The sequence below is a fragment of the Enterobacter asburiae genome, assembly GCF_024599655.1.
Lineage (GTDB): Bacteria > Pseudomonadota > Gammaproteobacteria > Enterobacterales > Enterobacteriaceae > Enterobacter > Enterobacter asburiae_D.
The window spans coordinates 686,711-799,134 of sequence record NZ_CP102247.1; the positions used below are offsets into that span (position 1 = coordinate 686,711).

Here is a 112,424-nt window from a genome sequence, read left to right on the forward strand (position 1 = left end):
AGCACATCTTTGCCCGCGCTAAAGCACACGGCAAACCGTGCGGCATTCTGGCGCCGGTTGAGGCTGATGCCCGTCGCTATCTGGAATGGGGAGCCACGTTTGTTGCCGTCGGCAGCGACCTCGGCGTATTCCGCTCGGCTACGCAGAAATTAGCGGACGCTTTTAAAAAATAACCATCATTGAGGAAACAGATTATGACGCTGAAAGTGGGTTTTATTGGCCTGGGGATCATGGGTAAACCAATGAGTAAGAACCTCATCAAAGCGGGTTACTCACTGGTGGTATCCGATCATAATTCGCAGGCCGTGGCTGAGGTAATGGCGGCTGGCGCAGAAACGGCCACCACCGCCAGAGCCATTGCCGAGCATTGCGATGTCATCATCACCATGCTGCCAAACTCCCCGCATGTTAAAGAGGTCGCGCTGGGTGAAAACGGCATTATCGACGGTGCGAAGCCGGGCCTGGTGCTGATTGATATGAGCTCTATTGCGCCGCTCGCAAGCCGTGAAATTAGCGAGGCTTTAAAAGCGAAGGGCGTTAATATGCTGGATGCGCCGGTCAGCGGCGGTGAGCCGAAAGCGATCGACGGCACGCTGTCGGTGATGGTCGGCGGTGATAAAGCCGTCTTCGATAGATTTTACGACCTGATGAAAGCCATGGCGGGCTCCGTGGTGCATACCGGGGACATCGGGGCGGGTAACGTGACCAAGCTGGCAAACCAGGTGATTGTGGCGCTGAACATTGCCGCCATGTCCGAAGCGCTGACGCTGGCAACCAAAGCGGGCGTCAATCCGGATCTGGTTTATCAGGCCATTCGCGGTGGTCTGGCGGGCAGCACCGTGCTGGATGCCAAAGCGCCGATGGTCATGGATCGTAATTTTAAACCCGGTTTCCGCATCGACCTGCATATCAAAGATCTGGCGAACGCGCTGGATACGTCACACGGCGTGGGCGCACAGCTGCCGCTGACCGCGGCGGTCATGGAGATGATGCAGGCGCTGCGTGCCGATGGCCTGGGCACGGCCGATCACAGCGCGATTGCGTGCTACTACGAGAAACTGGCGAAGGTGGAAGTGGCGCGTTAATCACGCCTTGCCCACACCTTAGGGTGACAGCGGCGCGCAAACCCTCTATACTGCGCGCCGAAGCTGACCAGACAGTCGCCGCTTCGTCGTCGTCCCTTTCGGGGGAGACGGGCGGAGGGGAGGAAAGTCCGGGCTCCATAGGGCAGGGTGCCAGGTAACGCCTGGGGGGGAAACCCACGACCAGTGCAACAGAGAGCAAACCGCCGATGGCCCGCGCAAGCGGGATCAGGTAAGGGTGAAAGGGTGCGGTAAGAGCGCACCGCGCGGCTGGTAACAGTCCGTGGCACGGTAAACTCCACCCGGAGCAAGGCCAAATAGGGGTTCACATGGTACGGCCCGTACTGAACCCGGGTAGGCTGCTTGAGCCAGTGAGCGATTGCTGGCCTAGATGAATGACTGTCCAACGACAGAACCCGGCTTATCGGTCAGCTTCAACTTCTTCTATAATAATACGTTGGTGTGTCTCAGATTTTCTAAGGCAAAACTGTGACACAGACTGTGATACAAAAGAGACACACCAACGGCTGTTCTATCCCCAACATCCTAAAGCGTGGCAATCGCTACAGCGTTCATTTCAGACTACCTTCAGGCGGTTTTTTCGCGTGTCTCTGGGCTGCGATTCAGCCAGTAGAGCAAGATTTATATCTTTCCGTCTCCCTATGTTCATTTCATTTGTAAAATCGTCCAGGCTTGAGCCAGCCCTACTATTGGATTTCGTGCAGAAAAGGAGGAAATTAGAACAAAATAAATTGATGATTATTTACTCAGCATTCAGACCGCCTTCTATGTCGCAGCAAAAAATCCCCTCAAAAGTGCGTAGTACTATGCGAAAGTCAGGTTCGCTAGCTGATGAAAAACGTAATTTGTTTGAGTACCTACGTCACCAAGTCGAAACATTGTCCATACAGCAAAAGCTTCAATATTTCACAATCCGAATGAAATAACAGAAAATATTTACCGAGTGAATTATTTGAAATAATGTTTCAATTTTAGTGGGAAACCGCTTTCGGCTGCATGGGTGTTATTTGTACAATGTGTCCGAGCACAGAAAAATTCACAGCAAGCAGAGGGACTTATGCAACAATACACCAACGAACTCACTTCATCGGTCATCGCGTCTTTCGATGCTCCCCGTTATACCGACCAGCAACTATCAGAAATGAATGTGGAAGCCCGCAATCTCATTATTGAACAGCAAGAATATGCCCTACACCATCCAATCACAGCCATCTATCGTGCAGCGGTTGCCGGAAGTCTTACTCTTCGGGGTGGCGTTGTCGATGAACCTAATCCGGATCCGAGCCAGGGCATGAAAGTTCAACTCGGTAATGGTCAATGGGTCAGCATGGTTACAGAAGGTGCAACCGTGACCTATCCAGACGGGACTAAGGCCACCATTATCACCAGCGCCGGACAGTTAAGCGAATGGGAAGGTAAAGGGATCGCGCTGGTTGGTAGTTTACTTGATAACGGAGATCAAATTCTCAGCACCCCTGATTATAGATTGATGTTCTCTTTCCGCGAGGGTGAATCAATGCCAGATGATTTCCTGACTGTTGCAAAGGTGGCGTAAATGGGGGGAATGCGTCCAAACGTTTTAGGTCGTGGAATGGCGTTGTTTGGTGATCAGACTACAACTGGCGCAAAGCTAATCCCCTCACTTTCTTTCGGTAACATTCTGGGCCGCCGCGCGATTGTTCTGGGTGACAAGACCACAGTTTGCCCAAAATGCGGCAAAGAAGGAAAAGTTGTTGAAGGTGAGCCACACCGCACAATTCACCAGATCCCTGTTGCCGTGGACAAGTGCGTAGTTTTATGTGGCTGCCTCTCTGGATCTAACCGTATCATAGCCCCTTTGGGCTGGATAGGCCCAGGTGAATCCCCCTCTCAGGCAACAGCAAGGTATCTGGCAGAAGCGGCAACCGCAGCAGCCACTCTAGCTGCATCTCAACAGTCGCAGGTAGAACCAGAACAACACGCCCAGACAGCGAAAAAGAAAACAGGTATTGACGCAGGTTTTACCATTATTCCTTACGGCGGTACTACAGAAGCTTGGCAACGTCTGCTATTTACGGAAAACCCGCCAGCAGGCGTAAAGGAGCTATTCGCTACACTAAACGGCCCGGATAAAAGATATAAAGCGGGTTCTATCATGCTGGTAGTTGACCCCGATAAGCAGGATGAAGAGCAAATCTCCCATATGCGGGCCGCGAAACAGCGGATTGATGCAGCATTAGCGCCGCTCTCCATCCAGCAGGCAAACTTCCTTTTCAAACATAAAGATACCATTGAGATGTTTGCAGCTGCTGCGACTACTGCAAACGATGCTGCTGGAAAGGCAGGAAGAGCGACGGAAGCAGCGAAGGGATATTTCGAGAGAGTCGAAAAAATTCTCGTCGAGATCGAGAAGACATACAAAAACCAGTACATCACAAGCGGCACACTGATCGGTGAACAATTCTTCGTTGAACGCCGTCGCTTATTTGGTCAACTTGATAGCGTGCTGAAGATGTTCATGAAACATCGATTCATGTTCAACGAATACACCGATCTGAAAAGCGCCCTTGGCCTTTCCAGCCGTTCAATTACCCACCGCTGGAATGAAACTGGTGTTAGTGATATTGAAGGTTACGCAACCCATATCGAGAAGCTGGCGAAGTACGTTAAGTGGATGGAAACAGCCGGGAAGATCGGTATTGGTCTGTCTGCTTTGGATACCGCAGCGAAGATCATGGAAGCCTGCACCGTTGGTAGGGATTGCGCCAAAACCTCGTTTACTTCCATCGGTGAATTTTCAGGTGGCCTAGTAGGTGGAGCTGTGGGAGCTAGGATTATTGGCGCTGGCGCAGCAAATACTATTTGCGCTGTGGTTCTGGGGGCTGCAACCATAGAGGCAGGAGGAGCGGGAGCGCTGCTTTGCACGCTCAGTGTATCTGGCGGAATTGCATACGGAAGCGATAAAGCTTTTAGCTGGTCTGTCGGAAAAGCGAGCGAATCCATTGGGGAGGCCCTCGGTCTTTATGAGATTACCAGTGATGATTAGTATAAAAATGGTATCGGTTATAGCCACACTTACAGGATTGTTATTAGGTGTCTTGAGCATCGTCGTGTCCGTCTTAAACCGTAAACGGTTTAGCGAAATTTGCGTCCTGTACAAAAAAAAATATGGCAGCCTTCCTGATGCCGTCTTGCTGTTCGAAAACGTCAACACGCTTTACGTCAACATAGCCTATAGTACGAAAGTGCAGTTCATCTACATCCCTCTATTATGGAATCGCAGTTCAATCCTGACCAAAAACGATGACAAGGACTTCATCAGAGGACTTCCCAAACGGCTTATCGGACCTTTCTACGTCGAGATATATCTGGCTGTCGTCAGTCTAATCTTCTTTATCATTGGGGGGCTACTGATGGTAGCGATAGAGCGCGGTTGGGTGTGAAAGGCGCGTCCCTTAGCAGGCTTTACTCTATAACACTAAGTGCGATACAGCCTGCGACACATGATAACTCCAGCGCCGCAGATGCATGACGTACAGTCGAACGAAGCCGCCTTATCGGTCAGCTTCAACTTCTTAAAAAACCCCGCTTCAGCGGGGTTTTTGCTTTCAGGGTGTTGTAGGCCGGGTAAGCGCAGCGCCACCCGGCACCGGACAAACGACATCAATTCTCATATTTGCGACATTAAGCACATTTCACTGTTTTTAACCCATCAGTGTCGCTCCTGAATCTGTAGACGATCGCCATCACAAAATTTCACGCTAAAAAACGCACGATTTTCAGTATTGATAATTTGTTATGATTGTTACCTTAATGATCCCGAAACTTTTCTCGTTTGATATGCATATATTGAAAACAAATACATTTCTCCCGTGAATATGTGACGTATTCCACTCTTTTCCTCAAGCCTGAAAATTCACGTCGTAAAAAATTGATAAATTGAAAGAATGTTTCAAACAAATAGCGGTTATTTATTGGCCTTTAATTGCCTGAAATATCGTCTTTATTGATTTTTTCCGGACGGTAAAATTTATCCGGGTTATCGCCATAAAATAAATTTATTACCGCTATTTTTGTTGATCAATATCAGCGTAGTAGCATATTTATACTGTGTTATCTATTTGATATATATCTGTTTTATTGGATTTTTGATGTGTGGGTTAAGGGTTCTGGAAAGCAAATTGTGAGTAACAGCACATACCCCTTCAAACATTATTGAGTAGAATTCACCCCGTCATAGGGAAATAAGTGCAGAATATTATGAACACTATTATTCTACCGAAAACACAGCACCTCGTGGTATTTCAGGAAGTCATTAAAAGTGGCTCCATAGGTTCTGCAGCAAGACAGCTGGGCCTGACGCAACCCGCCGTCAGCAAAATCATCAGCGATATTGAGTCCTACTTCGGCGTGGAAGTGATGGTGCGTAAAAACACCGGCGTAAAACTCACTGCCGCGGGCCAGGTTCTGCTCTCGTACTCTGAGTCGATCACCCGCGAAATGAAAAACATGGTGAGTGAGATTAACAGCCTGAGTTTCAGCACCGTTATGGACGTCTCCTTTGGTTACCCGTCGCTGATCGGCTTTACCTTCCTGTCTGAGATGATCAAAAAATTCAAGGAAGTGTTCCCGAAAGCACGCGTCTCGATGTATGAAGCCCAGCTCTCCTCTTTCCTGCCGGCCATTCGCGATGGTCGTCTGGATTTCGCTATCGGCACGCTGAGCGATGAAATGCTGCTGCAGGATCTTCACGTCGAACCGCTGTTTGAGTCCGAGTTTGTGCTGGTCGCCAGCAAAACGCGAACGTGCACCGGCCCGACGACACTGGCATCGCTCACTCACGAGCAGTGGGTGATGCCGCAAACCGATATGGGCTACTACAAAGAACTTCTGACCACCCTGCAAGACAACCACATCAGCATCGAAAACATCGTCCAGACCGATTCCGTCGTCACCATTTATAACCTTGTCCTGAATGCCGATTATCTGACGGTGATTCCCCGCGACATGATAGCACCGTTCGGTTCTGACCAGTTTATTGTGCTGCCAGTGGAAGATGAATTACCCGTAGCGCGTTATGCCGCCGTGTGGTCAAAAAATTACAGGATTAAAAAATCGGCGTCAGTATTAGTTGAGCTGGCAAAACAATATTCGTCGATGAATATCGAAAGACGACGATGAATAATTAGTATCCATTTTAAAAACACCCAGAGCGTTAACGTGTTAACGCGCTGATACCCTGACTTTGCCTGAAAAGAATGAATTATTATAACGAGGATATTATGCATATTACCTACGATCTCCCGGTAACGATTGAAGATATTCAGGACGCCAGAAAACGACTGGCAGGAAAAATATATAAAACCGGTATGCCACGTTCGAATTACCTGAGCGAACGCTGTAAGGGCGAAATATTCCTGAAGTTTGAGAACATGCAGCGTACCGGCTCGTTTAAGATCCGCGGCGCGTTTAACAAGTTAAGCTCGCTGACCGACGCTGAAAAACGCAAAGGCGTTGTCGCCTGCTCCGCGGGGAACCACGCGCAGGGGGTGTCCCTCTCCTGCGCCATGCTCGGCATCGACGGTAAAGTGGTGATGCCGATGGGCGCGCCGAAATCCAAGGTTGCCGCTACCCGCGACTACTCCGCAGAAGTCGTGCTGCACGGTGAAAATTTCAACGACACCATCGCCAAAGTCAGCGAAATCGTCGAGATGGAAGGGCGTATTTTTATTCCCCCTTACGACGATGCCAAAGTGATCGCCGGGCAGGGCACCATCGGTCTGGAAATTCTCGAAGATTTATACGACGTGGATAACGTCATTGTGCCTATCGGCGGTGGCGGTTTAATTGCCGGGATTGCGACGGCGATTAAATCCATCAACCCCACCATTAATATTATCGGCGTGCAGTCAGAGAATGTTCACGGTATGGCTGCGTCTTATCAGGCCGGTGAAATCGTCAACCACCGCGTCTCCGGCACATTAGCGGACGGCTGCGATGTGTCTCGTCCCGGCACATTAACCTTCGAAATTGTTCGCGAGCTGGTTGATGACATTGTGCTGGTCAGCGAAGACAACATTCGCGACAGCATGATCGCGCTTATTCAGCGAAATAAAGTGGTGACGGAAGGCGCGGGTGCGCTGGCCTGTGCCGCGTTATTAAGCGGCAAGCTTGACCACTATATTCAGGGTCGTAAAACCGTCTGCATTATTTCCGGCGGCAATATCGATCTCTCCCGTGTTTCCCAAATTACCGGCTTCGTTGACGCATAAAGGTGACCTATGAGCAACACAGAAAGCATTATCGTTGGCCAGACAAAAACGTCCTCCTGGCGTAAGTCTGATACCACCTGGACGCTTGGCCTGTTTGGTACCGCCATTGGCGCAGGCGTGCTGTTCTTCCCCATTCGCGCAGGCTTTGGTGGATTGATCCCTATCCTGCTGATGCTGGTTCTCGCGTTCCCGATTGCGTTTTACTGCCACCGCGCGCTGGCGCGTTTGTGTCTGTCCGGCAGCAACGTCTCCGGCAACATCACCGAAACGGTGGAAGAGCACTTTGGTAAGACCGGTGGGGTGGTGATCACTTTCCTCTACTTCTTCGCCATTTGCCCGCTGCTGTGGATTTACGGCGTCACCATTACCAACACCTTTATGACCTTCTGGGAAAACCAGCTCCAGCTGCCTGCGCTGAACCGCGGCGTGGTGGCGCTGTTCCTGCTGCTGCTGATGGCCTTTGTTATCTGGTTTGGTAAAGACCTGATGGTGAAGGTCATGAGCTTCCTGGTGTTCCCGTTTATCGCCAGCCTGGTGCTGATTTCCCTGTCGCTGATCCCTTACTGGAACTCGGCAGTGATCGACCAGGTCAACCTGAGCGATATCGCCTTTACCGGTCATGATGGCATTCTGGTCACGGTGTGGCTGGGCATCTCCATCATGGTCTTCTCCTTTAACTTCTCGCCTATCGTCTCCTCGTTTGTGGTTTCCAAGCGCGAAGAGTACGAACCTGAGTTCGGTAAAGAGTTCACCGAGCAAAAATGTTCCAAAATCATCGGTCGCGCCAGTCTGCTGATGGTGGCCGTGGTGATGTTCTTCGCCTTTAGCTGTCTGTTTACGCTCTCTCCGCAGAACATGGCGGACGCCAAGGCGCAGAACATTCCGGTGCTCTCCTACCTGGCGAACCACTTTGCATCAATGTCCGGAACCAAATCGACGTTTGCGACGGTACTGGAATACGGTGCCTCCATCATCGCGCTGGTGGCTATCTTCAAATCCTTCTTCGGCCACTACCTGGGCACGCTGGAAGGGCTGAACGGCCTGATCCTCAAGTTCGGCTACAAGGGCGATAAGAAGAAAGTCTCCGTTGGCAAACTGAATACCATCAGCATGGTGTTCATCATGGGCTCCACCTGGGTTGTGGCCTACGCCAACCCGAACATTCTGGACCTTATTGAAGCCATGGGCGCACCAATCATCGCCTCTCTGCTGTGCCTGCTGCCGATGTACGCCATCCGCAAGGCACCGGCGCTGGCGAAATACAAAGGGCGTACCGAGAACATCTTCGTTACCGCGGTCGGCCTGCTGACCATTCTGAATATCGTTTACAAACTGTTCTAACCCATTGCTCAGGAAGAGCGGAGTCACATGATGATTGAGTTTCCGGTTGTACTGGTTATTAACTGCGGATCGTCCTCTGTTAAGTTTTCGGTGCTCGACGCCAGCAGTTGCGATGCCCTGATGACAGGCATTGCAGATGGGATCAACACCGAGAAGGCCTTTATTTCCGTGAACGGGGGTGAGCCGGCCAGGCTGGCTCACCAGGACTACGAAGGGGCGCTGGCTGCCATCGCCCTGGAGCTGGAGAAGCGTAACCTGATGAGCAGCGTGGCCCTAATTGGCCACCGCATTGCGCACGGCGGCGACCTCTTCAGCGAGTCGACCCTGATCACGGAAGAGGTGATCGAGCAGATCCGCCAGGTCTCCCCGCTGGCGCCACTGCATAACTACGCCAACCTGAGCGGCGTGGAAGCCGCAGAGCGCCTGTTCCCGGGCGTGCAGCAGGTGGCGGTATTTGATACCAGCTTCCACCAGACGCTGCCGCCGCAGGCGTATCTGTACGGATTGCCGTACCGCTATTTTGAAGCGCTGGGCGTGCGCCGCTACGGCTTCCACGGCACCTCTCACCGCTACGTGGCCGCGCAGGCGCATACGCTTCTCGGGCTGCCCCCCGATGACAGCGGCCTGGTGATTGCCCATCTGGGCAACGGGGCGTCCATCTGCGCGGTGCGCAACGGCGAAAGCGTCGATACCTCGATGGGGATGACGCCGCTGGAAGGGCTGGTAATGGGGACGCGCTGCGGCGACGTGGACTTCGGCGCGATGGCGTGGATTGCCCAGCAGACCGGGCAGTCGTTCGAGGATCTGGAGCGCGTGGTCAATAAAGAGTCCGGGTTGCTGGGGATCTCCGGCATCTCCTCCGATTTACGCGCGCTGGAGAAAGCCTGGCACGAAGGCAATGAGCGGGCACAGCTGGCAATACACACCTTTGTTCACCGCATTGCGCGACATATCGCCGGGCACGCGGCGTCGCTGCACCGCCTGGATGGGGTGGTCTTTACCGGCGGCATTGGCGAAAACTCGAAGCTTGTCCGCGCGCTGGTGGCGGAACATCTGAACGTATTCGGCATCCGCCTCGACGACGCCAAAAATGCCCTGCCGGGCAGCGCGGGTGAGCGCGTGATCTCCACCGAGTCGTCCCGCGTGGCCTGCGCGGTTATCCCTACCAACGAAGAAAAAATGATCGCGCTGGACGCCCTCCGTCTTGGGAAGGTTACTCCGGCCGCGGCTTACGCCTGATAAAGCGAGAAACACATGAAAGTAACGATCGATACGGGCGTCGCGCCCTACAGCGACGCATGGGCCGGGTTTCGCGGTGAAGAATGGAAAAACGCCGTCAACGTCCGCGATTTTATTCAGCATAACTACACCCCTTATGAAGGCGATGAAGCTTTCCTCGCGCAGGCGACGCCAGCAACGACGGCGCTATGGCAGAAGGTAATGGTCGGCATTCGCCAGGAGAACGCCACCCACGCCCCGGTGGATTTTGACACCAACATTGCCACCACTATTACGGCCCACGGGCCGGGCTATATCGATCAGGATCTGGAGACGATCGTCGGTCTGCAAACCGATAAGCCGCTCAAGCGCGCGCTCCATCCGTACGGCGGGATCAACATGATCCGCAGCTCGTTCGAAGCCTATGGCCGGGAGATGGATCCGCAGTTCGAGTACCTGTTTACCGACCTGCGCAAAACCCACAACCAGGGCGTGTTTGACGTCTACTCCCCTGAGATGATGCGCTGTCGTAAATCCGGCGTGCTGACCGGTCTGCCGGACGGCTACGGGCGCGGACGTATCATCGGCGACTATCGTCGCGTGGCGCTGTACGGGATCGCTTATCTGGTGCGCGAGCGTGAACTCCAGTTTACGGATCTGCAGGGCAGGCTGGAGCGCGGTGAAGATCTGGAGGCGACGATCCGCCTGCGTGAAGAGCTGGCGGAGCACAGGCGCGCGCTGCTGCAGATCCAGCAGATGGCGGCGAACTATGGCTTTGATATCTCGCGCCCGGCGATGAACGCCCAGGAAGCGGTGCAGTGGGTCTATTTTGCCTACCTTGCCGCGGTGAAATCCCAGAACGGCGGGGCGATGTCGCTGGGGCGCACGGCCTCGTTCCTCGATATCTACATTGAACGAGACATGCAGGCAGGAAGGCTGAATGAAGCCCAGGCGCAAGAGCTGATCGACCACTTCATCATGAAGATCCGCATGGTGCGCTTCCTGCGCACGCCGGAGTTCGACACGCTCTTCTCCGGCGATCCGATCTGGGCGACGGAAGTGATCGGCGGCATGGGGCTGGACGGGCGCACGCTGGTGACCAAAAACAGCTTCCGCTATCTGCACACGCTGCACACCATGGGGCCTGCGCCGGAGCCGAACCTGACGATCCTCTGGTCTGAACAACTGCCGATCGCGTTCAAGAAATACGCCGCGCAGGTGTCGATCGTCACCTCTTCGCTGCAGTATGAGAACGACGATCTGATGCGTGCGGACTTCAACAGCGACGACTACGCCATTGCCTGCTGCGTCAGCCCGATGGTGATCGGCAAGCAGATGCAGTTCTTTGGCGCGCGCGCCAACCTCGCCAAAACGCTGCTGTACGCGATCAACGGCGGGGTGGACGAGAAGCTGAAGATCCAGGTCGGCCCGAAAACCGAGCCGCTGCTGGATGACGTGCTGGATTACGACACCGTGATGGCGAGCCTCGATCACTTTATGGACTGGCTGGCGGTGCAGTACATCAGCGCCCTGAATCTCATTCACTACATGCATGATAAGTACAGCTACGAAGCCTCGCTGATGGCGCTGCACGACCGGGACGTCTATCGCACCATGGCCTGCGGCATTGCCGGGCTGTCGGTAGCGGCGGATTCCCTGTCGGCCATTAAATATGCCACGGTGAAGCCGGTGCGCGACCATACCGGACTGGCGGTCGATTTCGTGATTGAAGGAGATTATCCGCAGTACGGCAACAACGACGACCGCGTGGACAGCATCGCCTGCGACCTGGTGGAGCGCTTTATGAAGAAAATTCAGGCGCTGCCAACCTACCGCAACGCGGTCCCAACCCAGTCGATCCTGACCATCACCTCCAACGTGGTTTACGGCCAGAAGACCGGGAACACGCCGGACGGACGCCGCGGCGGCACGCCGTTTGCGCCAGGCGCGAACCCGATGCACGGCCGCGACAGAAAAGGGGCGGTGGCCTCGTTAACCTCGGTCGCCAAGCTGCCGTTCACCTATGCGAAAGACGGGATCTCCTACACCTTCTCCATCGTGCCGCAGGCGCTGGGCAAGGACGAGCTGGTGCGCAAAACCAACCTGGTAGGGCTACTGGACGGATACTTCCACCACGAAGCGTCCATTGAGGGCGGGCAGCACCTGAACGTCAACGTCATGAACCGGGAAATGCTCCTCGATGCCATTGCGCATCCCGAGAATTACCCGAACCTGACGATCCGCGTGTCGGGCTATGCGGTGCGGTTTAACGCCCTGACGCGCGAGCAGCAGCAGGATGTGATTTCAAGGACGTTTACGCATTCCATCTGACGCAAATGCCGCCTCATGCCCCCTCAGCGCAGGGGGCATTTTTTTGCCCGCTAAACATACAAAATTGTTTATATAATTACTCACACATATTCATCCGCTCTTGAAAAACAATACGCCTGCTTTCCCCTATAACAGCATGTAAGGACAGTAAGATGATGAAAATGACCCGTATTGCGCTGGTCGCCGCCTCGCTGGCAGTGTGCAGTTTTACGGCACAGGCCGCGAACGTTGAGGCAGCCCCGTCTCCCTCGTAGGATCCGCTGGTACAGCACCTGAAGCTCAGCAATGAGCAGGTGAAGAAGATTGAAGATCTGCATAAGCAGCTGGAACAAAATGTCAGCAACATTCCGATGACGGGCGTGAAGGACGGCGCGCTGATCGACATGTTCCAGGCGGGCAAATGGGACGAAAGTACGGTGAAAAGCCAGCTTACCGCATTCAGCAAAATTGAAGAGCAGACCCGTTATTACCGCGTGAAGTATTACTTCGACGTCAGTCAGGTATTGACGCCGGAGCAGCGCAAGCAGATCAGAACCGATATGGCTAACGCGCTGGCTAATTGATTTCCTGCCCGCGCATGGCGCGGGTATTTATTTCTTGATCGCCGTCACTTTTAGAAAATTTACGCTCAGCGTCCACATACAGCAGCAAAATTTCCTCTCGAAACAGAATATCCTTATTAATGTTGTGACCTTTTTCTCCCGCGGTCCGGATATGATCTTCCCACACCAATAACACACACCTGCAATCCTCTGAATCGCAATCGCTGGCGATCGGAAACCTATAAAAACAACTGTTTACCCTACAAAATAAGCGAGTGCCCAATGGATACGGCAACAAACAGCAGTGTGATTGTGAGTGATTCCGCCGCGGCAAGGCGAGCGGGAATGAGCGAGACCGAGTGGCAAGCGGCAATTAAATTCGACAGCACCGACACGGGCTGGGTCATCATGAGTATCGGGATGGCTATCGGCGCGGGGATTGTTTTTCTCCCTGTCCAGGTCGGGTTAATGGGCCTGTGGGTATTTTTGCTCTCATCAATCATTGGCTATCCGGCCATGTATTTATTCCAGCGTCTGTTTATTAATACCCTGGCGGAATCGCCGGAGTGCAAAGACTACCCGAGCGTCATTAGCGGTTATTTAGGTAAGAACTGGGGGATTTTATTAGGTGCGCTTTATTTCGTGATGCTGGTGATCTGGATGTTTGTCTATTCCACGGCCATAACCAACGACAGCGCATCGTATTTGCATACCTTTGGCGTGACCGACCATTTGCTCTCTGAGAATCCGTTTTACGGGTTATTCCTGATCTGTATTCTGGTGGCGATCTCCTCGCGAGGGGAAAAGCTGCTGTTTAAAGTCTCCAGCCTGATGGTGCTGACCAAACTATTTGTGGTCGCGGCGCTGGGGCTATCGATGATTGGCCTCTGGCATCTGGCCAACGTGGGCATGCTGCCGCCCGTGGGGCTGCTGGTAAAAAACGCCATCATTACGCTGCCCTTTACCTTAACCTCCATTCTGTTTATTCAGACCTTAAGCCCGATGGTGATCTCGTACCGTTCACGGGAAAAATCTGTGGAGGTAGCGCGCCATAAAGCGCTGCGGGCGATGAATATTGCCTTTGGCGTGCTGTTTGTGACGGTCTTCTTCTACGCCGTCTCCTTTACGCTGGCGATGGGGCACGATGAGGCGGTTAAAGCCTACGAGCAGAATATTTCGGCTCTGGCGATTGCGGCGCAGTTTATCAGCGGTGACGGCGCGGGTTGGGTCAAAATCGTCAGCGTGATCCTCAATATTTTTGCCGTGATGACCGCGTTCTTCGGTGTCTACCTCGGCTTTCGCGAGGCTACGCAGGGTATCGTCATGAACATCCTGCGCCGCAAAATGCCCGCAGAGAAAATCAGTGAAAACGCCGTCCAGCGCGGGATTATGCTGTTCGCCATTCTGCTGGCCTGGAGCGCCATTGTCTTAAACGCGCCGGTGTTGAGCTTCACCTCCATTTGCAGCCCTATCTTCGGCATGGTGGGCTGCCTGATCCCTGCATGGCTGGTCTACAAGGTGCCGGCTCTGCATAAATATAAAGGCGTATCGCTGGTGATAATCGTCATCACCGGACTGCTGCTTTGTGTTTCTCCTTTCCTCGCATTCTCCTGAGGGTAATTAAGGTCGTAACGATGTCTGAGCAAACTCATCCTTTATGGAATCAATTTATTCGCGCGGTGCAGGAAGAAGTGAAGCCTGCCCTTGGGTGCACCGAACCCGTGTCTCTGGCGCTGGCCTGCGCGATGGCCGCAGACCTTCTGCCGGGGGAGGTCACGCAAATAGAGGCGTGGGTATCGCCGAACCTGATGAAAAACGGGCTGGGCGTAACGGTGCCGGGCACCGGCATGGTCGGGTTACCCATTGCGGCGGCGCTGGGCGCGATTGGCGGTAACGCCAACGCCGGACTGGAGGTATTGAAAGATGTCACCGCCGATGCGCTGATACGCGCCAAAGCCCTGCTTGAGGCGGGGCAGGTGCAGGTTAAACTGCAGGCGCCGTGCGATGAGATCCTTTACTCGCGCGCCTGTGTTCATGCAGGGGACACCTCGGCAATGGTGACCATCGCCGGCGGGCATACCCGGGTGGTGGAGGTGGTTTGTCAGGGCGAAACGCGCTTTACGCTTGACGATCGGCAATGTCAGACGAAAGACGATCCGCTGGCGGTACTCTCAACTACCACGCTGTCGCAGATCCTGGAATTTGTTGAGCAGGTTCCGTTTAAGTTGATTCGCTTCATTCTGGAATCTGGAAAGCTGAACGATGCGCTCTCCCGGGAAGGGCTCAGCGGGAAGTGGGGGCTGCACATTGGCGCAACGCTCGATAAGCAGCGCTCGCGCGGATGGATGGCGCAGGATCTGGGTTCAGACATTGTTATTCGCACCAGTGCGGCATCGGACGCCCGCATGGGCGGCGCGACGCTGCCGGCGATGAGCAATTCGGGTTCCGGCAATCAGGGGATTGCCGCCACCATGCCGGTGGTGGTGGTAGCGGAGCACGTTCAGGCTGACGACGAACGGCTGGCGCGAGCGCTGATGCTGTCACATCTTTCGGCTATCTATATCCATTTCCAGCTTCCGCGCCTGTCGGCGCTATGTGCCGCAACAACGGCGGCGATGGGGGCGTCGGCGGGCATGGCGTGGTTGATGGGCGGCAGTTACCAGACGATTGCAATGGCCATCAGCAGCATGGTCGGGGACGTCAGCGGGATGATCTGCGACGGCGCTTCTAACAGCTGCGCGATGAAAGTCTCGACCAGCGTGGCAAGTGCCTGGAAAGCGGTGATGATGGCGCTGGATGATTCGGCCGTGACGGGCAACGAGGGGATAGTGGCGCACGATGTGGAGCAGTCGATCGCAAACCTGTGCGCGCTGGCGTGCCGCTCAATGCAGGAAACGGACCGGCAGATTATTGAGATTATGGCGAGTAAGGTGTTGTGATTTAATCCAACCCGTTACCCCTCACCCTAACCCTCTCCCACAGGGAGAGGGAACCGATCGAGCGAGGGGGCGTGTTTATCTTAAACCGGCAAATCAATCAGCAGCGCGCGCAGCGGCGTATCCGCCACCAGGGTGATATTCGCTTCATCACGAATAAACGCCCCGTCGCCGCAGGTGAGCGCTTCTTTCTCTTCCGTGTGCGTCACTGCATGCACCGTACCGTGAATAGACTGCAAATAGGCGCGCGGACCATGAAGCTGGAAGCTCGCCTGTTCACCTTTCTTCAGCTCGATATGGTGCAGCCACACCTGCTGACGCAGCTGCAGACTCCCTTTACTGCCGTCCGGCGATGCAATCAGCTGCTGCTTATCGCCCGTTAAATCTAACTTCTGTACCAGCGGGTTTTCCCGCTCAGGGCAGGCGTCCAGCCACAGCTGCATGCGGGTCAGCGTTTTGTCTTTACTGAGGTTATGCTCGCTGTAGCTGATGCCCGGCTGCGTGGAAATTAACAACGCTTCGCCAGCCTTTGCCTGGACATGATTGCCCTCGCTGTCGCGGTATTCTGCCTCGCCTTCCAGGATCAGGTTCAGGATATCGACTTTCGGGTACGTACGCGGCTGGAAAGAGGCGCCCGGGGCGAGCACTTCCTGGTTCAACACGCGCAATGAAGCGTAACCGAGGAGTTTAGGGTCAAAGTAGTGTCCAAAGGAAAAGGTGTAGCGGGCCTGCAGCCAACCGAAATCGGCTTGTCCGCACTGTTTAGCTGTTCTTGTCGTAATCATAAACTTGACCTCTCTTTACACTAAAACAATGGTAAAGGTATGGACGCTGCATTGTTAGCCAGATATTCTGCCCGGTATGTTCAAATTTCCTGAATGAGAACGAGATGGCTAAAGAGAGAGCATTGACGCTTGAGGCGCTTCGCGTCATGGACGCAATTGACCGGCGCGGCAGTTTTGCGGCGGCGGCAGATGAGCTGGGGCGCGTTCCGTCTGCGCTAAGCTACACCATGCAGAAGCTGGAGGAAGAGCTGGACGTGGTGCTGTTTGACCGCTCCGGTCATCGAACAAAATTCACCAACGTGGGGCGAATGCTGTTGGAGCGCGGCCGCGTGCTGCTGGAAGCGGCGGACAAGCTCACCACGGACGCCGAAGCGCTGGCGCGCGGCTGGGAAACCCATCTGACGCTGGTGACGGAAGCACTGGTGCCGACTGAAGCGCTGTTCCCGCTGGTGGACCGCCTGGCGGCGAAGGCCAATACGCAGCTGTCAATCATCACCGAGGTGCTGGCAGGCGCGTGGGAACGTCTGGAGACGGGCAGGGCGGATATCGTCATTGCGCCGGACATGCACTTTCGTTCCTCATCAGAAATCAACTCGCGCAAGCTTTACAGCGTGATGAACGTCTACGTTGCCGCACCCAATCACCCGATTCACCAGGAGCCGGAGCCGCTTTCAGAGGTGACGCGCGTGAAGTATCGGGGCGTGGCGGTGGCGGATACCGCGCGCGAGCGTCCGGTGCTGACGGTGCAGCTGCTGGATAAGCAGCCTCGTCTGACGGTGACCTCGCTGGAAGACAAGCGGCAGGCGCTGCTGGCGGGTCTGGGCGTGGCGACCATGCCCTATCCGTTCGTGGAAAAAGACATTGCTGAAGGGCGGCTGCGCGTTGTCAGCCCGGAATATAGCCACGAGGTGGATATCATTATGGCGTGGCGTCGCGACAGCATGGGCGAAGCCAAATCGTGGTGCCTGCGCGAAATACCTAAACTCTTCGCCCACCACAATAAATAAACGAGTAGGCCCGGTAAGCGAAGCGCCACCGGGCTTTTTTTATGCGCCGATCTTCGGATCCGGACCAAAGCGGTTTTCGCCCGGCGTCCCGCTCTGGCAGTTGAAAATTAAAATCACGATCCAGCCCACAATCGGGATCAACAGCAGCAATAGCCACCACGCTGAACGATCGGTGTCGTGCAGTCGACGGAACAGCACCGCCCATGATGGCAGCAGGACCAACAGGCCATAAATGGTGGTCAATACGCCTTCACCGCCAGCGCGCTCCCAGCCAAGAATTTTATCTACAATACCCAGCACCATGATGAGGATGAAGTTCACCAGAACGAACATCCAGTACTCTTTGCGGCGGGCACGGCCACCAAATCCAATGTAGTTGCGCAGTACTTTTAAATACCAGTCCATTTTTCCTTGCCTCAATAGTCGGTCAATCACTTGTTTTCTAAGCAATCAAAGTAAGGATAGATGGAGATTGTGAATTAAAAAAGGGCATCCATTGATGCCCTTAATATTTATCCAAAACGGACGTCGCGCCCGTGAGGTTCATCCAGATCCTGCCACGGCCCAATGGAGATAATGCCCGTCGGGTTGATGGTTTTGTGGCTGCGGAAATAGTGGGTGCGAATATGGTCGAAATCGACCGTGTCGGCGATACCCGGCATCTGGTAGATGTCGCGCAGGAAACCATACAGGTTCAGGTAATCGCTGATTCGGTGCTTGTCGCACTTAAAGTGGGTGACATAGACCGGATCAAAGCGAACCAGCGTGGTCCACAGGCGAATGTCCGCTTCCGTCAGGCGATCGCCCGTCAGGTAGCGATGCTTGCCCAGGAGCTGTTCCAGACGCTCCAGCGATTCAAACACCTTTCCGACCGCCTCGTCATACGCTTCCTGGCTGGTGGCGAAACCGGCCTTGTAGACACCGTTGTTGACGTTGTCGTAAATCCAGCTGTTCAGCTCGTCAATTTTCTCACGCAGCTCAACCGGATAGTAATCTCCGGCACGGGCGCCGTGCGCGTCAAACGCGGTATTGAACATGCGGATGATTTCCGCAGACTCATTGCTGACAATCGTCTGGTTTTTCTTGTCCCACAGCACCGGCACGGTAACGCGCCCGGTGTAATGGGGATCGGCGCGCAGATAGAGCTGGTAAAGGAAATCGTGGTGGTAAAGATCGTCGCCGGTCGCCGCAGGAAAATCACTGTCAAACGTCCAGCCGTTTTCCAGCATCAGCGGGTTCACGACTGAAACCGGAATTAAGGATTCGAGACCTTTAAGCTTGCGCACAATTAGCGTGCGGTGTGCCCACGGGCAGGCAAGCGAAACATAAAGATGATAACGGTCTTTCTCAGCCGCGAAGCCGCCTTCGCCGCTCGGGCCTGGCGCGCCGTCGGCGGTCAGCCAGTTACGGAAGGCCGAAACTGAGCGCTTGAAGCGACCTCCGGTGGATTTGGTGTCATACCAGACATCCTGCCATACGCCGTCTACGAGTTGTCCCATTTTTTCTCCTCCGTCAGATAGCAAAAGCGAGGAGATGTCTCCTCGCTTTGTGTTCATTCAGTATAGCGTGCTTACCATTTCTTATTCAGAACGCGGTCGATGCTGTATGCACCCGGGCCAGTGACGGCCAGCAGCAGGAAGCCACCCGCGATGGTCAGGTTTTTCATGAACATCAGAGAGTTCACGCCTTCCGCAAAGTTGCTGTGGAAGATGAACGCCGTCAGCACGGTGAAGCCTGCGGTAAACAGCGCGGTGGTACGGGTCAGGAAGCCGAACAGGACTGCCAGGCCGCCGCCGAACTCAAGAAGAATGGTCAGTGGCAACAGGAACCCCGGAACGCCCATGGCTTCCATATACTGCTGGGTACCCGCATAACCGGTGATTTTTCCCCAACCTGCCACGATGAACAGAATTGGCATCAGAATACGCGCGACCAGTACACCAACATCTTCTAATTTTTTCATTTTACTCTCCAGGAAACCACATGAGCGGCTGAACTTTATTTGTCTGCAATTCCGGGTAGATACCGCGGTATTGCTGTCGATGGAGAGCATCATAAACGGGGCGGGTGGCAATTGTTAGCAAGGAAAACTGTCAATCTAATTCAAAGATATTGAGTAAGGGGGGCGTGCGCGCTGGTGCCCTCACCCCAACCCTCTCCCACAGGGAGAGGGCGCAAAAACAAAAAACGGTAACCAGGGTTACCGTTTTGCTTTTATCACCGTAATTGCTGCTGACGGATCGTCGCTTTCACCAGACGCCAGGCGCTCCAGGCACCAAATCCACGACGCGCCCAGCGGATCAGCATGTTCGGATGGCGAACGGACCAGATAGCCATCACGCTGCTGCCGACCAGTGCCCAGGAACGCAGGCTCAGGACGGTATTCCAGCCCCGGTCAAACCGTCGCGTCGCGTCAATCCAGTCGCGACGACTGGCAGACAGATCCAGCCGTTGCTGCTGGATCTGGCTTAACAGGTACGCTTTTCGCTTTTGACGTTCGGCTTTACCGCTCACGGCTAGTCATCCTCCAGCAGGGCGCGATCGTTCGCGAGCTCCTGACGCGTATGGCGCAGGAAAGTAGACTTGCGCGCTTTACGCAGCGTCCAGATACCGCCTATCAACGCTGCGACCAGCAGAACGACGGTGGTGGCAATCATCGCGTTAAGACGATACTGCGGATCGATGGCCCAGATGATTAGCACCATCAGGCTCATCAGACCAAACGCGGCGAAGAGCATGGTCAGCCCGAGCATCAGCAGCATCTGGAAGAGGTTCGCTTTCTCCTCCTCCAGCTCGACCACTGCCAGCCGGACGCGCGTTTCGGCAATCCCGACCAGCGTCGTTAAAATACGCTGGCCGATGCCGAGGACGTTGTTAGCAGGCCCTTGTGCGTGACGAGGATCTTCCATATCAACGACGCGTCAGAAGGACACCCAGTACCACACCCACTGCGGCACCAATCCCTACACCCGTCCATGGATTATCACGCACATATTCGTCCGCGCGCGCAGCCGCTTCGCGGGTCTGTTTCGCCAGTGCATCACCGGTTTCACCCAGGCGATAGCGGCTCTCTTTCAGCGCCTGCTCCGCCTTGCTGCGCAGTTTGCTGACCTCTTCTTTTGACTTGTCAGCAGAGGAGTTCAGCACCTCTTCAAGGGTATCGGCCAGGGATTTCAGTTCAGCGCGCAGATGTTCAGACGTCGTATCTTTTGACATGATTCTCTCTCCTGTTGAGATTTCCGTTAACTCAATAATCGCGAGCTTCCAGCGCTTTCAGATCATCCTGCGCTTCTTTCAACTTCTTCTCGCGCTTAGCAATTTTTTCCGCATCCCCTTTCTCTTTCGCTTCCTGCAGGTCGCGACGGCGCTCGGCTATCTCGTCCTTCTGTTCAGCGATTTTCTTCTGGTGGTCGGCACGAAGCTTGCTGTCTGAACAGTTCGCTTTCACTTCGCTCAGCGCTTTTTTAAGACCATCAACACGGTGCTGATTGTTATGCTTTTGGGCATAACCGATCTCACGCTGAATATCCTGTTCTTTCTCCTGACAGAGAGAGTTTGCGAAGGATGCTGTGCTTAAAGAAAAAAGGGCCAGAGCCAGAGTCATGCGGAATTTCATTATCGAAACCTTCCATTGTGTGGCGGCATAAGCCGCTATCCAAAGTTATGCGGAGTACATCGAGGGGTGCTCCGCGTACTTAAGCATAGTAAGTAAACGGGGGATTCACCAAAGTGAGTGAAAAGATTCGGAATCCTGGAAGTTATCCAAACCGATGCGACGTATCGCGAATCAATGAGAGCCAGGCCGCAGGCTGGCTCTCATCTTCCTGCTGAGCAATGATATACCCGTGCGGCAGCGTACGGTCGAGCACCACTTTCGCGGCGGCACTTTGCGCACGGGAATCAAACTTGATCAGTAAAACATCGTCCTGCGGGGTGATGCTCTTAAAGCGGATCCCGTTCGCATCCAGATGATGCCAGACGGAAAAACCGTCAGGCACGCTGGCACCCTGGTTTACCGGGCGGATGGCCAGCGTCGATTCCTGATGCGAAAGCGCGCTCCATGCCAGCAGCAGGGCGCTGAGCACCACCAGTGTAATCATGGCAAAAGCAAAACGGCGCAGAGCGAGCGGTGAGATAACCATCGTCAGCCTCTGGCTCCGTATTTCTTTTTCCACAGGACAACCAGTGAGCCAATCAGGCCGAAGACCAGCAGAACCACGGGCAGCAGCATCAGGCAGGACATCAGCTGGTCTTCATATTTCATAAAGACCGGCGTTTTACCCAGTGCATAGCCCAGCGTCGTCAGAATAAGCACCCAGAGCAGACCGCTCATCCAGTTAAAGAACTGGAAGCGCGCGCTGCTCAACCCCGACAGGCCGGCAATGGTGGGCAGCAGGGTGCGAACAAAGGCGATAAAGCGGCCAATCAGCAGCGCGGAAAGCCCGTGCTTATGGAACAGGTGGTGCGCCCGCTGGTGATAATGCGCGGGCAGATGAGAGAGCCAGTTCTGGACGATCCGGGTATTGCCCAGCCATCTTCCCTGGATATAGCTCACCCAGCAGCCGAGGCTGGCCGCAACGGTCAGTAATAAAATGGTGTGTGGAAACGCCATCGCTCCTTTGGCACACAGCACGCCGACAAGCACCAGCAAACTATCACCGGGCAGGAAGGCAGCAGGCAGCAAACCGTTCTCAAGGAACAGGATCATAAACAAGACGAAATAGAGCATGCCAATCATGGAAGGGTTGGCCAGCGTTTCAAAATCCTGCGCCCAGAGGGCATGCAGTAGTTGGGTCAAAAGTTCCATTCAGTGTTCCTGGAAATCGGTTAACGTCACGCCTGTTATCCGGGACAAACAGCACGGCGACATTGTTGTGATTTCATTATGGTCGCTCGCGGACACATTGCGGTGTGGCCAACACTGTTCCCTGTTAATTGGCTGGTTAGCAAGCACTAACTTACAAAATAAGGAATTGAATCCAATTGTAACAAAGCCCAACGTTCTGCGTCACAGAATTTGCAGGGGTGAGTTGATTTTGGCGTAAGCCCAGGAAGTGAGCGAGGGGATTTACAAAGGCTGACACTATATATGTTTTGCTTACCCATGTAAGCCGGAAGGCGCAACGTAGCGCCTGCCAGCAGAAAGGTCATCTATTTTGCGGCACTAGATGCCGTATCGAGATGAACAACGGGATTATCGGCAAAAAGATAGCGGTCAGCGTTGAATTCGAAGTCATCGCTGGTTTCGTTGAACAGCATCTGCTTGGTGTTTTCCAGGTGCTGCCACATCGCCAGCTTGGCGGCATGCGGATCTTTACGAATCAGCGCCTTAAGGATTTGGTCGTGATCGTCGCACCAGTTGTCGACGGTACGGGAATCGATATGGTCGTGCAGTTTTTTCCAGTACGGGTTGTGAACGCGCTGAGCCCACATTTTTTCTACGATTGCCGCCAGGGCCGTATTTTGGGTTGCCAGGGCGACCTGAACGTGGAACTGAAGATCCCACTCTGAATCGCGGAAACATTTTTCCTTACGGGCATTCTCCTGGATCTCCATCAGCTTCATGATGTCCTGCTTGGTCACCTGCGTGGCTGCAAACTCAGCAATATTGCTTTCGATCAGCTGGCGAGCCTGGAGCAGCTCAAACGGGCCATAGCTGGCAAATTCCAGACTTTCGTCCGCGACGGGAGAGTGTTTCGGCAGATTAGAAATCACGTGAATGCCGGAGCCTTTGCGTACTTCAACGTAGCCTTCCACTTCCAGCATGATAATCGCTTCACGCACCACGGTACGGCTCACGCTTTTTTCATCCGCGATAAAACGCTCGGCGGGAAGTTTATCACCGACAAGATAGACCCCTTGCTCGATGCGATCTTTCAGCTCGGCAGCAAGTTGTTGATATAAACGACGTGGTTCGGTGATTTCCATATGCGCTCCAGGCAGGGTACGGCAGATGATTTGTTATACCACTTTTGCGTGCCACTCTCCAGATTTTGCCACTAAAAAAGCCGCTACTGAGCGGCCTTTAAATGCCGGGTGGCGCTGCGCTTACCCGGCCTACGGTTTCGTTGGATGGTGTAGGCCGGGTCAGGCGAAGCCGCCACCCGGCACAGTAATGCTAACTCTGCGTCGCCGGTTTCCCGAGGGACTCTTTCGCCAGCTCCTCTGCCGATTTGCTTTTCAGCACCGTCCAGATAACCACCGCACCCATCAGGTCGAAGATCGCCAGCACCGCGAACAGCGGGCTGAAGCCGATGGTATCCGCCAGCGCGCCGACCACCAGTGCAAACATGGTGCTCGCGGTCCAGGCGGCCATGCCGGTCAGGCCGTTGGCGGTTGCCACTTCGTTACGACCAAAGACGTCAGACGAGAGCGTAATCAGCGCGCCGGACAGGGACTGGTGCGCAAAGCCACCGATGCACAGCAGGGCAATGGCGACGTACGGGCTGGTGAACAGGCCGATCATGCCCGGGCCAATCATCAGCAGTGCGCCCATGGTCACTACCATTTTACGGGAAACAATCAGGTTCACCCCAAACCAGCGCTGGAACAGCGGTGGCAGGTAGCCGCCCACGATACAGCCCAGGTCAGCGAACAGCATTGGCATCCAGGCGAACATCGCGATCTCTTTCAGGTTAAAGCCGTAGACTTTAAACATGAACAGGGGGATCCACGCGTTAAAGGTACCCCAGGCCGGTTCAGCCAGGAAACGCGGCAGTGCGATACCCCAGAACTGACGGGTGCCCAGGATCTGCCAGACGGTCATTTTTTTGCCGTTGTTGGTCTGATGCTGCGCTTCCTGACCGCCAATAATGTATTCGCGTTCTTCTTCGGAGAGCTTTTTCTGATCGCGCGGGTGTTTATAGAAAATCAGCCACGCCATCGCCCAGGCAAAGCTCAGCACGCCAGAGATGATGAACGCCATCTGCCAGCTGTGCATCACGATAGCCCACACCACCAGCGGCGGTGCAATCATTGCCCCGATGGACGAGCCTACGTTGAAGTAGCCGACCGCAATGGAACGCTCTTTTGCCGGGAACCACTCGGAGCTGGCCTTCAGGCCCGCCGGGATCATCGCAGCTTCAGCCGCACCGACCGCACCACGAGCCAGCGCCAGTCCACCCCAGCTGCCTGCCAGCGCGGTTGCACCGCAGAACACCGCCCAGGCGATGGCGAAGAAGGCATAACCGATTTTGGTACCGAGAATGTCCAGCACATAGCCAGCAACAGGCTGCATGATGGTATAAGCCGCGGAATAGGCGGCAATGATGTAGGAGTATTGCTGCGTGGAGATATGCAGCTCTTCCATCAACGTTGGCGCTGCTGCTGCCACGGTGTTACGCGTCAGGTAGCCCAGCACGGTACCTAACGTCACCAGTGCGATCATATACCAACGTAACCCTTTAATTTTACGCATCTAAAACCTCATCGTTATGTTATTTCCGCGCCAGAGCACGGCAACCTCTCGACCGTTTCCGGGAGCAGTTGTGTAACGGGAGGGGCGTAGCCGGGAGCATGTCCCGGAACGGCCCGAACCTTGCCATAAGTAAGCGTGCATAAGTCGGTATCCGTACCGCTAAACCCGATGTCTCTCACACCGGTAATGCATTCCGTCGGCTTATAGTTTGCGACGGCGAAAAAGATAACTTGTCATACAACTTTAAAAGGTGAGTGACATCACAAATGTATGATTCTTTGTGGGGACATTATCCGTTGCGTGCAAAGCCAGTAACGGCGGGGGCTGCAGAAGGGTTTACTCCGTTGAGGGTAATTTATTTGTTGACGTTTATTGATCTCACTCACGAAAAAAGCTTCGGTGGGTGGAAATTGGTGTGATAACTTTGCAGCATATGAACATACGCTTTCTGACGCTCCCGTAATGAGGAAGACGATAATGACGCCGTTTATGACCGAAGATTTTCTGTTAGATACCGAATTTGCTCGCCGCCTGTACCACGACTACGCAAAAGACCAGCCGATTTTCGACTACCACTGCCATTTACCGCCGCAGCAGGTTGCCGAAAATTACCGTTTCAAAAACCTGTATGACATCTGGCTGAAGGGTGACCACTACAAATGGCGCGCCATGCGCACCAACGGCGTCGCCGAGCGCCTGTGTACCGGCGATGCGACCGACCGCGAGAAGTTTGACGCCTGGGCGGCGACCGTTCCGCACACCATCGGCAACCCGCTCTACCACTGGACGCATCTTGAGCTCCGCCGTCCGTTTGGCATCACCGGCAAACTGCTCTCCCCAACGACCGCGGATGAAATCTGGGATCGCTGCAACGCGCTGCTGGCGCAGGATAACTTCTCCGCGCGCGGCATCATGAAGCAGATGAACGTGAAGATGGTGGGCACCACCGACGATCCGATTGACTCCCTGGAACATCATGCCGTTGTCGCCAAAGACACCTCTTTTGATATCAAAGTGCTGCCAAGCTGGCGCCCGGACAAAGCCTTCAACATTGAGCAGGCCACCTTCACCGATTACATGGCGAAGCTGGCGGAAGTGTCGGATACCGACATCCGTCGTTTCGCTGACCTGCAAACCGCGCTGACCAAACGTCTGGATCACTTCGCGGCGCACGGCTGTAAAGTGTCTGACCACGCGCTGGACGTGGTGCTGTTTGCGGAATCAAATGAAGCCGAGCTGGACAGCATCCTGGCGCGTCGTCTCTCCGGCGAAGGCCTGAGCGAGCACGAAGTGGCGCAGTTTAAAACGGCGGTGCTGGTATTCCTCGGCGCGGAATACGCGCGTCGCGGCTGGGTACAGCAGTACCATATCGGCGCGCTGCGCAATAACAACCAGCGCCAGTTCAAACTGATCGGTGCTGACGTGGGCTTTGACTCCATCAACGACCGTCCGCTGGCGGAAGAGCTGTCCAAACTGCTGAGCAAACAGAACGAACAAAACCTTCTGCCAAAAACCATCCTGTACTGCCTGAACCCGCGCGATAACGAAGTGCTGGGTACCATGGTCGGCAATTTCCAGGGCGAAGGGATGCCGGGCAAGATGCAGTTCGGTTCCGGCTGGTGGTTCAACGATCAGAAGGACGGCATGGAGCGTCAGATGACGCAGCTGGCGCAGCTGGGCCTGCTGAGCCGCTTTGTCGGCATGCTGACCGATAGCCGCAGCTTCTTGTCCTATACGCGCCATGAATACTTCCGCCGCATTCTGTGCCAGATGATTGGCCGCTGGGTGCACGCGGGCGAAGCGCCAGCGGATATCGAGCTGCTGGGCGAAATGGTGAAAAACATCTGCTTTAACAATGCGCGTGACTACTTCGCCATTGAACTGAACTAAGGCCGTTTGAGGTTGATATGCAATACATCAAAATCCATTCGCTGGATAACGTTGCCGTCGCGCTGGCTGATTTGACCGAAGGAACGAGCGTCACGTTCGACGGTCAGTCGGTCACGTTGCGCCAGGCTATTGGGCGTGGACACAAGTTTGCCCTGATCCCCATTGCGAAAGGGGAGAACGTGGTGAAGTACGGTTTGCCCATCGGTCATGCGCTGGCGGATATTGCGCCGGGTGAATATATTCACTCCCACAATACCCGCACCAATCTGAGCGATCTGGACGAGTACAGCTATCAACCTGATTTCCAGGCGGAAGCCGGGCAGGCGGCAGATCGTGAGGTGCAGATCTACCGTCGCGCCAGCGGCGAGGTGGGGATCCGCAACGAGCTTTGGATCCTCCCGACCGTCGGCTGCGTGAACGGGATTGCGCGTCAGATCCAGACGCGTTTTCTGAAAGAGACCAACGATGCTGAAGGCACTGACGGCGTACATTTGTTCAGCCACACCTACGGCTGCTCGCAGCTCGGCGACGACCACATCAATACCCGCACCATGCTGCAAAACATGGTGCGTCACCCGAACGCGGGCGCGGTGCTGGTGATTGGCCTGGGCTGCGAAAACAACCAGGTGGACGCCTTCCGCGACACGCTGGGCGAGTTCGACCCTGAGCGCGTGCATTTTATGGTGTGTCAGCATCAGGACGACGAAGTGGAAGCGGGCATTGAGCAGCTTCATCAGCTGTATGACGTGATGCGCCACGACAGGCGCGAGCCGGGCAAGCTGAGCGAGCTGAAGTTTGGGCTGGAGTGCGGCGGGTCTGATGGCCTGTCCGGGATCACCGCCAACCCAATGCTGGGCCGTTTCTCAGACTACGTAATCGCCAACGGCGGCACCACGGTGCTTACCGAAGTGCCGGAAATGTTTGGCGCGGAACGTATTCTGATGAGCCACTGCCGTGACGAAGAGACCTTTGAGAAGACCGTCACTATGGTGAACGACTTCAAACAGTACTTCATTGCCCACAATCAGCCGATTTATGAGAACCCGTCGCCGGGCAACAAGGCGGGCGGGATCACCACGCTGGAAGAGAAATCCCTCGGCTGCACTCAGAAAGCGGGCGCGAGCCAGGTGGTTGACGTGCTGCGCTACGGCGAGCGCCTGAAAACGCACGGTCTGAACCTGCTGAGCGCACCGGGCAACGATGCGGTCGCCACCAGCGCGCTGGCGGGTGCTGGCTGCCATATGGTGCTGTTCAGCACCGGGCGCGGTACGCCGTACGGCGGTTTTGTGCCGACGGTGAAAATCGCCACCAACAGCGAGCTGGCGGCGAAGAAAAAGCACTGGATCGATTTTGATGCGGGTCAGCTGATCCACGGCAAAGCCATGCCGCAGCTGCTGACGGAGTTCGTGGACGCTATCGTGGAATTTGCTAACGGTAAGCAGACCTGCAACGAGAAGAATGATTTCCGCGAGCTGGCGATTTTTAAGAGCGGTGTGACGCTTTAATCGGTGCGGCCTGATGCCCTCGCCCACGGGGAGAGGGTACAAACACTAAAAACGGCAACCCCAGGGTTGCCGTTTTGCGTTTACCCTGTAGGCCCGGTAAGGCGTAGCCGCCACCGGGCTTTTGTTTTAACCGCGCAGTGCGTTCTTCGCTAAACGCGCGTCTTCCGCCTGACAGGCCGCTGCGGTAAACAGCACGTCGGTAGAGGAGTTCAGCGCGGTTTCGCAGGAGTCCTGCAGGACGCCGATGATAAAGCCGACGGCCACAACCTGCATCGCAATCTCGTTCGGGATACCGAACATATTACATGCCAGGGGGATCAGCAGCAGCGAACCGCCCGCCACGCCGGATGCGCCACAGGCACACAGCGACGCCACAACGCTCAGCAGCAGCGCGGTTGGCAGATCGACAGGAATGCCCAGCGTATGCACCGCCGCCAGCGTCAGCACGGTAATGGTGATCGCCGCACCCGCCATGTTCACGGTTGCGCCCAGCGGGATCGACACGGAGTAGGTATCGCGGTCCAGGTTCAGCTTCTCCGCCAGCGCCATGTTAACCGGAATGTTCGCCGCAGAGCTGCGGGTGAAGAAGGCGTAAACGCCGCTCTCGCGCAGGCAGGTCAGCACCAGCGGATACGGGTTGCGGCGGATCTGCCAGAACACCAGCAGAGGGTTGATCACCAGCGCCACCAGCAGCATACAGCCGACCAGCACAACCAGCAGCTGCGCGTAGCCCCACAGCGCGGCGAAACCGGTGGTCGCAAGCGTGGAGGAGACCAGACCGAAAATCCCGATTGGTGCAAAGCGAATCACCAGCTTCACCATAAAGGTCACGGCGTTGGACATATCGTTCACCAGGTTTTTCGTGGTGTCGTTACCGTGACGCAGTGCGAAGCCCAGACCAATCGCCCAGACCAGGATGCCAATGTAGTTTCCGCTCATCAGCGCGGTGATGGGGTTAGAGACCATGCTCATCAGCAGGCCGCGAAGCACTTCTACAATGCCGGATGGCGGCGTGATATCGCCGGCTGCGCTGGTCAGATGTAGTGTGGACGGGAACAGGAAGCTGAACACCACAGCGGTTAAGGCCGCAGAGAAGGTTCCCAGAAGATACAGGAACAGAATAGGGCGAATGTTGGTTTTTTGTCCGTGCTGGTGGTTGGCGATAGACGCCATAACCAGCATCAGAACCAGAACCGGCGCGACCGCTTTAAGTGCGCCGACGAACAGCGTCCCGAGCAGCCCCGTGGCTTCCGCTGCAGGTTTTGAGACCATGGCCAGCAGAATACCTAGTACCAGTCCTACCAGAATTTGTTTAACCAGGCTGCCCTGCGCCAGGCGCGCAAAAAGCCCTGTCGATTGTGTGCTCATACATTATTCCTGAGTGAAATTGCGTTCCATTCCGAATGTGCTCTAAGTCACATTTATGTCCGGATGTAAGTAAATGTTTGCCTGGTCGAGTATAGGGAATGCGCGAAAGGAGGGAAGCGTAAAATGCTGGATTTTACGTGTTGCATCATATTTTTTAACTGCTTCGTTACAAAAGTGTGTTCACCCTCTCCCTGTGGGAGAGGGCCGGGGTGAGGGCATCAGGCCGCACCGAACGTTTTACTCCACCTGCTGCTTCTTATCGTGCTGGCGGTTAACCCAGGTATTGATAATCAGCGTCACGATCAGAATGCCAAACACCACGCCGAGCGAAATGGCGATCGGGATATGGTAGAAATCGACGATCAGCATCTTGATACCGATAAACACCAGGATCACCGACAGACCGTACTTCAGCATTGAGAAGCGCTCCGCCGCGCCCGCCAGCAGGAAGTACATCGCACGCAGGCCGAGGATGGCGAACAGGTTTGAGGTCAGGACGATGAACGGGTCGGTGGTCACCGCGAAGATCGCCGGAATGCTGTCCACCGCGAAAATCACGTCGCTCAGCTCAACCAGAATCAGCACCAGCAGCAGCGGGGTGGCAAACAGCAGGCCGTTCTTGCGCACGAAGAAATGCTCGCTCTCAATCTTGTCGGTCATGCGCAGATGCCCACGGATCCACTTCACCAGCGGGCGATCGCCAATCGCGGAGCCGTCCTCTTTCGCCAGCGCCATTTTGACCCCGGTGAACAGCAGGAAAGCGCCGAAGACGTACAGCAGCCATTCGAACTGGGTGATCAGCCAGCTGCCGGCGAAGATCATGATGGTACGCAGAACAATGGCACCCAGCACGCCGTAGACCAGCACGCGGCGCTGCAGGGCCGCAGGCACGGCAAAGTAGCTGAACAGCATCAGCCAGACGAAGACGTTATCGACCGCCAGGGCTTTTTCAATCAGATAACCGGTGAGGAAGGCGAGCGCCTGAGGATCGGCCACCGCGCGGCCTTCGGTCGAGGCCAGATACCACCAGAAGGCGGCACAGAAGAGCAGGGAGAGGGTGACCCACACCAGAGACCAGGCCGCAGCCTGTTTGATGCTCATGCCGTGTGCGCCGCGACGCCCCTGCAAAAAGAGGTCGATCGCCAGCATGATGAGCACGACAACCGCGAATCCGCCCCACAACATTGGAGTGCCGACAGAATGCATACTATTTTCCTTACACATAAAAAACAAAAACGGCCATGGTCAGAAGACGATAGCCGTTAGCTTTTTATGCATAGACCTCGCCTTCCGGCAAGGTCTCACTTACAACCACGAGGGTTGCCCGGCGACCGGATGCGCGTTTAACGCATCGTAATGACGATCCACCGGCGAAGAAGTTACTCCCCTTTGCAGGTAACAAAATATGTCAGACCATCGGTTTCGTCAATGGTCTGCGCCGTTTCATTACACAGCTTTACGCGATCGCTTCCGCGCCTACGCCGTCTGCCGGGAACACCACGCCGGTCTGGCGGCGGATCTCCGTTTGCAGCTTCGCCGTGGTGCGGCTTACCGCGAGGCCTGGGTGATTCACTTCGTTGTCTTCCACCAGACGGGCGAAGACCTCTGCCTCATAGAGCATAGTGTTAATATGCTGAGGCTGCGTCAGCTCCTGCGCTTTGCCGCCGCGCGGCACAAAGCTCACTTTCTGGCACTCGGAGATCTTCTCGATAACCAGCGAGCCCGCTTCGCCCTGAATTTCGCTAGGCAGCACGGAATCGCTCACCTTGGAGTGCTGCAGCGTGACGCTGAAATCACCGTAGTCCAGCACCGCTAAGCCGTGCGCATCCACGCCGCTCTCCAGCAGGCTGGCGGTGGCGGTCACGCCGTGCGGTTCGCCCCACAGCGCCACTGCGGAGGCAAGGCAGTAGAAGCCGATATCCATAATCGAGCCGTTCGAGAAGGCCGGGTTAAAGGTGTTCGGGTTTTCGCCGTCCAGGTAGCGCTGGTAGCGCGACGAGTACTGGCAGTAGTTGATAAAGGCTTTACGCACTTTGCCAATTTTCGGCAGGGACTGCTGCAGCAGCAGGAAATTCGGCAGGCTGGCGGTTTTGAACGCTTCGAACAGCACCACCTGGTTTTCGCGGGCAAGCGCAATGGCCGCTTCCACTTCCTGGATATTTGACGCCAGCGGCTTCTCGCAAATCACATGCTTTTTGTGGCTGAGAAATAGCTTTGTCTGCGGGAAGTGCAGGGAGTTCGGGCTGGCGATATACACCGCATCAATGGCGTCGCTTTGCGCCATCTCATCAAGCGAAGTGAAGAGATGCTCAACGAGGTAGTCGTTAGCAAAACTCTGCGCCTGCTCAAGGCTGCGGGAATAGACTGCGGTAAGTTTAAGTTTGCCGGTTTCGTGGGCGGCGTCGACGAACTGGCGTGTGATCCAGTTCGTACCAATGACTGCGAAACGTATCATAAACGTTTACGTACTCCGTAGCGGGGAACCTTTAGCCACTGTAGCACGTCATCATGACAATTCGCGTGCGCTATTCCGCATTACTATTTAACGATAAATGCGTAAGCCATAGCCGGGTATCAAACTCCAGCTGGTGGTACTGCGGCTCCATGTGGCAGCACAGGGAATAGAACGCTTTGTCGTGCTCTTTCTCTTTCAGGTGCGCCAGCTCATGAACGACGATCATCCGCAGAAAGGCTTCCGGCGCGTTACGGAAAACCGTCGCGACGCGGATTTCGGCCTTCGCCTTCAGCTTGCCGCCCTGCACGCGGGAGATGGCGGTGTGCAGGCCGAGCGCGTTTTTCAGCACGTGGATCTTGTTGTCGTACATCACCTTGTTGATCGGCGGGGCGCTCTTCAGATACCGGCTTTTCAGATCCTGCGTATACTGCCAGAGGGCCTTATCGGTCGCGAAATCGTGCGTGCCGGGGTAACGTTTTTCCAGCACCGCGCCGAGCTTCTGCTCGGCAATCAGGCTGCGAACCTGAGTCAGTAAATGCTCCGGATAGCCCTGGAGATAAGTAAGTTGGTTCATCAAAAGCCCAAATTAATGCGAAAACGGGTATACTCACGCACCCTTTTCAGGGATACGCCAAATTTTACCATTCAGGAGGGCCGATGAGCCACTTAGACAACGGTTTCCGTTCACTCAACCTTAAACGTTTCCCGGAAACGGACGACGTTAACCCGCTCATGGCGTGGGAAGCGGCGGATGAATATCTGCTGCAGCAGTTGGATGAAACTGAAATCCGCGGCCCGGTTTTGATCCTGAATGACGCATTTGGCGCGCTGGGCTGCGCCCTGGCGGAACACACGCCTTACAGCATCGGCGATTCCTACCTGAGCGAGCTGGCGACGCGTGAAAACCTGCGCCATAACGATATCGAAGAGTCCAGCGTGAAGTTCCTCGACAGTACCGCGGACTACCCGCAGGCGCCGGGCGTGGTGCTGATCAAAGTGCCAAAAACCATGGCGCTGCTGGAGCAGCAGCTGCGCGCGCTGCGCAAGGTCGTGACGCCGGAAACGCGCATTATCGCGGGTGCCAAAGCGCGCGATATTCACACCTCGACGCTGGAGCTGTTCGAGAAAGTCCTCGGCCCGACCACCACCACGCTGGCCTGGAAAAAAGCGCGCCTGATCAACTGTACCTTCAGCGCACCGGAGCTGGCCGACGCGCCGGAGACGCTGAGCTGGAAGCTGGAAGGGACCGACTGGACCATCCACAACCATGCGAACGTCTTCTCCCGTACCGGTCTGGATATCGGGGCGCGTTTCTTTATGGAACATCTGCCGGAAAATCTGGAAGGTGAGATTGTCGATCTGGGCTGTGGTAACGGCGTGATTGGCCTGACGCTGCTGGCGAAGAACCCGGACGCCAGCGTGGTGTTCAGCGACGAGTCGCCGATGGCGGTGGCCTCCAGCCGTCTGAACGTGGAAACCAACATGCCGGAAGCGCTGGACCGCTGCGAGTTTATGATCAACAACGCGCTGTCTGGCGTAGAGCCGTTCCGCTTCAACGCGGTGTTCTGCAACCCGCCGTTCCACCAGAAGCACGCCCTGACGGATAACGTCGCGTGGGAGATGTTCCACCACGCGCGCCGCTGCCTGAAAATCAACGGCGAGCTGTATATCGTGGCGAACCGTCACCTGGACTACTTCCACAAGCTGAAGAAGATTTTCGGCAACTGCGTCACCGTTGCGACCAATAACAAGTTCGTGGTGCTGAAAGCGGTGAAGCTGGGGCGTCGTCGGTAAGATTGTTTTGCCTGGCGGCGCTTCGCTTGCACAGGCCTACGGTTTTGTAGGCCCGGTAAGCGCAGCGCCACCGGGCAATGTTCTAGATCTCCAGAGCCAACTTCGTCCCCTGCGCAATCGCCCGCCGCGCGTCCAGCTCCATCGCCACATCGCACCCGCCGATCAAATGCACCGTTTTACCGGCTTCGCGCAGCGGATCCGCCAGATCGCGCTTCGGCTCCTGCCCGGCACATAAAATGACGTGATCCACGCGCAGCAGCTGCGGCTCGCCGCCGATCGTGACGTGCAGACCCTCGTCGTCGATCTTCTGGTAGCTCACCGCCGGGATCATCTTCACCCCGCGTGAGAGCAGGGTGGCGCGGTGGATCCAGCCCGTGGTTTTGCCCAGCCCTTCGCCCGGCTTGCTGGCCTTACGCTGGAGCATCACGATCTGGCGCGGGCTTTTCGGCAGCTGCGGCCCTTCCGGGCGCAATCCGCCGGACTGGCTCAGGCTGGTGTCGATACCCCATTCCACGCAAAACTCGGCAATGTTCTGGCTGGTGGCCTCGCCCGGCTGGCTTAAGTACATGGCGGTATCAAAGCCGATACCGCCGCAGCCGATAATCGCCACCTTCTCGCCAACCGGCGTTTTGTCTCGCAATACATCCAGATAGCTCAATACCTTCGGATGATCGATACCCTCGATCGCCGGCAGGCGCGGGACGATCCCGCTCGCCAGGATCACCTCGTCGAAATCGATCAGATCCGCCGCGCTGACAAACTGGTTAAGCCGCAGATCGACGCCCGTCAGCTCGATCATCCGGCGGTAGTAGCGCAGCGTTTCATAGAACTCCTCTTTGCCGGGGATCTGCTTGGCGATATTAAACTGCCCGCCAATCTCCGCCAGCGCATCAAACAGCGTTACGCTGTGCCCGCGCGAGGCGGCATTTACCGCAAACGCCAGCCCCGCCGGGCCTGCGCCCACTACGGCCAGGCGTTTTTTATTGACCGCCGGAACGACCGGCATTTTGGTTTCATGGCAGGCGCGCGGGTTGACGAGACAGGAGGTGACCTTGCCGACGAAGATCTGATCCAGACAGGCCTGGTTACAGCCGATGCAGGTATTAATCTCGTCCGCACGGCCGCTTTGCGCTTTGGACAGCAGTTCGGCATCCGCGAGGAACGGGCGCGCCATCGACACCATATCGGCGTCGCCTCGCGAAATCACATCGTCCGCCACCTGCGGATCGTTAATGCGGTTAGTGGTGACCAGCGGAACAGACACTTTGCCCTTCAGCTTCCGCGTTACCCAGCTGAACGCCGCGCGCGGCACCGGCGTGGCGATGGTAGGGATGCGCGCCTCGTGCCAGCCAATCCCGGTGTTGATAATCGTGGCACCTGCGGCTTCAATCGCCTGCGCCAGCTGCACGGTTTCGTCGAACGTCCCGCCGCCTTCCACCAGGTCGAGCATCGACAGGCGGAAAACGATAATAAAGTCCGCGCCCGCACGTTCGCGCACCGCGCGCACTACCTCCACGGCAAAGCGCATCCGGCGGGCATAGTCGCCGCCCCATTCGTCGTCGCGCTGGTTGGTGCGGGCGGCTAAGAACTCGTTAATCAGGTAGCCTTCTGAGCCCATCACCTCAACGCCGTCGTAGCCCGCCTCGCGGGCCAGCGCCGCGCAGCGGGCGAAGTCGTCAATCAATGCCAGGATCTCATCGTGGGTCAGGGCGTGAGGTTTAAAACGGTTAATCGGTGCCTGAAGAGCCGACGGCGCGACCAGGTTCGGCTGATAGCTGTAGCGTCCGGTGTGCAGGATTTGCAGCGCGATTTTGCCGCCCTCGCGGTGTACCGCGTCGGTCACAATGCGGTGGTGCGGCAGCTGTGACGCATCGTTCAGGACCGCGCCGCCCTCCATGCCCACGCCGGAAGGCGCAGGGGCCACGCCGCCGGTGACAATCAGCGCCACCCCGTGGCGGGCGCGCTCGGCATAGAAGGCTGCCAGACGCTCGGCCCCGTCCGGATGCTCCTCCAGCCCGGTGTGCATCGACCCCATCAACACGCGGTTTTTGAGTGTGGTGAACCCCAGATCGAGAGGGGCGAATAACGACGGGTAGCGGCTCATAGTCTCTTCCAGTGTAAAATTATTGTTATGTGGTCGGATGAGTTACTAATTTAGCCAGCGGCAGCGGAAAGGTAAAAGCGGGATCGAATGATTGTGATAGATCTCAAAGAACTTCCCCGGTGGCGCTGCGCTTACCGGGGCTACAAAACCGTAGGCCGGATAAGCGCAGCGCCATCCGGCGTATTTTACGGCGCCGTCGCGCGCGCTAGCCCCGGTGCCTGCCACATCGATGTCGTCAGCCCGCTGTCCACCAGCCCAAGCTGGTCCGCGTAAACCGCCTGCCATTTCTGCATCATGCCGTCGTACAGCTCGCGGTGCTGCGGGTTCGGCGTGAACTCGCGGCTCCATTTCACCAGGCGCTCGCCCGTCGAGGCCATATCCGCAAACAGCCCCGCGCCAGCACCTGCCGCGATGGCGCAGCCGAGCGCCGTCGCCTCTTTCACTTCCGGCACGCGCACCGGCAGCCCGGTGACGTCGCTTAAGATCTGGCTCCACAGGGCGCCCTTAGCCCCGCCGCCCGCAAACACCAGGCTCTCAAACGTCACGCCGGAGAAGCGCGAAATTTGCGCCAGGTTGCAGGCCGAGACGATCGCCGCATTCTCCTCCAGAGCGCGGAACAGCGTCGCTTTGTTGCACTTTTCCGGGTCGATGGAGAGGTTAATAAACGACGGCGCCGCGTGGTACCACTGCTTAAAATGCATCGCGTCGGAGAAGATCGGCATTACCCCGTGGGAGCCTGCCGGTACGCGGCTCGCCATCTCTTCCAGCAGGGAGTAGGTGTCCATCCCCATCCGCTCGGCAATCAGCTTTTCCTCCGCGCAGAAGGCGTCGCGGAACCAGCGCATGGTCAGCCCAGTGAAGAAGCTGATCGACTCCGCCTGCGCCATGCCGGGAATAACGTGCGGGTTCACGCGGATGTTCATCTCGGGGTCGGTGCGCACCTGCGGCAGGTTCACCACCTGCTGCCAGAAGGTGCCGCCCAGCACCGCCGTTTGCCCGGCGCGGACCACGCCCAGCCCCAGACAGCCCAGCTGTACGTCGCCGCCGCCCATCACTACCGGGGTACCTTCGCGCAGGCCGCTCTGCAGCGCGGCCTCTCTGGTGACAGCGCCCAGCACGGTGCCGGTCTCTTTCACCGGAGAGAGGATATCGGCGCGCAGCCCGGCCATGTCGAGCAGCGCCGGGCGCCAGTCGCGGGAGAAGAGATCCAGCATGCCCGTCGTGCCTGCGTTCGACGGATCAACCGCCAGCTCGCCGGAGAGCTTCGCCGCCAGCCAGTCGCTGATCATGGTGATGGTCGCGGCCTTGCGGTAAATATCCGGACGATGGTGCGCCAGCCACAGCAGGCGCGGCATGGCGCTCAGCGCCAGCGTCTGGCCGGAAACCTCATACACTTCGGATTCAAAGCGGTCGTCGTGGATCTCTTTGAGTTCGGCCACCTCGCGGCTGGCGCGGGCGTCGACGTTGGCGCAGGCCCAGATGGCCTCGCCGTTGCTGTCATAGAGCACAATGCCTTCGCGCATCGAGCAGCATGCAACGGACTGAATATCCGCCGCGCTCAGGCGCGCACGCTCCAGCGCCTGATGAATGCACCGGCAGGCCAGCTGCCAGTTGGTCTCGAGGTCGAACTCCATCGACCCCGGCACGTTCTCCACGCTCAGGTGCTTCCACTCGGCCTGACCGACGGCAATCTGGTTGCCCTGTAAATCGAAAATAACGGCGCGAACGCTGCCTGTCCCTGCATCTAACGCTAAAAGGTAACTCATGAGCTTGCCTCGTTGTTAGCGCAGGGCAACCCCGTTACGTCAGGGCCAGCACCGCGCGGGCTGTCGTCTCCTCCGTCACCAGGCCATTGATACGGCGACCCTTCAGTGCGGCATAAATCGCATCGGCTTTCTCTTCCCCTCCGGCCACGCCAACGATGGTGGGCAGCTGCGCCAGTTCATCGAGCGTGACGCCCAGCAGTTCTTTGTGGATCTCCAGCTCCTCAACGCACTCGCCCTCGGCATTGAGGAAATAGCCGAGAATGTCGCCGACCGCCCCTTTGCGGGCGTACATCAGCTGTTCACCTTCGCTGATATAGCCGGATCGCAGTATCGTCGCGTCACGGCGCTGGTTCACCGAACCAATGCCGACTACCGCCACGTCGGCGGCGGTGGCGGCGAGGATCACGTCCCGCACGCTGGTTTCACGTTTTAAGATCCCGGCCACCTCGGCGGATGACACACGAAGCGGGGCGGGGATCATGCTGACGCTGCAGGCCGCGTCCAACTGGCCGATACCGGTCATATACGGCCCGACGCCGCCGGAGAGCGTCACCAGGCGGACCTGCTGCGAGCTGATAAAGCCGCTCAGGTGCTGCAGGCTGCTCATGGTGGTTTCACCAAACCCCACCGCCAGCAGCTGGCCGGGCTCCAGCACGCCCATCAGCGACTGCGCCGCGCCAATGCCGAGCCGCACGTTCATCGGCGGCGTATTTAACGCGGGCATCACGCGCACCAGCTTCAGGCCAAAGCGCTGCTGTAGCTCGGTTTCCAGCGCCAGGCAGCCCTCGTAGCGGGAGTTGATCTGCACGCGGATCACCCCGGACTGACGGCCCTTCTCCAGCAGGCGAGAAATCTTCAAACGCGGCAGCCCGAGCCGCTCGCCGATGTCGTTCTGGGTCAGCCCGTCGTGGTAGTAGCACCAGGCCACGCGCGCCACCAGTTCCTCTTCCGCCAGTGCCAGCCCGGCAAACCGTCCTTCTTCCGCAGTGCGTTTATCGCTCATAGTTGAACTCTTATAAAAATTTAGATCATATGTTCGTGATGGCGCGAAGGGAAAGTGTGAGCCACGCGACAAAACGGATCTTTTGGATCGATTCTGGTTTATCTGTATCTCAATCGATAAAACTGTGATCCCTGCACGGTTGTAAATATAGTTCACCGTCTACGCTTTTGAACATTATTAAATCTAAAAATCATTTGTTCAATAGCGGAGCGATGATGACCACACTTCTCGACGCGCGAAATATCAGCAAGCAGTTCTCAGGCGTGCCGGTTCTGAAAGGCATAGATTTCACGCTGCTTGCGGGCCAGGTGCACGCCCTGATGGGCGGAAACGGCGCGGGAAAATCGACGCTGATGAAGATCATCGCCGGGGTCGAAACGCCGGACAGCGGTGAACTTTCTGTCGAGGGGCAGTCATATGCGCGGCTCACGCCCGTGCAGGCGCACAGGTTAGGCATTTACCTGGTGCCGCAGGAGCCGCTGCTGTTCCCCAACCTGACGGTGCGGGAAAACATCCTGTTCCGCCTGCCGCGCGAGCGCGATCTGGAACAGCGACTGGCGGACAAACTCCAGCAACTGCAGTGCCAGCTTAACCTCGATGCCGCCGCCAGCACTCTGGAAGTGGCGGATCAGCAGATGGTGGAGATCCTGCGCGGGCTGATGCGCAACGCCAGGATCCTGATCCTCGACGAACCTACGGCCTCCCTCACGCCGGGCGAAACCGAGCGGCTGTTCCGCCAGATCCGCGCCCTGCAGGCGCTCGGCGTCGGGATTGTCTTTATCTCGCACAAGCTGCCGGAAATCCGCATGCTTTCCAGCCACGTCTCGGTGATGCGCGACGGCGCGGTAGTGCTGAGCGGCGAAACCGCGCAGTTTGACGACAGCGCCCTGATCGCCGCCATGACGCCGGTAAGCCGGGAGAAATCCCTCAGCGATACGCAAAAGCTGTGGCTGGCGCTGCCGGGCAACCGCCGCACCCAGCCACAGGATTTCCCGGTGCTGCGGGTGGACGATCTCACCGGGGAAGGGTTTATCGATCTCAGCCTTGAGATCTACGCCGGGGAGATCGTCGGCCTGGCCGGTCTGGTGGGATCCGGGCGCACCGAGTTTGCGGAAACGCTCTACGGCCTGCGGCCGGTACGCGGGGGCCGCGTCTGGCTTGAGAATCAGGAGATCACCGGCGAGCCGGTAAGTTCACGCCTGGAAAAAGGGCTGGTCTACCTGCCGGAAGACAGGCAGGTGTCCGGCCTGTTCCTCGACGCGCCGATCCGCTGGAACACGGTGGCGCTGAACGAGCCGTCGATTTGGCAGCAGCGCAAGCGGGAGTCGGCGGTGGTGGAGCGCTATCACCGGGCGCTGGGGATCAAGCTCAACCATGCGGATCAAACCGTGCGCACGCTCTCCGGCGGCAACCAGCAGAAGGTGCTGCTGGCGCGCTGTCTCGAGGCCAACCCTTTACTGCTGATCGTCGATGAGCCGACGCGCGGGGTGGACGTCTCGGCGCGCGCGGATATCTACCAGCTGATAAAAAGCGTGGCGGCGCAGAACGTGGCGGTGCTGATGATCTCAAGCGATCTCGACGAGTTTCCCGGCCTTGCGGACCGGGTGCTGGTGATGCATCAGGGCGTGCTCAGCGGCGAGCTACCGCGCCACGCCGTCAGCCTCGACAGGATGATGGCGCTGGCATTCGGAGGGCAATCATGAAGACCTTACTGAAAAACCGCGAGCTGAGCGCGTTTCTCGCCATTCTGGCGCTGTTCGCCGTGCTGGTGGCGCTGAATCCGTCCTACTTCAGCCTGCAGACGCTGGGGATGATCTTCGCCAGCTCGCAGATCCTGATCCTGCTGGCCATCGGCGCGGCGCTGGTGATGCTGACCCGCAATATCGACGTGTCCGTCGGCTCCATCGTCGGGCTGTCCGCCATCGCCGTCGGCGTGGCGCTTAATAGCGGCTACAGCCTGCCCGTTTCCATTCTCTTCGCGCTGTCGATAGGCGCGCTGGCCGGGGCGTTCAACGGGTTTCTGGTGGTGGGGCTGCGCATCCCGGCGATTGTCGCCACCCTCGGTACGCTGGGGCTTTACCGCGGGGCGATGCTGCTCTGGACCGGCGGAAAGTGGATTGAGGGGCTGCCGCCGGGGCTGAAATCCCTCTCTGAACCAGCTGCCGTCGGCATTTCGCCGCTCGGCATGCTGGTGTTGATCGTCGCGGCCACGGGCGCATGGACGCTGTCGCGCACCGCGTTCGGGCGTGATTTCTACGCGGTGGGGGATAACCTCGCCGCCGCGCGCCAGCTGGGTGTGGCGGTGAACCGCACCCGCATGCTTGCCTTTACTCTGAACGGCATGCTGGCGGCCTGCGCCGGGATCGTCTTTGCCGCGCAGATTGGCTTTGTGCCCAACCAGACCGGCAGCGGGCTGGAGATGAAGGCCATCGCCGCCTGCGTGCTCGGCGGTATTTCGCTGCTGGGCGGCACGGGCACGCTGGTTGGCGCGCTGCTCGGGGCCTTCTTTCTGACCCAAATCGACACCGTGCTGGTGCTGTTCAGGCTCCCGGCGTGGTGGAACGACTTTATCGCCGGGCTGGTGCTGCTGGGCGTGCTGGTGCTCGACGGGCGCCTGCGCCAGGCGCTGGCGCGCCATCAGCGGGCGCTGAAGTACGGTCGCTTCCAGCCGGGTAACAAAGGGGGAAAGCACGTCACCCCGTTTCTCAAACGCAAAAAAGAGGTGGCGTAAATGAGGCTTAACTGGGAAAGCGCGCTGCTGATTTTACTGGTGCTGGAGATTCTGCTCTTTGGCGCCATCAACCCGCGTATGCTCGACATCAACATGCTGCTGTTCAGCACCAGCGACTTCATCTGCATCGGCATTGTGGCGCTGCCGCTCACGCTGGTCATCATCAGTGGCGGAATCGACATCTCCCTCGGCTCGACCATCGGCCTGTGCGCCATCGCGCTGGGCGTGATGATGCAGGCGGGGTGGCCGATGGCGGTCGCCGTTCCATTGACGCTGCTGCTCGGCCTGCTGTGCGGATTATTTAATGCCGCGCTTATTCACTACACCGGCATCAGCCCGCTGGTGATCACCCTTGGCACCCTCTACCTCTACGGCGGCGGCGCGCTGCTGCTCTCCGGCATGGCGGGCGCGACGGGCTACGAGGGCATCGGCGGCTTCCCGGACAGCTTCACGGCGTTCGCTAACCTCACGGTGCTGGGTCTGCCGATCCCGCTGGTGCTGTTCGCGGTGATTACTGTCTTCTTCTGGCTGATTACCCACCGCGGGCGCTTTGGCCGTCATCTGTTTTTGATCGGCCAGAATCCTCGCGCGGCGCGCTATGCGGCGCTGTCGGTGAACGGCATGCCCTACGCGCTGTACGGGCTGGTGGGCGTGGCCTCCGCCATTGCCGCGCTGGTGATGGTCTCCTATTTCGGCTCCGCGCGTTCGGATCTGGGGCGCGATTTGCTGATGCCCGCGCTCACCGCCGCCGTGCTCGGCGGGGCCAATATCTACGGCGGGTCAGGTTCGGTTGTGGGTACGGCGCTGGCGGCGCTGCTGGTGGGCTACCTGCAGCAGGGTTTACAGATGGTCGGCATCCCTAACCAGGTGTCGAGCGCGCTGTCAGGGGCGCTGCTGGTTGTAGTAGTGATGGGACGTTCGCTGAGTCTGCACCGCGAGTGGGTGCGTTCTCTCTTTAGAAAACTATCCGGAGCGTAAGATGAAAACAAAACTGTTCGTCCTGGCAATGGCCCTCAGCTTCGCTTCGGCGCAGGCGGCGGACCGCATTGCCTTTATCCCGAAGCTGGTGGGCGTGGGCTTTTTCACCAGCGGCGGCAACGGCGCGAAAGAGGCGGGGAAAGATCTCGGCGTGGACGTGACCTACGACGGCCCGACCGAGCCGAGCGTCTCGGGCCAGGTGCAGCTCATCAATAACTTCGTTAACCAGGGCTATAACGCCATTATCGTCTCCGCCGTGTCGCCGGACGGCCTCTGCCCGGCGCTCAAGCGCGCGATGCAGCGCGGCGTCAAGGTGCTGACCTGGGATTCGGACACCAAACCGGAGTGCCGCAGCATCTACATCAACCAGGGGACGCCGGAGCAGTTGGGCGGCCTGCTGGTGGAGATGGCGGGCAAGCAGGTCACCAAACCGAACGCTAAAGTGGCGTTCTTCTACTCCAGCCCCACCGTTACCGACCAGAACCAGTGGGTGAAAGAGGCGAAGGCCAAAATCGAGAAAGATCATCCGCAGTGGCAGATCGTGACGACCCAGTTTGGCTATAACGACGCCACCAAATCGTTGCAAACTGCAGAAGGGATCTTAAAAGCGTATCCGGATCTGGATGCGATCATCGCCCCGGACGCCAACGCGCTGCCAGCGGCGGCGCAGGCGGCGGAAAACCTGAAGCGCGAAGGGGTGGCGATTGTCGGCTTCAGCACGCCGAACGTGATGCGTCCGTACGTTGAGCGCGGCACGGTAAAAGCCTTCGGCCTGTGGGATGTCGTACAACAGGGCAAAATTGCGGTCAATGTCGCCGATCGCCTGCTGAAAAAAGGCGATCTTAACGTCGGCGACAGCGTGGACGTAAAAAATATCGGCGCGCTGAAGGTCGAGCCGAACAGCGTGCAGGGCTACCAGTATGAGGCGAAGGGCAACGGCATCGTGCTGCTGCCGGAGCGCGTAGTGTTCACCAAAGAGAACATCAGCAAATACGATTTCTGACGGGGGAGCAAATGGCTGATTTAGACGACATCAAAGACGGCAAGGATTTTGGCATCGGCACGCCGCAGCAGAACGTGCCTTACACCCTGAAGGGCTGCGGCTCGCTGGACTGGGGCATGCAGTCCAGGCTTGCGCGCATCTTCAACCCGCAGAGCAACCGCACGGTGATGCTGGCCTTTGACCACGGCTACTTTCAGGGGCCGACCACCGGGCTTGAGCGTATCGACCTCTCCATCGCGCCGCTGTTTGGCGAAACCGACGTGCTGATGTGCACCCGCGGCATCCTCAGGAGCCAGGTGCCAGCCGCGACGAACAAACCGGTGGTGCTGCGCGCCTCCGGCGGTAACTCGATTCTAGGCGAGCTGTCGAACGAGTGCGTGGCGGTGGCGATGGAGGATGCGCTGCGCCTGAACGTCTGCGCGGTGGCGGCGCAGGTGTACATCGGCAGCGAGTTTGAGCACCAGTCGATCAACAACATCATCAAGCTGGTGGACGCGGGCGCGCGCTACGGCATGCCGACGCTGGCGGTGACGGGCGTAGGGAAAGAGATGGCGCGCGACGCGCGCTATTTCTCGCTCGCCAGCCGCATCGCCGCCGAGATGGGGGCGCAGTTCGTCAAAACCTACTACGTGGACGAGGGCTTTGAAAAAGTGACCGCCAGCTGCCCGGTGCCGATTGTCATCGCCGGGGGCAAAAAGCTGCCGGAGCACGAGGCGCTGGAGATGTGCTGGCGCGCGATTGACCAGGGCGCGTCCGGCGTGGACATGGGGCGCAACATCTTCCAGTCCAGCGCGCCGCTCGCCATGCTGAAGGCGGTGAAGAAAGTGGTTCACGAGAACTGGAACGCCCGCGATGCGTTCCAGTTCTGGCAGGAAGAGAAACAGGGAGAAGCAAAATGAACGTGACGCTGGTTGAAATCAACATCAAGCCCGAGCGGGTGGACGAGTTTCTGGAGGTGTTTCGCGCCAACCACGAGGGGGCAATCAAGGAGCCGGGAAACCTGCGCTTTGACGTATTGCAGGACCCGAGGGTGAAAACCCGGTTCTTTATCTACGAGGCCTATAAAGACGAGGAGGCGGTGCTGGCGCACAAGCAAACGCCGCACTACCTGGCGTGCGTGGATAAGCTCGAAGAGCTGATGTCGGAGCCGCGTAAGAAACGCAGTTTTGTGGGGCTGTTGCCGGAGTAGCGGCTTTGCCCGGTGGCGCTGCGCTTACCGGGCCTACGGGGGCGGGATGGTACGGTGTTTGCCCGGTGGCGCTGCGCTTACCGGGCCTACGGGGTGCGGGATGGTGCGGTGTTTGCCCGGTGGCGCTAACGCTTACCGGGCCTACGGGGGCGAGGCTGTGTTGATTTTGTAGGCCGGGTAAGCGCGAGCGCCACCCGGCGTTGTTCAGGCCAGCGCCAGATCCGCAAGTATCGCAGCAAGCGCTTCGCGCGGCTCACCCTGAAGAGCCTGAAGCGGGAAGGGGAGCGCGGGTGTTTCAACTTTCCCCAGCATCTCTGCCGCTGCCGCTACCACCCGTAAGCTGCCGTATCGACGGAACAATTCCCACAGCGGCTCCAGCCGCTCGGATTGTGCCGCCTCTTTCGAACGGGCAATCGCCAGCGCTGCTTGCGGAAACAACCCGCCAACCACCGAATACCAGACGTCAAACCCGGCCTGCAGGGCGGAGGCCGCTCGCCAGTCACCGGCGATGCCCAGCGTGACGTTTTCAGGAAGGCGAGCGCGTACCTGCAACAGGTCCTCCGGCACGCGGCCAAGCTTTATGGACCCAATATTCGGCAGGGCCGCGGCGGCAAATAACAGTTCATCGCTAAACGAAAAACCGGTCGTGGCGGGATTATCGTAAATGCACAGCGGTATGGAGAGCTGGCGGGTCACCGTTTCATAGAGATGAAACACTTCGTCTTCCGTTAATCGCTGGTACGACACGGGTGCCAGAAGCACGCCGGAGACGCCTGCCGATTGCGCGTCGTCAGCCAGACGCAGAATATCGTCCAGTCGTAATGCGCCGATGCTGACGATGACCGGAATGTCATCAGCATGCGCCACCGCGCAGCGTGCGATCCGGCCGCGCTCTTCAACGGTCAGATAGGCATAACTTCCCGTTGAGCCCAAAATGCCCAGTGAATCGACGCTAGCGTCGACAACGGGGCGCAGAAGATTGATGAAGGAGTGCTCGTCAAACGTCCCCTCTCTAAGGGGCGTTAACGGAAACGCGCTTAACCCGTGCAACATCGTGTTGTCCTCTTACAGCGTCAGCAGCTGAACCCGAGCCGTGGATCCCGGCATCAGTCGCTGCAGGTTGTTGATCAGCTCTTCTCCTGCTTCTTCCAGTGCCGCAAGCGGCATCGACGGCAGGCTTTCGAGAATAAACCACATAGACGTCGCCCGGCTGTCCAGACGCGTACGCACCCCCTGTCGCCAGTTCCAGCGGCGGCAGGTAACGCCGAGGTCGTCGCGCCAGATAACCTCGCCAGCATCCGGGTATTCCACCACCGGCTGACCCTCTTTCAGGGTATCAAACGGCTCGCTGCCCTCGGCCAGCGTCAGACGCGGCGCGCCCGAGTACGCCGCGAGATTTTCCCCTCCCACCGGAATGGCATAGCGAATGCTCACCGCGTTATAGATATCCACGACCGGATCCAGTGACGGCAGCGAACCGTCTTTCAGCACCCGCTTGCGCTGGGCCGCGGCGGAACAGGGCGTGCGTTTTGGTTTCGCGCCGAAGGCTTTAAACACCTCATCCCAGCCTGAAAGGTGTTCATCAGCCCACGGCACATCATCATTCAACACCTGCTGGCAGGCCTGCGCCAGCGCGGTGGGGGCAACCTCCGGGTGGGTAATCGGCGCAGCTTCAACCAGAATGCTCAGCGCCCGAAAGCCCGGGGCAATCCCGGCAAGACGCGAATCTATTGACGGCGTAACGAGAGACATAAATAATCCTGTATTGACTGTTTTATACCATGGTAGTGACCAATGACTGATAAAGTCAATATAATGACTGATTCGGGTGCCGATGTTGCCCAGGTAAGCCTGGCCGTGGCGAACCGTATCCGCAACTGGCGTAAAGAGAAAAAGCTGTCGCTGGACGAGCTTTCCCGCCGCGCCAGCGTCAGCAAAGGGATGCTGGTGGAGATCGAAAAGGGCGCAGCCAACCCCAGTATCGCCATTTTGTGCAAGCTGGCCGCCGCGCTCGGCATCTCCGTAGCGGATATCGTCAACGTCTCCAGCGAGCCGCTGGTACATGTTATCGAAGAAGCGGCGATTCCGGTGCTGTGGCAGGGCGCGCTGGGTGGACGCGCCAGACTGCTGGCGGGTACCGCGGGACCTGACATGATTGAATTATGGCAGTGGGAAATGCAGCCGGGGGAGTGCTTCACCTCTCCGGGGCACCCGGCGGGAACCTGTGAGCTGCTGCACGTAAACGAGGGCGTGTTAACGCTGACGGTGGACGAGACGGTGACCCAGGTTAACGCTGGCGCATCGGCGGTGGCGAAAACGGAAGCGGCGCACGGCTACGCCAATGAAGGCGATACCGTGCTTCGCTTCACCATGACGGTGGCGGAGTTACACCGATAAAAAGTAGGCCGGGTAAGCGTAGCGCCACCCGGCGTTGATTACGCCTCTTCCACGCTCACCCGCAGCGCTGCCAGCGCTTTACGTGCCGCTTTCAGCACCTGCTCACACTGCTCAATCGTCAGCGTCAGCGGCGGTTCTATGCGGATGGTTTTCGAGTTGTTGAGCGTTCCGGCCACCAGCACACGCTGGCGGAACATCTCGCTCGCGAAGCTATAGCCGGTTTCGTTATCAACAAACTCAATCGCCATCAGCATTCCTTTCCCGCGCGCGTCCTGCACCAGGTCCGGATACTCCCGGCCTAGCTGACGGAAGCCGTCCAGCAGCATGTCGCCTTTCTGCTCCGCCTGGGCGGGCAGGTTTTGCTCCAGCAGCACGTTGATGGTCGCCAGCGCGGCCGCACAGGCCAGCGGGTTACCGCCAAAGGTGGTGGTATGCAGGAACGGATTGTCGAACAGCACCGAGAAGACCTCCTCGGTGGCCACCGTCGCGCCAATTGGCATCACGCCGCCGCCCAACGCTTTCGCCAGGCACAGAATGTCCGGCTGAACGTTTTCGTGCTCGCAGGCAAACATCTTGCCGGTGCGCCCCATCCCGGTCTGGACTTCGTCGAGGATCAGCAGGGCGCCAAACTCATCGCACAGCTGACGCACGGCGGGCAGATAGCCCTGCGGAGGGAGGATCACGCCGCCTTCGCCCTGAATCGGCTCCAGGATCACCGCTGCCACGTCGTCGCCGGTTTTACGGCATTCGCTTAGCACGGTGCGCATGGCGTTGATGTCGCCAAACGGCACGTGGCGGAAGCCCGGCAGCAGCGGCATAAACGGTTTGCGGAAGGTGGATTTGGCGGTAGCAGACAGTGCGCCCAGGGATTTACCGTGGAACGCGCCGCTGGTGGCGATAAAGGTGAATTTCCCGCGCGGCGACTGGTACGCTTTGGCGAGTTTAATCGCCGCTTCGACCGATTCCGTGCCGCTGTTGCTAAAGAAGCTGTACTTCAGTTTGCCGGGCGTCAAGGCCGCCAGCGTTTTCGCGAGCATGGCGCGAAGCGGGTCGAGCAGTTCCTGGCTATGGAGAGGTTGTTTCGCAAGTTGATTCTGTACGGCGGAAACCACAACTGGATTACGGTGCCCCACGTTGAAAATTCCAAAACCTCCCAGGCAATCTATAAACTCCTGTCCCTGGGTGTCGACAAGCGTGTTCAGACTTCCCGCTTGCCACTCTACGGCTCCGTAATCCCCGCCGGCGGTAACAGATTTGCGATACTCCAGAAACCCTGGATTGACGTGCTCTTTAAAGTAATCGATGACCTCTCGGTTAAGTTGTTTCATCTCCTCATGATCGAGCGTTCGCTTCTCAATGAGATTCAGTGCGTGCGCGGTACAGGCAAGAGCCGAGGCGCTGGAAGGTAACCTGTTCAAAATGTGCTCCCGGGGATCGCGTATCACATGATACTGATTTAAGTATTGCAGGGATTACGCCACTTCAGATGACTTAACGAAAATCGGGATAAACGCCAGGTTAAAATAATGTTGCACAATATTTAATCATGCCGGAGCAACCGAAACGGGATTTAGCGGTACAGGAAAGAGAGGATAAATGAGGGCGGAAAAGCGCAGCTGCACTAAAGAAGTGCAGTCGCTGCAACTTAAGTGGGCATTAACAGGTCATGCTTTATAGGTAATTTCTTTGTGAAAGTATTTGAAATCAATGAATTATAAAATCGTACAAAAAGTATGGTTTAAGTGAAATCTGCGATCTTCATCAAGTTTAACAACTAAAGATAAATTGTTTACCGCCGAAAAAACATTGACCCACAAAATTAACATTCAAATAACCTGCAAGGGATGCCCACGATGTCCTCTCCAACCTATGTCACCCAGAATGAATATCCTCTGGACGATGACACCACCTTAATGTCTACCACAGACGTCCACAGCTATATCACACACGCCAACGACACCTTTGTGCAGGTGAGCGGCTACCAGCTTGATGAGCTGACGGGCCAGCCGCACAATATGGTGCGCCACCCCGACATGCCAAAAGCCGCGTTTGCCGATATGTGGTACACGCTGCAGCAGGGCGAGCCGTGGAGCGGGATTGTCAAAAACCGGCGTAAAAACGGCGACCACTACTGGGTGCGTGCGAATGCGGTACCGATGGTGCGCCGCGGGCAGGTGACGGGCTATATGTCGATTCGCACCAGAGCCACAGCGGAAGAGATCGCCGCCGTGGAGCCGCTCTACCGGGCGCTGAACGACGGGCGCTGTAAGAAACGTGTGCACAAGGGGCTGGTGGTTGGAAAAGGCTGGCTGGGCAAACTGCCGGCTATGCCGCTGCGCTGGCGCGTGCGCAGCGTGATGGCGGCGCTTTATGCCGTTCTCGCCGCCACGCTGGTCGCGACCTCCGCCGGGTGGATGCCGCTCGCCGCAGCCGCGCTAGTGATGCTGCTGGGAACACTGCTGTTTGAGCAGCAGATTGTCCGCCCGGTAGAGAATGTGGCCCGACAGGCGCTGAAGGTCGCAACCGGCGAGCGCAACAGCGTGCAGCATCTGAACCGCAGCGACGAGCTGGGGCTGACGCTGCGCGCGGTGGGGCAACTTGGCCTGATGTGCCGCTGGTTAATCAATGACGTGTCGAGCCAGGTGGTTAGCGTCCGTGACGGCAGCGACAGGCTGGCGCAGGGAAATGAAGATCTGAACGATCGGACGCGTCAGACCGTGGCGAACGTGCAGCAGACCGTCGCGACAATGAACCAGATGGCCGCTTCCGTTCAGAGTAACTCTGAAACCGCCGCCGAGGTGGATAAACTCTCCGTGGCCGCGAGCAGCGCGGCAACGAAAGGGGGCAACGCGATGCAGACCGTGGTCAAAACCATGGATGACATTGCCGACAGCACGCAGCGAATTGGCTCGATTACCTCCCTGATTAACGATATCGCTTTTCAGACCAATATTCTGGCGCTGAACGCAGCGGTCGAAGCGGCAAGAGCAGGGGAGCAGGGCAAAGGTTTTGCCGTGGTCGCGGGCGAAGTTCGCCATCTTGCCAGCCGCAGCGCCAGCGCAGCGAATGATATTCGTAAACTCATTGATGCCAGCGCCAGCAAGGTGCAGTCCGGCTCTGAGCAGGTGCACGCCGCAGGCCGAACGATGGATGATATTGTCGAGCAGGTGAAAAACGTGACGCAGCTTATCGCCCAGATCAGCCACTCGACCTCCGAGCAGGCAACCGGACTGTCAGAATTGACCCGCGCGGTCGCCGAACTCGACAGCATCACGCAGAAAAACGCCGACCTGGTCGAGGAGAGCGCCCACATTTCCGCGATGGTGAAGCACCGCGCTGGACGCCTTAAGGATGCGGTAACCGTGCTCCATTGATTCAATAATGTTCCGGAAAAGCCGTTTATTCCGTAAGGAATAAACGGCTTTTTATTTTCTGGTTGTGACTATTAATGTATTTTATTGTTAATTTAATATTAAATAACTAAAGAAAGTGCGTCAGTTATTTATCCCTGCCTAAGTCAATTATTCCGAACGCTATTTTGAAAAATACCCTTCCGGTGGTCTGGTAACGATCGATGGAGCAATATTAATAGCCTGTACCTATCCATTGTGACGGTTATGAAATAAAAAAACGATCAAACTCATAAAGTTAGCAAAATCGTTACCGATAACAGCGATCGTCTGAGAAATAATCACATCGATGGAGAAAATATGTTCTTACATGACGTAAAGATCGGCACGAAATTATTTCTGGCGTTTGGATTCTTTATTGTCCTGATGGCGATCAGCGCGAGCCTGTCTCTGCTGAGCCTGAACCGGGCTAATAACGGGATGCAATCCATTATTACCAGTGATTATCCAACCACGGTAAAAGCGAACCAGTTAATCGATAACTTCCAGGAATTTATTAGCACACAACAGCTGATGCTGCTGGACGAGCAGGGCACCTACACGGGGCAATCTCAGCAGCGCCTGAAAGAGATCAGCGAGCACATCACGGTGATCCTGGGCGAGCTGAACAACGCGCTGCAGGATCAAAAGTCTCAGCAGGTGCTGGCGGATATCCGCAGCGTGCGCCAGCAGTATCTGGACTCGCGCTACCGCATTTTGCAGGCGGTGCAGAACAACAATCGTGCGGGCGCTATTCAGGAGATGATGACCACCACCCTCGCCGTGCAGCAGGCTTATAAAGCGAAGGTGAAGGAGCTGATTACCATTCAAAACAGTGAGATGCAGAGTGCAGGGGCGCAGGTGGAAGGAGATTTCAGGTCTAACCGCCTGCTGCTGATCCTGATCACGCTCTTTAGCGTCGTGGCAGGCAGCCTGATTGGCTGGTTTATCGTGCGCGCTATCACACGTCCGCTCGGCGAGGCGGTGCATTTTGCAAAAGCCATTTCAGAGGGCGACCTGACGGGCAGCATCACGCCTCACGGCAAAGACGAAACGGGTCTGCTGCTGCATGCGCTGATGGAGATGAAGACGCGACTGCTGGACATTGTGCAGCAGGTGCAAACCGGCTCGGAGAATATCTCCAGCGCGGCCGCGCAGATTGTCGCCGGGAACCAGGATCTGGCCGCGCGCACGGAAGAGCAGGCAAGTTCCGTCGAACAGACCGCCGCCTCGATGGAGCAGATCACCGCGACGGTGAAAAATACCGCCTCGCATACCGGGGAAGCCACCAACCTCTCGGCGGATGCCGCCACGGTGGTCAAAAACAACGGTGAGATGATGAAGCAGGTGACCAGCAAAATGCGCCTGATTAACGAAACATCGAACCGGATGTCCGACATTATCGACCTGATCGACGCCATTGCGTTCCAGACCAACATTCTGGCGCTGAACGCGGCGGTGGAAGCAGCGCGCGCTGGCGAGCACGGCCGCGGCTTCGCGGTGGTGGCCGGCGAGGTGCGCCAGCTTGCCCAGAAGAGCGCGTCGTCTGCCAGCGAAATCCGTGAACTGATTGAGAGCTCCACCAGCCAGACTCAGGATGGGATGAACCTGGTCGAAAAAGCGAGTGGGCTGATCAACGGGATGGTCGGTAACGTGGAAGAGATGGACGTGATCCTGCGGGAAATTCGCCAGGCCAGCCACGAGCAGACGGAAGGTATCTCGCAGATTAACAGCGCGATTGGCCTGATTGACGCCACCACCCAGCAGAACTCCGCGCTTGTGGAGGAGTCTGTGGCTGCGGCGGCATCGCTTAACGAACAGGCGATGCACCTGAAAGAGCTGGTGCGCGTCTTCCGCGTGAGCGAGCACGCTCCGGCTTAATCCAGCTGGGAGATCTCGAGCGCCGCGCGGTCAATGACGCCGATAATCTGCTTAAGCTGCGCGTCGCTGAGCTCTCCCTGATTCACCTTCAGGTCTAACACCGCTTTGAAGTTATCCAGAGCCCGCTTCATCTGCGGGTTTTTGCGCAGCTGAAAACCGACGGAACGCGCTTTGATACGCACCTGGATCTGTTCCAGCTGTTCCCGGTTTTCGTCCAGCCAGCGTTGTCCTTCAGCAGTAATCGCAATCTTCTTACGACCGCTCTCCTCTTCCGTGATGGTGATAAAGGTCTGATCCTGAAGATAATCCAGGGTTGGATAGATCACCCCTGGGCTCGGGGTGTAATTCCCCTGGGTCAGATTCTCGATCTCTTTGATCAGCTCGTAGCCGTGGCTCGCGCTGCGGGTCAGGATATCCAGAATCACCAGCCGCAGATCGCCGTGGCCAAAAAAGCGCGGTCGGCGCCCGCCGCTGTCCTGTTCGTGTCGCATAACAGATCCTTTAATTTGATATATCTAAACTATATCTAAGATATATTCAGATGCAATCTAAAAGATCTTGCATTTTTACTGACTAGTAATCATTATCATTTAAAAATTAATTTAGATATATCGTATTCACCAGAGAAGGGGCTACAAATGGCATCTACCCGTTACCCACAGCGTGTTCGTAATGACCTGCGTTTTCGCGAGCTGACGGTGCTCCGCGTTGAGCGCGCCAGCGCGGGTTTTCAGCGCATTGTTTTAGGCGGCGAGGCGCTGGAGGGCTTTAGCTCCCGGGGTTTCGACGACCATACCAAAGTCTTTTTCCCGGCTCCTGGGGCGGTGTTTGTACCGCCGGTGGTCACCGATGAAGGCATCGACTGGGGCGACGGCGTGCGTCCTCAGACGCGAGACTATACGCCGCTTTACGACGAGGCAAATCATGAGTTGGTACTCGATTTCTTCATTCACGACGGCGGCATTGCCAGCCGCTGGGCGGTCGAGGCGAAAGCGGGGGACAGGCTGACCATTGGCGGCCCGCGCGGTTCGCTGGTGGTGCCGGAGGATTACGCCTGGCAGCTGTACGTGTGCGACGAGTCCGGCATGCCCGCGCTGCGTCGACGCTTAGAAAGCATTGCTAAACTGCCGGTTCGCCCGCAGGTTCATGCGGTAGTGACGGTCGGGGACGAATCTTATAAAGAGTATCTGGCACACCTGAGCGAGTTCGAAATCACCTGGGTGGTGGGCCATAGCGAGCAGGCGGTAGCGGACCATCTGGCGGCGCTGACCGTTCCTGGGGAAGACTATTTCATCTGGCTGACCGGGGAAGGGAAGGTGTTGAAGACGCTGAGCCGTCAGTTTGAAACCGACGCGATTGACCAGCAACTGGTGCGTGCCAGCGCATACTGGCACGCCAAATAATCAGGCGGCGGAATCCAGCTGCGCTTCGTTCACCTGATGTTCGAGCGAGGCGCGGACCTCGTGCAGCGCTTTCTCCTGCTGAGCGAAGTACGCTTCCATATTGTTGAGCGATGAGACCAGCAGCCAGGACTCCTCTTTCTCCAGTTCCGCCAGTTCGTTCACTAAGGTGTCGATCTGCTCGCGGACCTGCGCCATTTTCTTGCGGATGCGTTCCAGATCGTTCAGCCTGTCGCTTGCCATCAGCGGCTCGAAGCCCTGCTGCAGGCGGGCCACCAGTGAGCGGATGGTTTTAACGTCGCCACGCTGCTTCGCCTGGTTGAGCTGCACCATCATCGCGTTGGCTTCCTCTTTCAGGTCATCCGCCACCAGATCCGGATGGCAGAGCTTGCTCGCCTGACGCCAGAGACGCTTGAGCTCGTTCCGATCCTCTTCCGAAAGATCCTTGCCCTTGCGCAGCCGCACTTCGGCATCGTGATGCTGCTCGCGATACTTCTCGTACTCTTCGTTAGCGTCGTCGCGCGCCTGACGCGCAGGCTCCTCTTCGCGCGTTAAGCCGCTCTCCAGCTCCAGCGCTTCGGCCAGCAGGTTGGCAATCAGATTGCTTTGCTGCTCCAGATGCTTACGCGTCTCAGCGGCCTGGACGGAGTCGGCCGGGAGATCGCGCCAGCGCTGGGTGAGCGTCGCCAGCACCTCTATCGCCTGCGCCATATAGCGCTGGCAGCGACGGTAGTCTTCCTCGCGACGACGCGCTTCCGCCTGCTGGCGACGCAGGTTGAGCTCTGCCAGCGTTTTACGCAGGGCGAGGATCTGCTGCATCAGCGGGCCGAGACGGGAGAAATAGAGATCGTTGAACTCATCGAGCTGCTGCACCCGGGCGTTGCGGCGGTCAATCAGATCGCGCAGACGCTCTTCCAGCGCCTTCAGTTCCAGCTTGCTGGCGGCCACCTGCGGATCGCGCCACTGGGTCACGGCGCGCTGGCCCTGCAGCCAGGCGGTAATTGCCGCCATCGCAGAGGTGTAGTTCTTCTCCTCAAGCGCCACGACGATTGCCTGTAGCTCATCGTCAAACGCTTCATTTTTCAGGCGTGTCAGCTGGCTCTGGATGATGTCGTCATCTTCCAGTTCAATGGCATTTTTAATGATTTCTAGCCGTTTGATCGGTGTGCTCATGATGCCTTTCGCTTTGGCGCTTAAGTATTTGAGTTAAGGTTAGTTGTTGTAAAAGCTACAGGAAATAATACACACGGATGATGATCGGCGCGATGGGGGATTTCTTTAGTTTTGCAGTTTGTGAGGTGGGGAAGTGAGCAGGAACCTGTAAGGTGGAGGGTGAGGATAGCTCCGTTTCCTGCTCTACCTGCGAAACCACGCCTGGCTATTGGCTTTGCAGTTCCTTCAACGCGCCTTGTGCGGCATTCTCAATCTTATTGCAGAACGCTTTAGCGCCTTCCGGACAGCTATCCGTGGTGTTTCTCACGACTTTATCGAGCTCGCGATCGTTCGTGGTCGTATCGATGTGATTAATCATCCATGACTCAAAAGCGCGATCGCTTAGAGATAGCTGCATGAGTTGATGGGAGGTCTTCCAGTTGTTGGCTAACAGCCCGACAATAGTCGCTGATATCCTTTCTGCGATATATCCCTCATCACACTGTCTGTAATTTTTGTAAAAAGAATGGACGCCCTGCCAGTCCTGAATGGCAGAGGCTGTGTTATCTGCCCTGTCCATTTCTTCAACAGAAGTACAGTCATTTGCATAAGCCACGCGCGATATCACTGACAAAATCAAAAACAACTGCATCGTTTTCATATCAAGTTCATTCCCGGTGGGATATAGATATTTTCAAATTTCTGCGTCGCACTCATGGCCGAGCAGGCGCTGTTATTTGATACGGTGATGGTTGAAAGGGAGGATTTGGCCATGTGCTCTTTTATTTTCTTCATCGCCTCATCAGTAGTCCGGATGCATCCCATTGTCGGATGTTCTGGCCCTGGTTTATAAGGGCTATGCGCCTGACCTGAATGTACACCTACACCCGTGTGTCCGGGATAGCTAAATCGAATGATTCCATAAGTCCCATACGAACCATCTTCACTATCGCCTGGGTGTAAATGTGGCTTTGATTTATCCTGTATCTGATATGTGCCGTTACTAATGTGTTTGAATGTGGCTCTGCGATCGACGTTATTATAAGCGGTCCACGTGTCAACAATAGAGCCATCACTACCTAGCAATGAAAGCGTATGGGCACAACCATCAAAAGTAAGTCTGGCCATAAATTCCTCCGCTAGGCTGTAGTTCTTTCATTCCATGAATCAGAGTGAATGAGATTGCCATCGACAAATTTCCAGGTGATTTTCTCGTAGCGTAGTTCAACGATTTCCATATGGTTAAGATGCTGGGTGTGCGGATCTTTACAGTTCGCCATCACCGGTGTAACCGAAACGACTTTGACGTTTTCCAAAAACATATTGAAATATTCCTCTTCCAGACCTGCATCGTTTATACGGTACCATTTCATCTCCGCTGATTTCAGAAGCTGCCCGGTAGATACGGCTTTGTACAGATAGGTCGAGGCGCTATCGAACTCTTTCCCGATAGTAAAAGCACCGTGTACACGTGTTCCTGTTTGTTTTCCTGTATTACCATCTACAGGGATATGCAGGCCATGCGAAAAGGTGATCACTTCAATACTGCCTTCGCGATTTTGTACGTCAGATGACCCTTTGATGGGGGCGCCGCCGTCGTCTTTCAGAAATAAATGAGCTGGAATTGGCATGAGTTGGTTTCCAAATGGCTGGTAAATTATTTATACGTTACATTATTATCTTTTTTCAATTTGTAACTTTTTTCTTTTTTTAGGATACGGTAATTAATTAATGGTATAAGGAATGTTTTTTTATTAACAAGGCGAATGTGTGGAGCTCTCTGTTAATGTTTAACGAAAACCTGGCTCGCTAATGTTTCAATGTAAACAGCAGATATGTTAACCCGGCCATTAGGCCGGGATGTTATTGAAAACGCTATTTGTCTCGCTTGATATTGGGGACATCTCCTAAGTCATTCAATGCACCCGGGAATGTCTTCAACCATGTTGCTACTTTCTGTTTGTTAATATTGACCACGCTCATGCCTTCAAGACAACCCCATAATTCACGTGTAAGTTGTGGCGTGATGACAATGCAATCCTTCATGACCCGAATTTTAACAGGCATACCATTAATAAAACCGGCATTAGATAGCCACTTGCCACTTAGGGGAAGAGAGTGGCAATCCACGCGAGAATAGAGCTCACAGCAGGCTGTACAGTCTTCTGGTGTTTCTGCCCGAGGATGAACGGGCGCGGCATCAGTTCGGTTGCCATGAAGTCGGCGAGTATCGTTTTTGCGTATCAGATCGCGGTTTTCAATTATAGTTGTAAAAGCGTCTGATTTTTTTTTGAAAACAGTAAACTCTGGCTTAAAATCCATCGCAGCCATATTCAACTCCTTCTAAGTTGTTTGTGGTTAGCGGTATGGAGGTGTTCCACCACCTTCATATCGCGAGCTATTGTCGTATTAATCTACCCTGCTTTTCATCGCTTCCTTAACAGGGATGGCGTTTACGCTGAGTACATTATACCCAGCTGAATAAAAATACAGTATTGAATGATACGATAAAGTTGAAATGTGCGAGCTGGATTCAGAAATATAGGAGGCAGGAGAGGATTACATACAGCCAGTCATCATTTTTTAGTTTTCGATAAACTGAAATGATATGTTTTTTTATATAAGACAACGTCTCGTCAGCACTCATTTCAGAGGCTAATGTTTGATATTCCCCACCTAGATCATCATAAAGATGATAGTACAACTAACTCAGATAACGACAGACGCTGGCAAAGAACCCGGGAGGAGAGTCCAGAAAAGCTGCTGCAAATCCATATTAAAGAGTCTCTGCTTTCCTTGCATCTTCGCAATGAACCAGATTCCAGAGTTGAATTTTCAGGCAGGTTAACGCACTGGCCCGTTCATCAGGATAGTTCAGGCCTGCTTCATGCAGGTAAGCATCGAGATATCTTTTCAATGCTCGGTTGTCCAGGATTTTATCCAGGTTTAACGAGGCAAGGATTAACAGCGCCTCCGACTCGTCGCCTGCCATGACCTGCGCCTCTGCCCATTCGAGAATTTTTTGTCGTAGTCCTCTCTGACAAATGGGTATAGCGTTTCGCCAAACTTTCTAAGGCATAGCAGATCATTAAGCGTATAAGGGTATAAAGAAGTCAGCAGCCTGGGCTCCTGATGGTGCATCAGGGCAAGGATATTAGCAGCTTATGGCCAATAAAAAAGCCACCTGAGAAGATGGCTAAAAATTGGTGGCTCTAGCTGGACTGGACCAGCGACAAAGTGATTATAAGTTCCTATAGCGCTAACCGAAAATCAGTTTTTGCTTTGTTTATCAATAGTATACATTGCAACTGTTTGCCAATATTTACCCATTTTTCGCCATTTTATCGCCACTGAATCTGAACTAATCAATCATGGTAGTTAACGCTGCATTAGTTATGTTAAATATCAAAGTGGTCTGTATAAACTTGCATCAATTTTCCAGTAACATATTTATGATCAAGTGATACCTCACTCATTATACTAATGCAGTTTCTTAATAAAAAGTTTTTCCCCTCTCTATTTTCAAAGTTATGATCTTCATAGATTTCATTGAAGAACTTACCAAACAACCCCCACTTAGATAGTATTGTATTATAGTGTTGTTTATTAGGTTTAAATCTATGCATGATCTCATTTCTGCTTTCTATAATTCTATCTAACTCTGAAATTTTTGGATGGTAAATATTATGAAGACGTTCATTCTCAGTTTCAGAAATGCCATAAAAATCTATTATTGTATTTTTTAATTTCTTACCTAGTATGGAACTCGTGATAATTGACGCAGTTTTGTCATTGGATATTTTTAAAAAATCTTTTTTATCGCGAATTAATTTGCAAAGAAAATAATGGTTATTGGAAAAAAGAGCACCTAGATACTCTCGTGATAGTGAATCTAGATATGAACATAATGTTCGAGCAAATGAGTGTAAGATAATGTTTTGCTTTTTCAGTTCATTAGACTTGCCTTTTAAAATATCAAGTATCTCGATGACCTCAGCGTAATCAACTTCAAGCAATTCTATATCTCTTGTATAAACATCAATGATTCCGCTGTCTATAACTGTGGTGTATCCATACTCAGTAATAAAATTCTCTAAAATGGATTCTTTACAAGCTTCAAGAATTAAGTCGCTCTCGGCAGGGATTTTCTTTTTTTCAAAGGCTTGTTCTATAAAACCAAATAAATCCCCTGAGCTTATATGGTGTTTTTCCTCAAGAGAGTCTGAGTAGTAGTAATTGGAATTAATATTGCCGAATGTTAGGAATTCATTTAGCTCATCTGGTAAGTGTTTTATTTCTTTAAACTCATGAAGTTGATTTATAATATTTAGGTTAATGATAGTCGATATGATTAAATTTAAAGAAGAGTTTATCTTATCATTGATATCTATTTCGTTATCATCAAAGTCTATAACTAACATACGATTTCATCCTTAATAGTAAGGTTAGCCAATGGGTTGAATTTTACTGCGTCTTCTAAATGATCTGGGGCAAAATGTGCATATCTCATCGTCATTTTGATGTCTGTATGTCCAATTAGGCGGTGTAAGACAAGAATATTACCACCAATCATCTTAAAATGGCTGGCGAAGGTATAGCGCAAAACATGGGTAAGTTGTCCTGCCGATAGTTCGATACCTGTTCTTTGCAGAGTGGACCGGAACGCGCCATAACAAACTAAACAACGGGCCTTTTTTATCATCAAGCAGAGGCTCATAGAACTCTTTGCTGATTGGGACGGTACGGCTTTATCTGCCTTTCTTGTTGGTGTATGTGATTTTGTATTTCGCGTGATGGCTTTTTCTCAGTTTTCGGCCTCAGACCACCGCGCGCCAGTGGCGAGACAGATTCTTACCACGGTTTCTAAATCAGGGTGGTCATGCCGTTTACACTCTCAGAGCAGTTACGAAATTTGGTCGTTGGTTTGGATAGAGCTCGCAAATCCAACCGGCAGTAGGATTCTCACGATCCCCCCTCAGCTCACCTCGCTATAAATCCCCACCACGCGACCCACCGTTTTTATCTCGTCGATACCGCATTCAAACGGAACCTTGCCGCCCGCCACGTGGAGCTTTTTACCCGGCAGCAGCGTTAAGTCGCGGATGCTGGCGGTGCCTTCAATCTCAACCAGCCACAGGCCGTCGGTCAACGATGCGTCTTTTTCAATAAAGTGCAGCTTCCCCTCCGCCCGGACGGCGATGCCGCGCGCCAGCGGTTTGCTAAAGAAAGCAGAATCGATACTCAAAATGGTATTTTCTTCCAGCTTTCCATCACCGAGTGTGAACGTTGAAACCGAAACCGGATCGCCCGGCGCGGGGTGACCTTCAAACTGCGCACCTTGCCCGGTCATCAGCCAGCGAAGGCTCGCGCCGGTGTCCAGCGCGCACTGAACCGCAAAGTCGTAAGAGATGGTACCGCGCGCGTAGCGGTTCTGAAGCGAGCTGGCGGCGATATTGAAGTGCCGGGCCAGCTGGATTTTCTGCGTGAAACCATATACCTGACAGATTCTATCGAGTAACTCTTCATTATTCACTTGAGAATCTAAAATCAAAATATATTCCTTTGGGTGTTTACTAATACTCAATTGGGTATTAGTATCATTACAAATTCGGGCAATCAGCGGCAGACGTTGGCAAACAGAGGCTAATGATTGCAGACCATTATCAAAATGGGAATCATGCAGCATGGCTTCTGAAATCGCAATCCTCAAACGGTGGAAAAAGCCGTGCTGTGCCCGTTTTCAGCACATTAGCGTGCGTGAATTTACGCGAGGGGAGATATGGCGATAGAAGCTGCCCGTGCAAGGGTTCCACTTAGCGTGGGAGCGCGTCTTAACGGGCTTAACCACGTCGCTGAGCTGCGCGCCCGATACGGGAGCGATAGCGGGAAAGAGCTGGCGCGGTTTATGGCTGAAATGCGCGATAGGCGCGATCCCTGCTTTGAGGAGAACAGCAGGGCGCTGGCCGCCCTCTTTTTCCTGGCGAGATTGCCCGTCGCCCGTCATGAGTGCGATATCAGCGAGCTGACGACCGAAGAGAAACGGGCGCTGATTAACGCCATGAACCATTTTCGTGCTGTTGTGAGTTTATTTCCTGAACGGCTGACCATGCCGATATAACCCAACCAAAAACCTAATGGCGTAAACCCGCCGGGCACCCTATTGCCTGAAATAATGGAGAACGCGTGATGCGAAACAGTGAAAACCGCCCTTATCCGATTGGAAGTGAAGAACTGAAGCGCCTGCTGATGGAGGCTAAAACGGAGGAACGATGCGCGCGAGCTCTCGCTGTCTCCCTGCGCCTGGAGGCGCTGGCGAGCCATATCTATAAAACCGGCATGAGGGGAGAAGACGTTGCCGAACTGCTGTGCCACGAGGCGGCCCGCTACGAGCGTGAATCACAGGAGCTGCACTGATGGCCGATTTTATCGATCTTGCGCAGGGGCGCGAGCAGGAGGACAGAGAGCGGTACATTAATCGCGCCCGCAGACGACCCGCATCGCCTTCGCGTTTCCTCTGCGAGGATTGCGAGGCGCCGATACCGGAGGCGCGCCGCATGGCGGTGCCCGGCGTGGCCCTGTGCGTAACCTGCCAGGAGATCGCGGAGATGAAAAATAAACACGTCCGGGGAGGATAAGTTGGCTACGTCATTTGCTTATCCGTGGAATGCCCCGCGGTCGGCCATAGGCAGCCCTTATCTCACCCATGACCAACAGCAGCGCCGCGATCGCCTTTTCGCGGCGCTGCTGCAGGCAAGAAATGCTCTCGCACAGCAGCCCGACTGCTTACGCTTCGAGGTCTGGCGCACGGTTGACGCCCTCGAACAGCATCGGGGCAGCCCGCAGGCCAACGCCTTTTTGATCCGCTTCTGCAAAAGGATGTTACCCCGCCTGCGGCGGGTCTCTGAACGCTATGCCTGCACAGGCCTGCACGACGAGGTCTCCAGGGCCGTGTTTGACGGTCATTTCGACACTCAGCTTCTGCAATACCTCGCCTCGCGGATGGTCGAACTGGTTGCCCGCTATAACCGCCTTCCGGATATGTCCCGCGCGGATATCGACCTGCTGGCCGCAGATATCGCCAGCTTTATTCGCGGCGAGCTGGCGAATATTAACGATGCTGAAATGGGTGAATACCAGACGCTGTACGTCTGGTATCAGCGCGCCGGGCTGATCGCCCGGCAGTTCAACGTGTCGCCACCGCACTGGGAGCGGGTGTCGAAGACGTTTTTCGACAAAGATGACGTTGCCGCGGCGGTGATCCGCATGTTTTCCGAGGCGTGGTGGCGCGGGCGGCTGCGTCGGATCGCGTCTGCCTGGCGCGAGCATTTGCAGATTGCCCTCGGCAACGTCAGCAAAAAGAGAACGGCGTATGCGAGCAAACGCTGCGTGACCGAGTGGCGCGAGCAGAAGCGCCGCACCCGCGAATTTCTCAAGGGCATGGAGTTGGAAGATGAAGAGGGCAACCGCATCAGCCTGATTGAAAAATACGATACCTCGGTGGCCAACCCGGCGATACGCCGCTGTGAACTGATGACCCGCATCCGCGGGTTTGAAAATATCTGCGAGGCGCTGGGCTATGTGGGCGAGTTCTATACTTTAACCGCGCCCGCGCAGTATCACGCGACGCTGAAATCAGGTTACCCCAACGCGAAGTGGAACGGGGCCAGTCCGGCGGATACGCAAGGCTACTTTACCCGTCTATGGGCGCGTATCCGCGCAAAGCTCCACCGTGACGGGCACCGAATCTTCGGTATCCGCGTTGCGGAACCCCATCACGACGGTACGCCCCACTGGCACATGCTGATGTTTATGCTGCCGGAAGATGTCGAATGCGTTCGCCAGATTATCGGGGACTACGCGCGGCAGGAGGATGCCGTTGAGCTGCAGAGCGAAAGCGCCAGACAGGCGCGCTTTCACGCGGAAGCGATCGATCCGCAGAAAGGCAGCGCTACCGGCTATATTGCCAAATACATCTCAAAGAATATCGACGGCTATGCGCTCGCTGGCGAGACCGATAGCGAAAGCGGCGGGCTGCTGAAGGAGACGGCATCCGCCGTGTCGGCCTGGGCAGGGCGCTGGCACATTCGCCAGTTTCAGTTTATCGGCGGCGCGCCGGTAACGGTCTACCGCGAGCTGCGGCGTCTGGCGGATCCCGAAGCCGCGCGCGGTCTGAGCGTTGAGTTTGCCGCCGTCCATGAGGCTGCCGATGCCGGGGACTGGGCGGGTTACGTCACTGCGCAGGGCGGGCCGTTTGTGCGTCGCGATGATTTACAGGTGCGCACTCTGTATGAGCCGCGCGCCGGGTTTAACCAGTACGGCGAGGAAACGGTCCGCATCCGCGGCGTGTACGATCCTGCCGTTGGCGCGGGCAGCCCGATTTTTACCCGACTCACGCAGTGGAAAATTGTGCCGAAGCGGGCCGCGGATCTTAAGGATTCGCCCGTATCCTCTCGGAGTTCTGTCAATAACTGTACGCAGGCCGATCTTTCTCAACCCCTAAGCCGACGTGCGAGACGGGCGTTAACCGAACGCATCAAATTTATCCGCCCTGGCGCGTCGTCGCCCGTCGTCTTCGCGAGCGACCCGCAGAACGGGGTTCCGGAGAAGGTGATCGATGAGATACGACTCGCCACCGGGATAGCCATCACTCGGGGAGAGGCCCTGCATCTAATGGCGGGAGGCATCAGCCGCTTTAACGATAAATGGTGCAGAGGCGCAGCCGACGGATCGCTATTTCCGGCACCGTGCTCTTACCAGCAAAAGGCGCGGAAAATCCTTGAACGTATTGGGTATTTAACGGATCTCTTCGCTCAGAGAGCCCGCTAATCTCCATCCATATCATGTACATACCGTGAAGGGTTCTGATTTTTCGCTTCACTCTTTTTATGAATACGTGATACTGTATGTTTATACAGTATCTCGTGGTGGAGGTTGTGTGGACAGAGAGTTGAACGAGCAGGTCATGATTGAACGAGTCGAGCTGATTGCGCGACTGACGACAGAAGGAACGTGTCAGGAAAGAGATCGTGAGATTGCCCTGAATTTGATTGCTGAGATTGCGCGGGGAAATTTAATCAAGAACAACGCATTTACCGTTGTGTTCTCAGCATCGCCTGTTCCGGAACGAATCAAAAAAGAGGGCAACGTTCGGGTGAACATTACTCTCGATAAAGATCAGCAGATTGGCCATGCCGTCGTTGAAGCCTTTCAGTGCGAACTGACCCGCAGAATACGATCCCAGTTCCCGTCATCGCGGGTGAACGTGAAAATAGGATCGGTGACGGGGGTCGAGCTCCAGGGGCTTGAAAAAGAGGCCGATCGCGAAATGCTGGACGCTATCCTCCGGGAAGTCTGGGAAGACGAGAGCTGGCGCTAGCCCCGGCGTCATCACCCGTACCAACATCCTCATTCCTGTTTTGCGCTTCCGTTGAATCACGCTTCGCCGCTCGCGGACGATCTGTTGTGCCCGCGATTGTCCATCCGACAGCGATAGCGAAAAGCCTGCTGGCCCGGGAAACTCTACTGTACCTGGAAACCGGATGTTGGGAGCGTCTGATGAAAATCTATGCAATGCAGGGGGACACGCTTGATGCCGTTTGCGCCCGCTTTTATGGGCGCACGGCTGGCGTCGTGGAAGCCGTTCTGAAGGCCAATCCTGGCCTCGCGGAGTTAGGCGTTATCTTGCCTCACGGCACGCCGGTAGAGATGCCGGAGGTGAATAGCGCCCCCACAAAAGAATCCGTAAACCTATGGGACTGAGCCTGGAGAAAATCACCACGTTTATCGCCTACTGGCTGGCCGTGGCGCTGGCCTGGTTCGGGGCGATGTCTCCTGAAAAAGTCGCGCTGTACGTGGGGAGTCTTTGCGCCATTTTTACCGCGCTGACGAATTACTGGTTTAAGCGAAAAACCTGGCGCTATCTCCAGTCTCTGGGCCTCGATAAGAAGAGCATTCGTGAACTCAATCATTAAGCGTTGCAGCGTCGCCGGCGTGCTGGCCCTGGCGGTGCTGATGCCTGATTTTCGATTACTGAAAACGTCCCCGGAGGGACTGGCGTTGATTGCCGATCTCGAAGGATGTCGCCTTTCGCCCTACCGGTGTAGCGCCGGCGTATGGACGTCAGGCATTGGGCACACGGTAAACGTTGTGCCGACGCGGGACATTAACGAGCGTGAGGCTGCGGTAAACCTGGTTGCTGATGTGCTCAACGTTGAAGGGCGTCTGGCGGCGTGTGCGCCGGTTGAGATGCCGCCCCGGGTCTACGACGCGCTGGTGAGTTTTACCTTTAATGTCGGTGCAGGTGCCGCCTGCCGTTCGACGCTGGTGTCGTTTATCAAACGTAAACAGTGGTCGCAGGCATGCGGGCAGCTTACCCGCTGGGTGTACGTCAACGGCGTCAAAAATGCCGGGCTGGAAAATCGTCGCGTCCGCGAGAAGGCCTGGTGCATGAAGGGGCTGCCATGAGAACCCTCATGCTGGCGCTGGCCGGGCTGTTGGCCATCACGCTGTGGCTTCGTCATGACAACCTGAACCTGTCCCGTTCCTTAGCCACGGCTAAGCGGGTCGCCAGCGAGCAAAAAACGGCCCTCGCCACGCTTAACCAGCAGCTGTCCCTGTCGCAGCGGATGGCCAGAGCAAATGAAAACGCCCAGGTCAGGCTCCGTGAGGAGCTTGTTACCGCGGGCGAGGAGAGGGCAAGACGGGAAGCGACTATCGGGAGATTACTCAATGAAAATGAAGCGTTACGCCGCTGGTATACCGCTCAGCTGCCTGATGCTGTCCGCAGGTTGCACACCCGTACCGCCTGCGCCTCCGCAGCCCATTGTTTACAACGCCTGCCCGAAGGTGAGCCGCTGCCCGATGCCGGGAAGCGAGCCCGCCACTAACGGCGATCTCAGCGCGGATATTCGCAGGCTGGAATACGCCCTTATCGCCTGCGCGCTGCAGGTTGAAACCATCAAAGACTGTCAGGATAAACTCGATGCACAAACTCAAGAGCCTGCGTCAGGCATTAATTGACGCGATCCCCCAACTCAATGCCAACCCGGAGCGCCTGCAGATGTCGGTCGGAGGCGGCAATATTGACGCCCGACTGGCCTCCTCGCTCTCCTTTGAAAAGCGGTATGCGCTGAACGCGAAGGTCAGCGGCTTCACCGGCGACAGCGATGGTTTTTTCGTCCCGGTACTGGCCTGGCTTCGGGAAAACCAGCCGGATATTTTTACCCTCGATGAAGGACGCAAAAACGGTTACACCTTCGCGATCGTCTTAAACGATGACGATACGATGGATATCACCATCAGCGTGCAATTAACCGAGCGTATTCTTGTTTCTCAGGATCAGGGCGCTCTGCACGCGACGTATTCCCCCGAGCCGCCACTGCCGGAGCCCGTCACGCGGCCGAAGGCGCTGTACATCAACGGCGAGCTGGTCAGCCAGTGGGAGGACTAAGTTCCCCGCGCTGAAGGCCGCCTGCCGCCTGCTGTCTGGACTGCTTGTTGTATCATCCCGCAGAAAACCCCGTCTCGTTGCTGCCGTTCTTCCTGAACGGCATTCTCTTCTCATGAATACATTAACTTCCATGAACGGCATCGCTCGCGCGATCCGCAATCTGATTCGTATCGGTGTTGTGACCGATGTTGACCTCAACAGAGGGCTTTGTCGTGTCCAGACCGGCGGGATGAAAACCACCTGGCTGAACTGGCTAACCTGTCGTGCGGGACGTTCGCGCGTGTGGTGGGCTCCTTCCGAGGGAGAGCAGGTGCTGCTGCTGGCCATCGGCGGCGAGCTTGATACCGCCTTTGTGCTGCCCGGCATTTTCTCTGACGACCATCCGGCGCCGTCCGGGTCGCCTGACGCGTTCCACGTCTCGTTCCCTGACGGCGCGGTGATTGAGTACGAACCCGGGCGCGGGGCGCTGACGGTTGCTGGCATTAAAACGGCCGATATTACCGCCTCTGAATCGCTGACCGCCACCGTGCCGGAGGTGCGGGTGACGTCAACGTCCCGCATCACGCTGGATACGCCTGAAGTGGTGTGTACCAACAAGTTAATTACTGCCTCTCTTGAAGTGCAGAAGGGCGGCGTGATGGCCGGAAATATTGAGCATTCCGGCGGTAAATTCACCTCCAACGGGGTGCAGGTGGACAACCACGCGCACGGCAGTGTGCAAAGCGGCGGAAGCTGGACTAAGGGGACACAATGACGGTGCGTTACAGGGGGATGAACAGGCAGACCGGGCTGAGCATTTCAGAGGCTGAACACATCCGGCAAAGCGTGCGCGACATTCTGGTTACGCCGATCGGTTCGCGGGTCATGCGGCGGGAATACGGCTCGCTGCTGGCGGCGATGATAGACAGACCGCAGAGTCCGGCGCTGCGTCTGCAAATCATGGCCGCATGCTATTCCGCCATCCAGAAATGGGAGCCGCGGATAAGCCTGACGGCCATCACTTTCGAGCGTTCGGAGAACGACGGGACGTTGTATGTCGATATCACCGGCACGCGCCCGACCTCCGGACAATCCTTTTCTATCACCATTTCACTGAGTTAAACGCTATGGCTATTGTTGATCTGAGCCAGCTCGCCGCGCCTGATGTCGTGGAGGAGGTGGATTATGAAACGCTGTTGGCAGAACGAAAGGCCACTTTTGTCTCCCTCTATCCGGAAGAGGAGCGAGAGGCGATTGCACGGACGCTGACCCTGGAATCCGAGCCGATTGCGAAGCTGCTGCAGGAAAACGCCTACCGGGAAGTTATCTGGCGCCAGCGGGTTAATGAGGCTGCGCGTGCGGTTATGTTGGCCTATGCCGCAGGCAGCGATCTTGACCAGATTGGGGCAAACGCTAACCTTGCGCGTCTGGTCATTACCCCTGCCGATGACACCACGTTCCCCCCCACTCCGGCTGTGATGGAGTCCGATACCGATTTTCGTCTGCGCATCCAGCAGGCGCCGGAAGGGCTTAGCGTGGCCGGTTCGACGGGCGCGTATCAGTTTCATGGTCGGAGTGCAGATGGTCGGGTAGCTGACATTTCCGTAATTAGCCCACAGCCCGCAAACGTCACGGTCTCCGTGCTTTCCCGGGAGAATAACGGCGTGGCGTCCGGGGAGCTGCTCACCGTTGTTCGCAATGCGCTGAACGATGAGGACGTCAGGCCTGTCGCCGACCGCGTCACCGTCCAGTCGGCCAAAATAGTTGACTACAGCATTGAAGCATCGCTTTTCCTATTTCCCGGTCCCGAAAGTGAGCCGGTACTCAACGCGGCAAGGGCCCGGCTACAGGCCTATATCACGGCCCAGCATCGGCTTGGACGCGATATCCGCAAGTCCGCCATTTACGCCGCCCTTCACGTTGAAGGGGTGCAGCGCGTGGAACTCACCGCACCCGCGGCTGACATCGTGCTTAATGAAACTCAGGCCTCATGGTGCAGCCACTACAGCGTAACCGTGGGGGGAAGCGATGAGTAATACCCGACTTCTACCTGTTGGTTCGTCGCCGCTTGAGGTGGCGGCGGCACGCGCCTGCGCGGACATCGAAAATACGCCCGTTCCGCTGCGCCATCTCTGGAGTGCTGACACCTGCCCGGCGAATCTGCTGCCCTGGCTGGCGTGGGCGTTTTCGGTTGACCGCTGGGATGAGAACTGGCCAGAGGCCACCAAGCGAGATGTCATCCGCGCGGCGTGGTTTATTCATGCCCACAAGGGAACGATTGGCGCCGTGCGCCGCGTGGTGGAGCCACTTGGCTATCTGATTAACGTCACCGAGTGGTGGCAAACCAACGATCCCCCCGGCACCTTCCGCCTTGATATCGGCGTGTTGGACACGGGCATCACCGAGGAAATGTATTACGAAATGGAGAGGCTTATTGCTGATGCAAAGCCTGCCAGCCGCCACCTTATTGGCCTGAATATCATCCAGGACATTCCGGGTTATCTCTATACCGGGGCCCTGAGCTATGACGGCGACATCATCACGGTTTATCCCGGATAAGTGAGAGCACAATGACAGTGAAATATAAAACGGTTATCACCAAAGCCGGTGCCGAAAAACTGGCAGCAGCGACCGTCCCGAACGGGAAGAAAGTGAATTTTACGGCGATGGCGGTCGGCGATGGTGGGGGCACGTTGCCGGTGCCAGATGCCGGGCAGACGAAGCTGGTGAATGAAGTCTGGCGCCACGCGCTGAATAAAATCAGCCAGGACAATAAAAAGCGTAACTATGTGATTGCCGAACTTCTCATTCCTCCAGAAACCGGTGGTTTCTGGATGCGAGAAATGGGTCTCTATGATGACACGGGGACACTGCTCGCAGTCGGGAACATGGCGGAAAGTTATAAGCCGTTGTTAGATGAGGGATCTGGGCGTGCGCAGACCGTGAGAATGGTGATCATGGTCAGTGATATTGCCTCTGTCGAGCTCTCTATAGATACGTCTACGGTAATGGCGACCCAGGAGTACGTGGATGAGAAGTTCGAAGATCATGAACAGTCTCGCCGCCATCCTGATGCCACGCTAACGGCTAAAGGATTTACCCAGCTTAGTAGTGCGACTGACAGTTCTTCAGAAGTGCTGGCTGCGACGCCGAAGGCGGTAAAGGCTGCTAATGATAATGCTAATGGTCGTGTGCCATCAGGAAGAAAGGTTAACGGACATACTCTGACGGAAGATATCAGTATTACCGCCCAGGATATTTTTAATTTTCAGGCTGTGGAAATCGGTAATACTGCTGATCTGAATGCCTACACCACACCGGGACTGTATTATCAACCCTCAAACGCGCAGGCGCAAACCGGGAAAAACTATCCTGAGGCTGTTGCCGGGGCGCTTGAGATCTTTAAACACGCAGGTATTACACAGGTTTACCGAATATATGTTGGATCTCGTTCATATATCCGCACGCTGTACAGCGGTACGTGGTCACCATGGACAAAACAGTATGATGCCGTAAATAAACCCACCCCTGACGAAGTTGGCGCGGTGTCAGCGAATGGCGGAGGTTATAACGGCACATTCAGGTTTAGCAGTGTGGGCACGCTGCCAACTGAAAGAAACACTGCGACACTTGTAAGTGCTCAGCCTGGTGCGGGTGGGATTGTCTCTGGCGCGGTGTTTGAATGGTATGACAATTCAATGGCCATCGGCCTGACGAGAGGGGGAGGCACCGATACCACCGGATTTGCTATATGGCTCAACAATCATCTTCTTGCAACAGTTGCTTCAGATGGCGCGATTGCGAACAGTGGAAATATCTATTCAGGGCAAGGTGTATTTGAATCTGGTGGCAGAGTACGAGTTTACTCATCAAATAATCCACCCCCTCAGCAGGATTTAAGCCCTTATGCACGACAGGACTGGACGCTGCAATACTTTGTCCGTGATGTCGCAATGGGGGCGGAGGGGGCATTTATTATTACGCAAAACGGTTGGCAGCGGGTACCTGCTGGCTGCGCAATGACGGGGTGGAATGCTGAAGGTCAAAACCCCGGCGGGGATACTATTTTCTACCGCCCAATTCAGAAGTACATGTCTAATATCGGATGGATTACTGTAGGTCATACAGCATGATTACACTTAAAAATTTCGTTCAGTATGAACCAGAATTTAAAGACTTCTTGTTTAACGCTATATTTCTTCAGTCAGATGAGGGGCTTGACTGGTATTACCATATGTCACGCTTTCAGGCCGACACCCTAAAGATTTGCTACGACAAAAATAATATTATTCGCTCTTTCAGTAATCAGGTTGATCGCCTCTTTCCTCTGGGTATGTCAGTTTCCGAAGTTGATCAAACAGACGTGCCAGAAGGGCTGAATATACACGGCGAGTGGGTATGGAATGGCACTAAAATTATTCCACGCCAGTTGACCCGAGAGGAATTAATTCAACAGGCGGAAACCAGAAGAGGTGAATTGCTTGCCGAAGCTTCGGATGTTATTGCCCCCCTCCAGGATGCCTCCGATCTCGGTATCGCAGCAGACGAGGAAGCTGCCATGCTGTTACTCTGGAAACGCTATCGGGTGATGCTAAACCGGCTGGATCTCAGCATGTCACCAGAGATTGAATGGCCAGAACGTCCTGCCTGACCCCAAACCCTCCATCCGGAGGGTTTTTCGTTTGTTGTGTAATCCTTTCCCCAACCCCAATACGTCGCATCAATCGCGCGCTCCACAGACAATAGCCTCACCACTAAACGAAGGAGTTAACCGGATGGGCGACTATCACCACGGCGTGGAAGTTATCGAAATCAACGATGGCACCCGCACCATTTCCACCGTCTCGACGGCAATCATCGGCATGGTCTGTACGGCCAGCGATGCTGACGACAAGACATTTCCTTTAAACGAGCCCGTGCTCATTACCAACGTGCAAAACGCGATTGCGAAAGCCGGTAAGGCGGGGACGCTGTCCGCTTCTCTGCAGGCGATCGCCGACCAGTGCAAACCGGTTGTCGTTGTTGTTCGTGTGGCCGAAGGCACCGCGGAAACCCCGGAAGAGGCGCGCAAGCAGACCGTTTCCAACATCATCGGTACCACCGATGAAAACGGTAAGTACACCGGCCTGAAGGCGCTTTTGACCGCGAAAACGGTAACCGGCGTTAAGCCGCGTATTCTCGGCGTGCCGGGGCTGGACTCTCAGGAAGTGGCGACCGCGCTGGCCGCCATGTGCCAGAGCCTGCGCGCGTTCGGCTATGTCAGCGCGTGGGGCTGTAAAACCATTCCTGAGGCGATCAACTACCGCAAAAACTTCAGCCAGCGCGAGCTGATGATTATCCATCCTGATTTTCTGGCATGGGATACCACCACGAACGCAACGACGACGGCCTGGGCTACCGCCCGTGCGCTTGGCCTGCGCGCCAAAATCGACCAGACAATCGGCTGGCATAAAACCCTGTCAAACGTTGGCGTTAACGGCGTTACGGGCGTAAGCGCCTCTGTCTCCTGGGATCTGCAGGAACAGGCTACCGATGCGAACCTCCTCAACCAGGCTGGCGTTACCACGTTGATTCGCAACGACGGCTTCAAATTCTGGGGTAACCGTACCTGCTCAGACGATCCGTTATTCGTCTTTGAAAACTACACCCGTACCGCACAGGTGCTTGCCGATACCATGGCGGAAGCGCACGCGTGGGCGATGGATAAACCCATCACGCCAACGCTTATCCGCGACATCGTCTCCGGTATTAACGCCAAGTTCCGCGAGCTGAAAACCAACGGCTATATCGTCGACGGCTCCTGCTGGTATGACCCTGAGTCGAACGATGCATCAACCCTGAAAGCGGGGAAACTGTATATCGATTACGACTACACCCCTGTCCCGCCGCTGGAAAATCTGACCCTGCGCCAGCGCATCACCGACACCTATCTGGCAGACCTGTCAGATTCGGTTAACAGCTAAGGAGCTGAAGCATGGCGTTACCACGCAAACTTAAATACCTGAATATGTTCAACGATGGCCTGAGCTATATGGGCGTTGTTGAGTCTGTGACCCTACCGAAGCTTACCCGCAAGCTGGAGAAGTATCGCGGCGGCGGTATGCCGGGCTCGGTTTCTGTCGACCTCGGCCTGGACGATGACGCCCTGGCGCTGGAGTGGACCGTTGGCGGTCTGCCGGATGCCGCGCTGTGGGCGCAGTACGCCTCTCCGGGCGCTGACAGCGTGCCTCTGCGCTTTACCGGCTCTTATCAGCGCGATGATACCGGCGAAATCTCCGCCGTCGAAATCGTCATGCGCGGCCGTCATAAAGAGTTTGATGGCGGTGAAAACAAGCAGGGCGAGAGCGGCACCACCAAGATGTCCACCGAGTGCGCTTACTACCAGCTGACCATTGATGGCAAAGAGATCATCGAAATCGACATCATCAACATGGTGCTCAAAGTCGATGGCGTCGATCGCCTGGCAGAGCACCGTAAGGCCATCGGCCTGTAACCCTTTAACCGGCCGGGATTACCGGCCGGTGAATTAACTTTCTGAAGAGTAACGAAATGGAAAATATCAACGAGACCGCCATGAACGAAAGTGAAAACCCACATATCGTCACGCTTGATAGCCCCGTTCAGCGCGGCGAGCAAAAAATTGAAAAGGTGACGGTGTCTAAACCCAATGCGGGAACCCTGCGCGGCGTATCGCTGGCGTCGCTGGCGCAATCTGACGTCGATGCGCTGATTAAGGTGCTGCCGCGAATGACCTCGCCGGCGCTGACCGAGCATGAGGTTGCGCGCCTGGATGCCTGCGATCTGCTCTCTTTTGCAGGTAAGGTGATCGGTTTTTTGTCACCGGCTTCGGCTCGCTGAAGTTTCCCGAAAATGTGTCGGTCGACGATCTGATGGCGGATATCGCGGTGATCTTTCACTGGCCGCCGTCAGAACTGTACTCCCTTAGCGTGACCGAACTCCTCTTATGGCGCGAAAAAGCGCTGCAGCGAAGCGGAAACCACCATGAGTAATAATGTCAGTCTTCAGGAGCTGCTTAAGGCAGTCGACCGGGCAACCCGACCGCTTAACGCTCTCCAGAACGCCAGCCTCACTCTCGCGAGCGATATCCGCGAGGCGCAGACGGCGCTGGGGGCGCTCGATGAGCAGGCGGGGCGTATTAACGGCTTCAGGAAAGCAAACGCCCAGCTCGCCGTGACGGAGCAGTCGCTTGCTCAGGCGAAACAGCAGGCAGCGGCGCTGGCGGTGCAGCTTAAAAACACGCAAAACCCCACCCAGGCACAGGCTGATGCGCTGACAGCAGCCCGAAAATCGGCGGCCGACCTTAAGCTTGAGTACAACAGCTTACGCTACTCGGTACAGCGTCAGCGCACTGAACTCGCTCAGGCGGGAGTCAACACGCGCACGCTCTCGTCTGATGAGCGTCGTTTACGAACGCACATCAGCGAAAAAACGCAGCAGCTTAACCGACAGCGTGATGCGCTGGCCCGCGTCAATCAGCAGCAGGAGCGGCTGAGTACCGTTCAGAATCGCTACGAGTCAGGCAAACGCGTTACCGCGCGGGTGGGTCAGCTTGCGAATGCGGGCCTGGGTATCGCAAAAGCGGGCTTTGAACAGACGTCCCGGTTTATGGCGCCAGGCATCAGCTTTGAAAAGCAGATGTCGGCCATTCAGGCAAACCTTGGCCTGGCGAAGGGGGATCCCCGGCTTGAGGCGATTCGCCAGCAGGCGCGGGAGGTCAGTGCCAGGACCGGCGTACCTGCAGATACGGTCCTCCGGGCACAATCCGAACTGACTCGTTCAGGCTATGACGCCGATGGGCTGCTTGCGGCCACCGCGCCAACGGTCAACCTCAGCCTGGCGGGGAATGTCGACGCGGCAAAAGCGGCCGATATGATCGCCAGCACGCAGGCCGCGTATAGCCTGGCCGATACGGACGCGGGACGCATCGCAGATGTGCTTACGCGCGGTTCTACCTCTTCAAATACCAGCCTCGCTGAGATGGTGGCGGCCGTCACCTCCGCTGCGCCCGCTGCGGGTACATCCGGTATGGGGCTTGAAGAGACCACCGCGCTGCTGGGCGTTCTGGCGGAAAAAGGGATGAAAGGCGCCGCCGCCGGGGACGCGCTCAGCGCGATGTTGCGCCATGTTCAGACTCCGGATGCCATAAAAGCCGCGGGGGCGCTGGCTTCCGCTGCGGGTGATGGATCGCTTGATGAAAAACGCCAGCAGTTGCAGGAGGCAAAAGGCAGTACCGCGATTGCGGCGTCCGTGCAGACCGACAATCTTGACGGCGATATCAACCGATTCCAGGCCGCGTGGAACGGGTTGAAGATTGATGTATTTGATAAAGCGGATGGCGCTCTGCGCAACCTGATAACAACCGCAACCGGCTGGCTTGGCACGGCCTCTCTTTGGGTGAATGCCAACCCTGAGCTGACGCAGACCCTCGCCAGCATCGTTGTCGGCGCCCAGGCGTTCTCTGGCGTACTGGGTGGCGTAGGTACGGTTGTCGGCCCGGTTCTGACGGGCGTCAATATGGTTATTACCGCGGCCGGGATGTTGGGAACGGTATTCAGCGTGGTGGGCGGCGCCATCATGACGGTGCTGGGTGCCCTTAGCTGGCCGGTGATTGCCCTTGGCGCGGCGATTGCTGCCGGTGCCTTACTGATTTTTAAATACTGGGAGCCCATCAGCGCCTTCTTTGGCGGGGTGATGGAAGGACTTTCGACGGCTTTCGCACCGCTGGGTGCGCTGTTCTCACCGGTGATGGCGGTATTTGACGCTATCTCGGAGAAGCTGGGCGGTATCTGGCAATGGTTCACCGACTTAATCACGCCGATCAAGGCGACGCAGGAAACGCTGGATGGCTGTAAAAACGCTGGCGTGATTTTTGGTCAGGCGCTGGGCGATGCGTTAATGGCCCCGCTTGATCTCTTTAACAGCCTGAGCGGCAAGGCCAGCTGGCTACTGGAGAAACTCGGTCTTATCAAAAACGAGTCGGGCGATCTCGACGCCGCTGCGGCAAAAGCAGAAGCGGCTTCCTCTCCTGCGGGCAGCTCGTCTAGTCCAGGCGCGGGAATCTCTGGCGGCAGCCTGGGGTATCAGCCGACCATCGCTACTGGAGGACGCTCTTACGTCGATCAGAGTAAAAGCGAATATCACATCACGCTGCAGGGGGGCACGGCCTCCGGAACGGATCTGACGCGTCAAATCCGGGAGGAAATCGAAAACAGTGAACGTGATAAAGCGAGACAGCGGCAATCCAGCTTTATGTATGTTTGAGGAGAGAGAAAATGTTAATGGTGCTGGGTCTGTTTGTCTTTGAACGACGAACCTTACCGTATCAGTCAATGATATTCACAAAAGACTACCGCTGGGCATCCAGCGCTCGCATCGGGAAACCCAAAGCCTGGCAGTACCTTGGCGAAGGGGAGACATCCTTTAGCCTCTCCGGCTTACTCTACCCGGAACTCACGGGAGGGCGGCTTTCTCTCAAGGCGGTTGAGCTGATGGCGAATGAGGGGCGGGCATGGCCGTTGATAGACGGTACCGGCATCATTCACGGCATGTTTGTCATTGAGAAAGTCACACATACGCATTCGGATTTTTACAGTGACGGTACCGCCCGAAAAATTAATTTTACCCTGTCGCTAAAACGCGTGGACGAATCACTGATGGCGACGTTTGGCGACCTGCGAACGCAGGCCACAGAGCTGGTGGAAAGCGCACGCAATAGCATTGGAGGGCTGGTGGGATGATCGCCGAAATGAATATCCGGGCGGGTGGGAAAATCGCCCCTGATTTTATGCTTAAGCTTGACGATCGTGATATCACGCAAAATTTCAGCCATCGTCTTATCAGCCTGACCATGACCGACAAACGGGGGCTGGAAGCCGATCAGCTGAATATTCAACTGGATGATTCCGATGGGCTGCTGGACTTGCCTGCCCGGGGGGCAAGGCTGTCCTTATGGCTGGGATGGGAGGGAACCCCGCTCGAGGAGAAAGGGGACTTTACGATTGATGAGATTGAATTCCGGGGCGCGCCGGACACGCTGACCATCCGGGGATGCAGCGCAGATTTTCGTGGAAAGCTAAACGTGCGGCGCGAACAGTCGTGGCATGATACGACGATTGGCGCGATAGTCGATACCATCGCTCAGCGTAACCAGTTGACCGCCAGCGTCACGGCAGGGCTTGCATCCATCGCCATCTCTCATATTGACCAGTCTCAGGAGACAGACGCGGCGTTTCTCGCCCGCCTTGCCGAACGTAATGGTGCATTTGTTTCAATCAAAGCCGGGAAGATTATCTTTATGAAAGCGGGTCAGGCTGTGACGGCCAGCGGCACCCCGCTTTCCTTAATGGTGATTGAGCGTGGGGATGGCGATAAGCATCTTTTTTCCGTCACTGACCGTGAAAACTATTCCGGCGTAACGACCAAATGGCTGCAAACGCGCGACCCTAAACAACAAAATCCTCAATTGAGTATTTTTCGTCAGCCCAAAGGGCAGCAGACAGAAGCACTGCAGCACCCGGATGCCGCCGCACCGGTAGCGGAAGCAGGAGGCAAGGAGCAGAAACCGCAAGAGAGGCTGGTGGGATCGGCGGAAAACGTATTTGAGCTCACTACGGTTTATGCTTCTGAAGAGCAGGCGCTCAGGGCCGCAGAGGCGAAGTGGCGCGCACTTCAGCGGGGAACCGTGAAGTTTTCCATCCAGCTTGCGCTGGGACGCGCCGATCTGTTCCCCGAAACGCCGGTGCTGGTAAACGGTTTTAAACGCGTCATTGACGAGCAGGCGTGGATCATCGGAGAGGTGGTGCATACCCTCAACGACAGCGGATTTACCACGCAGCTTAAGCTTGAGCTGAACGTCACCGACGAAAAATTTACTGTTGATAGTGAGTAATGTAGTTGCTATTGGTTTTATTTTGGGTATCATTGATTCACAAAATGTGAATCAAGTGGGGGGGGTACATGTTCCATTGTCCTAAGTGCAAGCACTCTGCGCATGCGCGTACCAGTCGCTATCTAAGTGAAAATACCAAAGAGCGCTATCACCAGTGCACCAATGTGGACTGCAGCTGTACGTTCGTGACGATGGAGTCCGTGGAGCGCCTGATTGCGACTCCCGGTGCGTCTGAGCGTGCCCGAACGGCTTCGCTGAACCACGGTTAGCGGCTGCGTCATCGGCTCAAAAAAGCCAATAAAAAAGCCACTCAGTCGAGTGGCTTAATCATATGATTCTAAAACTAAAATCTGGTGGCCCCTGCTGGACTTGAACCAGCGACCTGGCGATTATGAGTCCCAATTTAAAGTCTTATAAAATAATAGGTTAGATTTTAAATGGGTTGTTGCATCGAATAATTTCAAATATGAAAGCATAGTGAATAGGTCTGCTGCCGTTTTGCTGCCAATGATGCCTATAAAAAATGATAATCGCCATTCAAGAGGTAGAGGGCTAAACCAATCATAAAGGAGCCGAACTGAATCGCCACAGGTTTAACAGACACCTCAGAGTCATTTAAGATGACTTAAAGAGAGGTGCATATGAGCAGTAAGCGTTATCCTGAAGAGTTTAAAATTGAAGCCGTCAAGCAGGTTGTTGATCGTGGCCATTCTGTTTCCAGTGTCGCAACACGTCTCGATATCACTACCCACAGTCTTTATGCCTGGATAAAGAAATACGGGCCGGACTCTTCCACCAACAAAGAGCAGTCAGATGCTCAGGCCGAGATCCGCCGACTCCAGAAGGAGCTGAAGCGGGTTACTGACGAACGGGACATATTAAAAAAAGCCGCGGCGTACTTCGCAAAGCTGTCCGACTGAGGTACGCCTTTATCCGTGACAACTCCTGTTGTTGGCCTGTTCGTCTGCTCTGTCGGGTGCTGAATGTTCATCCGAGTGGGTTTTACACCTGGCTTCAGCAGCCGCATTCACCACGGCATCAGGCGGATCTCAGACTGACAGGACAAATCAAACAGTTCTGGCTGGAGTCCGGTTGCGCTTATGGCTATCGCAAGATCCATCTCGACTTGCGAGATAGCGGGCAACAATGTGGGATTAACAGGGTCTGGCGGCTGATGAAGCGTGCCGGGATAAAGGCTCAGGTCGGGTATCGAAGCCCACGAACGCGTAAAGGTGAAGCCAGTATCGTGACACCCAACAGACTCCAGCGGCAGTTCAACCCGGAAGCACCGGATGAACGTTGGGTAACGGACATAACTTACATCCGAACCCACGAAGGCTGGCTGTATCTGGCCGTAGTTGTTGACCTGTTCTCGCGCAAAGTTATCGGCTGGTCAATGCAACCCCGGATGACAAAAGATATTGTTCTGAATGCGCTTTTGATGGCCGTGTGGCGACGTAATCCCCAAAAACAGGTGCTGGTTCATTCTGATCAAGGTAGTCAGTACACAAGCCATGAGTGGCAGTCGTTCCTGAAATCACACGGTCTGGAGGGCAGTATGAGCCGTCGTGGTAACTGTCACGACAACGCAGTTGCAGAAAGCTTTTTCCAGCTACTGAAGCGTGAACGGATAAAGAAAAAGATCTACGCAACACGGGAAGAAGCACGCAGCGATATTATTGATTACATCGAAATGTTTTATAACAGTAAACGTCGGCATGGTTCGAGTGCTCAGATGCCTCCGACGGAATATGAAAATCAATATTATCAACGGCTCGGAAGTGTCTAGATTATCCGTGGCGATTCACTGGGACTGGCTGTTGCCGTCACCTATCTGAACAGGGCTGTTAGGGCCATTGAAATTAAAAACATTGTTTGAACTGGACTTATCTGTTTTCATTTTTTCTACACCCACCTCGCTAACGATCATTTCCTGCATAAATTGTATGTGACGGGACACGTCGATCTTGGGGGGGAAAGTTATTCCATCACCACGCAGAATGCGGTCAGTTTCCGCCATCCTGTCATAAACCCTGACAACCATTCCGCAGAACATTTCACCCATATCTGAAAGGGCATCTTCCACGGATAATCCGCACTCGTTGGCGAGTACACGCGTTTTTTCGATGAGCACAAGACTCCGGTGCTTGATGTAGGGATCAATAAAATCTCCCCAGAAAACGTCCCTGACAGAGTCGCAAAATGCGACGCCCTGGTAGCTAATGTCTGGCTTATTGAAACGGGGGATTATTAGCGTAAGATCCGTTTTAAGAAAACGCCACTTGTTGATCAGCTGAAAAAGCTCATCCTGGGTTTCTGTGACCATGCGAGTAAGACGTGGATTGAGAGGTGAAATGCGTCGTTCTGAGTTCATTCAATAGGCTCCCAAAGTTTATACAGAAACTAGCAAACAGGGCCTGAAATGCAACCCCACTACTTATATGGTAAATAATTGTTATCTCTATTCTGCTACCTTCCACGGGGAGTCATCAACCACAGTAACCACTACAACATAACTGCTGGTGGCTTGGATTCGGACGGGCTGCTAAGGGGTATCAAACAGGAGTATTCAGAGGATATCCATCAGGCATTGAATATGAACAAGACCGACAAATTTTAGGTTATAAATATGATGATTCTCTTGCTATGAATTTAGAAGCATTTACATAATTGAATCAAAAAAAAGATTATCTATGCCATGTAAAATAACAAGGGTTTTTGCAAGTCATTGAACGTTAATTTAAAATAAAAAGATAGGCTAAATAGATCGCTTGTTTTAGCCTACCTTTCAAAATAATAAAGGCAATAATTTAGAGTTCGCGCTTTATTTCAAATTCTTTATACAGTGCCTTCTTCTTTTTTTGCGTAGCCTTGATTAATGGTGTATATACCGAATGGTAATAGTCTTCTGCCCTTCTTTTTAATCTGCATGCAACTTCATCAAGTAAATGATGCTCTAAAATAAAACTTGCAAGATTTACCTTGTATCTTTTCAAGTTTAATTTTTTAGCAATCGGGGTGGTAACAATTGAATATTCATATCTTTCAATTTCGGCTTTGTCGAAATCAATATTCGCTGCTTCAAGTATTGGGTCATCAACAGACTCACTGTAGAATCGAGGGCCACCAGTCATAATATATAACACATCGAGCCCAAACTCGTGAGATATTACATCCACCTCTTGCCAGGCTAATTGGTTATTTTTAGTAGGTTCGGCATATATATTCATGTCCCTCGCTTTCTGTAATATAAGTTCACATACAGTTTCAAGGTCAGAGTTTGCAATGTCTGCTAAACCTAGCTTTTCAAATAATTTTATTGAAATTTGTTCCTGGAACGTATCTTTATCAATGTAATGTAGAAAGTTCAGCACATTATCAAATTTGTCATTTGATGTTAAGCTTTCTGAAATTGATTCATAAAACTTGAGTTTTATTTCTTTTGGAAGATTGCTGATAGTATAGGCAGCATGGTACTCCTGCACTGACTTGTGTAAGTAAACAAAGCGGTCAAGACCATCTTGCTGTATTAAACAAGTAATGTTAATTATGTCATCGACAAAACACTCACACTCTCTTGTATCAATGCTTGCCGCGTTCAGTGCTTTTCTTGCATATTTAGTTAATGTTTTCGTATCGAACTCAAATACTTCATCTTTCATGGAAAAGTAACATAGAGCAGAAAAACACCAAAGGGAATCATCAGTATTTAAGGATGATTTTCGTTCTCTGGCCCATGACTTCATTCTGTCATGCTTCAAGTATAGTGTTATATAAAGCTTATTATAAAACTCTACAACGTTACTTGGTAATTCATCCCAGTACGGGTAGCATACATATAAAAGGTTGATAAGGATTGGAGTTTTAAGTGTTTCTTTAAGTTGAGCGTTGTCGCTAATTACACTAGATATTTCATTATATTCTGTTTCATTGGAAAGAACTTTTAATATACCGAGTTGGCTTGCTTCATCTAATTCTTTCACCATAAGGTTACTAATAGATGTTTCTCTGCATATTTCAGTTTCAGGCCGACTGGTAACTATAACTGGACAGTTATACCTGACGTTTAATTCTTTTATTTGAGATAAAACTTCAAGTCTTGAACTAGCTTTAACCTCATCAAAGCCATCAAGCATCAAAACAATTTTACCCGACTGAAGCAAAAGCTCTACATGATTTTCTTTACGATTAATGTCAATCCCAAGTGATTCAATAGTAAGCTTGAAGAACTCTAAAATTGTTCCCTTTTCTATCCTTCTAAGTTCGAGGAAAAAGGGTATTCTGTTGCCAGAGTTTATTTCATTTTGGAATAGCTTTCTTAATATGGTGCTTTTACCTTGTCCTGCAATACCAATGATGTTTACTATGCGGGAATGCGATATAATACAGTCATCGTTTATAGTTATATTATCATCATTTGCAATGTTTGTTATTGTTAGGGGGAAGTATATTTCATCGAGCAAAATATCATGCTCACGCTGGTGAAGTGTTCGCATGCGGAGAGCATTAGAAACGTGTTTCTCAATATACTTTGATCGTATTTCAGGATGATCAAGCTGTTCTACGATTCCTATACTCTCCTCAGTTCCTCTCAACCAGTTGGAAGAAAGGAGTTTTTCAGTCATTACTTTAACAGCTTCTCCAGCACCACTAACTAATATTTGAGATAATAACGGATCCATAACTAATCACTCATCATTACGTTTTTTATTAACTTATCTCAAAAAAGGGAGATTATGAAATGCTTTTAACAAAAACAGCTTATGCCCGTCATTGTGGGGTTAGCCGCCAGACAGTTTATGACTGGGTAGCCAAGGGTGAAGTAGTGATGTCCGGTGGCAAGATTGATGTGGAAGCGACGGAAAGACGTTCGGCAGGTGATGAATCCCCCTCAAGCAACGACAGGCTTACCATGAGCGCCAAAGAGCTAATTAATTGGGTTCATACTCATGATGGTAAATACCCACCAGCTCAAAGCCAGGATGAAGCGAGGCAACTGGTAGCAACGGCTGTAAAGCTCATCGCTTATGACATTGAATTTATATCTGATGACGAGGATGAGGAAGAAACCGCTGTCAGGATCTCTTTCGATGATTGTGAGCATATTTTCCGGGGATTTCACCAGCTGGATGAGGCGATGTATTTTATCAGGGATTATTTTTATGCCGAGTGCCTTACTGCTGATTTGCGTGGCATTGGCAGGAGTGAGGAACTGGACCCTGAAGGAGTCATTATAACGATGGAAAGATTGAAGGCTTTGTGCACGCCACTGGAAACGGACGAGGCCCGCCATAAGCGTTTTTATGGTGAAGGTGACTAAGACCGTTCTGGACAGACCTTCCTACATCTGGACTGCTACAGAAGGGAGTGTTACCCCTTCCTTGAGACCTTGCCGTAGCTGGCCCAATGTGAAAGTGTAAGAACAAAATATACAGAAATATTAAGGTTTGAAGCGACCACCTAACCGAAAAGTGTCAAGTTGGTATGCTAAGAAATGCTATGGTTTGTTGCGCAAAAATGGAAAGTGTAAACTACGCTGAAAGCCGCATGAATTCAGGGCTTAGTGGAAAAGTGTAAAGTGGCGATGTTAAGGAATGTTAAGGTTTTAGCGGAGAAAAAAGCAGAAAATGTGTGGTAACTAGGCTGATCTATGGCTATGGCCTATGAGCCAGGCTGGTCTGATGCTCCTGCTACCCCCACAAAGGCAGGATGAGTGGGGGAACGGAGCAGGGGAGTCTAAGTTACAGTTGCCTCAGTCAGTCAAATACATATTAATTTAAGATAACTTCTTTGCTTTTTTCATCGCATTCTCTGCGATTTCAATAATTTCCTTAACTAATGAGTCAAGATTTGCTAATGAGCATACAAGTATTTGTGAGAAATATTCTGGAAAGTGTTGATGTGGGCGGTTCGCTAAGTCTAGGATTCTCTCCATTGGGAGAGTATGGCTATGTTCACCATGTTTTTCCCTGAGAACATTTATGACGCTTAATTGTGAAGAACCTAAAAAATAATCATAAGCAGCAAATCTTTTCGCCCTATGAATTCCGAATCCTGGTGTGTGTTGATTTTCCATAATTACATAGGGAACGTTTTGAGCTATATCATCTAATTCTTGTGACTCTCTGATTTTCTGAACAGAAAAATCGTCATGAGTGACGAATAGTTCGGAAGTTGTTAACAGTATAGGCACAAAGAAAAATGGGATGTTATCTTCTGGATGTGAATGAATACAGTGTGAAATGTTTTGTATCATAACATCTGGTAAAGCATATGCTAACTGAGAGAGTCCATGCTTCAATTCATTGTCGTATACATTGCCGTTGCTTGTGTCAATTTCTAAGCCTTTAACAACGAAATCAATTTTTTCATCAAGGGCATACGTCGAATCCGTAGGCACAATCATACGAGTAAAATTATCGACCGTTCGTAAAGTATAACCTAGGGTATGAGAACTGAAATCCGGAATGTTTGGGTCTCTCATGAATAGCCATTTGTTTTTATCATGCCTTTGCTTACACTCTATTAGGAATATTAAATGAAATGTGCATTCTTCATTCCAATAACTGCCATGTAGATCAATAGAGAAATCTTTTAAAATCCCAGCGTCGTCACGTGAATAAGTAAATTCATTTTGAACAGCAATATCTAAGTCTGCTAATTTTCTAGAGACTAGATATTCAAGAGGGAAACTAGATGATATTAGTTTTTCTTTCCATTTCTTATTTTCTGACATTTTAGTTCCTTAAGTGCTAGTGCTTCAAAACTTACATTTTATACCTAACTGAATTTTTTTGATTACTTTTTATCAAGCAACTGTAGGTGTCATCGGTAACTTTACCCTGATGGATACGAGTGAACTCGGCATTCTGGTTGAGGAATACGATCCTCGCTCTATCGGGCAGATAGAGTTGCTTTAACTGTAAAAAGATAAAACCCGCCAAAAGCGGGTTCTTATCATTCTGTTGGCGGCTGAGGCAGCGGCATCCAGTGAGTCACATCATATGACGAATACTGTGTGTTTCCGCTGATTCTGAGATTTCTGAAGCCATCCATCGGCCAGTATTCAGCAACCCCCACTCCTTTATCGGTTGCCACCAAAAAAAGGGCAAATTGAATTTTTGGAGTGGGTTTTTGCTCTTCCATCGCGATCCATTTCATTCTGTGCATCCTCTGAGTTAATAGTTACATCAGTTTCGCACAGCAAAGGTGAAAGATATTTGATTTGTATGGCTATTGATTAACCATAAAACACTATGAATCCCGTTACACAGTATCCCCGGAGTATCCCCGAGAAAAGCAAAAGGGCCGACGATTTCTCGCCAGCCCTTGCTGTGTCTGGTGGCCCCTGCTGGACTTGAACCAGCGACCAAGCGATTATGAGTCGCCTGCTCTAACCACTGAGCTAAGGGGCCGTGGCGGTGAATTATAAAGTAACTCCCTGCAGCAATCCAGCCATTCACACCTGCCTGCTGTTTTTATAAACAACGCATAATCAATCCTTTATACTTCCCTGACGATGTATCGAGCGGGAGTAAAGATGATCAACGATATTCTGGCCCCGGGCCTGCGGGTGGTGTTCTGTGGAATCAACCCGGGTAAGTCCTCGGCGCACACCGGTTTTCACTTCGCCCATCCGGGCAATCGCTTCTGGAAGGTGATCTACCAGGCCGGGTTTACCGACAGGCTACTGAAGCCCGAAGAGGAGCAGCATCTGCTGGACACGCGCTGCGGGATCACCATGCTGGTCGAGCGGCCGACGGTACAGGCGAGTGAGGTCAACCTGCATGAGCTGCGCAGCGGCGGGCGGGAACTGATCAAGAAGATAGAGGATTATCAGCCGGCCGCGCTGGCGATCCTCGGCAAGCAGGCCTACGAGCAGGCTTTTAGCCAGCGCGGGGCTAAGTGGGGCAAGCAGAGCATCATGATTGGCGTTACGCAGGTATGGGTGCTGCCAAATCCGAGCGGGCTCAACAGGGCAACGCTGGATAAGCTGGTAGAGGCGTATCGGGAGCTGGATGAGGCGCTGATGGTGCGGGGGCTGTAATCCTCTGCGGCCTGATGCCCTCACCCTGGCCCTCTCCCACAGGGAGAGGGAATAAAAAAAAAAAGCTCCCGATTGGGAGCTTTTTGCTGTTTACCTGGATTAATCGTCCAGGAAGCTACGCAGCACTTCAGAGCGGCTTGGATGACGCAGCTTACGCAGCGCCTTCGCTTCGATCTGACGGATACGTTCACGGGTAACGTCGAACTGTTTACCCACTTCTTCCAGCGTGTGGTCGGTGTTCATATCGATACCGAAACGCATACGCAGGACTTTCGCTTCACGAGCGGTCAGGCCAGCCAGAACGTCGTGTGTCGCGGCACGCAGGCTCTCGGTGGTCGCAGAGTCCAGCGGCAGCTCGAGGGTGGTATCCTCGATGAAATCACCCAGATGCGAATCTTCATCATCACCGATAGGTGTTTCCATGGAGATTGGCTCTTTGGCGATCTTCAGCACTTTACGGATCTTGTCTTCCGGCATCAGCATGCGCTCGGCCAGCTCTTCCGGCGTCGGCTCGCGGCCCATCTCCTGCAGCATCTGGCGGGAAATACGGTTGAGCTTGTTGATGGTCTCAATCATATGCACCGGAATACGGATGGTGCGCGCCTGATCCGCGATAGAGCGGGTGATAGCCTGACGGATCCACCAGGTTGCGTATGTGGAGAACTTGTAACCACGACGGTATTCAAACTTATCTACCGCTTTCATCAGACCGATGTTGCCTTCCTGAATCAGATCCAGGAACTGCAGACCACGGTTGGTGTATTTCTTGGCGATAGAGATAACCAGACGTAAGTTCGCTTCAACCATCTCTTTCTTCGCACGGCGGGCTTTCGCTTCACCGATGGACATACGACGGTTGATGTCTTTAACCTGCTCGATGGTCAGGCCGGTCTCTTCTTCGATCTGCTGCAGCTTCTGCAGACCACGATAGACATCGTCCTTCACGTCGTGCAGTTTTTCAGACCACGGCTTGTTCATCGCGATAGCCGCGTTGAACCAGGTTTCGCTGGTTTCGTTACCGGTGAAGAGGGTGATGAAGTTCTTCTTCGGCATTTTGCACTGCTCAACGCACAGCTTCATGATGATGCGTTCCTGGGTGCGTACGCGATCCATCATCACGCGCATGCTGTTTACCAAGTAGTCGAACTGTTTTGGCACCAGGCGGAACTGTTTGAATACCTCAGACAGTTTCAGGATCTCTTCCTGAGCGGCGGCATGGCTGCGGCCTTTCGCTTTGATGGTGTCACGCGTCACTTCGTACTGGGTACGCAGCTCGGCAAACTTCTCACGCGCCAGTTCCGGGTCGATGCTGTTGTCATCGTCCGCGGTGTCGTCGTCGCTCTCTTCCTCATCTTCGTCTTCGTCATCATCCATCTCTTCCTGAGACAGTTCAGAACCGACGTGAGTGGCGGTAGGCGCCATATCTTCTTCAGCGTTCGGGTCGACAAAACCGGTGATCAGGTCAGACAGGCGCGCTTCTTCCGCTTCAACGCGATCGTACTGCTCCAGCAGATAGGTGATCGCTTCCGGGTACTCGGCAACGGAGCACTGAACCTGGTTGATCCCGTCTTCGATGCGTTTTGCGATGTCAATTTCGCCTTCGCGGGTCAACAGTTCAACGGTACCCATTTCGCGCATGTACATGCGGACCGGGTCAGTGGTACGCCCGATTTCAGATTCCACGCTGGACAGTACCTGTGCAGCAGCTTCTTCCGCATCTTCGTCAGTGTTGTTGGAGGTTTCAGCCAGCAACAGATCATCGGCATCCGGTGCTTCTTCCATCACCTGAATGCCCATGTCATTGATCATTTGGATGATATCTTCGATTTGATCTGAATCGACGATATCTTCCGGCAGATGGTCATTGACCTCGGCATAGGTCAGATAGCCTTGCTCCTTACCGCGTTGGACAAGAAGTTTCAGCTGTGACTGCGGGTTTTGCTCCATAAGACGGTATCCACACTTAATTCGTTTGATTGGTGTCGGCGATGGGGCTGCCAACCTTTAAAGCGAGGGCGTACTTATATTTTTGCCGCTGCCTCTCAGTGCGGCTGCCGGGGGCTTCCCGATCGATATTCGGCACTTAAGCCGTTAAATTTTTTATTTCTTCGCCAGTTCCTGGTTAATCATCCAGAGCTCCCGGCGTTCTTCGCTGCTTAAACCGTGTGTGCGCTCGCGAGCTATCAACTCTTCCTGGCGCAGCTCAAGCATCGAATCAAACATATGGTTGAGTGAGTCGGTGAACGTTTTTTCTGCAATGTCCTTATCTGCTATATCGTCCCACATCGACAATTTTTCAAGGGTAGCGGCCTCTTTTGTGCCGCGATAGTGCTCTAAAAGTTGTCCGGTGGTCAGACCTGGCTGAGACAAACACGTGTTGACCAGTTCTGAAAATAAGCCAAGCCCGGGCAATTTCTCATGGTTCAAACCCGCCAGCGACGGCACCTGCGGTGCGAGCTCGGGGTTTTGTACCAGCAACCCTATCAGTATACGCATGGTTGTGCGTTTTAGCTGAGGCGCAGGGCGAACCGCGCCGTTTTCAGCCTGTTTAGGCATTAAACGTTCAAGCTGGCTGTCATCCAGAATGCCGAGCTTGTTGCCTAATTCCTGACGCAGATAGATGCGCAGCGTTTCGCCGGGCACCTGGCTGATTAACGGCAGCGCCAGCGTACTGAGCTGCGCGCGCCCGTCAGGGGTACTCAAATCGACCTGCGGCATCAGGCTGTTAAACAAAAACGTGGAGAGCGGCTGAGCCTGCTCCATCCGCGTTTCAAACGCCGCTTTGCCCTCTTTACGCACCAGCGTATCCGGGTCTTCGCCGTCGGGCAGAAACATAAAGCGTAGCTGACGCCCGTCGGTCATATACGGCAGTGCGGTTTCCAGCGCACGCCAGGCGGCGTCGCGTCCTGCGCGGTCACCGTCGTAACAGCAGATGACGTTGTTGGTCACCCTGAACAGCAGTTGAATATGATCGGCGGTGGTGGACGTGCCTAACGACGCAACCGCGTAGTTGATGTCGTACTGCGCCAGTGCCACGACGTCCATATAGCCTTCGACGACCAGAAGACGCGGAGGTTCCGCATTATTCTGCTGCGCCTCATAAAGACCGTACAGCTGGCGGCCCTTATGGAAAATATCGGTTTCCGGGGAGTTGAGGTATTTCGGCAGGGCATCACCCAGCACGCGACCACCAAAACCAATTACCCGGCCACGCTTGTCGCGGATCGGGAACATCACCCGTTCGCGGAAGCGGTCGTAGCTTCGTCCCTGGTCGTTGGTGACCAGCATGCCTGCATCGATGAGAGACTTACGATCTTCGCTATTGCCGCCAAAACGCTTTAACACGTTGTCCCAGCCGGGCGGGGCGTAACCAATAGCGAAACGCGCAATGACATCGTCGCTCAGTCCGCGCTTGTTCAGATACTGACGCGCAGGCTCAGCCGCAGAGTGCTTAAGAGACTGTTGATAAAACGAATTCAGGCCATCCATTAGTTGATACAGCGTTTGCCGCTGATGGCGCTCGATCTGACTTGGCCCACTGCCTGCTTCATACGGCACTTCAAGGTTATGCATCGCCGCCAGCTCTTCGACGGTTTCAACGAACTCGAGCTTGTCGTAGTTCATCAAAAAATCGACGGCATTACCGTGTGCGCCACAGCCGAAGCAATGGTAGAACTGCTTTTCACCGTTTACGGTGAAGGAGGGGGTTTTTTCGTTATGGAACGGACAGCACGCATGGTAGTTCTTGCCCTGCTTTTTTAGCTTTACCCGCGCGTCGATGAGATCGACGATGTCGGTTCTGGCAAGCAGGTCATTGATGAAAACGCGTGGGATTCTTCCGGCCATATGCCCCAAAATTTTAAGCGACTTATAAACGAAAACAAGCCGCGCATTCCTTCCGGAAGCACGGCCTTACGACTATTACTCTGTCTGTCAATTGAGGGCTGAGGCCCTCAACCAATTAGTACAGACGAGTACGGCGTGCGTTTTCGCGAGCCAGTTTCTTCGCGTGACGTTTCACAGCGGAAGCTTTAGCGCGCTTACGTTCGGTCGTTGGTTTTTCATAAAACTCACGACGACGAACTTCAGCCAGAACACCTGCTTTCTCGCATGAACGTTTGAAGCGACGCAGTGCTACGTCGAACGGCTCGTTTTCACGTACTTTAATTACCGGCATGTAACTCTCACCTTTAATAAATTCGGTTTGCCGCTGGCATCAACGCCAGCTTATTTCAAAATGGTGCGGAATTTTACTGCAAATGCTGCTGCTTTGTAAAGCACCGATGCGATTTTGAAAGGGACTTTAATAAGGGTGAGGAGTATACACGAGCCTTCTTCCTGGGGCGAACAAAGTTTTACATCAACCCGCCCAGGCTCTACACTGCGCGGTATTGAAACGAGGTAAAACAAGTCATGCGTGTACTGGGTATTGAAACATCCTGCGATGAAACCGGCATCGCCATTTACGACGACGAAAAAGGGCTTCTGGCCAACCAATTGTATAGTCAGGTGAAATTGCACGCTGACTACGGCGGCGTCGTGCCGGAACTGGCCTCTCGTGACCACGTGCGTAAAACGGTTCCCCTGATTCAGGCGGCTCTGAAAGAAGCGGGATTAACGGCAAAAGAAATTGATGCAGTGGCGTATACCGCAGGCCCGGGCCTGGTCGGCGCGCTGCTGGTTGGCGCAACTGTGGGTCGTTCACTGGCGTTCGCGTGGGATGTTCCGGCCATTCCGGTTCACCATATGGAAGGGCACCTTCTGGCGCCGATGCTGGAAGAGAATCCGCCTGAATTCCCGTTTGTGGCGCTGCTGGTCTCCGGTGGCCATACGCAGCTGATTAGCGTAACGGGCATTGGCAAGTACGAGCTGCTGGGCGAGTCGATCGACGACGCTGCCGGTGAAGCCTTCGATAAAACCGCCAAGCTGCTGGGACTGGATTACCCTGGCGGTCCGATGCTCTCCAAAATGGCGTCGCAGGGAACGGAAGGGCGCTTTGTCTTCCCGCGCCCGATGACCGACCGTCCGGGGCTGGATTTCAGCTTCTCCGGGCTGAAAACCTTCGCGGCGAATACGATCCGTAATAACGATGACAGCGAGCAGACCCGCGCCGATATCGCCCGCGCGTTTGAAGATGCGGTAGTGGATACGCTGATGATCAAGTGCAAGCGCGCACTGGATCAGACCGGCTTTAAGCGTCTGGTGATGGCCGGTGGCGTGAGCGCTAACCGCACGCTGCGCGCGAAGCTCGCCGAGATGATGCAAAAGCGTCGCGGGGAAGTGTTCTATGCCCGTCCGGAATTTTGTACTGATAACGGCGCGATGATCGCTTACGCGGGTATGGTGCGTCTGAATGCGGGCGCAACGTCCGACCTGAGCGTGTCCGTGCGTCCGCGCTGGCCGCTGGCGGAACTGCCGGAGGCGTAAGTTTTTTGCCCGGTGGCGCTGCGCTTACCGGGCCTACAACACCCACGTGTGCTAACGTGCAATAAACCGCACTACACCCGCAGCATCCCTTTCTCTTCCAGAAACGCAATAATCGTCGCTAACCCGTCACCTGCCTTCAGGTTGGTAAACGTCCACGGACGATCGCCGCGCATGCGGTTGGTGTCGCGCTCCATCACCTCCAGCGACGCACCGACGTACGGCGCGAGATCGGTTTTGTTGATCACCAGAAAATCGGATTTGGTGATCCCCGGCCCGCCCTTGCGCGGAATTTTTTCCCCTTCGGCCACGTCGATGACGTAGATGGTCAGATCCGCCAGCTCCGGGCTGAAGGTGGCGCTGAGGTTATCGCCGCCGCTTTCAACGAAGATCAGATCCAGATTGCCGAACTTCTCGCTGAGCGCTTCCACCGCCGCCAGGTTCATGGAGGCGTCTTCGCGGATGGCGGTATGCGGACAGCCGCCCGTCTCCACGCCCACGATGCGCTCCGGCTCCAGCGCGCCAGCCTCGGTCAGAATGCGCTGATCCTCTTTGGTATAGATATCGTTGGTCACCACCGCAAGATGATAGGTATCGCGCATCGCCTTGCAGAGCGCTTCCAGCAGCGCGGTTTTGCCCGATCCTACCGGGCCACCCACGCCCACGCGCAGGGGATGTTTGTAATCAGCCATGTTGACTCCTCAGGAACGGAATAGTCGTGAATATTGGGTTTCGTGGCGAGTGGAGGCGATGGCTGACAGCGGCGTTGCTGCCCCCAGCGCGTCGTCGCGACGTAAAAATGCCTGTTCAAAACCAGCGGCGTAGTGGTCGCTCAGTTCGATAATCAGTTGCTGCGCGGCCTGCTGCCCAAACGGCACCAGCTTGACGCCCGCCATCACCGCGCTCTCCATCCAGCTGTAGCCGAGACTCAGCGCCAGCTCGCGCGCGCTAATGCCCCAGCGCACGCCGAGCCAGGCCATGCCGCAGAGCTGGCTCTGCATAAACAGCGGCAGCCATTCGGGCGGACAGTCAGGTTCCCAGCTCTTAATCAGCCGCGTAAAGGCCGCCCCGCGGTTGCGCTCTTCTTCTCGCAGCTCGCGCGTTTCCCGGCAGGCGAGAAGGTATGCCGTCCAGCGTTTTGCATGAGTAAGATCGCGTTGCTCACAGGCCTGATAAAGACGGATAAACAGCGGCAGGTCGACGCAGAAAAAGCTTTGCTCCATCTGCTGGATTTGCCAGCGTTTAAAGGCCCCGGCGTCCGTGACCCAGCCCGCCTCAACGGCCCACTCCAGCCCCTGCGACCAGGTAAACGACCCGACCGGCAGGCTGCTGCTGGAGAGCTGCATCAGGCGCAGCCGCTGGCGAGCGTGCTCCATCAGCTCATCAGCGCCAGCAGGGCGGAGACAATCAGCCCGCCGCCGAAGGTTTTACGCAGGCCGTCGTGACGGCGCAGCAGCAGCCCTGCGGCGAAACTGGCGCACAGCACCGTGGCGCTGGCGAGCATAAACCCGCTGGTGAAGAGCCAGAAGCTGTGGCCGGACATCTCCACGCCGTGCGCCCAGCCGTGGAACATTGCCAGGGCAGGCACCGCCAGCAGCAGACGGTTTTCAGTTTTAAACATCATCACGCCGGATACCGCCAGCGAGGCGATAATCAGCATCTCCATACCGCTGAAGCCGCCGAGCAGGCTACCCGCAATGGCGCCGACAAGCATCATCCCGAGGGTGGCAAACGGCAGCAGGAGTTTGCGACCGCTCAGCGCCGAGAGCACGCCTGCGCCCGCGAGCATCAGCAGGTGATCGAGCCCGGTCAGCGGGTGGAGAAAACCGGCCTGAAAGCTGTCGGCACCGTGGCCGGGATGCGCGAGCGCGGGAACGGAAAAAGCCAGAAGCAGCAGAGGTAAATACTTGCGCATGATTAATCCTTAATGTGAATGAGCGTGAGAGTGACTGTGGGCATCGCTGGTGTAAGCGCCCGCTTCCGGTTCAAACGGCAGGCTGGCGTAGGCTACCTCCAGCCCGAACTGGCGCAGCATGTCGTCGAGAACGTGGTCGTGGTGATAGCGCAGTTCGCCGGGCATAACTTGTAATGGCACGTGGCGGTTACCCAGGTGATAGCAGGCGCGGGCGAGCAGGAACGGATCGGCGCAGCGCACCACGGAGACGGACTCCGGGGCGGCGAGCACCTCGACAACCTCGCTACCGTCGTCGGTAGTCAGCAGGTCGCCCCCGCGCAGCAGCAGGCCGCGCGGCAGCATCAGCCCGGCTTCGCGGCCGTCGTTCAGCGATACGCGGGCGCGGCTTTTCACCCGCACGTCGATCGGCAGCGTGACGCTGGCGGTTACGGGGTGGGCATGGTCCAGGCGTTGGGTTAAATAGATCATCATTACTCCTCAAAACAGGAAATAGCGTTGCGCCATCGGCAGAACGTCAGCCGGTTCACTGGTTATCAGTTCACCGTCGACGCGCACCTCGTAGGTTTGTGAGTCGACGGTGATATTCGGCTGCAGGCCGTTGTGGATCATGTCCGCCTTTTTCACCGTCCTGCAGCCTTTCACCACCGCGGTGGCGCTCTGCAGGCTGAGCTGCTGCGGGATGCCGTTCGCACTGGCGGCCTGCGAGATAAACGTCAGCCGGGTGGCGTGGCGCGCGGCGCCCAGCGATCCAAACATCGGACGGTAATGCACCGGCTGCGGCGTAGGGATTGAGGCGTTGATATCGCCCATCGGCGCGCAGGCGATCATTCCGCCCTTGACGATGGTGGCAGGCTTCACGCCGAAGAACGCCGGGGACCAGACCACGAGATCCGCCAGCTTGCCCGCCTCAATCGAACCGACTTCGTGGGCGATGCCGTGGGTGAGCGCCGGGTTAATGGTGTATTTGGCGACATAGCGCTTCACGCGGAAGTTGTCGTTATCGCCGGTCTCTTCCGGCAGCGCGCCGCGCTGGACCTTCATGCGGTGCGCGACCTGCCAGGTGCGGATAATGACTTCTCCGACGCGGCCCATGGCCTGCGAATCTGACGAGGTGAGCGAGAACGCGCCGATATCGTGCAGCACGTCTTCCGCGGCGATGGTTTCACGACGGATGCGGGATTCGGCAAACGCCACGTCCTCGGCGATATCCGGATCGAGATGATGGCAGACCATCAGCATGTCGAGATGCTCGTCGATGGTGTTCACCGTGTAGGGCAAGGTCGGGTTGGTGGAGGAGGGCAGAATATTCGGGTGCGCGCAGGCGGTGATGATATCCGGCGCGTGGCCGCCGCCCGCCCCTTCGGTGTGGAAGGTGTGGATGGTGCGCCCGGCGATGGCCGCCAGCGTGTCTTCGACAAAACCGGACTCGTTCAGCGTGTCGCTGTGCAGCGCCACCTGAATATCCATCTCTTCGGCCACCTCCAGCGAGCAGTTGATCGCCGCAGGCGTCGCGCCCCAGTCTTCGTGGATCTTCAGCCCGATAGCACCGGCGGCAATCTGCTCGCGCAGGGCATCCGGATTGGAGCCGTTACCCTTACCGAGCAGGCCGATATTCACCGGCAGCGTATCGGCAGCTTGGAGCATGCGGGCGATATACCACGGCCCCGGCGTACAGGTGGTGGCGTTGGTGCCCGCCGCCGGTCCGGTGCCGCCGCCGATCATGGTGGTGACGCCGGAGACCAGCGCCTCTTCCGCCTGCTGCGGGCAGATCCAGTGGATGTGGGTGTCGATCCCGCCAGCGGTGACGATCTTCCCTTCGGCGGCGATCACTTCCGTCGCGGCACCAATCGGGATCGTTACGGCGGGCTGAATGTCCGGGTTGCCGGCTTTCCCGACGGCAAAGATCCGCCCGTTCTTCACGCCGATATCGGCTTTTACGATCCCCCAGTGATCGACGATCAGCGCATTGGTGAGCACCAGATCCACGCAGCCGTCAGCGGTCATCTGCCCCTGACCCATGCCGTCGCGGATCACCTTCCCGCCGCCGAACTTGACCTCTTCGCCGTAGGTGGTGAGGTCGTCTTCCACTTCGATCCACAGCTCGCTGTCGGCCAGCCGCACCTTATCGCCGGTGGTAGGGCCGAACATATCGGCGTAAGCCCGGCGTGAAATCTCAGCCATGTTTCACCTCTCCCATCACCTCGCCGCGAAAACCGAAAATGCGCCGCGCGCCCGTAACCTGAACCAGCGTCACTTCGCGCTTCTGGCCGGGTTCAAAACGCACGGCGGTGCCCGCCGGGATGTTCAGCCGGTAGCCTTTGGTGGCTTCCCGATCGAACTTTAGCGCCGGGTTGACCTCGTAAAAGTGGTAGTGCGATCCGACCTGGATCGGCCTGTCGCCGTGGTTTTCGACAACCACGCGTTGGGTTTCACGCCCGACGTTGAGGGCAATGTTACCGGGCTGGATCTGGTATTCACCTGGGATCATCACGCGCTCCTTAGACGATCGGGTTATGGACGGTGACGAGCTTCGATCCGTCCGGGAAGGTGGCTTCGACCTGAATATCCGGGATCATCTCCGGGACGCCCTCCATGACCTGATCGCGCCTCAGGACGTGGCGGCCCGCCTCCATCAGCGAGGCGACGGTTTCGCCATCGCGCGCGCCTTCCATAATGAAGGCGCTGATTAGCGCGACCGATTCCGGGTAATTGAGCTTTACCCCGCGCGCAAGGCGGCGTTCGGCAACCAGCGCGGCGGTGAACAGCAATAGCTTGTCTTTTTCTCTGGGGGTCAGTTCCATAACGTTTCTCTTATGTCTGCCAGATACGCGGCGAACAGGCGGGTTTGGTGGTGAGAAGCGGGCGAAGCGACTGCCAGATATCGCGCATCACCCGCTGGCAAATCAGGTTGTCGTGGGAGATAAAACGCACCGACAGCAGGCCATCGGTGAGCGTTGCACCCGCATAATTTTCCAGCGGTGCGAGCCGTTCGCGCACTGCGTCGAGATGTTCTTCCCGGGCTGGGTAGAACAGCAGCGTGCCGATCCACGGATGTCCGGCGACGGGCGTGAGATCGCCTCCGCTAAGATGCTGACGCTCAATCAGGCGCGGCTCATCATCTACCCACACCTCGAGGCGGCTCTCCAGGGTGCCGTGGCTGAAGGCTTCGTTTATCACCGGGCGGCCCAGGCAGTACAGCTCCCACGCCAGCAGCGTGCTGGAGGCCTTCAGGTGGAAGACGGAGCGCAGCGCGGCATTCGCGCCGGGAAAAATAATGGTGTCCTGCGGCAGCCACTCCAGGGTGGAATCTTCCTCGAGGTAAAAATGCTGGCTAAGACGCGCCTGCGGGCCGCTGCTGCGATAGAACTTGCTGGCGCCGGGCATCGTGATAAGCGCATGGCTTTTGGCGTCCAGCCGAACGGAAATGTCCAGCGTATCGCCGCCCACAATTCCGCCGGGCGGGTGCAGCAGATAAAGGTGGCAGGTTTCCCCTTCGGGATAAAACGGACGCTGAACGGTAAGCGGCCCGACGTGGTGGGCGGAGTGCAGGAGGGTTTTCTCAGGGGTGTGACAAAACTGCAGGGCAAGCGATGCCTGCCAGCCTTTATACGTATTATCAGTGACCTGAGCTGCTAACATGCTGCATCCATCCGCTCATCATCGGGGTCGTTTCAGTATGCCCTGGCGGAAATGAAGCCTGTCATATGAGTCGCTTATGGATAAAAAACGGCTCATGTGATTTTCGCCCGGCGGCGCTACGCTTGCACGGGCCTACAAGATAATGCGCAGTGTAGGCCGGGTAAGCGCAGCGCCACCCGGCAGGAAAGGCTAGCGATAATCCTCCGCATCCACATCATACCCGGACGGTTCCCAGCGGATCGCCAGCAGCGACGCCAGGCCGATAAACGGCGCCAGCGCAATCACCCAGAACACGGCGGTATCCAGCGAGGCGACCAGCAGCGGGAACAGGAATAGCGACAGCGTCGAGCTGCTGCGCATCAGCGTCTGGTTGAGACCCACGCCCACGCCGCGCAGGGAGGTCGGGTAGCTCAGCGAGGCAAACGTCATGGTATGCGCGCCCGGACCGAAGCCCTGACCGAACAGGAATAGCGCCAGCATCGCGACCGCGAGCACCCCTTCAGAGGCGCCTTCGGGGCGGCCAATCAGCGCCAGTCCCAGTAGCGCGACAAGCTGGCAGGCATAACCCGCAAGCGACATCCGCCAGGCGCCGAAGCGCGGCACGTAGCGTACCGCCAGCAGTCCGCCGACGAAGGCAAACAGCAGGTTAAGCACCAGAGAAATGAGAATGGTGGTGAGCATTGACTGGACAAAGAAGCTGGAGATGATCACCGGCAGACCAAACGCCACGGCGTTGTAGGCAAACGACGAGACGACGGAAAGCAGCGTAGCGAGCGTCGTGCGGCGTAAGTAGATGCCGCGGAACAGGTTCAGATAGTTTGACCATTTCGCTTTATTCACGACGGGTGCGGGCTGGCTGAGCGCGTCCTGCGGCACGTGGGCATTGATGTTATACGACTGGCGTAAAATGGACGCCGCCTCTTTCAGGTTGCCCTGATTCGCCGCCCAGACCGGAGATTCGCTCATATAGCGGCTGCGGATGGCGATAATCAACAGCGCGGGCACCGCGCCAAAGCCGAGAATCAAACGCCAGAGCCAGTCGCTGTGGCTTTCCGGCAGCACGGCGTAGAAGAAAAGCACCAGCAGGTAGGAGATGCTGATGGCGGCATACCAGGTGGGGCACCACATCGCGACGCTGGAGGCCTTATTTCCGGGCCCTTTCAGCCTGGCGAACTCGCTTAAAAACGCCATCGCCACGGGAAGGTCGATCCCGACCCCAAGCCCCATCACAAAGCGGGCGCCCGCGAGCACATATTCGTTCGGGGCCAGTGCACAGGCGATGGCTGCCACCACGAAGAACACCATATCAGCCATAAAAACGCGGTAGCGCCCGATTTTATCCGTGAGGTAGCCGCCGAGCAGCGCCCCGACGATAGCGCCAAAGGTAATCGCCGAGGCCACCATGCCGGTACCGGCGGGCGTCAGGTTAAATTCGCGGGTGATGTCTTTAATGCCGAATGCCAGCGCGCCCAGATCGTAGGCATCGAGGAAAATTCCGCCCAGCGCGATACCGACCACGATACGGGCGTTTGCCCGGCCCTGAGAACCGTCATTAACGAGGCGTGATACATCCGATGCGCTGCGCACCCACTGGATGTCGCCATCCGGGGTGCTTCCTGCCGTTGAAAGGGGAGTGGTATCTGTGATTTCAGCCATTTTCTTCTTGTGTGGTTGTGTTGTGTCCTTAACAGTTACCACAGGCAGAAGGTGACCAAAATCACATTTGGCTATAAGGCATAACTAACCCTTAGGAGCGTCTTTTTTCTTCCTCTTGAGCTTCGTCCAGATTTTGGTCTCCTGACGACGCCACAGGCGCTGGATATTGTCGTGATGACGCAGCAGGATAAGACAGGAGAGCATCGACACCGGGAAGGTGAACTGGGGTTTGAACCACCAGACGTAGAACGGAGCGATCAGCGCGCTGACGATAGCGCCCAGCGACGAATAGCCGCTCAGCAGAATGGTCAGAAGCCAGGTCCCGGCCATGACGCCGGTTAAGTCCCAGCCGATGGGTGCAATGGCACCAAAGGCGGTCGCCACACCTTTACCGCCTTTAAAGCCGAAGAATACGGGCCAGATGTGGCCGACGCAGGCAGCAATAGCAATGAGCCCCAGCCAGAACGGCGTGACGCCCAGCGCATATGCGCCCCAGACGGGTAGCATCCCTTTCAGAACATCAAAAATCAAAACCGCTACGGCTGCTCCCTTGCCGCCAATTCGTAGTACGTTGGTCGCCCCCGGATTCCCGGAACCATTTTCACGCGGGTCAGGTAACCCGGCAATGCGGCAGACCAGAATGGCGCTGGAGATTGAGCCGCAAAGATAGGCGAGGAGGATCATTCCAGGCGCGATTGCACTCATAACGCTGTTCCGTTTTGAAAAGGTATCTGTATTCTCAGCATCTGTGGATAATACGCATAATTCGCCGGAAGTGGTATCCGGTTTAGCCAAAAAGCAGGCAGGTCGTGATGGATATTGTATTTATAGAGCAACTTTCGGTAATCACCACAATTGGTGTTTACGACTGGGAACAGACCATCGAGCAGAAGCTGGTGTTCGATATCGAAATGGGATGGGATAACCGCAAATCGGCAAAAAGCGATGACGTGAACGACTGTCTGAGCTATGCCGACATCAGTGAAGCGGTCATCGCCCACGTTGAAGGGCAGCGTTTTGCGCTGGTTGAACGGGTGGCGGAAGAAGTCGCAGAATTGCTGCTGAAAAAATTCAACTCACCGTGGGTGCGCATCAAGCTGAGCAAGCCGGGCGCGGTGGCGCGCGCCGCCAATGTTGGCGTCATCATTGAGCGTGGCACAAATCTGAAAGGCAAGAATTAACGTCATAATTGCTAAACCATTTTAGGTTATACCGGTCTCAAGACTGTATCTTATCGGTTGCCCGTATGGGGCACCGTTTTTTTATATCTTTTTAGGGGTTTATAGATGAGCGATATGCACTCGCTGCTGGTGGCGGCAATACTGGGTGTGGTCGAAGGATTGACGGAGTTTTTGCCGGTTTCCAGTACGGGCCATATGATTATCGTTGGCCATCTGCTGGGCTTTGAAGGGGATACCGCGAAAACGTTTGAAGTGGTGATCCAGCTGGGGTCTATTCTGGCGGTAGTCGTGATGTTCTGGCGTCGCCTGTTTGGCCTGATCGGCATCCATTTTGGTCGTCCGCCTCAGCACGAGGGGGCCGGTAAAGGTCGTCTGTCACTGATCCATATTCTGCTCGGGATGATCCCTGCAGTGGTGCTGGGCCTGGTTTTCCACGACGCCATCAAGTCTCTGTTTAACCCGATTAACGTGATGTACGCGCTGGTGGTGGGGGGCTTCCTGCTGATCGCCGCGGAAGTGCTGAAGCCAAAAACGCCGCGCGCGGAAGGTCTGGACGATATGACGTATCGTCAGGCGTTTATCATTGGCTGCTTCCAGTGTCTGGCTCTGTGGCCGGGCTTCTCGCGTTCAGGCGCTACCATCTCCGGCGGGATGCTGATGGGCGTAAGCCGTTACGCCGCGTCAGAGTTTTCGTTCCTGCTGGCGGTGCCGATGATGATGGGCGCCACCGTACTCGACGTCTATAAGAGCTATCACTTCCTGACGGCTGGCGACATTCCAATGTTCGCCGTCGGCTTTATCACTGCGTTTATCGTGGCGCTGATCGCCATCAAAACCTTCCTGCAGTTGATTAAGCGTATCTCGTTTATTCCGTTCGCGATCTATCGCTTTATTGTGGCGGCTGCGGTGTACGTGGTCTTCTTCTGACCGATGGCCCTCAGTCTTTCGGCTGAGGGCAATGCTTTTCCTTCCAGTCCGACACCGCCTGAATTCGCCGTTTCGTGAGTTCTTCGCGAATTTCCGGTCCTTTGAATCCTGCTTCGACAACGTCCTTCGTGGGCACCGCTTTCGCTACGTCCCAGGCTTTACGCAGTAAACGTCCCTGCGGGTAATCGCACGCTTCAAACCCGGTACGACCGCGCACGTCAGCTTCGCTGGTCAGCGCAATTTGCTCTACGCGCTGGGGTTTGCGCCAGGCGTCGATGTTATCGAAAAGCTTAACGATGGTGGCCGGTTTCAGGATCGGGAAAGTGTGGATCAGGTCGTGGAACTCGGCCACCAGTTTCGCCAGATCGCGGATCTCGTTCGGCACGCGCAGACGCTGACACAGCCCCTCGACCAGCTTCACCCCTGCCGGGCCGTGGCCGTGGTGGCGAGGCCAGAATTCTTTTGGCGTTAGGCCTTTGCCGAGATCGTGGCACAGGGTGGAAAAGCGCACGTCCACGTCAGGGCTGAGCATGGCCGCCATGCTGAGCGTCATCAGCGTGTGTACGCCGGTATCAATTTCCGGGTGCCATTTTGCCGGGGCAGGTACCCCAAACAGCGCGTCTATTTCCGGGAACAGCACCTTCAGCGCGCCGCAGTCGCGCAGGACCTGGAAAAAGACCTGCGGGTTACGCGTGGTGAGCGCATTTTCCGTCTCTTTCCAGACGCGCTCTGGCGTCAGGTGTTCAAGCTCGCCCGCCTCGGTCATGGCGGTCATCAGCGCCATTGTCTCATCGGCAATACGGAAACTGAGATGGGCGTAACGCGCGGCAAAGCGCGCCACGCGCAGCACGCGGAGCGGATCTTCAGAAAAAGCCGGGGAAACGTGGCGTAAAAGACGATTGCGCAGATCGTCCTGACCGCCATAGGCGTCAACGATCTGCCCGTGCTCGTCCTGCGCCAGCGCGTTGATGGTGAGATCGCGGCGCAGGAGATCTTGCTCCAGCGTCACGTCCGGCGCGGCATAGCAGGTGAAGCCCGTATAGCCCGAGCCCGATTTCCGCTCGGTACGCGCCAGGGCATACTCTTCACGGCTTTTCGGGTGCAGAAACACGGGAAAATCGCGGCCTACCTGCTGGTAGCCCGCGTCGAGCATCTCTTCAGGGGTGGCGCCAACCACCACCCAGTCTTTATCTTTGACCGGCAGACCTAACAACGCATCACGTATCGCACCACCGACCAGATAACTCTTCACGCCCAACTCTCCCGTTTTCTCTTTTCCAGAATAATACGTAAGTCTGGCAGAGAAGACGAATTAGTTCATCCAGCGGTCTTTACGCTTACGGCTTGGGATCAGATGCGGCAGCACCAGACCCAGTACCAGCCCCACGCCCAGCACGCCGCCGCCATACATAAACCACTGCATGATAATGGTGCGCTGTTTGTCGTCGAGCTGCAGATTGGCGGCATTCACCTTCTTCTGCGCGACAATCAGCTCGTTTTTCAGTTTCTGGTTCTCTTCTTTCAGACCGTTAATCACACCGTCGCTTTGCGCCACTTTCTGCTGCATTTCAGCGGTGCGCTGGTTCCAGGTGCCGTCGATGTTGTTCAGCTTGTCGGTCAGGGTCTTCACCTGGTTTTCCAGATCCGGCACGCGCGTGCGCAGGCTTGGCACGGTGCTCAGCTCTTTCAGCGGGATCCAGGAAGTGCGACCGGTACTGTCGCGAACCTGACCATAGTTGGTGTCCGCGTTGGTCTGTAACAGGGTGACTTCCTCGCCGGCATTCACCGTGCCCACGAGGCGATAATTATCTCCGGGGCCACTGCGTACCCAGGTGTTCAGTTCGTCAGAAACGTAACGCTTCTCTTCAGCGTGCACTGCGGTTGCGGCGCTAAAAGCGAGTAAAGTAAGTCCAATCAGGCGTAATTTAAGCATCATTAGTCGTTATTTTCATAAATAGTGGAACGATAGTAGTGGCAACAGTGTCTCTACGCAAAGCATTCGTCAGCAATCAGAATCATCTGTGTCACGACTCTACAGATTTACGCCCGACAAATTGCTCATTGCATGGCAATTTGGCGCAAAATACTATGTACTGACAAACAAATGGCGAGGAAGTTCGCCCTCATTGACGCGTCTGTGACGCACGCAAAAGTACAAGGCTATGGCACAAGAAATCGAATTAAAGTTTATCGTCGAAAAAGACAGCGTTGACGCACTCCGCCAGCATCTGCATACGCTTTCCGGCGAACACCATGCACCGGTACAACTGCTTAATATCTATTACGAAACGCCAGACAACTGGCTTCGCCGCCACGATATGGGGCTGCGCATCCGCGGCGCGAGCGGGCGCTACGAGATGACGATGAAAATTGCCGGCCGCGTGGTCGGCGGTTTACACCAGCGCCCGGAATACAATATCGACATCAGCACGCCAGAACTTGAGCTGGACCGTTTCCCGGCGGAAGTCTGGCCGGAAGGCGAGCTGCCTTCCACGCTGGCGGAGCAGGTACAGCCGCTGTTCAGCACCGATTTCTGGCGCGAAAAATGGCTGGTGACCGAGGGCAAAAGCCGCATCGAAATCGCCCTCGATCTGGGGGAAGTGAAGGCGGGTGAGTTCCAGGAACCGATTTGCGAACTGGAGCTTGAGCTGCTGGAAGGGGACGCAAATGACGTGCTGAAGCTGGCGCGCAGGCTGGTGAACCAGTCCGGGTTACGTCAGGGAAGCCTGAGTAAAGCCGCGCGGGGTTACCATCTGGCCGCCGGAAATGCGCCGCGCGTGCTGAAAGAGACGACCATCCTGCACGTTGCGCCGAAAGCCAGCGTTGAGCAGGGTCTGGAAGCCGCGCTGGAGCTGGCGCTTTCTCAGTGGCAGTACCATGAAGAGCTGTGGGTGCGAAATGTGAAAAACGCGAAATCCCACGTGCTGGCGGCGATCGCCCTGGTGCGCCATACCCTGACGCTGTTCGGCGGTATTGTTCCTCGCAAAGCGAGCGCTCACTTACGTGACCTGCTGACGCAAACCGAAACGCTGATGCTCTCCGACGTATCGGCGCAAACGGCGATCTACAGCCCGCAAGCCGCGACGGCAAAACTGGCGCTGACCGAGTTCCTGGTGACGCGCGGCTGGCGCGCCTTCCTGGATGCGAAAGCAGAGGCCAAAATCGCGGAAAACTTTAAGCGTTTCGCGGATATTCATCTTTCCCGTCATGCCGCCGAACTGAAGACTACGTTTGCTTACCCGCTGGGCGACCAGTATGGCGATCAGCTTCCCCGTCTGTCGCGCAACATCGACAGCATGGTGCTGCTTTCCGGTGCCTATGACGGCGTGAAGGCGCAGGCCTGGCTGGAGAACTGGCAGGGTCTGAAGCATGCCATTGAAACCCGCCAGCATATTGAGATTGAGCATTTCCGTAACGAGGCCATTTCGCAGGAGCCGTTCTGGCTGCACAGCGGAAAACGTTAACTCTGGCAAGGAACCCCTATAATGCCGCTTTCTTCAGCGTTACAGCAGCAGTGGCAGACCGTTTGCGAACGTCTGCCTGAGTCATTACCGGCGTCATCGTTAAGCGAGCAGGCGAAGAGCGTGCTCGCCTTCAGTGATTTTGTGCAGGAAAGTATCGCCGCCAACCCGGACTGGCTGGCAGAGCTTGAGAACGCGCCGCCGCAGGCGGACGAGTGGCGGCATTACGCCGGCTGGCTGCAAACTGCGCTCGAAGACGTTGCGGATGAAGCCACGCTGATGCGCGTCCTGCGCCAGTTCCGCCGTCGGGTGATGGTGCGCATTGCCTGGGCGCAGTCGCTGGAGCTGGTGAGCGAAGAGAGCACGCTGCAGCAGCTAAGCGAGCTGGCGCAAACGCTGATTGTCGCCGCGCGCGACTGGCTCTACGCCGCCTGTTGTAAAGAGTGGGGCACGCCGTGCAGCGAGGAAGGGGTTCCTCAGCCGCTGTTGATTCTGGGGATGGGCAAGCTGGGCGGCTGCGAGCTGAACTTCTCCTCCGACATCGACCTGATTTTTGCCTGGCCTGAGAACGGCTCCACGCGCGGCGGCCGTCGCGAGCTGGACAACGCCCAGTTCTTTACCCGTCTCGGCCAGCGTCTGATTAAGGCGCTGGATCAGCCGACGCAGGACGGTTTTGTTTACCGCGTGGACATGCGCCTGCGGCCGTTTGGCGACAGCGGCCCGCTGGTGCTGAGCTTTGCCGCGCTGGAAGATTACTACCAGGAGCAGGGGCGCGACTGGGAGCGCTATGCGATGGTTAAAGCGCGGATAATGGGCGACAGCGACGACGCTTACGCCAACGAGCTGCGCGCCATGCTGCGCCCGTTCGTGTTCCGTCGCTATATCGACTTCAGCGTGATCCAGTCCCTGCGTAACATGAAAGGGATGATTGCCCGTGAGGTGCGCCGTCGTGGTCTGAAGGACAACATCAAGCTCGGCGCGGGCGGCATTCGCGAAATCGAATTTATCGTTCAGGTCTTCCAGCTTATTCGTGGCGGCCGTGAGCCGTCCCTGCAGTCCCGCTCGCTGCTGCCGACGCTGAGCGCCATCGAGCAGCTGCACCTGCTGCCGGACGGCGACGCGCAAACCCTGCGCGAGGCCTATCTGTTCCTGCGCCGTCTGGAAAACCTGCTGCAAAGCATCAACGACGAACAGACCCAGACCCTGCCGGGCGATGACCTTAACCGGGCGCGTCTGGCCTGGGGCATGCGCGTGGACGACTGGTCAGCGTTAACCGAACGGCTTGACGCCCATATGGCGGGCGTGCGCCGCATCTTTAACGAGCTGATCGGTGATGACGAAAGTGAATCGCAGGACGATGCGCTTTCCGAGCACTGGCGCGAGCTGTGGCAGGACGCGCTTCAGGAAGATGACACCACGCCGGTGCTGACGCACTTAACCGACGACGCGCGCCACCGCGTGGTGGCGCTGATCGCGGATTTCCGTCTTGAGCTGAACAAACGCGCCATCGGTCCACGCGGCCGTCAGGTGCTGGATCACCTGATGCCGCACCTGCTGAGCGAGGTCTGCTCGCGGGCGGACGCGCCGGTGCCGGTGTCGCGCATGATGCCGCTGCTGAGCGGGATTATCACGCGTACCACCTATCTGGAGCTCCTGAGCGAGTTTCCGGGGGCACTCAAGCACCTGATTACGCTCTGCGCCGCGTCGCCGATGGTGGCCAACAAGCTGGCGCGTTACCCGCTGCTGCTGGATGAGCTGCTCGACCCGAACACGCTGTATCAGCCAACGGCGACGGATGCCTACCGGGACGAGCTGCGTCAGTATCTGCTGCGCGTGCCGGAAGAAGACGAAGAGCAACAGCTGGAGGCGCTGCGTCAGTTTAAGCAGGCGCAGATGCTGCGCGTGGCGGCGGCGGATATCGCCGGAACGCTGCCGGTGATGAAAGTGAGCGATCACTTAACCTGGCTGGCAGAGGCGATCATCGACGCGGTAGTGCATCAGGCGTGGGTACAGATGGTGGCGCGCTACGGCCAGCCGAAACACCTGGCCGATCGTGAAGGACGCGGCTTTGCAGTCGTGGGGTACGGCAAGCTCGGCGGCTGGGAGCTGGGCTATAGCTCCGATCTGGATTTAATCTTCCTGCACGACTGCCCGGTTGACGTGATGACCGACGGCGAGCGTGAGATTGACGGGCGCCAGTTCTACCTGCGCCTGGCGCAGCGCATCATGCACCTGTTCAGTACCCGCACCTCGTCGGGCATTTTGTATGAAGTGGATGCGCGCCTGCGTCCGTCCGGCGCGGCGGGCATGCTGGTGACCTCAACGGACTCCTTCGCCGATTACCAGAAGAACGAAGCCTGGACGTGGGAGCATCAGGCGCTGGTGCGCGCTCGCGTGGTGTATGGCGATCCGCAGCTCAAAACGCAATTTGACGTCATCCGCAGGGAGGTTATGACCATCGTGCGTGATGGCAGCACGCTGCAAACGGAAGTGCGTGAAATGCGCGAAAAAATGCGCGCGCATCTCGGCAATAAACATCGCGATCGCTTTGATATTAAAGCCGACGAGGGCGGGATTACCGATATTGAATTCATCACCCAGTATCTGGTGCTGCTGCACGCCCATGACAAGCCGAAGCTGACGCGCTGGTCGGATAACGTGCGCATTCTGGAACTGCTGGCGCAAAACGACATCATGGACGAGCAGGAGGCGCAGGCCTTAACCCGTGCCTACACGACGCTTCGCGACGAGCTTCATCACCTGGCGCTGCAGGAGGAACCGGGGCACGTGGCGCTGGACAGTTTTGCTCATGAACGTGCTCAGGTAACGGCCAGCTGGCAGAAGTGGCTGGTGGAACCGTGCGTAACAAATCAAGTGTGATATTATCGCGCGCAAATTGTGAATCTTTCTGGAGTCAGGAATGAAAGTAACACTGCCAGAGTTTGAACGTGCTGGGGTAATGGTTGTTGGGGATGTGATGCTGGATCGCTACTGGTATGGGCCTACCAGCCGCATCTCTCCGGAAGCACCGGTACCGGTGGTTAAGGTCGACACCATTGAAGAGCGTCCCGGCGGCGCGGCAAACGTGGCGATGAACATTGCCTCTCTGGGCGCGCAGTCGCGTCTGGTTGGCCTGACCGGCATCGACGATGCGGCGCGCGCGCTGAGCAAGTCGCTGGCGGACGTGAACGTGAAGTGCGACTTCGTTTCTGTTCCGACCCACCCGACCATCACCAAGCTGCGCGTGCTGTCGCGCAACCAGCAGCTGATCCGCCTCGACTTTGAAGAAGGTTTCGAGGGCGTTGATCCCGAGCCGCTGCACGAGCGTATCAACCAGGCGCTGGGCAATATCGGCGCGCTGGTGCTGTCCGACTACGCCAAAGGCGCGCTGGCCAGTGTGAAGACGATGATTCAGCTGGCGCGTAAAGCCAACGTCCCGGTGCTGATCGACCCGAAAGGGACCGATTTTGAGCGCTATCGCGGCGCAACCCTGCTGACGCCAAACCTCTCCGAGTTCGAAGCGGTGGCGGGCAAGTGCAAAACCGAAGAAGAGCTGGTTGAGCGCGGCATGAAGATCATTGCTGACTTTGAGCTGTCCGCGCTGCTGGTCACCCGCTCCGAGCAGGGGATGACGCTGCTGCAGCCGGGCAAAGCGCCGCTGCATATGCCAACTCAGGCGCAGGAAGTGTACGACGTGACCGGTGCCGGTGATACGGTGATCGGCGTGCTGGCGGCAACGCTGGCAGCAGGAAACTCGCTGGAAGAGGCGTGCTACTTCGCCAACGCCGCGGCGGGCGTGGTCGTCGGTAAGCTTGGGACCTCAACCGTTTCGCCAATCGAGCTGGAAAACGCGGTGCGCGGGCGTGCGGATACCGGTTTTGGCGTCATGACCGAAGACGAGCTGAAGGTGGCCGTCGCCGCCGCGCGCAAGCGTGGTGAAAAAGTGGTGATGACCAACGGCGTATTTGACATCCTGCACGCGGGCCACGTTTCGTATCTGGCGAACGCGCGCAAGCTGGGCGATCGCCTGATTGTGGCGGTCAACAGCGATGCGTCGACGAAGCGCCTGAAGGGTGAAACGCGTCCGGTGAACCCGCTCGAGCAGCGCATGATTGTGCTCGGCGCGCTGGAAGCGGTGGACTGGGTGGTGTCGTTTGAAGAAGACACGCCGCAGCGCCTGATTGCCGGCATTCTGCCGGACCTGCTGGTAAAAGGCGGGGATTACAAACCGGAGCAAATCGCGGGTAGCGAAGAGGTCTGGGCTAACGGCGGTGAAGTGATGGTGCTCAATTTTGAGGACGGGTGTTCCACTACCAACATCATCAAGAAGATCCAGAAAGACAGTCAGTAAAAAACGGGCCATCTGGCCCGTTTTTTTTATGTCGGGTGGCGGCTGCGCCTTACCCGACCTACGCGTTCATGTAGGCCCGGTAAGGCGTAGCCGCCACCGGGCACAACAGGCCGCACTTACTCCTGGTCGTCCACCGGTGGAATAGCCGGTGCCGGCTTCACTTCTTCCGGCGCATTACGGTTTTCCAGCTCGGTCAGACGCTGTTCCAGCAGCGCCAGCTTCTCGCGGGTGCGCAGCAGAACCTGGGTCTGCACGTCAAACTCTTCGCGGCTGACTAAATCAAGGCGAACCAACTGCGCCTGCAGCGTCTGGCGGATTTTTTTTTCTACGTCATCACCAAATTCACGAATGCCTTTTGGCATCGATTCATGAACCTGACGCGCGATCTGCTCAATTTTTTTCGGGTCAATCATTGTCGTTTCCCTTGATGGAAAGGTGTTAGTGTCCATTGTAGCGCGTCATGCCCGGGGTAAACAAAATTGTTTGATGCTTATGCATTGCCCAGGATAATCAATAGCGTTATAGTTATCTCGCTTATTCTCAGGGCGGGGCGAAATTCCCCACCGGCGGTAAATCAGCGTGACGCTGAAAGCCCGCGAGCGCTTTGGGTGAAAACTCAAAGGTCAGCAGATCCGGTGTAATTCCGGGGCCGACGGTTAGAGTCCGGATGGGAGAGAGTAACGATCCAGTCGGGCATGGGCCCGCTCACGTTATCTTTTTGCCGCTTATACGGCGCTCCTAAGACTGCCCTGATTCTGGTAACCATAATGTTAATGAGGTTTTTTTACCATGAATCAGACGCTACTTTCCTCTTTTGGCACTTCAACTCAACGTGTTGAACAAGCACTGGATGCACTGCGCGAAGGCCGCGGTGTGATGGTGCTTGACGATGAAAACCGTGAAAACGAAGGCGACATGATTTTCGCCGCCGAAAACATGACCGTTGAACAGATGGCGCTGACCATCCGTCACGGCAGCGGCATCGTATGCCTGTGTATTACCGAAGATCGTCGTAAGCAGCTCGAGCTGCCGATGATGGTCGAAAACAACACCAGCGCCTTCGGTACCGGTTTTACCGTGACCATTGAAGCGGCGCACGGCGTGACCACCGGTGTGTCTGCGGCTGACCGTCTGACCACCGTACGTGCCGCGATTGCAGACGGTGCGAAGCCATCCGATCTGCATCGTCCAGGCCACGTCTTCCCTCTGCGTGCGCAGGCGGGCGGCGTGCTGACCCGCGGCGGTCACACCGAAGCGACCATCGACCTGGTGACGCTGGCAGGCTTCAAACCTGCAGGCGTGCTGTGTGAACTGACCAACGATGACGGCACCATGGCGCGTGCGCCGGAGTGCATCACCTTTGCTCGTCTGCACAATATGCCGGTCGTGACGATTGAAGATCTGGTTGAGTATCGCCAGGCGCACGAGCGCAAAGCCAGCTGAAATGGCTGATGTGAAAAAGCCGGGGAAACCCGGCTTTTTTGTTTCTAGTGATAGTTAATTTTGAACAGCACCACCGTTTCGAACGGGCCGGACTGGATCGCTTTTCCTTCGACCGGTGACAGCTCTGCGGTGTAATCCTGCTGATACTGCAGCGTGCTGCCCGTAAAATCCGCGTATTCGTTGTAGTGGTTAAAGGCGTAGGGCTCGGTCCCGTTAAGGATCCTCAGCTTCAGGCCATTGCCTATCAGCAGCGCGGTATCGTTGGCGGTAAGCGATTCACTTGTATAGAACGACGAGTCCATTTTGAACCCATCTGAACACTGAGCATCCTGCACCTTCGTTGTCTTCACCGAAAAGGTCCTTTTACGCGTCTGTTGATTCACAATATCGCGCGCGCTAAAGGTTCCGAAATCAATCTCCTGGTTCTCAGGGTAAATACTGAACGCCGCCCCGCAGTCCAGCACGGTAATGTTTTGCAGCCCAGTAATGTGGTACTTGAGGTTTTTTGCGTCCGCCATCTGGTTCACGCCGCCTTTACCGTCAAACTGGACGACGATGTAATCGCCCAGCGAGCTGACGTAGCCGTGGGGCGGCATGGCTTTGATTTTTACATATAAGCGCAGACGAGCGATAAAGGTGCGCGAGGTGTGGATATCATCCGCATTCCCGGAACAAATAAGGTTTTCCCAACCCATCTGACGGATTTGGTCAGGGGTATAAATCAGAATACTGTGGTTATCCAGACATTGCCGAGTGTCAACGCCATTAGGCTGGCCGGTTGCATCGTAATCCATCCCTTCATAGGTCACGCCAAGCTCATAGTAAGGGTCCGAAGCCGCAGGGTAAGGGTTTACCCATGCGAAGATATCTTCTTTTTCAAAACCGCTGACAACGTTGTGGTCGCATGTCACCGGGATTTTGATGTCATCCGACTCCCAAATTTTTTCACCCACCTGCGCATTACTGGGGATGGCAAACGGCGAGATGGTTTTGGTTTCTTCAACGGGACCGCCGGAGCCACCCAGATAGCAGTCGAGCGCCAGCGCCTCTTTTAATGGCAGTACCGAAACCAGCAGAATAAACAGTAGGTTAGTGAGCTTTCGCATCTTTATCGATCTTCCGTTCGGTGAGCGTGCATTGAGCCGTTCCGGCGCACTGCGCGTCGACTTTTTTCAGCGCACCGTAATCGTCGATGTAACCGATGCTGTAGTAGTTGCCGTGATAGTCACCTGTAGACGTGGTTGCCGTTGCGAAAGGCGCGATCATCAGGCTGTCAAAGCCCGGCAGCATGGTCTTCGCATTCTTACTGAGCCACGCGAGGGTGATGTAATACGGCGTGGGGTTATGCACGGTCAGCCCTTTGGTATTGGCTGAAATTTCCATGCGCATTTCCGCCAGCTCACCGGGCTTTTTGGTAATCGCTTTTGGACGCCAGAACAGTTTGATTCGGCTCTGCATCGCAACCTGCATGACGCTGCGTTCCTCGCTGGCGCTGCTGCTTTTCGGCGGCACTTCGCGCAGGTTGAAATAGAACAAGGATTCTCTGTCTTTTGGCAGCTGGCTGGTGGTCGCTTGCTTAACGATCCTGACCTGCGACGCGGATCCCGCTTCGATGCGTTGAATAGGGGGGAGGGCCATGAAATGCGTGTCTTCTTTGCGGCCCTTTTCATCTTCAATCCAGGAGAGCGCCAGATAAGGCAGCGCCTTGCTCTGGTTTTCAACCTTCAGGCTGCTGGCTTTGTCGCTTTCCGGGAAGACAATGCGCGTGCGGTCGAGGTTTACGGCCGCGTGGGTGGTGAATGCTGTGCCGACCAGCATCAGGCACAGGCTTTTGAGTGAGGTTAATTTCATCATGGTTTCTTACTGACATGGCAGTATCAACTGCATACTGTTTTCAAGGTGTGAAGGTAACGCGAAGCGACACTGCTGATTGTCTCCCCACGTCACGCGGAACTGCTGCTCTGGCTCGACGGCACCGAGCCAGACGTGGCCGTCATCGGCGACCATAGCAATCTGCTTATCGTTTTCCAGCAGGCGAACAACCGCGCCCAGCGGCGGCGTACCGGAAGCGGTACGTAAGATGCCTGCGATATCATTGCCTGCACGCGTGGCAATCTGACGATATCCAATCGCGCCTTCCGTCCAGGTTGAGGTGACGACGCGGGTGTCCACGTCCACGCCATCGGGCAGGTTGTTCATATTCACCTGCACGCTGGAGGGCGAATAGCTGGAGATGGACGGTAAAACGCCAATACCAAACCGGTTGGTTTCATCCCGCGACATGTTCAGCGGAATGTTGCCTACGCCGTCGGTGCTGACCATCACACGCGGTTCATTACCGTAGCTGCGGCGGTGCAGGGCGGCACCTTTGGCCGTCGAGGTGAACGAACCGTTCCAGCTAGCGCTCAGGGAATTGTATTCATTAGCCTTATAGCTACCGGAGAGATTCAGATCGCCATAAGGAGAATAATGCTGATAGTTGCCGCTTACCTGTGCGCCTGCGTCTGACTTCTCGCTCTCGGTCCCCGCGGAAACGCCCCAGGTATTATTGCGGTCTGATGTGTCATACCACGACACGTTCTGGCTCAGGCTGTCGCTGTTGCGCAGGTCGTAATTCAAACGATGATCGGGATCGAGCGGTACGCTCAACGAGAGATAGAACTGCGTATCGTCCTCTTCATCTTCATAATGCGTTTTACTCCACGACAGGGTGACACCCAGGTTTTTCCAGCGGCCCAGATCAAAGTTGTAGCCTGCGGTCACGCTGCCCGTTGTGGAGGGCGAGTCGTTCCACCAGGTCTGGCGCAGCATGTTCACATAGAGGTTGAGCGATAACGCAGAAATGTACTGGCTTGCGGTCACGCTGAGCGTCTGTTTTTCTGACTGCCGATCGTTATTGTCATAATCCAGGAAACGAGCGTAGCTCAGGAACTGTGGGTCGGAGTAGCGATAGCTGGCGAGCGTCAGCTGGCTGCCTGTGGTATCGAAACGCTTGCTGTAGTTAAAGCGGTAGCTGTAGCCCGTCTGGCTATTCTGATTGGGCAACTGGCTGGTCGCCTGCGTGACGTCGAAAGAGAGGGCGCCCAGGTACTCCATGTTTTGGCCGA

At 55.6% G+C, this 112,424-nt stretch carries 117 protein-coding genes, 1 tRNA gene, 1 other RNA gene, 1 pseudogene and 1 riboswitch (2 of these 121 running past the window's edge); of the genes and pseudogenes, 63 read left to right on the plus strand and 57 right to left on the minus strand.

Features of this window, described 5'->3' with window-relative positions:
- The 12 genes from garL to NQ230_RS03370 all read left to right on the plus strand — a co-directional run.
- A protein-coding gene (gene garL, locus NQ230_RS03315) for a 2-dehydro-3-deoxyglucarate aldolase (RefSeq protein WP_159514981.1) crosses the window boundary here: on the plus strand, positions 1–173 show its 3' portion. The gene continues 598 nt to the left of window position 1, outside the view; only the last 173 of its 771 coding nucleotides appear in the window; its start codon lies off the left edge, out of view; its stop codon occupies positions 171–173.
- Positions 174–194: 21 nt separating this feature from the next.
- Complete coding sequence (gene garR, locus NQ230_RS03320; protein ID WP_257259952.1) at positions 195–1,085, plus strand: 2-hydroxy-3-oxopropionate reductase; 891 nt, start codon at positions 195–197, stop codon at positions 1,083–1,085.
- 59 nt (positions 1,086–1,144) lie between these two features.
- Positions 1,145–1,522: RNase P RNA component class A (rnpB, locus tag NQ230_RS03325), an RNA gene on the plus strand.
- A 638-nt stretch (positions 1,523–2,160) separates the two neighbouring features.
- Entirely contained in the window at positions 2,161–2,658 is a 498-nt protein-coding gene (locus NQ230_RS03330; RefSeq protein WP_257259953.1) for a hypothetical protein, read from the plus strand.
- Positions 2,659–4,128: a PAAR domain-containing protein gene (locus tag NQ230_RS03335; protein WP_257259955.1), complete on the plus strand. Its 1,470-nt coding sequence runs from the start codon at positions 2,659–2,661 to the stop codon at positions 4,126–4,128.
- Positions 4,129–4,180: 52 nt separating this feature from the next.
- Positions 4,181–4,525: a hypothetical protein gene (locus NQ230_RS03340; protein WP_227441845.1), complete on the plus strand. Its 345-nt coding sequence runs from the start codon at positions 4,181–4,183 to the stop codon at positions 4,523–4,525.
- Between the two features lie 817 nt (positions 4,526–5,342).
- A complete protein-coding gene (gene tdcA, locus NQ230_RS03345) occupies positions 5,343–6,263 on the plus strand; it encodes a transcriptional regulator TdcA (protein ID WP_008501504.1) in 921 nt (306 codons plus the stop codon).
- A gap of 101 nt (positions 6,264–6,364) precedes the next feature.
- Positions 6,365–7,354, plus strand: a complete 990-nt coding sequence (gene tdcB, locus NQ230_RS03350; RefSeq protein WP_121424826.1) for a bifunctional threonine ammonia-lyase/L-serine ammonia-lyase TdcB — start codon at positions 6,365–6,367, stop codon at positions 7,352–7,354.
- Positions 7,355–7,363: 9 nt separating this feature from the next.
- Positions 7,364–8,695, plus strand: a complete 1,332-nt coding sequence (tdcC, locus tag NQ230_RS03355) for a threonine/serine transporter TdcC (RefSeq protein ID WP_023333551.1) — start codon at positions 7,364–7,366, stop codon at positions 8,693–8,695.
- A gap of 30 nt (positions 8,696–8,725) precedes the next feature.
- Positions 8,726–9,934, plus strand: coding sequence for a propionate kinase (gene tdcD, locus NQ230_RS03360; RefSeq protein WP_257261307.1), 1,209 nt, complete (start codon positions 8,726–8,728; stop codon positions 9,932–9,934).
- 15 nt (positions 9,935–9,949) lie between these two features.
- Complete coding sequence (gene pflB, locus NQ230_RS03365) at positions 9,950–12,244, plus strand: formate C-acetyltransferase (RefSeq protein ID WP_257259958.1); 2,295 nt, start codon at positions 9,950–9,952, stop codon at positions 12,242–12,244.
- A 260-nt stretch (positions 12,245–12,504) separates the two neighbouring features.
- Positions 12,505–12,807, plus strand: coding sequence for a Spy/CpxP family protein refolding chaperone (locus NQ230_RS03370; RefSeq protein WP_257261308.1), 303 nt, complete (start codon positions 12,505–12,507; stop codon positions 12,805–12,807).
- Here NQ230_RS03370 and NQ230_RS03375 read toward each other — a convergent pair.
- A complete protein-coding gene (locus tag NQ230_RS03375) occupies positions 12,800–12,982 on the minus strand; it encodes a hypothetical protein (RefSeq protein WP_147430012.1) in 183 nt (60 codons plus the stop codon). The genes NQ230_RS03370 and NQ230_RS03375 overlap by 8 nt on opposite strands.
- An 86-nt stretch (positions 12,983–13,068) precedes the next feature.
- On the opposite strand from NQ230_RS03375, the gene NQ230_RS03380 reads away from it, so the two are divergent.
- Together NQ230_RS03380 and NQ230_RS03385 are read left to right on the plus strand one after the other, a co-directional pair.
- Positions 13,069–14,400, plus strand: coding sequence for an SLC5/6 family protein (locus NQ230_RS03380; RefSeq protein ID WP_257259960.1), 1,332 nt, complete (start codon positions 13,069–13,071; stop codon positions 14,398–14,400).
- A 20-nt stretch (positions 14,401–14,420) separates the two neighbouring features.
- Positions 14,421–15,725, plus strand: a complete 1,305-nt coding sequence (locus tag NQ230_RS03385) for an L-cysteine desulfidase family protein (RefSeq protein ID WP_257259961.1) — start codon at positions 14,421–14,423, stop codon at positions 15,723–15,725.
- 80 nt (positions 15,726–15,805) lie between these two features.
- Here the strand turns inward: NQ230_RS03385 and NQ230_RS03390 are convergent, their stop codons facing one another.
- On the minus strand, positions 15,806–16,507 hold the full coding sequence (locus NQ230_RS03390; RefSeq protein WP_023309295.1) for a pirin family protein: 702 nt from the start codon (positions 16,505–16,507) through the stop codon (positions 15,806–15,808).
- A gap of 104 nt (positions 16,508–16,611) precedes the next feature.
- On the opposite strand from NQ230_RS03390, the gene NQ230_RS03395 reads away from it, so the two are divergent.
- On the plus strand, positions 16,612–17,514 hold the full coding sequence (locus NQ230_RS03395) for a LysR family transcriptional regulator (RefSeq protein ID WP_023333543.1): 903 nt from the start codon (positions 16,612–16,614) through the stop codon (positions 17,512–17,514).
- Positions 17,515–17,553: 39 nt separating this feature from the next.
- On the opposite strand, the gene NQ230_RS03400 is transcribed toward NQ230_RS03395, so the two are convergent.
- The 11 genes from NQ230_RS03400 to NQ230_RS03450 form a co-directional block, all read right to left on the minus strand.
- Positions 17,554–17,919, minus strand: coding sequence for a DUF805 domain-containing protein (locus NQ230_RS03400; protein WP_023294635.1), 366 nt, complete (start codon positions 17,917–17,919; stop codon positions 17,554–17,556).
- Between the two features lie 107 nt (positions 17,920–18,026).
- Positions 18,027–19,013, minus strand: coding sequence for a glutathione S-transferase family protein (locus NQ230_RS03405; protein WP_159514973.1), 987 nt, complete (start codon positions 19,011–19,013; stop codon positions 18,027–18,029).
- A gap of 71 nt (positions 19,014–19,084) precedes the next feature.
- Positions 19,085–19,477, minus strand: a complete 393-nt coding sequence (locus tag NQ230_RS03410; protein ID WP_023309292.1) for a DoxX family protein — start codon at positions 19,475–19,477, stop codon at positions 19,085–19,087.
- Between the two features lie 254 nt (positions 19,478–19,731).
- Positions 19,732–20,028 (minus strand): YqjK-like family protein, encoded by a 297-nt coding sequence (locus NQ230_RS03415; protein ID WP_032659774.1) that lies wholly within the window; start codon positions 20,026–20,028, stop codon positions 19,732–19,734.
- A 2-nt stretch (positions 20,029–20,030) separates the two neighbouring features.
- Positions 20,031–20,423, minus strand: coding sequence for a phage holin family protein (locus tag NQ230_RS03420; protein WP_023333540.1), 393 nt, complete (start codon positions 20,421–20,423; stop codon positions 20,031–20,033).
- 1 nt (position 20,424) lies between these two features.
- The gene (locus NQ230_RS03425) at positions 20,425–20,730 is read right to left on the minus strand and encodes an ElaB/YgaM/YqjD family protein (RefSeq protein WP_008503141.1); all 306 of its coding nucleotides are present in this window, start codon (positions 20,728–20,730) and stop codon (positions 20,425–20,427) included.
- A 31-nt stretch (positions 20,731–20,761) separates the two neighbouring features.
- Positions 20,762–21,130: a DUF1090 domain-containing protein gene (locus NQ230_RS03430; RefSeq protein WP_159514972.1), complete on the minus strand. Its 369-nt coding sequence runs from the start codon at positions 21,128–21,130 to the stop codon at positions 20,762–20,764.
- A 142-nt stretch (positions 21,131–21,272) separates the two neighbouring features.
- A complete protein-coding gene (gene mzrA / locus NQ230_RS03435; protein ID WP_121424730.1) occupies positions 21,273–21,656 on the minus strand; it encodes an EnvZ/OmpR regulon moderator MzrA in 384 nt (127 codons plus the stop codon).
- 2 nt (positions 21,657–21,658) lie between these two features.
- Entirely contained in the window at positions 21,659–22,321 is a 663-nt protein-coding gene (gene yqjA, locus NQ230_RS03440) for a DedA family general envelope maintenance protein YqjA (protein ID WP_023309289.1), read from the minus strand.
- Between the two features lie 344 nt (positions 22,322–22,665).
- Positions 22,666–23,442, minus strand: coding sequence for a transcriptional regulator ExuR (exuR, locus tag NQ230_RS03445; protein ID WP_257259974.1), 777 nt, complete (start codon positions 23,440–23,442; stop codon positions 22,666–22,668).
- Positions 23,443–23,632: 190 nt separating this feature from the next.
- On the minus strand, positions 23,633–24,931 hold the full coding sequence (locus NQ230_RS03450; protein WP_023333537.1) for an MFS transporter: 1,299 nt from the start codon (positions 24,929–24,931) through the stop codon (positions 23,633–23,635).
- Between the two features lie 477 nt (positions 24,932–25,408).
- Here NQ230_RS03450 and uxaC point away from each other — a divergent pair, with 477 nt between their 5' ends.
- A complete protein-coding gene (gene uxaC / locus NQ230_RS03455) occupies positions 25,409–26,821 on the plus strand; it encodes a glucuronate isomerase (RefSeq protein WP_213823077.1) in 1,413 nt (470 codons plus the stop codon).
- 17 nt (positions 26,822–26,838) lie between these two features.
- Positions 26,839–28,326, plus strand: a complete 1,488-nt coding sequence (locus tag NQ230_RS03460; RefSeq protein ID WP_257259978.1) for a UxaA family hydrolase — start codon at positions 26,839–26,841, stop codon at positions 28,324–28,326.
- 126 nt (positions 28,327–28,452) lie between these two features.
- Here the strand turns inward: NQ230_RS03460 and sstT are convergent, their stop codons facing one another.
- From sstT to NQ230_RS03480, 4 genes are all read right to left on the minus strand, one after another.
- Entirely contained in the window at positions 28,453–29,694 is a 1,242-nt protein-coding gene (sstT, locus tag NQ230_RS03465; RefSeq protein ID WP_257259979.1) for a serine/threonine transporter SstT, read from the minus strand.
- A gap of 237 nt (positions 29,695–29,931) precedes the next feature.
- Positions 29,932–30,900, minus strand: coding sequence for a TerC family protein (locus tag NQ230_RS03470; RefSeq protein ID WP_032650327.1), 969 nt, complete (start codon positions 30,898–30,900; stop codon positions 29,932–29,934).
- 250 nt (positions 30,901–31,150) lie between these two features.
- Positions 31,151–32,149, minus strand: coding sequence for a Gfo/Idh/MocA family protein (locus NQ230_RS03475; RefSeq protein WP_213328908.1), 999 nt, complete (start codon positions 32,147–32,149; stop codon positions 31,151–31,153).
- A gap of 70 nt (positions 32,150–32,219) precedes the next feature.
- Positions 32,220–32,723, minus strand: a complete 504-nt coding sequence (locus NQ230_RS03480; protein WP_047347756.1) for a YgjP-like metallopeptidase domain-containing protein — start codon at positions 32,721–32,723, stop codon at positions 32,220–32,222.
- A gap of 83 nt (positions 32,724–32,806) precedes the next feature.
- Here NQ230_RS03480 and rlmG point away from each other — a divergent pair, with 83 nt between their 5' ends.
- Positions 32,807–33,943 (plus strand): 23S rRNA (guanine(1835)-N(2))-methyltransferase RlmG, encoded by a 1,137-nt coding sequence (gene rlmG, locus NQ230_RS03485; protein ID WP_010435862.1) that lies wholly within the window; start codon positions 32,807–32,809, stop codon positions 33,941–33,943.
- A gap of 82 nt (positions 33,944–34,025) precedes the next feature.
- Here the strand turns inward: rlmG and NQ230_RS03490 are convergent, their stop codons facing one another.
- From NQ230_RS03490 to lsrR, 3 genes are all read right to left on the minus strand, one after another.
- Entirely contained in the window at positions 34,026–36,047 is a 2,022-nt protein-coding gene (locus NQ230_RS03490) for an NADPH-dependent 2,4-dienoyl-CoA reductase (RefSeq protein ID WP_257259982.1), read from the minus strand.
- A 185-nt stretch (positions 36,048–36,232) separates the two neighbouring features.
- A complete protein-coding gene (lsrK, locus tag NQ230_RS03495) occupies positions 36,233–37,813 on the minus strand; it encodes an autoinducer-2 kinase (protein ID WP_257259984.1) in 1,581 nt (526 codons plus the stop codon).
- Between the two features lie 34 nt (positions 37,814–37,847).
- Positions 37,848–38,816, minus strand: a complete 969-nt coding sequence (lsrR, locus tag NQ230_RS03500; protein WP_257259985.1) for a transcriptional regulator LsrR — start codon at positions 38,814–38,816, stop codon at positions 37,848–37,850.
- Between the two features lie 215 nt (positions 38,817–39,031).
- On the opposite strand from lsrR, the gene lsrA reads away from it, so the two are divergent.
- From lsrA to lsrG, 6 genes are read left to right on the plus strand one after another with little or no spacing between them, the layout of a single operon-like run.
- Positions 39,032–40,519 carry an autoinducer 2 ABC transporter ATP-binding protein LsrA gene (lsrA, locus tag NQ230_RS03505; RefSeq protein ID WP_257261309.1) on the plus strand — a complete coding sequence of 496 codons (1,488 nt, stop codon included), beginning with the start codon at positions 39,032–39,034 and terminating at the stop codon, positions 40,517–40,519.
- A complete protein-coding gene (gene lsrC, locus NQ230_RS03510) occupies positions 40,516–41,547 on the plus strand; it encodes an autoinducer 2 ABC transporter permease LsrC (protein ID WP_219321503.1) in 1,032 nt (343 codons plus the stop codon). Before lsrA ends, lsrC begins: the two co-directional genes overlap by 4 nt.
- A complete protein-coding gene (gene lsrD, locus NQ230_RS03515; protein ID WP_257259989.1) occupies positions 41,548–42,525 on the plus strand; it encodes an autoinducer 2 ABC transporter permease LsrD in 978 nt (325 codons plus the stop codon).
- A gap of 1 nt (position 42,526) precedes the next feature.
- Positions 42,527–43,528, plus strand: coding sequence for an autoinducer 2 ABC transporter substrate-binding protein LsrB (lsrB, locus tag NQ230_RS03520; protein ID WP_121424719.1), 1,002 nt, complete (start codon positions 42,527–42,529; stop codon positions 43,526–43,528).
- 11 nt (positions 43,529–43,539) lie between these two features.
- The gene (gene lsrF / locus NQ230_RS03525) at positions 43,540–44,427 is read left to right on the plus strand and encodes a 3-hydroxy-5-phosphonooxypentane-2,4-dione thiolase (protein ID WP_029741387.1); all 888 of its coding nucleotides are present in this window, start codon (positions 43,540–43,542) and stop codon (positions 44,425–44,427) included.
- Positions 44,424–44,717 carry a (4S)-4-hydroxy-5-phosphonooxypentane-2,3-dione isomerase gene (lsrG, locus tag NQ230_RS03530; RefSeq protein WP_003862606.1) on the plus strand — a complete coding sequence of 98 codons (294 nt, stop codon included), beginning with the start codon at positions 44,424–44,426 and terminating at the stop codon, positions 44,715–44,717. The genes lsrF and lsrG overlap by 4 nt, the downstream gene beginning before the upstream one ends.
- Before the next feature lie 204 nt (positions 44,718–44,921).
- Here lsrG and NQ230_RS03535 read toward each other — a convergent pair whose 3' ends face one another.
- Both NQ230_RS03535 and NQ230_RS03540 read right to left on the minus strand, forming a co-directional pair.
- Complete coding sequence (locus tag NQ230_RS03535) at positions 44,922–45,770, minus strand: dihydrodipicolinate synthase family protein (RefSeq protein WP_257259994.1); 849 nt, start codon at positions 45,768–45,770, stop codon at positions 44,922–44,924.
- Positions 45,771–45,782: 12 nt separating this feature from the next.
- Entirely contained in the window at positions 45,783–46,469 is a 687-nt protein-coding gene (locus NQ230_RS03540; protein WP_257259996.1) for a B3/B4 domain-containing protein, read from the minus strand.
- Between the two features lie 42 nt (positions 46,470–46,511).
- Between NQ230_RS03540 and NQ230_RS03545 the strand changes: the two genes are divergently transcribed.
- The gene (locus NQ230_RS03545) at positions 46,512–47,114 is read left to right on the plus strand and encodes a helix-turn-helix domain-containing protein (protein WP_257259999.1); all 603 of its coding nucleotides are present in this window, start codon (positions 46,512–46,514) and stop codon (positions 47,112–47,114) included.
- Positions 47,115–47,152: 38 nt separating this feature from the next.
- Here NQ230_RS03545 and ygjG read toward each other — a convergent pair whose 3' ends face one another.
- Positions 47,153–48,532: a putrescine aminotransferase gene (gene ygjG, locus NQ230_RS03550; protein ID WP_032660397.1), complete on the minus strand. Its 1,380-nt coding sequence runs from the start codon at positions 48,530–48,532 to the stop codon at positions 47,153–47,155.
- 435 nt (positions 48,533–48,967) lie between these two features.
- On the opposite strand from ygjG, the gene NQ230_RS03555 reads away from it, so the two are divergent.
- Positions 48,968–50,488, plus strand: coding sequence for a methyl-accepting chemotaxis protein (locus tag NQ230_RS03555; RefSeq protein WP_257260003.1), 1,521 nt, complete (start codon positions 48,968–48,970; stop codon positions 50,486–50,488).
- 336 nt (positions 50,489–50,824) lie between these two features.
- Positions 50,825–52,384, plus strand: coding sequence for a methyl-accepting chemotaxis protein (locus NQ230_RS03560; protein ID WP_024906426.1), 1,560 nt, complete (start codon positions 50,825–50,827; stop codon positions 52,382–52,384).
- On the opposite strand, the gene NQ230_RS03565 is transcribed toward NQ230_RS03560, so the two are convergent.
- Positions 52,381–52,875: a PadR family transcriptional regulator gene (locus tag NQ230_RS03565; RefSeq protein WP_121424713.1), complete on the minus strand. Its 495-nt coding sequence runs from the start codon at positions 52,873–52,875 to the stop codon at positions 52,381–52,383. The genes NQ230_RS03560 and NQ230_RS03565 overlap by 4 nt on opposite strands.
- A 147-nt stretch (positions 52,876–53,022) precedes the next feature.
- Between NQ230_RS03565 and NQ230_RS03570 the strand changes: the two genes are divergently transcribed.
- Entirely contained in the window at positions 53,023–53,787 is a 765-nt protein-coding gene (locus NQ230_RS03570) for a siderophore-interacting protein (RefSeq protein ID WP_257260004.1), read from the plus strand.
- On the opposite strand, the gene NQ230_RS03575 is transcribed toward NQ230_RS03570, so the two are convergent.
- The 9 genes and pseudogenes from NQ230_RS03575 to NQ230_RS03615 form a co-directional block, all read right to left on the minus strand.
- The gene (locus NQ230_RS03575) at positions 53,788–54,957 is read right to left on the minus strand and encodes a coiled-coil domain-containing protein (protein ID WP_257260006.1); all 1,170 of its coding nucleotides are present in this window, start codon (positions 54,955–54,957) and stop codon (positions 53,788–53,790) included. It abuts the gene before it with no gap.
- Positions 54,958–55,162: 205 nt separating this feature from the next.
- Positions 55,163–55,597 (minus strand): hypothetical protein, encoded by a 435-nt coding sequence (locus tag NQ230_RS03580; protein ID WP_257260007.1) that lies wholly within the window; start codon positions 55,595–55,597, stop codon positions 55,163–55,165.
- Positions 55,594–56,064 (minus strand): L,D-transpeptidase family protein, encoded by a 471-nt coding sequence (locus tag NQ230_RS03585; RefSeq protein WP_257260008.1) that lies wholly within the window; start codon positions 56,062–56,064, stop codon positions 55,594–55,596. Before NQ230_RS03585 ends, NQ230_RS03580 begins: the two co-directional genes overlap by 4 nt.
- 11 nt (positions 56,065–56,075) lie before the next feature.
- Entirely contained in the window at positions 56,076–56,567 is a 492-nt protein-coding gene (locus NQ230_RS03590) for an Hcp family type VI secretion system effector (RefSeq protein ID WP_023309259.1), read from the minus strand.
- A gap of 244 nt (positions 56,568–56,811) precedes the next feature.
- Positions 56,812–57,267: a SymE family type I addiction module toxin gene (locus NQ230_RS03595; protein WP_257260010.1), complete on the minus strand. Its 456-nt coding sequence runs from the start codon at positions 57,265–57,267 to the stop codon at positions 56,812–56,814.
- Positions 57,268–57,712: 445 nt separating this feature from the next.
- Complete coding sequence (locus NQ230_RS03600) at positions 57,713–57,928, minus strand: hypothetical protein (RefSeq protein WP_257260011.1); 216 nt, start codon at positions 57,926–57,928, stop codon at positions 57,713–57,715.
- Positions 57,929–58,334: 406 nt separating this feature from the next.
- Positions 58,335–59,357 (minus strand): hypothetical protein, encoded by a 1,023-nt coding sequence (locus NQ230_RS03605; RefSeq protein WP_257260012.1) that lies wholly within the window; start codon positions 59,355–59,357, stop codon positions 58,335–58,337.
- A pseudogene (locus NQ230_RS03610) lies at positions 59,351–59,830 on the minus strand (tyrosine-type recombinase/integrase); the annotation flags it as partial. The gene NQ230_RS03605 and the pseudogene NQ230_RS03610, both read right to left, overlap by 7 nt.
- 81 nt (positions 59,831–59,911) lie before the next feature.
- The gene (locus NQ230_RS03615) at positions 59,912–60,487 is read right to left on the minus strand and encodes a phage repressor protein CI (RefSeq protein ID WP_159514949.1); all 576 of its coding nucleotides are present in this window, start codon (positions 60,485–60,487) and stop codon (positions 59,912–59,914) included.
- A gap of 228 nt (positions 60,488–60,715) precedes the next feature.
- Here NQ230_RS03615 and NQ230_RS03620 point away from each other — a divergent pair, with 228 nt between their 5' ends.
- The 26 genes from NQ230_RS03620 to NQ230_RS03745 all read left to right on the plus strand — a co-directional run bounded on the left by NQ230_RS03620 (position 60,716) and on the right by NQ230_RS03745 (position 79,062).
- Positions 60,716–61,054 carry a DUF5347 domain-containing protein gene (locus NQ230_RS03620; protein WP_257260015.1) on the plus strand — a complete coding sequence of 113 codons (339 nt, stop codon included), beginning with the start codon at positions 60,716–60,718 and terminating at the stop codon, positions 61,052–61,054.
- A gap of 68 nt (positions 61,055–61,122) precedes the next feature.
- On the plus strand, positions 61,123–61,350 hold the full coding sequence (locus NQ230_RS03625) for a DUF2732 family protein (RefSeq protein ID WP_257260016.1): 228 nt from the start codon (positions 61,123–61,125) through the stop codon (positions 61,348–61,350).
- Positions 61,350–61,571 (plus strand): TraR/DksA family transcriptional regulator, encoded by a 222-nt coding sequence (locus NQ230_RS03630; protein WP_257260017.1) that lies wholly within the window; start codon positions 61,350–61,352, stop codon positions 61,569–61,571. The genes NQ230_RS03625 and NQ230_RS03630 overlap by 1 nt, the downstream gene beginning before the upstream one ends.
- A gap of 1 nt (position 61,572) precedes the next feature.
- Entirely contained in the window at positions 61,573–63,762 is a 2,190-nt protein-coding gene (locus tag NQ230_RS03635) for a replication endonuclease (RefSeq protein WP_257260018.1), read from the plus strand.
- Between the two features lie 109 nt (positions 63,763–63,871).
- Positions 63,872–64,312 (plus strand): DinI-like family protein, encoded by a 441-nt coding sequence (locus NQ230_RS03640; RefSeq protein WP_257260019.1) that lies wholly within the window; start codon positions 63,872–63,874, stop codon positions 64,310–64,312.
- 179 nt (positions 64,313–64,491) lie between these two features.
- Positions 64,492–64,695, plus strand: coding sequence for a tail protein X (locus tag NQ230_RS03645; RefSeq protein ID WP_023309248.1), 204 nt, complete (start codon positions 64,492–64,494; stop codon positions 64,693–64,695).
- Positions 64,686–64,907 carry a phage holin family protein gene (locus NQ230_RS03650; RefSeq protein WP_029741404.1) on the plus strand — a complete coding sequence of 74 codons (222 nt, stop codon included), beginning with the start codon at positions 64,686–64,688 and terminating at the stop codon, positions 64,905–64,907. Before NQ230_RS03645 ends, NQ230_RS03650 begins: the two co-directional genes overlap by 10 nt.
- A complete protein-coding gene (locus tag NQ230_RS03655) occupies positions 64,891–65,400 on the plus strand; it encodes a lysozyme (protein WP_257260020.1) in 510 nt (169 codons plus the stop codon). The genes NQ230_RS03650 and NQ230_RS03655 overlap by 17 nt, the downstream gene beginning before the upstream one ends.
- On the plus strand, positions 65,397–65,822 hold the full coding sequence (gene lysB, locus NQ230_RS03660; protein ID WP_257260022.1) for an Rz-like lysis system protein LysB: 426 nt from the start codon (positions 65,397–65,399) through the stop codon (positions 65,820–65,822). The genes NQ230_RS03655 and lysB overlap by 4 nt, the downstream gene beginning before the upstream one ends.
- Positions 65,710–65,955 carry an Rz1-like lysis system protein LysC gene (gene lysC / locus NQ230_RS03665; protein ID WP_255642687.1) on the plus strand — a complete coding sequence of 82 codons (246 nt, stop codon included), beginning with the start codon at positions 65,710–65,712 and terminating at the stop codon, positions 65,953–65,955. The genes lysB and lysC overlap by 113 nt, the downstream gene beginning before the upstream one ends.
- On the plus strand, positions 65,918–66,385 hold the full coding sequence (locus tag NQ230_RS03670) for a phage tail protein (RefSeq protein WP_219321469.1): 468 nt from the start codon (positions 65,918–65,920) through the stop codon (positions 66,383–66,385). Before lysC ends, NQ230_RS03670 begins: the two co-directional genes overlap by 38 nt.
- Positions 66,386–66,497: 112 nt before the next feature.
- Positions 66,498–67,139 carry a phage baseplate assembly protein V gene (locus tag NQ230_RS03675; protein WP_047646380.1) on the plus strand — a complete coding sequence of 214 codons (642 nt, stop codon included), beginning with the start codon at positions 66,498–66,500 and terminating at the stop codon, positions 67,137–67,139.
- Complete coding sequence (locus NQ230_RS03680) at positions 67,136–67,486, plus strand: GPW/gp25 family protein (RefSeq protein ID WP_257260025.1); 351 nt, start codon at positions 67,136–67,138, stop codon at positions 67,484–67,486. Before NQ230_RS03675 ends, NQ230_RS03680 begins: the two co-directional genes overlap by 4 nt.
- Positions 67,487–67,491: 5 nt before the next feature.
- Positions 67,492–68,400 (plus strand): baseplate assembly protein, encoded by a 909-nt coding sequence (locus tag NQ230_RS03685; protein WP_257260026.1) that lies wholly within the window; start codon positions 67,492–67,494, stop codon positions 68,398–68,400.
- Entirely contained in the window at positions 68,393–68,923 is a 531-nt protein-coding gene (locus NQ230_RS03690) for a phage tail protein I (RefSeq protein ID WP_063144858.1), read from the plus strand. The genes NQ230_RS03685 and NQ230_RS03690 overlap by 8 nt, the downstream gene beginning before the upstream one ends.
- Before the next feature lie 11 nt (positions 68,924–68,934).
- A complete protein-coding gene (locus NQ230_RS03695) occupies positions 68,935–70,497 on the plus strand; it encodes a phage tail-collar fiber domain-containing protein (protein WP_257260032.1) in 1,563 nt (520 codons plus the stop codon).
- Complete coding sequence (locus tag NQ230_RS03700; RefSeq protein WP_159514938.1) at positions 70,494–71,015, plus strand: tail fiber assembly protein; 522 nt, start codon at positions 70,494–70,496, stop codon at positions 71,013–71,015. Before NQ230_RS03695 ends, NQ230_RS03700 begins: the two co-directional genes overlap by 4 nt.
- Positions 71,016–71,139: 124 nt before the next feature.
- Positions 71,140–72,327: a phage tail sheath protein gene (locus tag NQ230_RS03705; protein WP_257260033.1), complete on the plus strand. Its 1,188-nt coding sequence runs from the start codon at positions 71,140–71,142 to the stop codon at positions 72,325–72,327.
- Between the two features lie 11 nt (positions 72,328–72,338).
- A complete protein-coding gene (locus NQ230_RS03710) occupies positions 72,339–72,857 on the plus strand; it encodes a phage major tail tube protein (RefSeq protein WP_023309235.1) in 519 nt (172 codons plus the stop codon).
- Between the two features lie 56 nt (positions 72,858–72,913).
- Positions 72,914–73,222 carry a phage tail assembly protein gene (locus NQ230_RS03715; protein WP_029741760.1) on the plus strand — a complete coding sequence of 103 codons (309 nt, stop codon included), beginning with the start codon at positions 72,914–72,916 and terminating at the stop codon, positions 73,220–73,222.
- Positions 73,223–73,254: 32 nt separating this feature from the next.
- The gene (locus NQ230_RS03720) at positions 73,255–73,374 is read left to right on the plus strand and encodes a GpE family phage tail protein (protein ID WP_023616176.1); all 120 of its coding nucleotides are present in this window, start codon (positions 73,255–73,257) and stop codon (positions 73,372–73,374) included.
- On the plus strand, positions 73,367–75,646 hold the full coding sequence (locus NQ230_RS03725; protein ID WP_257260037.1) for a phage tail tape measure protein: 2,280 nt from the start codon (positions 73,367–73,369) through the stop codon (positions 75,644–75,646). The genes NQ230_RS03720 and NQ230_RS03725 overlap by 8 nt, the downstream gene beginning before the upstream one ends.
- A gap of 11 nt (positions 75,647–75,657) precedes the next feature.
- Positions 75,658–76,122: a phage tail protein gene (locus NQ230_RS03730; protein ID WP_213823102.1), complete on the plus strand. Its 465-nt coding sequence runs from the start codon at positions 75,658–75,660 to the stop codon at positions 76,120–76,122.
- Positions 76,119–77,273: a phage late control D family protein gene (locus NQ230_RS03735; RefSeq protein ID WP_257260040.1), complete on the plus strand. Its 1,155-nt coding sequence runs from the start codon at positions 76,119–76,121 to the stop codon at positions 77,271–77,273. The genes NQ230_RS03730 and NQ230_RS03735 overlap by 4 nt, the downstream gene beginning before the upstream one ends.
- 68 nt (positions 77,274–77,341) lie before the next feature.
- Positions 77,342–77,542, plus strand: coding sequence for an ogr/Delta-like zinc finger family protein (locus NQ230_RS03740; RefSeq protein WP_193942026.1), 201 nt, complete (start codon positions 77,342–77,344; stop codon positions 77,540–77,542).
- A 372-nt stretch (positions 77,543–77,914) separates the two neighbouring features.
- Positions 77,915–79,062 (plus strand): IS3 family transposase gene (locus NQ230_RS03745; protein ID WP_257260042.1). Its coding sequence is split into 2 segments (ribosomal slippage): positions 77,915–78,152 and positions 78,152–79,062, totalling 1,149 coding nucleotides; the frame shifts between segments, so codons are not numbered across the junction.
- A gap of 15 nt (positions 79,063–79,077) precedes the next feature.
- On the opposite strand, the gene NQ230_RS03750 is transcribed toward NQ230_RS03745, so the two are convergent.
- Both NQ230_RS03750 and NQ230_RS03755 read right to left on the minus strand, forming a co-directional pair.
- A complete protein-coding gene (locus NQ230_RS03750) occupies positions 79,078–79,647 on the minus strand; it encodes a hypothetical protein (RefSeq protein ID WP_257260043.1) in 570 nt (189 codons plus the stop codon).
- A gap of 436 nt (positions 79,648–80,083) precedes the next feature.
- On the minus strand, positions 80,084–81,955 hold the full coding sequence (locus tag NQ230_RS03755; RefSeq protein WP_257260044.1) for an NACHT domain-containing protein: 1,872 nt from the start codon (positions 81,953–81,955) through the stop codon (positions 80,084–80,086).
- Positions 81,956–82,014: 59 nt separating this feature from the next.
- On the opposite strand from NQ230_RS03755, the gene NQ230_RS03760 reads away from it, so the two are divergent.
- Positions 82,015–82,593 (plus strand): DNA-binding protein, encoded by a 579-nt coding sequence (locus tag NQ230_RS03760; protein WP_257260045.1) that lies wholly within the window; start codon positions 82,015–82,017, stop codon positions 82,591–82,593.
- A 456-nt stretch (positions 82,594–83,049) separates the two neighbouring features.
- On the opposite strand, the gene NQ230_RS03765 is transcribed toward NQ230_RS03760, so the two are convergent.
- From NQ230_RS03765 to NQ230_RS03775, 3 genes are all read right to left on the minus strand, one after another.
- Positions 83,050–84,009, minus strand: coding sequence for a hypothetical protein (locus tag NQ230_RS03765; protein ID WP_257260047.1), 960 nt, complete (start codon positions 84,007–84,009; stop codon positions 83,050–83,052).
- 221 nt (positions 84,010–84,230) lie between these two features.
- Entirely contained in the window at positions 84,231–84,434 is a 204-nt protein-coding gene (locus tag NQ230_RS03770) for a DUF551 domain-containing protein (protein ID WP_257260048.1), read from the minus strand.
- A gap of 178 nt (positions 84,435–84,612) precedes the next feature.
- Positions 84,613–84,688 (minus strand) — tRNA-Ile (locus NQ230_RS03775).
- 125 nt (positions 84,689–84,813) lie between these two features.
- Here NQ230_RS03775 and mug point away from each other — a divergent pair.
- Positions 84,814–85,320 carry a G/U mismatch-specific DNA glycosylase gene (gene mug / locus NQ230_RS03780; RefSeq protein WP_024906471.1) on the plus strand — a complete coding sequence of 169 codons (507 nt, stop codon included), beginning with the start codon at positions 84,814–84,816 and terminating at the stop codon, positions 85,318–85,320.
- A gap of 99 nt (positions 85,321–85,419) precedes the next feature.
- Here mug and rpoD read toward each other — a convergent pair whose 3' ends face one another.
- The 3 genes from rpoD to rpsU form a co-directional block, all read right to left on the minus strand.
- A complete protein-coding gene (gene rpoD, locus NQ230_RS03785) occupies positions 85,420–87,267 on the minus strand; it encodes an RNA polymerase sigma factor RpoD (RefSeq protein ID WP_023333459.1) in 1,848 nt (615 codons plus the stop codon).
- Positions 87,268–87,420: 153 nt separating this feature from the next.
- Positions 87,421–89,166 (minus strand): DNA primase, encoded by a 1,746-nt coding sequence (gene dnaG / locus NQ230_RS03790; RefSeq protein ID WP_371745444.1) that lies wholly within the window; start codon positions 89,164–89,166, stop codon positions 87,421–87,423.
- 115 nt (positions 89,167–89,281) lie between these two features.
- Entirely contained in the window at positions 89,282–89,497 is a 216-nt protein-coding gene (gene rpsU / locus NQ230_RS03795) for a 30S ribosomal protein S21 (protein ID WP_001144069.1), read from the minus strand.
- Between the two features lie 236 nt (positions 89,498–89,733).
- Between rpsU and tsaD the strand changes: the two genes are divergently transcribed.
- Positions 89,734–90,747 (plus strand): tRNA (adenosine(37)-N6)-threonylcarbamoyltransferase complex transferase subunit TsaD, encoded by a 1,014-nt coding sequence (gene tsaD / locus NQ230_RS03800; protein WP_032650276.1) that lies wholly within the window; start codon positions 89,734–89,736, stop codon positions 90,745–90,747.
- 71 nt (positions 90,748–90,818) lie between these two features.
- Here tsaD and ureG read toward each other — a convergent pair whose 3' ends face one another.
- The 10 genes from ureG to plsY form a co-directional block, all read right to left on the minus strand.
- Entirely contained in the window at positions 90,819–91,436 is a 618-nt protein-coding gene (ureG, locus tag NQ230_RS03805; protein ID WP_023333456.1) for an urease accessory protein UreG, read from the minus strand.
- Positions 91,437–91,445: 9 nt separating this feature from the next.
- Positions 91,446–92,120 carry an urease accessory protein UreF gene (locus tag NQ230_RS03810; RefSeq protein WP_252033708.1) on the minus strand — a complete coding sequence of 225 codons (675 nt, stop codon included), beginning with the start codon at positions 92,118–92,120 and terminating at the stop codon, positions 91,446–91,448.
- The gene (locus NQ230_RS03815; protein ID WP_121424702.1) at positions 92,120–92,659 is read right to left on the minus strand and encodes a HupE/UreJ family protein; all 540 of its coding nucleotides are present in this window, start codon (positions 92,657–92,659) and stop codon (positions 92,120–92,122) included. Before NQ230_RS03815 ends, NQ230_RS03810 begins: the two co-directional genes overlap by 1 nt.
- Positions 92,660–92,668: 9 nt before the next feature.
- On the minus strand, positions 92,669–93,127 hold the full coding sequence (gene ureE, locus NQ230_RS03820) for an urease accessory protein UreE (protein ID WP_257261310.1): 459 nt from the start codon (positions 93,125–93,127) through the stop codon (positions 92,669–92,671).
- A gap of 9 nt (positions 93,128–93,136) precedes the next feature.
- Positions 93,137–94,840: an urease subunit alpha gene (ureC, locus tag NQ230_RS03825; RefSeq protein WP_257260054.1), complete on the minus strand. Its 1,704-nt coding sequence runs from the start codon at positions 94,838–94,840 to the stop codon at positions 93,137–93,139.
- Entirely contained in the window at positions 94,833–95,147 is a 315-nt protein-coding gene (locus tag NQ230_RS03830) for an urease subunit beta (RefSeq protein WP_257260059.1), read from the minus strand. Before NQ230_RS03830 ends, ureC begins: the two co-directional genes overlap by 8 nt.
- Before the next feature lie 10 nt (positions 95,148–95,157).
- Positions 95,158–95,460, minus strand: a complete 303-nt coding sequence (locus tag NQ230_RS03835) for an urease subunit gamma (protein WP_006811999.1) — start codon at positions 95,458–95,460, stop codon at positions 95,158–95,160.
- A 10-nt stretch (positions 95,461–95,470) separates the two neighbouring features.
- The gene (locus NQ230_RS03840; protein WP_257260060.1) at positions 95,471–96,298 is read right to left on the minus strand and encodes an urease accessory protein UreD; all 828 of its coding nucleotides are present in this window, start codon (positions 96,296–96,298) and stop codon (positions 95,471–95,473) included.
- Between the two features lie 189 nt (positions 96,299–96,487).
- A complete protein-coding gene (locus NQ230_RS03845) occupies positions 96,488–97,954 on the minus strand; it encodes an MFS transporter (RefSeq protein ID WP_257260061.1) in 1,467 nt (488 codons plus the stop codon).
- A gap of 84 nt (positions 97,955–98,038) precedes the next feature.
- A complete protein-coding gene (plsY, locus tag NQ230_RS03850; RefSeq protein ID WP_023309216.1) occupies positions 98,039–98,659 on the minus strand; it encodes a glycerol-3-phosphate 1-O-acyltransferase PlsY in 621 nt (206 codons plus the stop codon).
- Between the two features lie 107 nt (positions 98,660–98,766).
- Between plsY and folB the strand changes: the two genes are divergently transcribed.
- Positions 98,767–99,135, plus strand: coding sequence for a bifunctional dihydroneopterin aldolase/7,8-dihydroneopterin epimerase (gene folB / locus NQ230_RS03855; RefSeq protein WP_045888206.1), 369 nt, complete (start codon positions 98,767–98,769; stop codon positions 99,133–99,135).
- 105 nt (positions 99,136–99,240) lie between these two features.
- Positions 99,241–100,062 (plus strand): undecaprenyl-diphosphate phosphatase, encoded by an 822-nt coding sequence (gene bacA, locus NQ230_RS03860; protein WP_023333446.1) that lies wholly within the window; start codon positions 99,241–99,243, stop codon positions 100,060–100,062.
- A 10-nt stretch (positions 100,063–100,072) separates the two neighbouring features.
- Here bacA and NQ230_RS03865 read toward each other — a convergent pair whose 3' ends face one another.
- Positions 100,073–101,314 carry a multifunctional CCA addition/repair protein gene (locus NQ230_RS03865; protein ID WP_257260062.1) on the minus strand — a complete coding sequence of 414 codons (1,242 nt, stop codon included), beginning with the start codon at positions 101,312–101,314 and terminating at the stop codon, positions 100,073–100,075.
- Between the two features lie 60 nt (positions 101,315–101,374).
- The gene (locus NQ230_RS03870; RefSeq protein WP_024906484.1) at positions 101,375–101,995 is read right to left on the minus strand and encodes a TIGR04211 family SH3 domain-containing protein; all 621 of its coding nucleotides are present in this window, start codon (positions 101,993–101,995) and stop codon (positions 101,375–101,377) included.
- A gap of 229 nt (positions 101,996–102,224) precedes the next feature.
- Between NQ230_RS03870 and NQ230_RS03875 the strand changes: the two genes are divergently transcribed.
- The 3 genes from NQ230_RS03875 to hldE are packed head-to-tail and all read left to right on the plus strand — an operon-like array spanning position 102,225 to position 107,874.
- Positions 102,225–103,526 (plus strand): CYTH domain-containing protein, encoded by a 1,302-nt coding sequence (locus NQ230_RS03875; protein WP_257260063.1) that lies wholly within the window; start codon positions 102,225–102,227, stop codon positions 103,524–103,526.
- Positions 103,527–103,547: 21 nt separating this feature from the next.
- Entirely contained in the window at positions 103,548–106,403 is a 2,856-nt protein-coding gene (glnE, locus tag NQ230_RS03880) for a bifunctional [glutamate--ammonia ligase]-adenylyl-L-tyrosine phosphorylase/[glutamate--ammonia-ligase] adenylyltransferase (protein WP_257260064.1), read from the plus strand.
- Positions 106,404–106,443: 40 nt separating this feature from the next.
- A complete protein-coding gene (gene hldE, locus NQ230_RS03885; protein WP_029740691.1) occupies positions 106,444–107,874 on the plus strand; it encodes a bifunctional D-glycero-beta-D-manno-heptose-7-phosphate kinase/D-glycero-beta-D-manno-heptose 1-phosphate adenylyltransferase HldE in 1,431 nt (476 codons plus the stop codon).
- 116 nt (positions 107,875–107,990) lie between these two features.
- Here hldE and ubiK read toward each other — a convergent pair whose 3' ends face one another.
- Entirely contained in the window at positions 107,991–108,287 is a 297-nt protein-coding gene (gene ubiK, locus NQ230_RS03890) for a ubiquinone biosynthesis accessory factor UbiK (protein WP_014071796.1), read from the minus strand.
- A 119-nt stretch (positions 108,288–108,406) separates the two neighbouring features.
- Positions 108,407–108,557: riboswitch (FMN riboswitch) on the plus strand.
- Between the two features lie 106 nt (positions 108,558–108,663).
- Here ubiK and ribB point away from each other — a divergent pair.
- Entirely contained in the window at positions 108,664–109,317 is a 654-nt protein-coding gene (gene ribB, locus NQ230_RS03895) for a 3,4-dihydroxy-2-butanone-4-phosphate synthase (RefSeq protein WP_121424692.1), read from the plus strand.
- Between the two features lie 44 nt (positions 109,318–109,361).
- Here ribB and NQ230_RS03900 read toward each other — a convergent pair whose 3' ends face one another.
- The 3 genes in view from NQ230_RS03900 to NQ230_RS03910 are tightly spaced (at most 9 nt apart) and all read right to left on the minus strand, a layout consistent with a single transcriptional unit that may run on beyond the window.
- Positions 109,362–110,423 carry a fimbrial protein gene (locus NQ230_RS03900; protein WP_257260074.1) on the minus strand — a complete coding sequence of 354 codons (1,062 nt, stop codon included), beginning with the start codon at positions 110,421–110,423 and terminating at the stop codon, positions 109,362–109,364.
- Positions 110,407–111,168, minus strand: a complete 762-nt coding sequence (locus tag NQ230_RS03905; RefSeq protein WP_257261311.1) for a fimbrial biogenesis chaperone — start codon at positions 111,166–111,168, stop codon at positions 110,407–110,409. The genes NQ230_RS03900 and NQ230_RS03905 overlap by 17 nt, the downstream gene beginning before the upstream one ends.
- 9 nt (positions 111,169–111,177) lie before the next feature.
- Positions 111,178–112,424: the 3' portion of a fimbria/pilus outer membrane usher protein gene (locus NQ230_RS03910; RefSeq protein ID WP_257260076.1), read on the minus strand. 1,192 nt of this gene lie beyond the right edge of the window; the window shows 1,247 of its 2,439 coding nt (coding positions 1,193–2,439); its start codon lies off the right edge, out of view; it ends in the stop codon at positions 111,178–111,180.

Bases quoted from the DNA above. Each gene is read 5' to 3' on its own strand.
- garR (WP_257259952.1), top strand. From the start codon at position 195: ATGACGCTGAAAGTGGGTTTTATTGGCCTGGGGATCATGGGTAAACCA.
- NQ230_RS03330 (WP_257259953.1), top strand. From the start codon at position 2,161: ATGCAACAATACACCAACGAACTCACTTCATCGGTCATCGCGTCTTTC.
- NQ230_RS03335 (WP_257259955.1), top strand. From the start codon at position 2,659: ATGGGGGGAATGCGTCCAAACGTTTTAGGTCGTGGAATGGCGTTGTTT.
- tdcA (WP_008501504.1), top strand. From the start codon at position 5,343: ATGAACACTATTATTCTACCGAAAACACAGCACCTCGTGGTATTTCAG.
- tdcB (WP_121424826.1), top strand. From the start codon at position 6,365: ATGCATATTACCTACGATCTCCCGGTAACGATTGAAGATATTCAGGAC.
- tdcC (WP_023333551.1), top strand. From the start codon at position 7,364: ATGAGCAACACAGAAAGCATTATCGTTGGCCAGACAAAAACGTCCTCC.
- tdcD (WP_257261307.1), top strand. From the start codon at position 8,726: ATGATTGAGTTTCCGGTTGTACTGGTTATTAACTGCGGATCGTCCTCT.
- pflB (WP_257259958.1), top strand. From the start codon at position 9,950: ATGAAAGTAACGATCGATACGGGCGTCGCGCCCTACAGCGACGCATGG.
- NQ230_RS03380 (WP_257259960.1), top strand. From the start codon at position 13,069: ATGGATACGGCAACAAACAGCAGTGTGATTGTGAGTGATTCCGCCGCG.
- NQ230_RS03385 (WP_257259961.1), top strand. From the start codon at position 14,421: ATGTCTGAGCAAACTCATCCTTTATGGAATCAATTTATTCGCGCGGTG.
- NQ230_RS03390 (WP_023309295.1), bottom strand. From the start codon at position 16,507: ATGATTACGACAAGAACAGCTAAACAGTGCGGACAAGCCGATTTCGGT.
- NQ230_RS03395 (WP_023333543.1), top strand. From the start codon at position 16,612: ATGGCTAAAGAGAGAGCATTGACGCTTGAGGCGCTTCGCGTCATGGAC.
- NQ230_RS03400 (WP_023294635.1), bottom strand. From the start codon at position 17,919: ATGGACTGGTATTTAAAAGTACTGCGCAACTACATTGGATTTGGTGGC.
- NQ230_RS03405 (WP_159514973.1), bottom strand. From the start codon at position 19,013: ATGGGACAACTCGTAGACGGCGTATGGCAGGATGTCTGGTATGACACC.
- NQ230_RS03410 (WP_023309292.1), bottom strand. From the start codon at position 19,477: ATGAAAAAATTAGAAGATGTTGGTGTACTGGTCGCGCGTATTCTGATG.
- NQ230_RS03420 (WP_023333540.1), bottom strand. From the start codon at position 20,423: ATGGAAGATCCTCGTCACGCACAAGGGCCTGCTAACAACGTCCTCGGC.
- NQ230_RS03425 (WP_008503141.1), bottom strand. From the start codon at position 20,730: ATGTCAAAAGATACGACGTCTGAACATCTGCGCGCTGAACTGAAATCC.
- NQ230_RS03430 (WP_159514972.1), bottom strand. From the start codon at position 21,130: ATGAAATTCCGCATGACTCTGGCTCTGGCCCTTTTTTCTTTAAGCACA.
- mzrA (WP_121424730.1), bottom strand. From the start codon at position 21,656: ATGGTTATCTCACCGCTCGCTCTGCGCCGTTTTGCTTTTGCCATGATT.
- yqjA (WP_023309289.1), bottom strand. From the start codon at position 22,321: ATGGAACTTTTGACCCAACTACTGCATGCCCTCTGGGCGCAGGATTTT.
- exuR (WP_257259974.1), bottom strand. From the start codon at position 23,442: ATGGAAATCACCGAACCACGTCGTTTATATCAACAACTTGCTGCCGAG.
- NQ230_RS03450 (WP_023333537.1), bottom strand. From the start codon at position 24,931: ATGCGTAAAATTAAAGGGTTACGTTGGTATATGATCGCACTGGTGACG.
- uxaC (WP_213823077.1), top strand. From the start codon at position 25,409: ATGACGCCGTTTATGACCGAAGATTTTCTGTTAGATACCGAATTTGCT.
- NQ230_RS03460 (WP_257259978.1), top strand. From the start codon at position 26,839: ATGCAATACATCAAAATCCATTCGCTGGATAACGTTGCCGTCGCGCTG.
- sstT (WP_257259979.1), bottom strand. From the start codon at position 29,694: ATGAGCACACAATCGACAGGGCTTTTTGCGCGCCTGGCGCAGGGCAGC.
- NQ230_RS03470 (WP_032650327.1), bottom strand. From the start codon at position 30,900: ATGCATTCTGTCGGCACTCCAATGTTGTGGGGCGGATTCGCGGTTGTC.
- NQ230_RS03475 (WP_213328908.1), bottom strand. From the start codon at position 32,149: ATGATACGTTTCGCAGTCATTGGTACGAACTGGATCACACGCCAGTTC.
- NQ230_RS03480 (WP_047347756.1), bottom strand. From the start codon at position 32,723: ATGAACCAACTTACTTATCTCCAGGGCTATCCGGAGCATTTACTGACT.
- rlmG (WP_010435862.1), top strand. From the start codon at position 32,807: ATGAGCCACTTAGACAACGGTTTCCGTTCACTCAACCTTAAACGTTTC.
- NQ230_RS03490 (WP_257259982.1), bottom strand. From the start codon at position 36,047: ATGAGCCGCTACCCGTCGTTATTCGCCCCTCTCGATCTGGGGTTCACC.
- lsrK (WP_257259984.1), bottom strand. From the start codon at position 37,813: ATGAGTTACCTTTTAGCGTTAGATGCAGGGACAGGCAGCGTTCGCGCC.
- lsrR (WP_257259985.1), bottom strand. From the start codon at position 38,816: ATGAGCGATAAACGCACTGCGGAAGAAGGACGGTTTGCCGGGCTGGCA.
- lsrA (WP_257261309.1), top strand. From the start codon at position 39,032: ATGACCACACTTCTCGACGCGCGAAATATCAGCAAGCAGTTCTCAGGC.
- lsrC (WP_219321503.1), top strand. From the start codon at position 40,516: ATGAAGACCTTACTGAAAAACCGCGAGCTGAGCGCGTTTCTCGCCATT.
- lsrD (WP_257259989.1), top strand. From the start codon at position 41,548: ATGAGGCTTAACTGGGAAAGCGCGCTGCTGATTTTACTGGTGCTGGAG.
- lsrB (WP_121424719.1), top strand. From the start codon at position 42,527: ATGAAAACAAAACTGTTCGTCCTGGCAATGGCCCTCAGCTTCGCTTCG.
- lsrF (WP_029741387.1), top strand. From the start codon at position 43,540: ATGGCTGATTTAGACGACATCAAAGACGGCAAGGATTTTGGCATCGGC.
- lsrG (WP_003862606.1), top strand. From the start codon at position 44,424: ATGAACGTGACGCTGGTTGAAATCAACATCAAGCCCGAGCGGGTGGAC.
- NQ230_RS03535 (WP_257259994.1), bottom strand. From the start codon at position 45,770: ATGTTGCACGGGTTAAGCGCGTTTCCGTTAACGCCCCTTAGAGAGGGG.
- NQ230_RS03540 (WP_257259996.1), bottom strand. From the start codon at position 46,469: ATGTCTCTCGTTACGCCGTCAATAGATTCGCGTCTTGCCGGGATTGCC.
- NQ230_RS03545 (WP_257259999.1), top strand. From the start codon at position 46,512: ATGACTGATAAAGTCAATATAATGACTGATTCGGGTGCCGATGTTGCC.
- NQ230_RS03555 (WP_257260003.1), top strand. From the start codon at position 48,968: ATGTCCTCTCCAACCTATGTCACCCAGAATGAATATCCTCTGGACGAT.
- NQ230_RS03560 (WP_024906426.1), top strand. From the start codon at position 50,825: ATGTTCTTACATGACGTAAAGATCGGCACGAAATTATTTCTGGCGTTT.
- NQ230_RS03565 (WP_121424713.1), bottom strand. From the start codon at position 52,875: ATGCGACACGAACAGGACAGCGGCGGGCGCCGACCGCGCTTTTTTGGC.
- NQ230_RS03570 (WP_257260004.1), top strand. From the start codon at position 53,023: ATGGCATCTACCCGTTACCCACAGCGTGTTCGTAATGACCTGCGTTTT.
- NQ230_RS03575 (WP_257260006.1), bottom strand. From the start codon at position 54,957: ATGAGCACACCGATCAAACGGCTAGAAATCATTAAAAATGCCATTGAA.
- NQ230_RS03580 (WP_257260007.1), bottom strand. From the start codon at position 55,597: ATGAAAACGATGCAGTTGTTTTTGATTTTGTCAGTGATATCGCGCGTG.
- NQ230_RS03585 (WP_257260008.1), bottom strand. From the start codon at position 56,064: ATGGCCAGACTTACTTTTGATGGTTGTGCCCATACGCTTTCATTGCTA.
- NQ230_RS03590 (WP_023309259.1), bottom strand. From the start codon at position 56,567: ATGCCAATTCCAGCTCATTTATTTCTGAAAGACGACGGCGGCGCCCCC.
- NQ230_RS03595 (WP_257260010.1), bottom strand. From the start codon at position 57,267: ATGGCTGCGATGGATTTTAAGCCAGAGTTTACTGTTTTCAAAAAAAAA.
- NQ230_RS03600 (WP_257260011.1), bottom strand. From the start codon at position 57,928: ATGGCAGGCGACGAGTCGGAGGCGCTGTTAATCCTTGCCTCGTTAAAC.
- NQ230_RS03605 (WP_257260012.1), bottom strand. From the start codon at position 59,357: ATGTTAGTTATAGACTTTGATGATAACGAAATAGATATCAATGATAAG.
- NQ230_RS03620 (WP_257260015.1), top strand. From the start codon at position 60,716: ATGGCGATAGAAGCTGCCCGTGCAAGGGTTCCACTTAGCGTGGGAGCG.
- NQ230_RS03625 (WP_257260016.1), top strand. From the start codon at position 61,123: ATGCGAAACAGTGAAAACCGCCCTTATCCGATTGGAAGTGAAGAACTG.
- NQ230_RS03630 (WP_257260017.1), top strand. From the start codon at position 61,350: ATGGCCGATTTTATCGATCTTGCGCAGGGGCGCGAGCAGGAGGACAGA.
- NQ230_RS03645 (WP_023309248.1), top strand. From the start codon at position 64,492: ATGAAAATCTATGCAATGCAGGGGGACACGCTTGATGCCGTTTGCGCC.
- NQ230_RS03650 (WP_029741404.1), top strand. From the start codon at position 64,686: ATGGGACTGAGCCTGGAGAAAATCACCACGTTTATCGCCTACTGGCTG.
- lysB (WP_257260022.1), top strand. From the start codon at position 65,397: ATGAGAACCCTCATGCTGGCGCTGGCCGGGCTGTTGGCCATCACGCTG.
- lysC (WP_255642687.1), top strand. From the start codon at position 65,710: ATGCTGTCCGCAGGTTGCACACCCGTACCGCCTGCGCCTCCGCAGCCC.
- NQ230_RS03670 (WP_219321469.1), top strand. From the start codon at position 65,918: ATGCACAAACTCAAGAGCCTGCGTCAGGCATTAATTGACGCGATCCCC.
- NQ230_RS03675 (WP_047646380.1), top strand. From the start codon at position 66,498: ATGAATACATTAACTTCCATGAACGGCATCGCTCGCGCGATCCGCAAT.
- NQ230_RS03680 (WP_257260025.1), top strand. From the start codon at position 67,136: ATGACGGTGCGTTACAGGGGGATGAACAGGCAGACCGGGCTGAGCATT.
- NQ230_RS03685 (WP_257260026.1), top strand. From the start codon at position 67,492: ATGGCTATTGTTGATCTGAGCCAGCTCGCCGCGCCTGATGTCGTGGAG.
- NQ230_RS03690 (WP_063144858.1), top strand. From the start codon at position 68,393: ATGAGTAATACCCGACTTCTACCTGTTGGTTCGTCGCCGCTTGAGGTG.
- NQ230_RS03695 (WP_257260032.1), top strand. From the start codon at position 68,935: ATGACAGTGAAATATAAAACGGTTATCACCAAAGCCGGTGCCGAAAAA.
- NQ230_RS03700 (WP_159514938.1), top strand. From the start codon at position 70,494: ATGATTACACTTAAAAATTTCGTTCAGTATGAACCAGAATTTAAAGAC.
- NQ230_RS03705 (WP_257260033.1), top strand. From the start codon at position 71,140: ATGGGCGACTATCACCACGGCGTGGAAGTTATCGAAATCAACGATGGC.
- NQ230_RS03710 (WP_023309235.1), top strand. From the start codon at position 72,339: ATGGCGTTACCACGCAAACTTAAATACCTGAATATGTTCAACGATGGC.
- NQ230_RS03715 (WP_029741760.1), top strand. From the start codon at position 72,914: ATGGAAAATATCAACGAGACCGCCATGAACGAAAGTGAAAACCCACAT.
- NQ230_RS03720 (WP_023616176.1), top strand. From the start codon at position 73,255: ATGGCGGATATCGCGGTGATCTTTCACTGGCCGCCGTCAGAACTGTAC.
- NQ230_RS03725 (WP_257260037.1), top strand. From the start codon at position 73,367: ATGAGTAATAATGTCAGTCTTCAGGAGCTGCTTAAGGCAGTCGACCGG.
- NQ230_RS03730 (WP_213823102.1), top strand. From the start codon at position 75,658: ATGTTAATGGTGCTGGGTCTGTTTGTCTTTGAACGACGAACCTTACCG.
- NQ230_RS03735 (WP_257260040.1), top strand. From the start codon at position 76,119: ATGATCGCCGAAATGAATATCCGGGCGGGTGGGAAAATCGCCCCTGAT.
- NQ230_RS03740 (WP_193942026.1), top strand. From the start codon at position 77,342: ATGTTCCATTGTCCTAAGTGCAAGCACTCTGCGCATGCGCGTACCAGT.
- NQ230_RS03750 (WP_257260043.1), bottom strand. From the start codon at position 79,647: ATGAACTCAGAACGACGCATTTCACCTCTCAATCCACGTCTTACTCGC.
- NQ230_RS03755 (WP_257260044.1), bottom strand. From the start codon at position 81,955: ATGGATCCGTTATTATCTCAAATATTAGTTAGTGGTGCTGGAGAAGCT.
- NQ230_RS03760 (WP_257260045.1), top strand. From the start codon at position 82,015: ATGCTTTTAACAAAAACAGCTTATGCCCGTCATTGTGGGGTTAGCCGC.
- NQ230_RS03765 (WP_257260047.1), bottom strand. From the start codon at position 84,009: ATGTCAGAAAATAAGAAATGGAAAGAAAAACTAATATCATCTAGTTTC.
- NQ230_RS03770 (WP_257260048.1), bottom strand. From the start codon at position 84,434: ATGAAATGGATCGCGATGGAAGAGCAAAAACCCACTCCAAAAATTCAA.
- mug (WP_024906471.1), top strand. From the start codon at position 84,814: ATGATCAACGATATTCTGGCCCCGGGCCTGCGGGTGGTGTTCTGTGGA.
- rpoD (WP_023333459.1), bottom strand. From the start codon at position 87,267: ATGGAGCAAAACCCGCAGTCACAGCTGAAACTTCTTGTCCAACGCGGT.
- dnaG (WP_371745444.1), bottom strand. From the start codon at position 89,166: ATGGCCGGAAGAATCCCACGCGTTTTCATCAATGACCTGCTTGCCAGA.
- rpsU (WP_001144069.1), bottom strand. From the start codon at position 89,497: ATGCCGGTAATTAAAGTACGTGAAAACGAGCCGTTCGACGTAGCACTG.
- tsaD (WP_032650276.1), top strand. From the start codon at position 89,734: ATGCGTGTACTGGGTATTGAAACATCCTGCGATGAAACCGGCATCGCC.
- ureG (WP_023333456.1), bottom strand. From the start codon at position 91,436: ATGGCTGATTACAAACATCCCCTGCGCGTGGGCGTGGGTGGCCCGGTA.
- NQ230_RS03810 (WP_252033708.1), bottom strand. From the start codon at position 92,120: ATGGAGCACGCTCGCCAGCGGCTGCGCCTGATGCAGCTCTCCAGCAGC.
- NQ230_RS03815 (WP_121424702.1), bottom strand. From the start codon at position 92,659: ATGCGCAAGTATTTACCTCTGCTGCTTCTGGCTTTTTCCGTTCCCGCG.
- ureE (WP_257261310.1), bottom strand. From the start codon at position 93,127: ATGATCTATTTAACCCAACGCCTGGACCATGCCCACCCCGTAACCGCC.
- ureC (WP_257260054.1), bottom strand. From the start codon at position 94,840: ATGGCTGAGATTTCACGCCGGGCTTACGCCGATATGTTCGGCCCTACC.
- NQ230_RS03830 (WP_257260059.1), bottom strand. From the start codon at position 95,147: ATGATCCCAGGTGAATACCAGATCCAGCCCGGTAACATTGCCCTCAAC.
- NQ230_RS03835 (WP_006811999.1), bottom strand. From the start codon at position 95,460: ATGGAACTGACCCCCAGAGAAAAAGACAAGCTATTGCTGTTCACCGCC.
- NQ230_RS03840 (WP_257260060.1), bottom strand. From the start codon at position 96,298: ATGTTAGCAGCTCAGGTCACTGATAATACGTATAAAGGCTGGCAGGCA.
- NQ230_RS03845 (WP_257260061.1), bottom strand. From the start codon at position 97,954: ATGGCTGAAATCACAGATACCACTCCCCTTTCAACGGCAGGAAGCACC.
- plsY (WP_023309216.1), bottom strand. From the start codon at position 98,659: ATGAGTGCAATCGCGCCTGGAATGATCCTCCTCGCCTATCTTTGCGGC.
- folB (WP_045888206.1), top strand. From the start codon at position 98,767: ATGGATATTGTATTTATAGAGCAACTTTCGGTAATCACCACAATTGGT.
- bacA (WP_023333446.1), top strand. From the start codon at position 99,241: ATGAGCGATATGCACTCGCTGCTGGTGGCGGCAATACTGGGTGTGGTC.
- NQ230_RS03870 (WP_024906484.1), bottom strand. From the start codon at position 101,995: ATGCTTAAATTACGCCTGATTGGACTTACTTTACTCGCTTTTAGCGCC.
- NQ230_RS03875 (WP_257260063.1), top strand. From the start codon at position 102,225: ATGGCACAAGAAATCGAATTAAAGTTTATCGTCGAAAAAGACAGCGTT.
- glnE (WP_257260064.1), top strand. From the start codon at position 103,548: ATGCCGCTTTCTTCAGCGTTACAGCAGCAGTGGCAGACCGTTTGCGAA.
- hldE (WP_029740691.1), top strand. From the start codon at position 106,444: ATGAAAGTAACACTGCCAGAGTTTGAACGTGCTGGGGTAATGGTTGTT.
- ubiK (WP_014071796.1), bottom strand. From the start codon at position 108,287: ATGATTGACCCGAAAAAAATTGAGCAGATCGCGCGTCAGGTTCATGAA.
- ribB (WP_121424692.1), top strand. From the start codon at position 108,664: ATGAATCAGACGCTACTTTCCTCTTTTGGCACTTCAACTCAACGTGTT.
- NQ230_RS03900 (WP_257260074.1), bottom strand. From the start codon at position 110,423: ATGCGAAAGCTCACTAACCTACTGTTTATTCTGCTGGTTTCGGTACTG.
- NQ230_RS03905 (WP_257261311.1), bottom strand. From the start codon at position 111,168: ATGAAATTAACCTCACTCAAAAGCCTGTGCCTGATGCTGGTCGGCACA.